At 57.3% G+C, this 114,368-nt stretch carries 101 protein-coding genes, 6 pseudogenes and 1 riboswitch (2 of these 108 cut by a window edge); of the genes and pseudogenes, 43 read left to right on the forward strand and 64 right to left on the reverse strand.

Going from position 1 to position 114,368, the window contains the following annotated elements:
* On the forward strand, positions 1 to 13 hold the 3' portion of the coding sequence (locus FX984_RS14940; protein ID WP_027605315.1) for a PilZ domain-containing protein. The gene continues 356 nt to the left of window position 1, outside the view; 13 of the gene's 369 nt are visible here — the last part of the coding sequence; its start codon lies beyond the left edge, outside the window; the stop codon is at positions 11 to 13.
* Between the two features lie 4 nt (positions 14 to 17).
* Here the strand turns inward: FX984_RS14940 and FX984_RS14945 are convergent, their stop codons facing one another.
* The 4 genes from FX984_RS14945 to katB are packed head-to-tail and all read right to left on the reverse strand — an operon-like array spanning position 18 to position 4,299.
* Positions 18 to 743, reverse strand: coding sequence for a hypothetical protein (locus FX984_RS14945; protein WP_146477850.1), 726 nt, complete (start codon positions 741 to 743; stop codon positions 18 to 20).
* A gap of 16 nt (positions 744 to 759) precedes the next feature.
* The gene (gene radA / locus FX984_RS14950; RefSeq protein WP_024077502.1) at positions 760 to 2,127 is read right to left on the reverse strand and encodes a DNA repair protein RadA; all 1,368 of its coding nucleotides are present in this window, start codon (positions 2,125 to 2,127) and stop codon (positions 760 to 762) included.
* Between the two features lie 35 nt (positions 2,128 to 2,162).
* Positions 2,163 to 2,702, reverse strand: a complete 540-nt coding sequence (locus FX984_RS14955; protein WP_027605313.1) for an ankyrin repeat domain-containing protein — start codon at positions 2,700 to 2,702, stop codon at positions 2,163 to 2,165.
* Positions 2,703 to 2,757: 55 nt separating this feature from the next.
* Positions 2,758 to 4,299 carry a catalase KatB gene (gene katB / locus FX984_RS14960; RefSeq protein ID WP_027605312.1) on the reverse strand — a complete coding sequence of 514 codons (1,542 nt, stop codon included), beginning with the start codon at positions 4,297 to 4,299 and terminating at the stop codon, positions 2,758 to 2,760.
* 287 nt (positions 4,300 to 4,586) lie between these two features.
* On the opposite strand from katB, the gene mscL reads away from it, so the two are divergent.
* Complete coding sequence (gene mscL, locus FX984_RS14965) at positions 4,587 to 5,003, forward strand: large-conductance mechanosensitive channel protein MscL (RefSeq protein ID WP_053137928.1); 417 nt, start codon at positions 4,587 to 4,589, stop codon at positions 5,001 to 5,003.
* A gap of 46 nt (positions 5,004 to 5,049) precedes the next feature.
* On the opposite strand, the gene FX984_RS14970 is transcribed toward mscL, so the two are convergent.
* Positions 5,050 to 5,826 carry a ferredoxin--NADP reductase gene (locus tag FX984_RS14970; protein WP_027605310.1) on the reverse strand — a complete coding sequence of 259 codons (777 nt, stop codon included), beginning with the start codon at positions 5,824 to 5,826 and terminating at the stop codon, positions 5,050 to 5,052.
* A gap of 379 nt (positions 5,827 to 6,205) precedes the next feature.
* On the opposite strand from FX984_RS14970, the gene FX984_RS14975 reads away from it, so the two are divergent.
* A complete protein-coding gene (locus FX984_RS14975) occupies positions 6,206 to 6,916 on the forward strand; it encodes a helix-turn-helix transcriptional regulator (RefSeq protein ID WP_027605309.1) in 711 nt (236 codons plus the stop codon).
* Between the two features lie 161 nt (positions 6,917 to 7,077).
* On the forward strand, positions 7,078 to 8,202 hold the full coding sequence (locus FX984_RS14980) for a methyltransferase (protein WP_146477848.1): 1,125 nt from the start codon (positions 7,078 to 7,080) through the stop codon (positions 8,200 to 8,202).
* Positions 8,203 to 8,268: 66 nt separating this feature from the next.
* Here FX984_RS14980 and FX984_RS14985 read toward each other — a convergent pair whose 3' ends face one another.
* The 3 genes from FX984_RS14985 to FX984_RS14995 are packed head-to-tail and all read right to left on the reverse strand — an operon-like array spanning position 8,269 to position 10,897.
* Positions 8,269 to 8,436 (reverse strand): DUF2474 domain-containing protein, encoded by a 168-nt coding sequence (locus tag FX984_RS14985; protein WP_010562540.1) that lies wholly within the window; start codon positions 8,434 to 8,436, stop codon positions 8,269 to 8,271.
* 12 nt (positions 8,437 to 8,448) lie between these two features.
* Positions 8,449 to 9,456, reverse strand: a complete 1,008-nt coding sequence (gene cydB / locus FX984_RS14990) for a cytochrome d ubiquinol oxidase subunit II (protein ID WP_027605307.1) — start codon at positions 9,454 to 9,456, stop codon at positions 8,449 to 8,451.
* Position 9,457: 1 nt separating this feature from the next.
* The gene (locus FX984_RS14995) at positions 9,458 to 10,897 is read right to left on the reverse strand and encodes a cytochrome ubiquinol oxidase subunit I (protein ID WP_027605306.1); all 1,440 of its coding nucleotides are present in this window, start codon (positions 10,895 to 10,897) and stop codon (positions 9,458 to 9,460) included.
* Between the two features lie 318 nt (positions 10,898 to 11,215).
* Here FX984_RS14995 and FX984_RS15000 point away from each other — a divergent pair, with 318 nt between their 5' ends.
* On the forward strand, positions 11,216 to 12,463 hold the full coding sequence (locus tag FX984_RS15000; RefSeq protein WP_027605305.1) for an MFS transporter: 1,248 nt from the start codon (positions 11,216 to 11,218) through the stop codon (positions 12,461 to 12,463).
* A gap of 62 nt (positions 12,464 to 12,525) precedes the next feature.
* Here the strand turns inward: FX984_RS15000 and FX984_RS15005 are convergent, their stop codons facing one another.
* The 4 genes from FX984_RS15005 to FX984_RS15020 all read right to left on the reverse strand — a co-directional run bounded on the left by FX984_RS15005 (position 12,526) and on the right by FX984_RS15020 (position 16,759).
* Positions 12,526 to 14,709, reverse strand: coding sequence for a xanthine dehydrogenase family protein molybdopterin-binding subunit (locus FX984_RS15005; protein ID WP_027605304.1), 2,184 nt, complete (start codon positions 14,707 to 14,709; stop codon positions 12,526 to 12,528).
* A complete protein-coding gene (locus FX984_RS15010; protein ID WP_146477845.1) occupies positions 14,706 to 15,695 on the reverse strand; it encodes an FAD binding domain-containing protein in 990 nt (329 codons plus the stop codon). Before FX984_RS15010 ends, FX984_RS15005 begins: the two co-directional genes overlap by 4 nt.
* Entirely contained in the window at positions 15,692 to 16,216 is a 525-nt protein-coding gene (locus FX984_RS15015) for a (2Fe-2S)-binding protein (protein ID WP_146477843.1), read from the reverse strand. Before FX984_RS15015 ends, FX984_RS15010 begins: the two co-directional genes overlap by 4 nt.
* Before the next feature lie 96 nt (positions 16,217 to 16,312).
* Positions 16,313 to 16,759, reverse strand: coding sequence for a DUF4879 domain-containing protein (locus FX984_RS15020; protein ID WP_027605301.1), 447 nt, complete (start codon positions 16,757 to 16,759; stop codon positions 16,313 to 16,315).
* A 188-nt stretch (positions 16,760 to 16,947) separates the two neighbouring features.
* On the opposite strand from FX984_RS15020, the gene FX984_RS15025 reads away from it, so the two are divergent.
* On the forward strand, positions 16,948 to 18,243 hold the full coding sequence (locus FX984_RS15025) for an NCS2 family permease (protein ID WP_053137959.1): 1,296 nt from the start codon (positions 16,948 to 16,950) through the stop codon (positions 18,241 to 18,243).
* Positions 18,240 to 19,319, forward strand: a complete 1,080-nt coding sequence (gene trmA / locus FX984_RS15030) for a tRNA (uridine(54)-C5)-methyltransferase TrmA (protein ID WP_027605299.1) — start codon at positions 18,240 to 18,242, stop codon at positions 19,317 to 19,319. The genes FX984_RS15025 and trmA overlap by 4 nt, the downstream gene beginning before the upstream one ends.
* Here the strand turns inward: trmA and FX984_RS15035 are convergent.
* From FX984_RS15035 to FX984_RS15075, 9 genes are all read right to left on the reverse strand, one after another.
* Entirely contained in the window at positions 19,302 to 19,769 is a 468-nt protein-coding gene (locus FX984_RS15035; protein WP_027605298.1) for a DUF2442 domain-containing protein, read from the reverse strand. The genes trmA and FX984_RS15035 overlap by 18 nt on opposite strands.
* Positions 19,766 to 20,194 (reverse strand): DUF4160 domain-containing protein, encoded by a 429-nt coding sequence (locus FX984_RS15040; RefSeq protein WP_098480898.1) that lies wholly within the window; start codon positions 20,192 to 20,194, stop codon positions 19,766 to 19,768. Before FX984_RS15040 ends, FX984_RS15035 begins: the two co-directional genes overlap by 4 nt.
* A 135-nt stretch (positions 20,195 to 20,329) precedes the next feature.
* The gene (locus tag FX984_RS15045; protein ID WP_108574267.1) at positions 20,330 to 21,658 is read right to left on the reverse strand and encodes a TolC family outer membrane protein; all 1,329 of its coding nucleotides are present in this window, start codon (positions 21,656 to 21,658) and stop codon (positions 20,330 to 20,332) included.
* Positions 21,655 to 22,980 (reverse strand): HlyD family type I secretion periplasmic adaptor subunit, encoded by a 1,326-nt coding sequence (locus FX984_RS15050; protein WP_146477841.1) that lies wholly within the window; start codon positions 22,978 to 22,980, stop codon positions 21,655 to 21,657. The genes FX984_RS15045 and FX984_RS15050 overlap by 4 nt, the downstream gene beginning before the upstream one ends.
* Positions 22,977 to 24,713 carry a type I secretion system permease/ATPase gene (locus FX984_RS15055; protein ID WP_092358260.1) on the reverse strand — a complete coding sequence of 579 codons (1,737 nt, stop codon included), beginning with the start codon at positions 24,711 to 24,713 and terminating at the stop codon, positions 22,977 to 22,979. The genes FX984_RS15050 and FX984_RS15055 overlap by 4 nt, the downstream gene beginning before the upstream one ends.
* Positions 24,714 to 24,887: 174 nt before the next feature.
* The gene (locus FX984_RS15060) at positions 24,888 to 25,508 is read right to left on the reverse strand and encodes a heme acquisition protein HasA (RefSeq protein WP_065924157.1); all 621 of its coding nucleotides are present in this window, start codon (positions 25,506 to 25,508) and stop codon (positions 24,888 to 24,890) included.
* 103 nt (positions 25,509 to 25,611) lie between these two features.
* Complete coding sequence (locus tag FX984_RS15065) at positions 25,612 to 28,362, reverse strand: TonB-dependent receptor (protein WP_146477839.1); 2,751 nt, start codon at positions 28,360 to 28,362, stop codon at positions 25,612 to 25,614.
* Positions 28,363 to 28,512: 150 nt separating this feature from the next.
* Complete coding sequence (locus FX984_RS15070; RefSeq protein ID WP_098480895.1) at positions 28,513 to 29,511, reverse strand: FecR family protein; 999 nt, start codon at positions 29,509 to 29,511, stop codon at positions 28,513 to 28,515.
* Between the two features lie 63 nt (positions 29,512 to 29,574).
* On the reverse strand, positions 29,575 to 30,096 hold the full coding sequence (locus tag FX984_RS15075; RefSeq protein WP_065925006.1) for an RNA polymerase sigma factor: 522 nt from the start codon (positions 30,094 to 30,096) through the stop codon (positions 29,575 to 29,577).
* A gap of 207 nt (positions 30,097 to 30,303) precedes the next feature.
* On the opposite strand from FX984_RS15075, the gene aroQ reads away from it, so the two are divergent.
* Complete coding sequence (gene aroQ / locus FX984_RS15080; protein WP_010206717.1) at positions 30,304 to 30,753, forward strand: type II 3-dehydroquinate dehydratase; 450 nt, start codon at positions 30,304 to 30,306, stop codon at positions 30,751 to 30,753.
* Positions 30,750 to 31,598: a shikimate dehydrogenase gene (locus FX984_RS15085; protein WP_098480893.1), complete on the forward strand. Its 849-nt coding sequence runs from the start codon at positions 30,750 to 30,752 to the stop codon at positions 31,596 to 31,598. Before aroQ ends, FX984_RS15085 begins: the two co-directional genes overlap by 4 nt.
* Positions 31,599 to 31,647: 49 nt before the next feature.
* On the opposite strand, the gene FX984_RS15090 is transcribed toward FX984_RS15085, so the two are convergent.
* Positions 31,648 to 32,313 carry a TetR/AcrR family transcriptional regulator gene (locus tag FX984_RS15090; protein ID WP_027605289.1) on the reverse strand — a complete coding sequence of 222 codons (666 nt, stop codon included), beginning with the start codon at positions 32,311 to 32,313 and terminating at the stop codon, positions 31,648 to 31,650.
* 80 nt (positions 32,314 to 32,393) lie between these two features.
* The gene (gene quiC, locus FX984_RS15095; RefSeq protein ID WP_146477837.1) at positions 32,394 to 34,295 is read right to left on the reverse strand and encodes a 3-dehydroshikimate dehydratase QuiC; all 1,902 of its coding nucleotides are present in this window, start codon (positions 34,293 to 34,295) and stop codon (positions 32,394 to 32,396) included.
* Between the two features lie 223 nt (positions 34,296 to 34,518).
* On the opposite strand from quiC, the gene FX984_RS15100 reads away from it, so the two are divergent.
* A complete protein-coding gene (locus FX984_RS15100) occupies positions 34,519 to 35,853 on the forward strand; it encodes an MFS transporter (RefSeq protein ID WP_027605287.1) in 1,335 nt (444 codons plus the stop codon).
* On the opposite strand, the gene FX984_RS15105 is transcribed toward FX984_RS15100, so the two are convergent.
* Positions 35,854 to 36,732 (reverse strand): DMT family transporter, encoded by an 879-nt coding sequence (locus tag FX984_RS15105; RefSeq protein WP_027605286.1) that lies wholly within the window; start codon positions 36,730 to 36,732, stop codon positions 35,854 to 35,856.
* Between the two features lie 199 nt (positions 36,733 to 36,931).
* Between FX984_RS15105 and FX984_RS15110 the strand changes: the two genes are divergently transcribed.
* Genes FX984_RS15110 through FX984_RS15120 form a run of 3 tightly spaced genes read left to right on the forward strand, consistent with a single transcriptional unit; the run spans position 36,932 to position 39,255 of the window.
* Complete coding sequence (locus FX984_RS15110; protein WP_027605285.1) at positions 36,932 to 37,345, forward strand: membrane lipoprotein lipid attachment site-containing protein; 414 nt, start codon at positions 36,932 to 36,934, stop codon at positions 37,343 to 37,345.
* 44 nt (positions 37,346 to 37,389) lie between these two features.
* Complete coding sequence (gene ypfJ, locus FX984_RS15115) at positions 37,390 to 38,277, forward strand: KPN_02809 family neutral zinc metallopeptidase (protein WP_027605284.1); 888 nt, start codon at positions 37,390 to 37,392, stop codon at positions 38,275 to 38,277.
* On the forward strand, positions 38,278 to 39,255 hold the full coding sequence (locus FX984_RS15120; RefSeq protein WP_027605283.1) for a hypothetical protein: 978 nt from the start codon (positions 38,278 to 38,280) through the stop codon (positions 39,253 to 39,255).
* Here the strand turns inward: FX984_RS15120 and FX984_RS15125 are convergent.
* Genes FX984_RS15125 through FX984_RS15135 form a run of 3 tightly spaced genes read right to left on the reverse strand, consistent with a single transcriptional unit; the run spans position 39,245 to position 41,351 of the window.
* On the reverse strand, positions 39,245 to 39,874 hold the full coding sequence (locus tag FX984_RS15125; RefSeq protein WP_051429340.1) for an HAD family hydrolase: 630 nt from the start codon (positions 39,872 to 39,874) through the stop codon (positions 39,245 to 39,247). The two genes, FX984_RS15120 and FX984_RS15125, sit on opposite strands and share 11 nt — an antisense overlap.
* On the reverse strand, positions 39,871 to 40,740 hold the full coding sequence (gene tesB, locus FX984_RS15130; protein WP_027605282.1) for an acyl-CoA thioesterase II: 870 nt from the start codon (positions 40,738 to 40,740) through the stop codon (positions 39,871 to 39,873). The genes FX984_RS15125 and tesB overlap by 4 nt, the downstream gene beginning before the upstream one ends.
* A gap of 41 nt (positions 40,741 to 40,781) precedes the next feature.
* Positions 40,782 to 41,351, reverse strand: coding sequence for a GNAT family N-acetyltransferase (locus tag FX984_RS15135; protein WP_027605281.1), 570 nt, complete (start codon positions 41,349 to 41,351; stop codon positions 40,782 to 40,784).
* 76 nt (positions 41,352 to 41,427) lie between these two features.
* Between FX984_RS15135 and FX984_RS15140 the strand changes: the two genes are divergently transcribed.
* A complete protein-coding gene (locus tag FX984_RS15140) occupies positions 41,428 to 42,348 on the forward strand; it encodes a histone deacetylase family protein (protein ID WP_092358248.1) in 921 nt (306 codons plus the stop codon).
* Between the two features lie 171 nt (positions 42,349 to 42,519).
* Positions 42,520 to 43,746, forward strand: coding sequence for a TIGR03862 family flavoprotein (locus tag FX984_RS15145; RefSeq protein WP_146477835.1), 1,227 nt, complete (start codon positions 42,520 to 42,522; stop codon positions 43,744 to 43,746).
* Between the two features lie 122 nt (positions 43,747 to 43,868).
* Here the strand turns inward: FX984_RS15145 and rhlE1 are convergent, their stop codons facing one another.
* Together rhlE1 and yedA are read right to left on the reverse strand one after the other, a co-directional pair.
* Positions 43,869 to 45,206 carry an RNA helicase RhlE1 gene (gene rhlE1, locus FX984_RS15150; protein WP_146477833.1) on the reverse strand — a complete coding sequence of 446 codons (1,338 nt, stop codon included), beginning with the start codon at positions 45,204 to 45,206 and terminating at the stop codon, positions 43,869 to 43,871.
* Positions 45,207 to 45,254: 48 nt separating this feature from the next.
* Positions 45,255 to 46,151: a drug/metabolite exporter YedA gene (yedA, locus tag FX984_RS15155; RefSeq protein WP_065924994.1), complete on the reverse strand. Its 897-nt coding sequence runs from the start codon at positions 46,149 to 46,151 to the stop codon at positions 45,255 to 45,257.
* Positions 46,152 to 46,312: 161 nt separating this feature from the next.
* Between yedA and FX984_RS15160 the strand changes: the two genes are divergently transcribed.
* Positions 46,313 to 46,774 (forward strand): Lrp/AsnC family transcriptional regulator, encoded by a 462-nt coding sequence (locus FX984_RS15160; protein WP_027605276.1) that lies wholly within the window; start codon positions 46,313 to 46,315, stop codon positions 46,772 to 46,774.
* An 86-nt stretch (positions 46,775 to 46,860) separates the two neighbouring features.
* On the opposite strand, the gene FX984_RS32735 is transcribed toward FX984_RS15160, so the two are convergent.
* Positions 46,861 to 47,133, reverse strand: a complete 273-nt coding sequence (locus tag FX984_RS32735; RefSeq protein WP_027605275.1) for an acyl carrier protein — start codon at positions 47,131 to 47,133, stop codon at positions 46,861 to 46,863.
* Positions 47,123 to 47,689, reverse strand: a complete 567-nt coding sequence (locus tag FX984_RS15170; RefSeq protein ID WP_027605274.1) for a hypothetical protein — start codon at positions 47,687 to 47,689, stop codon at positions 47,123 to 47,125. The genes FX984_RS32735 and FX984_RS15170 overlap by 11 nt, the downstream gene beginning before the upstream one ends.
* Positions 47,690 to 47,744: 55 nt before the next feature.
* Here FX984_RS15170 and FX984_RS15175 point away from each other — a divergent pair, with 55 nt between their 5' ends.
* Complete coding sequence (locus FX984_RS15175) at positions 47,745 to 48,035, forward strand: DUF6124 family protein (protein WP_092358240.1); 291 nt, start codon at positions 47,745 to 47,747, stop codon at positions 48,033 to 48,035.
* A gap of 45 nt (positions 48,036 to 48,080) precedes the next feature.
* On the opposite strand, the gene FX984_RS15180 is transcribed toward FX984_RS15175, so the two are convergent.
* From FX984_RS15180 to FX984_RS15190, 3 genes are all read right to left on the reverse strand, one after another.
* Positions 48,081 to 48,692, reverse strand: coding sequence for a 3'-5' exonuclease (locus FX984_RS15180; RefSeq protein ID WP_027605273.1), 612 nt, complete (start codon positions 48,690 to 48,692; stop codon positions 48,081 to 48,083).
* Between the two features lie 46 nt (positions 48,693 to 48,738).
* A complete protein-coding gene (locus tag FX984_RS15185; protein WP_024077544.1) occupies positions 48,739 to 49,215 on the reverse strand; it encodes an NYN domain-containing protein in 477 nt (158 codons plus the stop codon).
* A 117-nt stretch (positions 49,216 to 49,332) separates the two neighbouring features.
* Positions 49,333 to 50,076 carry a DUF2076 domain-containing protein gene (locus FX984_RS15190; protein ID WP_092358238.1) on the reverse strand — a complete coding sequence of 248 codons (744 nt, stop codon included), beginning with the start codon at positions 50,074 to 50,076 and terminating at the stop codon, positions 49,333 to 49,335.
* A 180-nt stretch (positions 50,077 to 50,256) separates the two neighbouring features.
* Between FX984_RS15190 and FX984_RS15195 the strand changes: the two genes are divergently transcribed.
* On the forward strand, positions 50,257 to 50,916 hold the full coding sequence (locus FX984_RS15195; protein WP_065925008.1) for a DUF7847 domain-containing protein: 660 nt from the start codon (positions 50,257 to 50,259) through the stop codon (positions 50,914 to 50,916).
* Between the two features lie 40 nt (positions 50,917 to 50,956).
* Complete coding sequence (locus FX984_RS15200; RefSeq protein ID WP_027605270.1) at positions 50,957 to 52,045, forward strand: endonuclease/exonuclease/phosphatase family protein; 1,089 nt, start codon at positions 50,957 to 50,959, stop codon at positions 52,043 to 52,045.
* Positions 52,046 to 52,121: 76 nt separating this feature from the next.
* On the opposite strand, the pseudogene hrpB (FX984_RS15205) reads toward FX984_RS15200, so the two are convergent.
* A pseudogene (gene hrpB / locus FX984_RS15205) lies at positions 52,122 to 54,251 on the reverse strand (ATP-dependent helicase HrpB); the annotation flags it as partial.
* A 307-nt stretch (positions 54,252 to 54,558) separates the two neighbouring features.
* Here hrpB (FX984_RS15205) and FX984_RS15210 point away from each other — a divergent pair.
* From FX984_RS15210 to FX984_RS15225, 4 genes are read left to right on the forward strand one after another with little or no spacing between them, the layout of a single operon-like run.
* Positions 54,559 to 56,628: a hypothetical protein gene (locus FX984_RS15210; RefSeq protein WP_146477832.1), complete on the forward strand. Its 2,070-nt coding sequence runs from the start codon at positions 54,559 to 54,561 to the stop codon at positions 56,626 to 56,628.
* A complete protein-coding gene (locus FX984_RS15215) occupies positions 56,612 to 58,696 on the forward strand; it encodes an integrase (RefSeq protein ID WP_146477830.1) in 2,085 nt (694 codons plus the stop codon). Before FX984_RS15210 ends, FX984_RS15215 begins: the two co-directional genes overlap by 17 nt.
* Positions 58,693 to 59,292: a hypothetical protein gene (locus FX984_RS15220; protein ID WP_146477828.1), complete on the forward strand. Its 600-nt coding sequence runs from the start codon at positions 58,693 to 58,695 to the stop codon at positions 59,290 to 59,292. The genes FX984_RS15215 and FX984_RS15220 overlap by 4 nt, the downstream gene beginning before the upstream one ends.
* A complete protein-coding gene (locus tag FX984_RS15225; protein ID WP_223841627.1) occupies positions 59,292 to 60,716 on the forward strand; it encodes a tyrosine-type recombinase/integrase in 1,425 nt (474 codons plus the stop codon). The genes FX984_RS15220 and FX984_RS15225 overlap by 1 nt, the downstream gene beginning before the upstream one ends.
* A 299-nt stretch (positions 60,717 to 61,015) precedes the next feature.
* Here the strand turns inward: FX984_RS15225 and FX984_RS15230 are convergent, their stop codons facing one another.
* Positions 61,016 to 61,618, reverse strand: coding sequence for a hypothetical protein (locus FX984_RS15230; protein ID WP_146477826.1), 603 nt, complete (start codon positions 61,616 to 61,618; stop codon positions 61,016 to 61,018).
* A complete protein-coding gene (locus FX984_RS15235; RefSeq protein WP_146477824.1) occupies positions 61,608 to 62,510 on the reverse strand; it encodes a DUF4747 family protein in 903 nt (300 codons plus the stop codon). Before FX984_RS15235 ends, FX984_RS15230 begins: the two co-directional genes overlap by 11 nt.
* 341 nt (positions 62,511 to 62,851) lie before the next feature.
* Here FX984_RS15235 and FX984_RS15240 point away from each other — a divergent pair, with 341 nt between their 5' ends.
* Both FX984_RS15240 and FX984_RS15245 read left to right on the forward strand, forming a co-directional pair.
* Positions 62,852 to 64,432 carry a translin family protein gene (locus tag FX984_RS15240; protein WP_146477822.1) on the forward strand — a complete coding sequence of 527 codons (1,581 nt, stop codon included), beginning with the start codon at positions 62,852 to 62,854 and terminating at the stop codon, positions 64,430 to 64,432.
* Between the two features lie 810 nt (positions 64,433 to 65,242).
* Entirely contained in the window at positions 65,243 to 65,998 is a 756-nt protein-coding gene (locus FX984_RS15245) for a hypothetical protein (protein ID WP_054044287.1), read from the forward strand.
* Between the two features lie 321 nt (positions 65,999 to 66,319).
* On the opposite strand, the gene FX984_RS15250 is transcribed toward FX984_RS15245, so the two are convergent.
* The 6 genes from FX984_RS15250 to FX984_RS15275 form a co-directional block, all read right to left on the reverse strand.
* Positions 66,320 to 66,856, reverse strand: a complete 537-nt coding sequence (locus FX984_RS15250) for a hypothetical protein (protein ID WP_146477820.1) — start codon at positions 66,854 to 66,856, stop codon at positions 66,320 to 66,322.
* Positions 66,849 to 68,021: a DUF3800 domain-containing protein gene (locus tag FX984_RS15255; RefSeq protein ID WP_146477818.1), complete on the reverse strand. Its 1,173-nt coding sequence runs from the start codon at positions 68,019 to 68,021 to the stop codon at positions 66,849 to 66,851. The genes FX984_RS15250 and FX984_RS15255 overlap by 8 nt, the downstream gene beginning before the upstream one ends.
* 61 nt (positions 68,022 to 68,082) lie before the next feature.
* Positions 68,083 to 68,451: a hypothetical protein gene (locus FX984_RS15260; protein WP_017337075.1), complete on the reverse strand. Its 369-nt coding sequence runs from the start codon at positions 68,449 to 68,451 to the stop codon at positions 68,083 to 68,085.
* A gap of 149 nt (positions 68,452 to 68,600) precedes the next feature.
* A complete protein-coding gene (locus FX984_RS15265) occupies positions 68,601 to 68,909 on the reverse strand; it encodes an EamA family transporter (protein ID WP_146477816.1) in 309 nt (102 codons plus the stop codon).
* A 54-nt stretch (positions 68,910 to 68,963) separates the two neighbouring features.
* Positions 68,964 to 69,347 carry a fluoride efflux transporter CrcB gene (gene crcB / locus FX984_RS15270; RefSeq protein WP_146477815.1) on the reverse strand — a complete coding sequence of 128 codons (384 nt, stop codon included), beginning with the start codon at positions 69,345 to 69,347 and terminating at the stop codon, positions 68,964 to 68,966.
* A 138-nt stretch (positions 69,348 to 69,485) separates the two neighbouring features.
* A riboswitch (Fluoride riboswitch) is annotated at positions 69,486 to 69,547 on the reverse strand.
* A gap of 135 nt (positions 69,548 to 69,682) precedes the next feature.
* Positions 69,683 to 70,018: a hypothetical protein gene (locus FX984_RS15275; RefSeq protein ID WP_146477813.1), complete on the reverse strand. Its 336-nt coding sequence runs from the start codon at positions 70,016 to 70,018 to the stop codon at positions 69,683 to 69,685.
* Positions 70,019 to 70,484: 466 nt separating this feature from the next.
* Here FX984_RS15275 and FX984_RS15285 point away from each other — a divergent pair, with 466 nt between their 5' ends.
* The 3 genes from FX984_RS15285 to FX984_RS15295 all read left to right on the forward strand — a co-directional run bounded on the left by FX984_RS15285 (position 70,485) and on the right by FX984_RS15295 (position 72,895).
* A complete protein-coding gene (locus tag FX984_RS15285; RefSeq protein WP_146477809.1) occupies positions 70,485 to 70,925 on the forward strand; it encodes a 3'-5' exoribonuclease in 441 nt (146 codons plus the stop codon).
* Between the two features lie 390 nt (positions 70,926 to 71,315).
* The gene (locus FX984_RS15290) at positions 71,316 to 72,353 is read left to right on the forward strand and encodes a hypothetical protein (protein ID WP_146477807.1); all 1,038 of its coding nucleotides are present in this window, start codon (positions 71,316 to 71,318) and stop codon (positions 72,351 to 72,353) included.
* Between the two features lie 35 nt (positions 72,354 to 72,388).
* A complete protein-coding gene (locus tag FX984_RS15295) occupies positions 72,389 to 72,895 on the forward strand; it encodes a hypothetical protein (RefSeq protein ID WP_146477806.1) in 507 nt (168 codons plus the stop codon).
* A gap of 109 nt (positions 72,896 to 73,004) precedes the next feature.
* Here the strand turns inward: FX984_RS15295 and FX984_RS15300 are convergent, their stop codons facing one another.
* Positions 73,005 to 73,523 carry a helix-turn-helix domain-containing protein gene (locus tag FX984_RS15300; protein WP_347338707.1) on the reverse strand — a complete coding sequence of 173 codons (519 nt, stop codon included), beginning with the start codon at positions 73,521 to 73,523 and terminating at the stop codon, positions 73,005 to 73,007.
* 193 nt (positions 73,524 to 73,716) lie between these two features.
* Here FX984_RS15300 and FX984_RS15305 point away from each other — a divergent pair, with 193 nt between their 5' ends.
* The 3 genes and pseudogenes from FX984_RS15305 (at position 73,717) to FX984_RS15315 (ending at position 75,073) form a co-directional block, all read left to right on the forward strand.
* On the forward strand, positions 73,717 to 74,109 hold the full coding sequence (locus tag FX984_RS15305; protein ID WP_223841629.1) for a DUF6957 family protein: 393 nt from the start codon (positions 73,717 to 73,719) through the stop codon (positions 74,107 to 74,109).
* Positions 74,110 to 74,151: 42 nt separating this feature from the next.
* On the forward strand, positions 74,152 to 74,598 hold the full coding sequence (locus tag FX984_RS15310; protein ID WP_146477802.1) for a hypothetical protein: 447 nt from the start codon (positions 74,152 to 74,154) through the stop codon (positions 74,596 to 74,598).
* 90 nt (positions 74,599 to 74,688) lie between these two features.
* Positions 74,689 to 75,073 (forward strand): annotated as a pseudogene (locus FX984_RS15315) (hypothetical protein).
* Between the two features lie 1,254 nt (positions 75,074 to 76,327).
* On the opposite strand, the gene FX984_RS15330 reads toward FX984_RS15315, so the two are convergent.
* Positions 76,328 to 77,311: a hypothetical protein gene (locus FX984_RS15330; protein WP_146477798.1), complete on the reverse strand. Its 984-nt coding sequence runs from the start codon at positions 77,309 to 77,311 to the stop codon at positions 76,328 to 76,330.
* Positions 77,302 to 77,979 carry a YaaW family protein gene (locus FX984_RS15335; protein ID WP_146477796.1) on the reverse strand — a complete coding sequence of 226 codons (678 nt, stop codon included), beginning with the start codon at positions 77,977 to 77,979 and terminating at the stop codon, positions 77,302 to 77,304. Before FX984_RS15335 ends, FX984_RS15330 begins: the two co-directional genes overlap by 10 nt.
* Before the next feature lie 196 nt (positions 77,980 to 78,175).
* On the opposite strand from FX984_RS15335, the pseudogene FX984_RS33205 reads away from it, so the two are divergent.
* Positions 78,176 to 78,301: pseudogene (locus tag FX984_RS33205) on the forward strand (DUF4113 domain-containing protein); the annotation flags it as partial.
* Between the two features lie 112 nt (positions 78,302 to 78,413).
* On the opposite strand, the gene FX984_RS15345 reads toward FX984_RS33205, so the two are convergent.
* The 10 genes and pseudogenes from FX984_RS15345 to FX984_RS15390 form a co-directional block, all read right to left on the reverse strand.
* Entirely contained in the window at positions 78,414 to 79,142 is a 729-nt protein-coding gene (locus FX984_RS15345) for a M48 family metallopeptidase (RefSeq protein WP_146477793.1), read from the reverse strand.
* Positions 79,132 to 82,242, reverse strand: a complete 3,111-nt coding sequence (locus FX984_RS15350; protein WP_146477792.1) for a type I restriction endonuclease subunit R — start codon at positions 82,240 to 82,242, stop codon at positions 79,132 to 79,134. The genes FX984_RS15345 and FX984_RS15350 overlap by 11 nt, the downstream gene beginning before the upstream one ends.
* A gap of 90 nt (positions 82,243 to 82,332) precedes the next feature.
* On the reverse strand, positions 82,333 to 84,204 hold the full coding sequence (locus tag FX984_RS15355; RefSeq protein WP_122487261.1) for a DUF262 domain-containing protein: 1,872 nt from the start codon (positions 84,202 to 84,204) through the stop codon (positions 82,333 to 82,335).
* On the reverse strand, positions 84,201 to 85,448 hold the full coding sequence (locus FX984_RS15360) for a restriction endonuclease subunit S (protein WP_146477790.1): 1,248 nt from the start codon (positions 85,446 to 85,448) through the stop codon (positions 84,201 to 84,203). Before FX984_RS15360 ends, FX984_RS15355 begins: the two co-directional genes overlap by 4 nt.
* Positions 85,445 to 87,856: a type I restriction-modification system subunit M gene (locus tag FX984_RS15365; protein WP_146477788.1), complete on the reverse strand. Its 2,412-nt coding sequence runs from the start codon at positions 87,854 to 87,856 to the stop codon at positions 85,445 to 85,447. The genes FX984_RS15360 and FX984_RS15365 overlap by 4 nt, the downstream gene beginning before the upstream one ends.
* A 1,207-nt stretch (positions 87,857 to 89,063) precedes the next feature.
* Positions 89,064 to 89,540, reverse strand: coding sequence for a hypothetical protein (locus FX984_RS15375; protein ID WP_146477784.1), 477 nt, complete (start codon positions 89,538 to 89,540; stop codon positions 89,064 to 89,066).
* Positions 89,537 to 89,746 (reverse strand): hypothetical protein, encoded by a 210-nt coding sequence (locus FX984_RS15380; RefSeq protein WP_146477783.1) that lies wholly within the window; start codon positions 89,744 to 89,746, stop codon positions 89,537 to 89,539. Before FX984_RS15380 ends, FX984_RS15375 begins: the two co-directional genes overlap by 4 nt.
* 211 nt (positions 89,747 to 89,957) lie before the next feature.
* Positions 89,958 to 90,257, reverse strand: a pseudogene (locus FX984_RS33210) (DUF7693 family protein); the annotation flags it as partial.
* A gap of 231 nt (positions 90,258 to 90,488) precedes the next feature.
* Positions 90,489 to 91,100 (reverse strand): annotated as a pseudogene (locus FX984_RS32745) (histidine phosphatase family protein); the annotation flags it as partial.
* 171 nt (positions 91,101 to 91,271) lie between these two features.
* On the reverse strand, positions 91,272 to 91,787 hold the full coding sequence (locus FX984_RS15390; protein WP_146477779.1) for a helix-turn-helix domain-containing protein: 516 nt from the start codon (positions 91,785 to 91,787) through the stop codon (positions 91,272 to 91,274).
* Positions 91,788 to 91,987: 200 nt separating this feature from the next.
* Between FX984_RS15390 and FX984_RS15395 the strand changes: the two genes are divergently transcribed.
* From FX984_RS15395 to FX984_RS15415, 6 genes are all read left to right on the forward strand, one after another.
* Positions 91,988 to 92,545, forward strand: coding sequence for a hypothetical protein (locus FX984_RS15395; RefSeq protein ID WP_186511905.1), 558 nt, complete (start codon positions 91,988 to 91,990; stop codon positions 92,543 to 92,545).
* A 224-nt stretch (positions 92,546 to 92,769) separates the two neighbouring features.
* Positions 92,770 to 93,171: a hypothetical protein gene (locus tag FX984_RS15400; RefSeq protein WP_146477775.1), complete on the forward strand. Its 402-nt coding sequence runs from the start codon at positions 92,770 to 92,772 to the stop codon at positions 93,169 to 93,171.
* Between the two features lie 86 nt (positions 93,172 to 93,257).
* A complete protein-coding gene (locus tag FX984_RS15405) occupies positions 93,258 to 93,722 on the forward strand; it encodes a 3'-5' exonuclease family protein (RefSeq protein WP_146477773.1) in 465 nt (154 codons plus the stop codon).
* 349 nt (positions 93,723 to 94,071) lie between these two features.
* Positions 94,072 to 94,746, forward strand: a complete 675-nt coding sequence (locus FX984_RS15410; RefSeq protein ID WP_146477772.1) for a YEATS-associated helix-containing protein — start codon at positions 94,072 to 94,074, stop codon at positions 94,744 to 94,746.
* Positions 94,747 to 95,098: 352 nt separating this feature from the next.
* Entirely contained in the window at positions 95,099 to 95,263 is a 165-nt protein-coding gene (locus FX984_RS32495) for a hypothetical protein (RefSeq protein ID WP_177045778.1), read from the forward strand.
* Between the two features lie 215 nt (positions 95,264 to 95,478).
* Entirely contained in the window at positions 95,479 to 97,056 is a 1,578-nt protein-coding gene (locus FX984_RS15415; protein ID WP_146477770.1) for an ATP-dependent nuclease, read from the forward strand.
* Positions 97,057 to 97,081: 25 nt separating this feature from the next.
* On the opposite strand, the gene FX984_RS15420 is transcribed toward FX984_RS15415, so the two are convergent.
* Both FX984_RS15420 and FX984_RS15425 read right to left on the reverse strand, forming a co-directional pair.
* Positions 97,082 to 97,633, reverse strand: a complete 552-nt coding sequence (locus tag FX984_RS15420; protein ID WP_146477769.1) for a hypothetical protein — start codon at positions 97,631 to 97,633, stop codon at positions 97,082 to 97,084.
* Between the two features lie 200 nt (positions 97,634 to 97,833).
* Positions 97,834 to 102,408 (reverse strand): NACHT domain-containing protein, encoded by a 4,575-nt coding sequence (locus FX984_RS15425; RefSeq protein WP_186511903.1) that lies wholly within the window; start codon positions 102,406 to 102,408, stop codon positions 97,834 to 97,836.
* A 219-nt stretch (positions 102,409 to 102,627) separates the two neighbouring features.
* On the opposite strand from FX984_RS15425, the gene FX984_RS15430 reads away from it, so the two are divergent.
* On the forward strand, positions 102,628 to 103,125 hold the full coding sequence (locus FX984_RS15430) for a hypothetical protein (protein WP_223841630.1): 498 nt from the start codon (positions 102,628 to 102,630) through the stop codon (positions 103,123 to 103,125).
* Between the two features lie 522 nt (positions 103,126 to 103,647).
* Here FX984_RS15430 and hrpB (FX984_RS15435) read toward each other — a convergent pair.
* Both hrpB (FX984_RS15435) and FX984_RS15440 read right to left on the reverse strand, forming a co-directional pair.
* The gene (hrpB, locus tag FX984_RS15435; RefSeq protein WP_146477767.1) at positions 103,648 to 106,170 is read right to left on the reverse strand and encodes an ATP-dependent helicase HrpB; all 2,523 of its coding nucleotides are present in this window, start codon (positions 106,168 to 106,170) and stop codon (positions 103,648 to 103,650) included.
* A gap of 128 nt (positions 106,171 to 106,298) precedes the next feature.
* Positions 106,299 to 106,679 (reverse strand): annotated as a pseudogene (locus tag FX984_RS15440) (DEAD/DEAH box helicase); the annotation flags it as partial.
* 110 nt (positions 106,680 to 106,789) lie between these two features.
* Here FX984_RS15440 and FX984_RS15445 point away from each other — a divergent pair.
* Positions 106,790 to 107,209 carry a hypothetical protein gene (locus FX984_RS15445; protein ID WP_027605268.1) on the forward strand — a complete coding sequence of 140 codons (420 nt, stop codon included), beginning with the start codon at positions 106,790 to 106,792 and terminating at the stop codon, positions 107,207 to 107,209.
* 9 nt (positions 107,210 to 107,218) lie between these two features.
* The gene (locus FX984_RS15450) at positions 107,219 to 108,112 is read left to right on the forward strand and encodes a cation diffusion facilitator family transporter (RefSeq protein ID WP_146477764.1); all 894 of its coding nucleotides are present in this window, start codon (positions 107,219 to 107,221) and stop codon (positions 108,110 to 108,112) included.
* On the opposite strand, the gene FX984_RS15455 is transcribed toward FX984_RS15450, so the two are convergent.
* Positions 108,109 to 109,146 carry a DUF6515 family protein gene (locus tag FX984_RS15455; RefSeq protein WP_092358234.1) on the reverse strand — a complete coding sequence of 346 codons (1,038 nt, stop codon included), beginning with the start codon at positions 109,144 to 109,146 and terminating at the stop codon, positions 108,109 to 108,111. The two genes, FX984_RS15450 and FX984_RS15455, sit on opposite strands and share 4 nt — an antisense overlap.
* Before the next feature lie 431 nt (positions 109,147 to 109,577).
* On the opposite strand from FX984_RS15455, the gene FX984_RS15460 reads away from it, so the two are divergent.
* Positions 109,578 to 110,057, forward strand: coding sequence for an Lrp/AsnC family transcriptional regulator (locus FX984_RS15460; protein WP_003194418.1), 480 nt, complete (start codon positions 109,578 to 109,580; stop codon positions 110,055 to 110,057).
* A gap of 227 nt (positions 110,058 to 110,284) precedes the next feature.
* On the forward strand, positions 110,285 to 110,494 hold the full coding sequence (locus FX984_RS15465; RefSeq protein WP_025999909.1) for a DUF2788 domain-containing protein: 210 nt from the start codon (positions 110,285 to 110,287) through the stop codon (positions 110,492 to 110,494).
* On the opposite strand, the gene FX984_RS15470 is transcribed toward FX984_RS15465, so the two are convergent.
* The 3 genes from FX984_RS15470 to FX984_RS15480 all read right to left on the reverse strand — a co-directional run.
* Complete coding sequence (locus FX984_RS15470; RefSeq protein ID WP_027605265.1) at positions 110,489 to 111,124, reverse strand: pseudouridine synthase; 636 nt, start codon at positions 111,122 to 111,124, stop codon at positions 110,489 to 110,491. The two genes, FX984_RS15465 and FX984_RS15470, sit on opposite strands and share 6 nt — an antisense overlap.
* A 71-nt stretch (positions 111,125 to 111,195) precedes the next feature.
* Positions 111,196 to 112,668 carry an AMP nucleosidase gene (gene amn / locus FX984_RS15475; protein WP_024077553.1) on the reverse strand — a complete coding sequence of 491 codons (1,473 nt, stop codon included), beginning with the start codon at positions 112,666 to 112,668 and terminating at the stop codon, positions 111,196 to 111,198.
* A gap of 113 nt (positions 112,669 to 112,781) precedes the next feature.
* On the reverse strand, positions 112,782 to 114,368 hold the 3' portion of the coding sequence (locus tag FX984_RS15480; RefSeq protein ID WP_146477762.1) for an acyl-CoA dehydrogenase family protein. The gene runs 69 nt beyond the window's last position; 1,587 of the gene's 1,656 nt are visible here — the last part of the coding sequence; its start codon lies off the right edge, out of view — the gene reads right to left on this strand; its stop codon occupies positions 112,782 to 112,784.

The following is a 114,368-nucleotide window of genomic DNA, read 5'->3' on the forward strand; positions in this document are numbered from 1 at the left end:
GCTGGAAGTGTGATGGTTCAGGGGAACGCGGTACGTGCGGGAAATTCGCTTTCCGTGTCCCAGTAGCCCTTCTTCTGACTTGAGGCGCCGCGCCACTGCCCGTCGACAAACCGATAAGTCTGATAACGGGTGGCAAAGTCATCCTCACCGTCGCCGTCCATAAATGACGACACCTGCAGCAGTTCATCCGCGCCGCCACTGGCTGGCGTTGCGATCGTCCACGCAGCCTTGCCGGTATGAGCCAGGGTCAGCACCTGGACTTTGCCGTCGGCGCCCTGGTAACCCAGCGGTTTGAGTTGCTGCTTGCCAGGCAGCAACAGCTGCGTGGCAGGCCCGCTGTAGCTGCCCATGGGGGCGGTCTGGTCGATGGTCAAAAAATACACAGGTTCGGGCAGCCCTTTGAGCGGGGCTTTCTCGACCTCGGCCAACGGGTAGCCGAGGTCTTCGTGGGCTATCACCTCGCCCGAGGCCGATACCCACCGCACCTGGGCTTCGAGCAGCGGGTTGTCGACCAAATCGCCGGGCTCGTCGAACGAGTCTTCATCCAGCCCACTGCCCCAACTGTCCTTGTGCAGTTGGGGGCTGATGCGCTGGTCTTCGAGCACCTGCAGCACACTGCCGTCTGGCGTCACCAGCGTTTGCGCCAGGCGATAGCCCGTTGGCAGCTCAGCCCAGGCCATGGCGGGCAAGCCGGCCAAGGCGACAAACAGGGCGACTACACCCCAGCGATTCGATCGTTGCATGGCGTCCATCCCTGAGTTATTCGAAAAGTGCATCCAACGCCTGTTCCAGGCGCGTGACCCCAATTACCTGCAATCCTGGCGGCATTTCCTTCGGCGCATTGCCCTTGGGCACGATCGCGCGTTTGAAGCCGTGCTTGGCCGCCTCCTTCAAGCGTTCCTGACCGCTCGGCACCGGGCGCACTTCGCCGGACAGCCCCACTTCACCGAATACCAGCAGGTCGTGGGGCAATGGCCGGTTACGCAGGCTGGACATCACCGCCGCCATCAACGCCAGGTCGGACGCGGTTTCCAGCACCTTGACCCCGCCGACCACGTTGAGGAACACGTCCTGGTCGTGGGTCGGGATCCCCCCATGACGGTGCAGCACCGCCAACAGCATCGCCAGGCGGTTTTGATCCAGGCCCAGCGTGACGCGGCGTGGGTTGGCCAGATGGCTGTCATCCACCAGCGCCTGGACTTCCACCAGCATCGGCCGGGTGCCTTCCCACGTCGCCATGACCACGCTGCCAGGGACTTCTTCCTGGGCACGGGTCAGGAAAATCGCCGAGGGATTGGAGACTTCCTTCAGCCCCCGGTCGGTCATGGCGAACACACCCAGTTCGTTCACCGCGCCGAAGCGGTTCTTCACCGCCCGCAGCAAACGCAAGCGGCCATCGGACTCGCCTTCGAAATACAGCACGGTATCGACCATATGCTCCAGCACCCGTGGCCCGGCCAGCGCGCCTTCTTTGGTCACATGGCCGACCAGGAAGATCGCCGTGCCGCTCTGCTTGGCGTAGCGCACCAGCAACGCGGCACTTTCGCGCACCTGGGACACGCCGCCCGGCGCCGATTGCAGCTGCTCGGTGAAAATCGTCTGGATCGAGTCGATCACCATGACCTTGGGCTTTTCGATCCGGGCCGTGGCGATGATGCTTTCGATGCAGGTTTCGGTCATGACCCGCAGTTGGTCCTGGGGCAGGCCCAGGCGGCGGGCGCGCATGGCCACCTGTTGCTGGGATTCTTCGCCGGTGACGTACAGCGCCGGCATGCGGCTGGCGATGCTGCACAGGGTTTGCAGCAGGATCGTCGACTTGCCGATGCCGGGGTCGCCGCCGATCAACACCACCGAACCATCCACCAGGCCGCCTCCCAGGACCCGATCCAGCTCACCGGAGGCCGTCGAGAAACGCGGGATCTCTTCAACGCTGACTTCCGCCAGGGTCTTGATCTGCGCCTGCTGCCCGGTCCAGCCGGCGCGACCGGTGGGGGCCGAGGCGCCGCCGCTTTCGATCATGGTCTCGGTCAGGGTATTCCACGCACCACACTCGGTGCATTGGCCGGCCCACTTGGGAAAGGTCGCGCCGCACTCCGTGCAGCCGTACATGCGCTTGGCCTTTGCCATTTGAGAACCTCCAACCGAAAAACCGCGATGATAGCTCAGCGCGACGCCGGGGTCCGGATTTCACCGCTGGCCAATCGTGAAGCACTGTTGCCGACCGGGTCTTGGGCGTTGAGATCGGCGCCCTTGGCCTTGAGTTCGTCGAGCAACTCGAGGCGCTTGAACAGGCCGGCGTACATGGCGGCCGTCTGACCGGCGCCATTACGTTGGTCGGGGTTGCAGTCGGTGGCCAGCAGGCGCTGGGCAATGTTCAACTCACCCTTGAAGATCGCGCCCATCAACGCGGTGTTGCCGCGTTTGTCCTGCACACAGGCGTCGGCACCGGCGGCGAGCAAACGCTCCACATAAGCGCTTTCGCCGTGGTAGGCGGCGAGGATCAGCGCGGTGTAGCCCTTGTCGTCCTGGGTGTTGAGGGGGAAGCCGGCGTCGATGAAGGTGTTGAGCATGTCGAGGTCGCCACGGCGGGCGGCGTCGAAGTAATAGTCCTGGAGCTGCGCCTTGAGCGCGACCGGGTCGGGCGACTCGGCATGGGCGACAAAGGCCAGCATGGTCATCAGTAAACCGATAGAAATACGCATGGGTGCTCTCCTGCCAGAGGTCGACGCCCGGGAGGGGCGTCGACCGAAACCAACGTCAGTCAGTGAGTTTTTCGGCCAGCGCCTTCACGCGTGCCAGATCACCCTTGGCGACCTTGGCCACGCCGGTGCCGTATTCCGGATCGGCCTTGTAGAGGAACGACAGGATGATGTGCTTGCTCTCGTCATCGGTAGTGGCCAGGGAGCCGCCGAAATTGTCGATCAAGTCCTGGCGTTCTTTCGGGCTGTAGGAGCGATACAGATCACCGGCCTGCTTGAAGTTCTGCTCACGCTGGATCTTCGCCTGCTGGGTACTGCCCGACAGCGCCGTCTGGCTATAGCGCGCGGTTTGCGGCTCTTCACGGTTTTCCAGGCGGCTTGGCTGGTAGTTCACGCCGCTGGTGGTCTTGCCGAAGTTCAGCGCGCCGTCCTGGTTACCGTTGTTGACGGTGACCCGAGGGGCGTTGATCGGCAGTTGCAGGGCATTGGCGCCCAGGCGATACATCTGCGTGTCGGCATACGAGAACACCCGGCCTTGCAGCAGGCGGTCCTCTGACGGCTCGATGCCCGGTACCAGGTTGGCCGGAGCCATGGCCACTTGTTCGGTTTCCTGGAAGACATTCGCCGGGTTGCGGTTCAGTACCATCTGCCCGACTTTGCGTTCGGGCACATTCGGCCAGATCTTGGTGGCGTCCAGCGGGTCGAAATCAAACTTGGCCAAGTCTTCCGGCTTGAGTACCTGCACATACAGGTCCCACTTGGGGAAGTCGCCCTTGTTGATATGGGTGACCAAGTCATTGGTCATATGGCTGTAGTCACGCCCCTGCACTTCGGTAACTTGCTTGGGATCGAGATTCTTGATGCCTTGCAGACTCTTCCAGTGGAACTTGACGTAATGCACTTCACCCTTGGCGTTGATCAACTTGTAGGCATGTACGCCATTGCCGTCCATTTCCCGATAACTGGCCGGAGTACCGGAGTCGGAATACAACTCGGTAAGTGTGCGAGTGGCCTCGGGAACATGGGAGAAGAAGTCGAAGCGACGGGAGTCATCATCCAGGTTGGTGCGCGGGTCCGGCTTGAAGGCGTGGACCATGTCGGGGAACTTGATGGCATCGCGGATAAAGAACGTCGGGAAGTTGTTACCCACCAGGTCCCAGTTGCCATCGGCGGTATAGAACTTGGTGGCGAAGCCGCGCGGGTCACGCAGGGTTTCCGGGGAATGATTGCCGTGCACCACGGCCGAGAAGCGCACGAACACCGGGGTCGTTTCGCCAGCAGCGAAGACCTTGGCCTTGGTCAGGTCACTGAGGTTATCGGTGACGGTGAAGGTGCCATGGGCGCCGGTACCGCGGGCATGCACCACGCGCTCAGGGATGCGTTCACGGTCGAAGCGCTGCAGTTTCTGGATCAGTTGCACGTCCTGCAGCAGCACCGGGCCGTTGGCGCCGGCGGTTTGCGAGTTCTGGTTGTCGCCGACGGCGGCACCGTTGTCACGGGTCAGGTTGGCGGCTTGTACGGAGAGGGAAAGCAGGCTGGCGGTCGCCAGTACCAGCACATGACGCGCCAATACCGGGCCGCGATTCATTGGATTCTTCATCAAGGTTTCCTCTGGTTTTTTTAATGCACATTCAGTTGTGCTTGCCAGAGGCTAGTGACCCACGAGTCAGAAGATAAATAGAAAAACACCACCAGGTCGATTAAGAAAATAATGTGGTAAGCCGCTGAAATAGCGGGTATTTCGCGCGCGATTGGTGGCACTTTGCAAACTATTTGCGATTTAATGTGTCGATAAAAACTGACAGTGTTAACGGTTGTGTCGGGCATGCCCGCTGCGACTGATTTACACTGAGCGGCACCCTTCTCATCTGTAACAAGGAATAACCTATGGGCGTGATCAGTGAGTTCAAGGCCTTCGCGGTCAAAGGTAATGTGGTCGACATGGCCGTCGGTATCATCATCGGCGCCGCCTTCGGCAAAATTGTTTCCTCGTTTGTAGGCGACGTAGTGATGCCGCCCATTGGTCTATTGATCGGTGGCGTGGACTTTGGTGACCTGGCGATTACGCTCAAGGCGGCACAGGGCGATGTGCCTGCCGTGGTGCTGGCGTACGGCAAGTTCATCCAGAGCGTGATCGACTTTGTGATCGTCGCGTTTGCGATCTTCATGGGCGTCAAGGCCATCAACCGCCTCAAGCGCGAAGAAGCCGTGGCGCCTAGCCTGCCACCGACACCGAGCAAGGAAGAAGTGCTGCTGGGCGAGATTCGCGACCTGCTCAAGGCACAGAACGACAAGCCGCTTTAACCCGTACCGGCTTGGAAAAAAGGCGCCTCCTTAAGGCGCCTTTTCATTACCAGTAGTTTTCCACTGCCACCTGCCCTGGCCGGCGGCTAAGGCTCAGTTGCATGTCGCGCTGCTTGAGCAACTGGCGAGTGTCATCCACCATCTGCGGGTTGCCGCAAATCAGCACACGGGAATGTTCCGGGGTCAGATCGACGCCGGCAGCACGCTCCAATTCTCCGTTTTCGATCGAGGTGGTAATACGCCCACTCAACGCCCCCGGATAATCCTCTCGGGTCACGATGGGGATGTAGGTCAGTTTGTGCGCATATTCTGCCAGGTACTCCCGCTCGCCCAACCCCTTGATCAGCGACTGGTACGCCAGCTCCCGGGCTTCCCGCGCGCTGTACACCAGGATGATGCGCTCGAATTTCTCCCAGACTTCGAAGTCCTGCAGGATCGACAAAAACGGTGCCACCCCGGTGCCGGTGCCTAACATCCACAAGTCCCGGCCATCGACGAAACGGTTCAGGGTCAGGAACCCGGTAGCCTGGCGCTCCACCATCAAGGTATCGCCCACCCGCAATCGGCTGAGCTCACTGGTGAATTCGCCGCCTGGGACAACAATCGAGAAGAAGTCCAAGTATTCATCAAACGGCGAGGACACCACGGAATACGCGCGCCATACCGTGCTGCCATCCGCCTTGCTGACCCCCAGGCGCACGAACTGGCCGGCGGTAAACCGGAACCCGGGGTCACGGGTGGTTCGCAGGGTAAACAGGCTGGGGGTCAGGGATTGCACATCGAGCAAGGTTTGGCGGGTAAATTTCTCAGCACTGGCCGTCATGGGGGACTCCGTTCTACAGGTGCCCTAGTGTCCCTCAAACTCGAGCCCGGAAACACCTATGGTTGGTAGTGGCATTATATAGGCACAAAATAATGGCAACCTAATATCAACTCTGATCAATTTGCTATTAGCCCCTTTATCAGCGCTACAAGCGCGCTCTAAGTTGAGCTGCTACAGGTGCTTCAACTGACTAAAAAATCGAAAAAACAACTAAGCCCCTTAGCTAAGCCCGCCGCGACCTTAGAGAAAGTTTCTTAAACGCTGCCCTGCAAGAGCGAAAATTTCATCTCGCGATGTAGCTCATGTCCTACACTAATTTCCGTGCAGTGGGAGTTCAGGACGTATCCCATGTCATGCGGAAACCCATGGAGAGTTACCAATGGTCAACTGGCGCAATACCCGACTTCCCAAACTGGAAGGCGAGAGCGAGGTTACGACTCTTTTCGAGATGGCTGTCAACCACACCTACGCACTCGGCTTCCAATACTGTTCTTTCACGATGAGCTCTCAACTACCTAACAACCAAACGAAACCTGTTCGCCTCAACAACTATCCAGATGAATGGAACAAACTGTATAATCAGGCCCACTTCTTTGACGCTGACCCCGTGGTGGAACATTGCAAACGTTGTGTACTGCCCCTTGTCTGGGAAGAAAAAATCTTTAAAGACTCACCCAACCTGTGGTCTTTAGCCCGATCCTTTGGTGTGCATTTGGGATGGACCCAAGCCGTGCATGATTTCCAGGGTGTGTTCAGCATGCTGACCCTGGGTCGCAGTGCGGGTGAAGTGACCCCGCAGGAGCTTTATGAAAAAGCCGGCCAGGTCCTGTGGCTGTGCCATGCGATGCATGCGGTAGTCGCGAAGACTTACGCACACAAGCCCAGCATTAACCCTGCAAACAAATTGACCCCGCGCGAAACCGAAATCCTCAAGTGGTCAGCCATGGGCAAGACCGCTGCGGACATTGCCGCCATCCTGTGCCTGTCCGAGCGTACGGTGGGCTTTCATATCTGCAGTTGCTTCAAAAAGCTGGGAGTCAACAACAAGATCGCTGCCGTGCTCTGCGCCTCGAAAGCGGGGTTGTTTTAATCAGCGTTGAAACACCGCATGTAATCCCTTAGGAAAAAAAGTAACATTTACGACCCATTCTGAGTGCTGGGCTGTTCCCACGGGGTGCCGCCCGCTGTTCACTCAGACGGTTCCGCAGCCGACTGCCGAACACCCATCGATGACCCAGAGCCTCCCTCGCCATGCCCCTGCTCGACAGCCCCTTCGCCCAGCTCGATCTGATCCGCCAGCCAGAGCAACATAACGATCCGCTGCAAGCCTTCGACGCCGCCGACGAGTACCTGCTCAGCTACCTGGCTGAACAGCAACCGAGCGCTGCGACCCGCGTGCTGGTGCTCAATGACAGCTTCGGCGCCCTGGCTGCGAGCCTGGATGGCCGGGTGCAGGTGACCTCCAGCGGCGACTCGTTCCTGGCCGCCCTGGGCCTGGATAAAAACCTGGTGCGCAATGGCAAGGCCTTTGACGCCGTGCCGTTCATCCCCGCCAGCGAGGTGCCCAGCGGGCCGTTCGACCGGGTGCTGATCCGCGTCCCCAAGACCCTGGCATTGCTGGAAGAACAACTGATCCGCCTGCAAGGCCAACTGGCGCCGGGCGCCGAAGTGATTGCCGCAGCGATGGTCAAGCACCTGCCCCGGGCGGCCGGTGAGTTGCTGGAGCGCTATATCGGGCCGATGCACGCCTCCCTGGCGGTGAAGAAGGCGCGGTTGCTGATCGCGACACTGGCCGACCGCCCCACGGCGGTCTCGCCCTACCCGACGCGCTACACCCTGGACGCGCCGGCTATCGAACTGCTCAACCATGCCAACGTGTTCTGCCGTGAAGGCCTGGACATCGGCACCCGCGCCTTCCTGCCGCACCTGCCCGATAACCTGGGCAGTGCCCGCGTGGCGGACCTGGGTTGCGGCAACGGGGTATTGGCGATTGCCAGCGCACTGCAAAACCCCGACGCCCGGTACACCTTGGTGGACGAGTCCTATATGGCCGTGCAATCGGCCCTTGAGAACTGGCAAGCCGCCCTCGGTGATCGGGAGGTGACAGTACGCGCCGGGGACGGCCTCGCAGGCCAGGAGCCGGACTCCCTCGACGTGGTGCTGTGCAACCCGCCGTTCCACCAGCAGCAGGTTGTCGGCGACTTCCTGGCCTGGCGTATGTTCCAGCAGGCGCGGGAGGCGTTGGTGGTCGGCGGCGCGCTGTATATCGTCGGCAACCGTCACCTGGGTTATCACAGCAAGTTGGCGCGCTTGTTCCGTGGCGTAGAGCAGGTCGCTGCCACGCCCAAGTTCGTGATTCTCAAAGCACGCAAATAAAAAAAGCCCTGCCCTTCCAGAAGAAGAGCAGGGCTGAAAACCGGGCGCGAAGCCCGGATCGGGATGTCAGTGGGTGGTCAGGCCGGCCGCATTCATGAACATGCGCATCAGGCTGGCCACCACGAACAGGGCCAGCACACTGCCGGTCCAGATCATCGCCAGCCAGCCGAGGCGCCGCCACAGCGGCTGTTTCTCGGCCTGTTCGATCTCGTGCAACGTAGGTTTGCCGGACATGCAACGACCCTCCTAGTGATAGCCGTCTTCGTGGGTGACCTTGCCGCGGAACACGTAGTAGCTCCAGAAGGTGTAGCCCAGGATGAACGGGATGATGAACAAGGTGCCCACCAGCATGAAGCCCTGGCTCTGGGGCGGCGCAGCGGCATCCCAGATCGACACGGATGGCGGGATGATGTTCGGCCACAGGCTGATCCCCAGGCCGCTGTAGCCGAGGAAGATCAGCACCAGCGTCAGCAGGAACGGTGTGTAGTGGGCATTCCGCGCCACGGCGCGGATCAACCCGTACATGGTCACCAGCACCAGGATCGGTACCGGCAGGAACCAGAACAGGTTCGGCAGGGTGAACCAGCGCGAGGCGATTTCCGGGTGCGACAGTGGCGTCCAGAGACTCACGATGCCGATCACGGCCAGCACCACGAAGGCCAATGGCCGCGCCAGGTTGTGCATTTTCTCCTGCAACGGGCCTTCGGTTTTCATGATCAGCCAGGTGCAGCCGAGCAATGCATAGGCCACGATCAGCGCCACGCCGCAGAACATCGTGAACGGCGTGAGCCAGTCCAGCGAGCCGCCGGCAAACTGGCGATTGACCACCGGGATCCCGTCGATAAACGCCCCCAGCGCGACGCCCTGGAAGAACGTGGCCGCCAGCGAACCGCCGATAAACGCCTTGTCCCACAGGTGACGCTTGTGGTCCTTGGCCTTGAAGCGGAACTCGAAGGCCACGCCACGAAAGATCAGCCCCACCAGCATCAGGATCAGCGGCAGGTACAGCGCCGACAACACCACCGAATAGGCCAGCGGGAACGCGCCGAACAACGCCGCGCCGCCCAGCACCAGCCAGGTTTCGTTACCGTCCCAGACCGGGGCCACGGTGTTCATCATCACGTCACGGTCGGTCTTGCCCGGAATAAACGGGAAGAGAATGCCGATACCCAGGTCGAAGCCGTCCATGACCACGTACATCATGATGCCGAAGATGATGATCACGGCCCAGATCAGCGGAAGATCAATACCCATCTCAATTCCCCTTGTGCTGGATGTGGGCGTGGTCGTCATCGCTGCCATCATCGGCGGCGGACAACGGACGGGCCGGTGTGCGTTTCTGGCCAGGGCCACCGTGGGTCGGTTCCGTGCCTTCGTGGGTCACCGGGCCTTTGCGCACCAGGCGCATCATGTAGCCCAGGCCGGCGCCGAACAGCGCGAAGTACACCACCACGAACAACACCAGGGTGATCGTCATCTGCGCCAGGCTATGCCCGGAAGAAGCATCCGCAGTGCGCATCAACCCGTAGACCACCCACGGCTGGCGGCCGATCTCGGTGGTGAACCAACCGGCGAGAATCGCGATCAGGCCGGACGGCCCCATCCACAGCGCCAGGTACAGGAACGGCCTGGACGTGTACATCTTGTCGCCCCGGCGCAGCCAGAGGCTGAACAGGCCGGTGAAGATCATCAAGAACCCCAGGCCGACCATGACCCGGAACGACCAGAATACGATGGTCGAATTCGGCCGGTCTTCCGGCGGGAATTCCTTGAGCGCCGGCACCTGTTTGTCCAGGGAGTGGGTCAGGATCAGGCTGCCCAGGTACGGAATCTCCACGGCGTATTTGGTTTTTTCCGCTTTCATGTCCGGCCAGCCAAACAGGATCAGCGGCGTTGGCTCATTGCCTTTGTTTTCCCAGTGGCCTTCAATCGCGGCGATTTTCGCCGGCTGGTGCTCGAGGGTGTTGAGGCCATGGAAGTCGCCGATCACCGCCTGGATAGGCGCCACGATCAGGGCCATCCACATCGCCATCGACAACATCTTGCGGATCGCCGGGTTGTCCTTGCCGCGCAGCAAGTGCCAGGCCGCCGAGGAACCGACGAAGAACGCGGTGGCCACGAACGCCGCCGTCGCCATGTGCATCAGGCGGTAAGGGAACGACGGGTTGAAGATCACCGCCAGCCAATCGGTAGGAATCACGCGGCCGTCGATGATTTCAAAGCCTTGCGGCGTCTGCATCCAGCTGTTGGACGCCAGGATCCAGAAGGTCGAGATCAGCGTACCGACGGCCACCATCACGGTGGAGAAGAAGTGCAGCTTGCGCCCCACCTTGTTCCAGCCGAACAGCATCACGCCGAGGAAACCGGCTTCGAGGAAGAAGGCCGTAAGCACTTCGTACGTCAGGAGCGGCCCGGTGACGGCGCCGGCGAAGTCCGAGAAGCGGCTCCAGTTGGTGCCGAACTGGTAGGCCATGACCAGACCGGAGACCACGCCCATGCCGAAGTTGACGGCAAAGATCTTCGACCAGAAATGGTAGAGGTCACGGTAGGTATCGTTATGGGTCTTGAGCCACAAGCCTTCCAGTACCGCGAGGTAACTGGCCAGGCCGATGGTGATCGCCGGGAACAGGATGTGGAATGAGATGGTGAACGCGAACTGAATTCGGGCGAGATCTAGCGCCTCCAAACCGAACATAAGTCTTCCTCTGTCAGGTAATACCGGCTGCTGGCGGGAGCCTGCACCCACTGCCCCCACGGATATGGAGTCTGGCGAATTTCAATTCGTTTCTTTTTTTAACCAGCCACGCAGGGAATCGGGCCTTGCGGCCACCAGAACAAATTCTGAAATGACTTTGATCTGGGTCAATCACAGTGAAAAGAGTAGTCCCATTTTCGCGGCTGGCCTGTGTGGTCTTTTGCCGCGTGACAGCTTGCCTCAGCCTTCTTCTCGCAACTAATTGTTACAGCTTGATGCTAATCTGCCCCTTCCCTCCGGCCTTGACCTGAATTTCCGATGCCCAGTGAACCCACGTTGCTGTTACGTCACCACCGCCCTTTCATCGCGTTCTGGCTGGCACGGATCTTCACCGCCAGCGGCTTCCAGATGCTTACCGTGGCCATTGGCTGGAACCTCTACCAACTCACCGGCAACGTGCTCGACCTGGGGCTGGTCGGCCTGGTGGAGTTCGTGCCGCGCGTGCTGTTCATGCTGCACACCGGGCATGTGGCCGACCGCTATGACCGACGCAAAGTCGCGGCCATCTGCCAGACCGTGCAGGCGCTGATTGCCCTTTCCCTGGCCATTGGCGGCCTCACCGGCAACGTGACCCGCGAGATGATCTTTATCCTCGCCTTCCTGCTCGGCGCCGCGCGCTCGTTTGAAATGCCCACCACCCAGGCCCTGCTGCCAAGCATCGTGCCCAGTGCGCTGTTCCCGCGTGCGGTGGCCTCGTCGCAGTCGGCCCAGCAACTGGCAACCATCGTCGCCCCGGCGCTCGGTGGTTTGCTATACGCCTTCGGCAGCGTCTGGGTGTATGGGCCCACGGTGGCGCTGTACCTGATTGCCTGTGTACTGACCCTCAACCTGCCCGCCCGCCAGACCCCGCTCAACAAAGGCAAGGCCACCCTCGATTCACTGCTGGCCGGCATCCGCTTTATCCGCAGCCGCCCGGACATCCTCGGGGCGATTTCCCTCGACCTGTTCGCCGTGCTGCTGGGCGGCGCCACCGCGTTGCTGCCGGTATTCGCCAAGGACATCCTGCTGACTGGCGCCTGGGGCCTGGGCCTGTTGCGCTCGGCGCCGGCGGTGGGCGCGCTGTTGATGTCGTTGTGGCTGGCGCGCTTTTCGGTAGATCGGCAGGTGGGCCGGGTGATGTTCACCGCCGTCGGCGTATTCGGCGTGGCGACCATCGCCTTCGGCCTGTCCACCTCGTTCTGGTTTTCCCTGGCGGTGCTGGTGGTGCTGGGCGCGGCGGACATGATCAGCATGGTGATCCGTGCGTCCTTCGTGCAGTTGGAGACGCCGGATGAAATGCGCGGGCGGGTCAGTGCGGTCAATGGTCTGTTTATCGGCGCCTCCAACCAATTGGGCGAGTTCGAATCGGGGATTACCGCCCATTGGTTCGGCACCGTGCCGGCCGTGGTGATGGGCGGCATCGGTACGCTGGTGGTGACCGGGGTGTGGATCAAACTGTTCCCGACCCTGGCGAATCGGGATCGTATGCATGTGCCGATAGATGAAAGCATCAAGCCCGCGGCATGATCCAATGTGGGAGGAGGCTTGTTCCCTCCCACATTTGGACCTTCAGTGTTTGCTGGACCGCGTCAGAGCACCTTATCCAGGGTGATCGGAAACTCTCGCACCCGCTTGCCGGTGGCATGGTAGACCGCATTCGCCACCGCCGCCGCCACCCCGACAATGCCGATCTCTCCCACGCCCTTGGACCCAAGGGCGTTGACGATCTCGTCATGTTCCTCGACAAACACCACGTCAATCTCGCCGATATCGGCATTTACCGGGATGTGGTACTCGGCCAGGCTGTGGTTCATGTAGCGGCCCAACTGATGGTCGATCTGGGTCTCTTCATGCAGGGCCATGCCGATGCCCCACACCACCCCGCCGAGGATCTGGCTGCGGGCCATCTTCGGGTTGACCACCCGCCCGGCCGCAATGGCGCTGACCACGCGGCTGACCTTGATCGTGCCCAAGTCTTCATCCACCCGCACTTCGACGAACACCGCCGAATGGGTGGCGGTGGCGTAACCCTCGCGTTTCTTGTCCGGCTCGCTGTCGACCTGGACTTCCACGCTCTCTTCACCGCTGTCCTTGACCAGTTGTGCCAACGACACACTCACATCGCCGGTGTGCAGTTGGCCGTCTTCAAAACGCACGGACTCGGCATCCTTGAACACCGGGTAAGTCTGCCGGGCGATGGTCAGCAGCCTCGCGCTCAACGCTTCGCAGGCTTGCTGCACGGCGGTGCCGACGGACGACACGGTGAACGAGCCGCCTTGCAGCGGCGCGGTGGGCAATGAAGAGTCGCCGAGCAGGAACACCACGTCCTCAACCGCCACGCCACTGGCCTGCGCCGCGATCTGGGTCATCACCGTGTAGGTGCCGGTGCCGATGTCCGTGGTCGCACTGCTGACGGTCAGCTTGCCCTCGGCGTCGATGCGCGCCTTGGCGCTGGCCTTCATCTGCATGGCCTCCCACACGCCACCGGCCATGCCCCAGCCGATCAACTGGCAGCCGTCGCGCATGCTGCGCGGTTCCGGGTTGCGCTGGCTCCAGCCGAAGCGCTCGGCACCTTCGCTGTAACACTCGCGCAGGGCCTTGCTCGACCAGGGCTTGTCTTCGTTCTGGTTGCGCTCGGCGTAGTTGACCAGCCGCAGTTGCACCGGGTCCATGCCCAAGGCGCTGGCCAACTCGTCCATGGCGCACTCCAGGCCGATCACGCCCAAGGCAGCGCCGGGCGCGCGCATGTCCAGGGGCGTGAATACATCCAGCGGCACCAGTTTGTAGGTCAGTTGCACGTTGTCGCAGTGATAGAGCATGCCGCTCCACTCCACCACGTGCTCGCTGAAGTCTTCGAAGCGCGAGGTCTGGCCAATCGCCGTATGCCCCAATGCCAGCAGGCGACCATTGGCGGCGGCGCCCATCTGCAAACGCTGCAAGGTGCGCGGGCGGTAGCCGAAGGTGAACATCTGCTGGCGAGTCAGGGTGACGCGCACCGAGCGCTTGAGCGCCAGGGACGCCATCACCGCCAGCGGCAATTGATACTGCGGGCGCAAGCCCGAGCCGAACGCGCCACCGACGAACGCGGCGAAGATCCGCACCTGGCTTTTATCCAGGCCGAACACGTCTTGCACATAGGCCTGGCAGTTCTGCGGGCCCTGGGTCTTGTCATGGATATGCAGGGTGCCGTCCGGCTGATACAGCACGGTGCTGGCGTGGGGTTCCATGGGGTTGTGGTGTTCGATGGGGGTGCTGTAGTGCAGGTCGAGGCTGACGGCGGCAGCGGCCCACTCGGCCTGGAAGTTGCCACGCGGCTTGGGCGGCGCCTGCGGTGAAGCATGGGCCTGTTCCTGCTGGGCGAGCAGGTCGGTCTCGAAGTCTTCCCGTGCGTAGTCGATCGCTACCAGCGAGCCGGCATGCCGCGCCAGTTCCAGGTTGTCGGCGATCACCAGGGCCAGGGGTTGGCCGCTGTACAGCACCCGGTCGTTATACAGCGGGCGAAACGGTGAACCGTCCGCCGCATCGTCATCCTGGAAGGCATCGTCGTAACGGGCGATTTTCGGCCGGTTGAGGTGATGGATAACCGCCACCACGCCCGGCAGGGCCAGTGCCCTGGACGCATCGATCGCCAGCACACGGCCCTTGGCGATGGTGCTGGACACCACACTGCCGTGGAGCAGGCCGTCCTCGGGAAACTCACCGGCATAACGCGCCTGGCCGGTGACCTTGAGCAGACCGTCGACACGGTCCAGGGGTTTGCCAATAGCGGTCATGGGCGATCTCCTGCGACGGCGGCGTCGCTCAGGGCACGGATGATTGCGCGGCGCGCCAGCTTGATCTTGAAGCCGTTGTGTTCCAGCGGCTCGGCGTCTTGCAGCACCGCGTCGGCGGCATTGCTGAAGGTTTCGCGGCTGACCGCCTGGCCGATCAGCGAGGCTTCCACCGCACGGTCGCGCCAGGGTTTATGGGCCACGCCGCCGAGGACCAGGCGCGCGTCGACGATTCGATCGCCGTCCAACTCGAGAGCGGCGGCCACCGACACCAAGGCAAACGCATAAGACGCGCGGTCGCGGATTTTCAGGTAATGGCTGTGACGGGCCAGGTGGTCTGCGGGCAATTCGATGGCGGTGATCAGCTCATCGTCGGCCAGTTGGTTGTCGCGTTGCGGCGCATCACCGGGCAGGCGGTGGAAGTCTGCAAACTCGATAATCCGCGCGCCGCCTCGGCCTTCGACATGCACCCGCGCCTCCAGCGCCGCCAGGGCCACGCACATGTCCGACGGGTGAGTGGCCACGCACTGTTCGCTGGCACCAAGGATCGCATGGATACGGTTCAAGCCTGTGCGCGCCGGGCAGCCGCTGCCGGGTTCACGCTTATTGCAGGGCACGCTGGCGTCATAGAAGTAGTAGCACCGGGTGCGTTGCAACAGGTTGCCGCCGGTGCTGGCCATATTGCGCAGTTGCGGCGAAGCACCGGCAAGGATCGCCTGGGACAGCAACGGGTAACGCTGTTCGATCAGCGGGTGCCAGGCCAGGTCGGCATTGCTCACCAGCGCGCCGATGCGCAGGCCGCCCTCGGCGGTTTGTTCAATCTCATTGAGCGGCAGGCCGGTGATATCGATCAGGTGCTCGGGGCGGCTGATGTTTTCTTTCATCAAGTCCAGCAGGTTGGTGCCCCCGGCAATAAAGCGCGACGCGGCGCTGCTCAGGTGCACGGCTGCGTGGACATCCGCCGGTTTGCTGTACTGGAAGGGATTCATCGCTCACCTCCCTGGGCCCGGCACGCCGGCAAAGCCTCTTCGATGGCATCGCGGATATTGCTGTAGGCGCCGCAGCGGCACAGGTTGCCGCTCATCAGCTCCTGGATCTGTGCACTGTCGTGGGCACGGCCTTCATTGACCAGGCCAACGGCGGAGCAAATCTGACCCGGCGTGCAGTAACCGCACTGGAAGGCATCGTGCTTGATAAAGGCTTGCTGCATCGGGTGCAGTCGGTCGCCGTCGGCCAGGCCTTCGATGGTGGTCAGTTCGGCGCCGTCGCACATCACCGCCAGGGTCAGGCAGGCGTTGATGCGTTTACCGTCGCGCAATACTGTGCACGCACCGCATTGGCCGTGGTCGCAGCCTTTTTTGCTGCCGACCAGGTCCAGTTGCTCGCGCAGCAAATCCAGCAACGTGGTCCAGGGCAATACGTCGAGTTGACGGTCCTGACCATTGAGGGTCAAGCGTATGGAGTGGGCGACGAACGGTTGGGCCGCCGCGCCATTGGGGATCGCGCTCATAAACACCTCACGGGTTGGTGTACATCCGCGGCGTTCAGGAAAGTCGCCGTCTCAGGGGTACGACTTCCCGGGGTATTGAGCGTTCAAGGTGATTGATCAGCGGATATTGAGGAGGGTCTTCAAGGTGTTCCGCGGGCCGTTGATCGACGAGTTGCTGTATTCGAACCAGCCTTGGGCCTGGACATTCAGGTCAAATACATAGATGTAGCCCATCAGCGTGCCTGCCCCGCTGCAGGCCTCGCTGACGCTGCCGACCTGGCACACGGGCGTGCGTTGCCCGCTCAGTTCGGCACCATTGAAGCGCCCCATCGGGTTGTTACCCAGGCCGACTTCCATCACCGACACTTGGGTGGGCCCACGGTGCGTGCACATCTGGGTGCTTTGCGCGCGTTCCGGGATGGTTTCCGTGCAGTGCGCCGATTCGACCTTGAATACGCGCACCTCGCTCAAGGGCGGTGCAGTCGCGCCCCACACCGGTGCCGCGCCCAACCACAGGCCGAGACAGGGGATCAGGGCTAGACTCCACGCGTTGGCTTTTTTCATGCTGTCGATGACCCGCTGTTGAACGTCGCCGCAGTATGCCTCAAGGCCATGCGCCACACAGCCTCGGCTGCTGGTATGATGCGCCGCTTTTTCCGATCCTCTCTGGAACCACAGGCGCTTGGCGCAGTTTGTGCTTTGACTTAGAGGTCAACAAATAACGACGCAACATAGCGTCACAGGGAGCAGGCATGCTGGAAAAGCTGTTTCAACTCAAGGCACACAACACCAACGTGCGCACCGAGATCCTCGCGGGCATCACGACATTCCTGGCCATGGCCTACATCCTGTTCGTGAACCCGAGCATCCTCGGCGAGACCGGCATGGACAAGGGCGCGGTATTTGTCGCGACGTGCCTGGCGGCGGCCATCGGTTCGACCGTGATGGGCCTGATCGCCAACTACCCGATCGCGCTGGCACCGGGCATGGGCCTCAACGCCTTCTTTACCTACACCGTGGTGTTGCACATGGGCCACACCTGGCAGGTTGCGCTGGGTGCGGTATTCATTTCGGCGGTGCTGTTCTTCCTGCTGTCGATCTTCCGTATCCGTGAATGGATCATCAACAGCATTCCCCTGCCCCTGCGTTCGGCGATTGCCGCCGGTATCGGCCTGTTCCTGGCACTGATCGCCCTGCACAACGCCGGGATCGTGGTCGGCAACCCCAACACCCTGGTGGGCATGGGCGACCTGACCAAGCCGGCGCCTATCCTGGCCATCCTCGGCTTCATGCTGATCGTTGCGCTGGAAGCCCTGGCCGTACGCGGTGCGGTGCTGATCGGCATCCTGGCGGTGACCATCGTCTCCATTCTGCTGGGCGTCACCGCGTTTGGCGGCGTGATGTCGATGCCGCCGTCCCTGGCCCCGACCTTCCTGCAGCTGGATATCAAGGGCGCGCTGGACATCGGCCTGGTCAGCGTGATCTTCGCCTTCCTGTTCGTCGACCTGTTCGACAACTCCGGCACCCTGATCGGCGTGGCCAAGCGCGCCGGGCTGATGGGCAAGGACGGCCACATGCCGAAAATGGGCCGTGCGCTGATCGCCGACAGTACCGCCGCCATGGCCGGTTCGCTGCTGGGTACGTCGACCACCACCAGCTACATCGAATCCGCTGCGGGCGTAAGCGCCGGTGGCCGTACCGGCTTGACCGCCATCGTGGTGGCGATCCTGTTCCTGCTGGCGCTGTTCTTCTCGCCGCTGGCCGCCAGCGTACCGGCCTTTGCTACCGCGCCGGCGCTGCTGTTCGTCGCCGTATTGATGACCTCAGGCCTGGCCGAAATCGACTGGGATGACATTACCGTTGCAGCGCCGGTGGTGATCACCGCCCTGGCGATGCCCTTCACTTACTCCATCGCCAACGGCATTGCCTTCGGTTTCATCGCCTGGACCGCCATCAAGCTGCTTTCGGGCCGCTACCGTGAGCTCAACCCGGCACTGGTGATTCTGTCGATTCTGTTTGTGATCAAGCTGGGCTGGTTCAACGCATGACTTTTGACGCCACACGCTACACCGCTCAACTGCAAGACAAGGTCACGCGCTTGCGTGACCTGTTGGCACCGTTCGACGCACCCGAGCCGCAGGTCTTCGAGTCGCCGCTGCAGAACTTCCGCCTGCGGGCGGAGTTCCGCCTGTGGCGCGAAGGCGGTGAACGCCACTACGCGATGTTTTCCCAGGACGACAAGCGCACGCCGATCCTGATCGAAGCGTTCCCCATCGCCAGCCAGCGCATCAACCAGTTGATGCCCCAGCTCAAGGCCGCCTGGCAAGCCAGCGCTGCCCTGAGCCACAAGCTGTTCCAGGTGGAGTTCCTCACCACCCTGGCCGGCGACGCGATGATCACCCTGTGTTATCACCGCCCGCTGGACGAGCACTGGCACACGGCGGCGAATAAGCTGGCGACTGAATTGAATGTGAGCATCATCGGCCGCTCCAAGGGCAAGCGCGATGTGATCGGCCACGACTACGTGGTGGAAAAACTCGACGTCGGCGGCCGCACTTTCAGTTACCGCCAACCCGAAGGCGCCTTCACCCAGCCCAACGGCACGGTGAACCAGAAGATGCTCAACTGGGCATACGAAGCCTTGGGCGATCGCCCGGATGACTTGCTGGAGCTGTATTGCGGCAACGGCAACTTCACCCTGCCCCTGGCCACCCGTGTGCGTAAAGTGCTGGCTACCGAGATCAGCAAGACCTCGGTGAATGCGGCCCTGAGCAACCTCGATGAAAACGCGGTGGGTAACGTCACCCTGGTGCGCCTCTCCGCCGAAGAGCTCACCGAAGCGTTGAACGAAGTGCGCCCATTCCGCCGCCTGCACGGCATCGACCTGAAGAGCTATGAATTCGGTAGCGTATTCGTCGACCCGCCCCGCGCCGGCATGGACCCGGACACCTGCGAACTGACCCGACGCTTCGACAATATCCTGTACATCTCCTGCAACCCGGAGACGCTGGCGGCGAACATTGCGCAACTGCATGACAGCCACCGCATTACCCGGTGTGCGATGTTTGACCAGTTCCCCTGGACGCACCATATGGAATCCGGGGTGTTATTGACCCGGCGGTAATTCAGCGTCCTCAGGCTCCTTCTTGCGTGGCCGGCCGCCCTTCTTGCCATTGGCTCGGGCGGCGGCGGATTTGGCGGCGCTGCTCTTGCGACCGTTGCGTGACGCTACCAGGCTGGTGGCCAGGTCCATCAGCGGCTGGCTTGTGGCGATCAGGCCCGTGATCGAAACATCCAGATCCCGGGCCTCACAGCTAATAGCCTTGCCACCGAAACTGACTTCCAACTGCTGGAAATCTTCCTCTGAAAACCCTTCGAACTCCGGCAGCCCTGCCACCGGCAGCATGACGCGACTGCCGTCGCTGAAACCGATGGAAATGCAGTCGTCTACATAACGCACATTGCTGGCGTTGGCGTACAGGCGCTTTAGCCTACGGCCACGGGCGATTGCCTTGTCGATGTCGGCGTCAGTGAGAGGTACATAAGGTATGACTTTGGCTTTTACGATTTTCATAAATTAATCCCCACGCAATCTGGCGCTCTTACCAGATTCAAAATAGTCCGTTGCGCTACAGCGTCGTGCCAGGCGCTTGCGATGACGTAGACACCACGTCGAATGACTAACCCTGGAACCAATTCACTGGTGTCCCAGTTCCAGGAATGATTCTCCAGGCAAACCGTTTGCAGTTTTTCCCACCAAATCCTGCGTGCCCGTGCCAGATAATGTCGCTGCATGATTACCTCGCGTATGTCCTTCAGAACCGCCGTGGGTGGCCGCCTCCGTTCAGGCTCTACGTCCCACAATTCAACGTCCCCATCCAAAAAACTGAAACGAAACCGCGCATCCCATTCCCTGCCCCTGACATGTACATGAGGCGGACAATGCTCGTCCCTGATAAACACCGAGATGACATATCCCTTATAAACACCTACTTTCATCGTAACCCATCCGTTAGGTTATTTTCCGCCAGGTAACAATTTCCCTCTGCCACCCGACAACCGGCTCCCTATTCCCGAAGCTGTTTCACAGATTAGTAACCACAAAAAACCCGGCGAATGCCGGGTTGTAACCACTCATGCCGAAGGCTGGAAGTACCCCGCCAACGCCCGCAAGTCCTGCTCGCTCAGCAACCCCGCGTAATACTTCAACTGAATCCTGGCCAGCAGATACGCATGCCGCGCATTCGCCAGGTCGCGGCGGGCGGTGAACAGTTGTTGCTCGGCGTCGAGCACGTCGAGGTTGACCCGCTCACCGCCGCTGACGCTCTTTCTGGTCGCAGTAACCAGTGCGGTGGCTGAGCTGACGGCCATCTCGTAGGCACGCACTTTCGCCGCACCACTGGTGTTGAGGTTGAACTGCTTGCGCAGCTCCACCAGCGTCGCCGAGGTGTGTGCGTCCAGCTCGTATTGGGCCTGGGACAGTTGATTGGCCGCCTGGCGCGTAGAGGCCGACACCGAGCCGCCGGCAAACAACGGCAGGCTGACCTGGATGCCGACGCTGTTGGTGTCGTACTTCTGGTTGTAGCTGCTTTCCGAATCGGAGCTGGTCTGGCGGCTGCTGGCGTACAGGCTGACCTTGGGCATGTGCCCGGCGCGTTTGCGCTCCACTTCGTAGGACGCCACGTCCAGCGCGTGGTGCTGGGACTTGAGTTCGGGGTTGTTGGCCATGGCCAGTTCGCGCCAGGTTTCGAAGCGGTTGGGCTCCAGGGGCGGGATGTCGAATGGGCGGGCCAGGGGTGCCAGCGCTTCGATCTGCAACGGTTGGCCGACAATCGCTTCCAGCTCGCGCAAGGCGCTGTCCTGGGCGTCCAGCGCCTCGATTTCCTCCGCCTGGGCCAAGCTCAAGCGTGCCTGGGTTTCGAGTACATCGGTGCGCGTGCCTTCGCCACCTTTGAGCAGGCGATCATTGAGTTGCAGGCGTTCGGCATACGCACGTTTCTGCGCACGGCTCAACTCGATGCGTTCCTGCGCCAGCAGCGCCTGGCTGTAGGCACTGAGCACGCGCACGGCCAACTCCTGACTCTTACTGCGAAAACGCTCATCGGCCATAAGCGCCTGGGCGGTGCCTTGGCGAAAGCGCGCGTAGGCTTCGTAGTCCAGCAACGGTTGCTGCAAAGTCAGGGTCGAGGCATAGCTGCGGTAATCACGGTCACTGGTGACATCGCCGACGGCGGTGCTTTGGGTAACTTCGGATTCGTTGCGCGAGTTGTTATAGCTCCAGGACAGGTTCGGCAATAACGCCGCTCGGCCGATCACGCGGTTCTCTTCACCGGCCTCGCGCTCCTGGATGGCGGCCTGGAAGGTCGGGTCATTGCGCAGGGCGAGGTCGTAGGCGTCGAGCAAACCCAAGGCATGTGCCGCCGGTGTAACGCTCAGGCACAGGGTCAAAAACAGCGCCTTCATTCTTCCACCAGGGCCATGTGGGTACGGTCCAGCAAGGGTTTGAACAGGTAGTTGAGCATCGAACGCTCACCGGTCTTGATGAAGGTTTCCACCGGCATGCCCGGACGAATCCGCACGCCGTCCAGTTGTTGCATGCCCCCCGCACTGACCTGGGCGCGCACGGTGTAATAAGGCTCATCGGTGCGCTCATCGACCTGGCGGTCGGCGGAGACCAGCGTCACCTCACCGGCCACCCGTGGGGTGGTGGCCTGGTTGAACGCCGAGAACAGCAACTCCACCGGTAGGCCCGGATGCACCTTGTCGATCATTTGCACCGGCACCCGCGCTTCCACCCACAGCGGTTCGCCCTGGGGCACGATGTCCATCAGGGCCTGGCCGGGCTTGATCACGCCGCCTTCGGTGTACACCTCCAACCCGACCACCACCCCCGAGGCCGGCGCCCGCACCAGGCTGTTGGCCAGTTCGAACTCGGCCGACGCCAGGCGGTTACGCAGGTCATCGCTGCGGGTGCGGGTCTCGGCCAACTGGCCGCGCAGGTCTTTCTGGAACTCTTCGCCGAGCTGGCGGATGCGCAGACGCAGTTCCACAACCTGGCGCTGCAACTGGCCGATGCGCCCGTAGTCTTCGGCAATCGTGCCGTCGACCTGGGCGTACAGGCGCTCGCTGTCGAGCAGGCGATTGCGCGGGATATAGCCATCGCGCGCCAACTCGCGCAGCCCTTGCAGTTGCTCGTTCAATGCCGCGCGTTGCTGCAGCTTGCTCGCCTGGGAATCCCGCGTGCCGCGCAACTGCGCCTCGGCGCCGGCGATGGTTTCGCGCAGGCCTTGCTGCTCGGTGGCCAGCGCCTGGGCGCGGCTGGTGAACAGTTGCCGTTGCAGGTTCAGGGTGTTGGCCGCCTCCGGCTCGTTGAGCAATTCAGGACCGAAGGTGATGGCGGGCAGCCCTTCGCTTTCCGCACTCAAGCGCGCCTCACTGGCCAGGGACGCCAGGTACTGGCTGCGCAGCGACTGCATCTGCCCGCGCAAGGGCGTCTCCTTCAAGCGCAACAGCACCTGGCCGGCGTTGACCACATCACCGTCACGCACCTCGATACGCTCGACGATGCCCCCGGCAGGATGCTGCACGGTCTTGCGATGGCCAGAGACCATGACCTTGCCCGACACCGCCACGCCCTTGTCCAGCGGCGCCAACGCGGCCCAGCCGATAAATCCGGCAAAGCCGCCAAGCACCAACAACCAGCCCAGGCGCGAATATTTTTTGTCATCCAGCGCCAACACCGTGTGAGGGCGGTCGCTGACCAGCACCGGCTTACTCATGCTCATGCCTGTTTTCCTTCGCCGAGGCGGTAGCTCATGCTCAGGGTCGACACCGGTTTGGAGGCTGCCGGTTTCTGCCGTGCCTCCAGCACCCGCGCCGTCGGACCAAAGGCCTGCAACTGGCCGTCCTTGAGGATCAGCAACTGGTCGGTCAGGCTCAGTACATTGGCTTTGTGGGTAATCAGGATCACCGTGCGGCGCTGCTGCTTAAGCTGGGTGATGGCCTGGAGCAGCGCCTGCTCGCCCACTTCGTCGAGGTTGGCGTTGGGCTCATCCAGCACGATCAACGCCGGCAGGCCGTACAGCGCACGGGCCAGGGCCACGCGTTGTTTCTGGCCACCGGACAACCCCGCACCGCCCTCCCCCAATTGCGTGTCATAGCCTTGGGGCAGTTGCAGGATCAGTTCATGTACGCCGGCCATTTTCGCGGCGGCCAGGACGTTGTCGCTATCCAGTTCGGCAAACCGTGCGATGTTGTCGGCGATGCTGCCGGCGAACAATTGAATGTCCTGGGGCAGGTAGCCGATGTGCGGGCCGAGTTGCTGTTTGTCCCACTGGGCCAGGTCGGCGCCGTCCAGCCGCACCTTGCCGGCCAGCGGTGCCCAGGCGCCCACCAGCACCCGCGCCAGGGTGGATTTGCCGCAGCCGGAAGGTCCGATCACGCCGAGCACGTCCCCCGCTGGCAGGTTGAACCCCAGATTGGCCAGCGCCGGTCGACGGCTGCCGGGGGCGCAGGCGCTGATGTGCTCGACGCTCAACTGGCCCTTGGGCACCGGCAGGCTCATGCGCGGCGGTCGCGCCGGGTTGGCCGCCAGCAGTTGCGACAAGCGCTCGTAGGCCAGGCGCGCCGAGCCCCATTGTTTCCAGACGCCGATCAGTTGGTCGATGGGGCTCAGCACCCGCCCCATCAGGATCGAGCCGGCAATCATCATCCCCGGCGTGATATCGCCCTGCACCGCCAGCAACGCGCCCAGGCCGAGTACCAGCGATTGCAAGGCCAGGCGTACGCCCTTGGACCAGGCGGTGACGGCGGCGGTCTTTTCACTGGCCAGGTTTTGCTGGGCGAGGAACGCCTGGTGCTGATTGAACCAACGCCCGCGCAAGGTGGCGAGCATGCCCATGGCCTCGATGCTGTCGGCATTGCGCAGGTTGGCCGTGGCCTGCTGGCTGGCGTGGATGGACAGTTGGCTGGCCTGGGCCATCGGCGCCTGGCTGACATGGTGGTTGATCCACGCCAACGCGATCAATATCGCCGCGCCGCCCAGCGCCAGCAGGCCAAGCCAGGGGTGGAACAGGAAGATCACCAGCAGGTACACCGGAAACCACGGCGCGTCGAAAAACGCGAACAGCGCCTGGCCGGTGGCGAACTGGCGCAAGGTGGTCAGGTCATGCAACGCCTGGCCCGCCGCCTGGGTGCCGCCCTTGAGTTGCGCTTCGAACGCGGCGTCGTAGACCCGCTGGTTCAGGCCCATGTCCATCTGCGTGCCGAGGCGGATCACCACCTGGCTGCGCACCCACTCCAACGCCCCCATCAGGCCGAACAGGCCGAGGATCATCAGCGTCAGCATCAACAGGGTCATCTGATTGCCCGAGGCCAGCACCCGGTCATATACCTGCAGCATGTACAGCGCCGGAGCCAGCATCAGCAGGTTGATCACCGCCGAGAACAGGCCGATGTTGAAGAAGCCACTTTTATAGGCCGTGAGGGCGGCCAGGGTTTCGTTGCCGACGTGGCGCATCTGGGGATTCTCGTGGGGTTGAACGTGCAGCGTCGCCGCGTTGACAGCCGATACGGCGCTGCGCAGAATTCGGCACCGCCGTCGCCGGAAGAGTTAGAAGGCTTGGGCGACGGCGGTGTAGTACGGCGAATGGGAGAGCGATCTTCCATTCGCTTTTTTCAGGCGGCAGCAGGTTCAGGCAGCGAGTGCCCAGTCCTGTGCCACGTCCTGCACGCCCACCAGGGCAACATCGGTGGACACTGCGCTGGCGTGTGCCGCCAGGCCCGCCGACACTTCGTCGAAGGTACTGGCAGTGGACAGGCCAAAGTCGTCGAGCAGGTTGTTGAGCACGGTTTCCAGCGCGGCGGTGTTGCCCTGCATCAAACCGTAGATCACGCTCTGTACGTCGTTGCCAGCCCGGCCGGCGCCCTCGGCGGCGCTCAGGTCGAGGCCGTTGAACGCGACCTTGAAGTCGCTCAGGGAGAAGTCGCTGCCACTGCCGCCGCCCAGGCCTGTACCCAGTTGCACGTTATCCAGGTCGCCCCACAGGTAGTGGTTCAGGTTGCTGCTGGCGGGCAACGACGGGTTGAACACATAGTGCAGGCCATTGCTGGTATCGCTGTCGGCGATGAACGCGTACTCGGAGTTGTTGGCGCCGTGGGTCGAATACTGGTCGCCGCTGAGGGTGCCGTTGCTGAAGCCGCCGGTGTTGCTGGTGCCGTGCCCTGCGGTGTTGAACCCCACTGCCCACGAGCTCAGGTAGTCCGATACCGACAGAGAACCCAGGCCCGAATCGTAGCTAACAGAAATAGTCATCGCTAAACCTCGTTAAACAACGTTGTTGATGAGCACGCCGGTGCGGCGCGCCTTTTTGCCCACCCATGGGCAAAACCGTTGATCAAGTGCCTGCGCACGCTGATCAGAATTTGTATTCCAACATGCCGCTCAGGGTTCGCCCGCGCGCCAGGCTGAGGTTGTTGGCGTCGCCCATGGCGACGAAATAGGCTTCATCAGTGGCGTTTTCCAACGCCAGTGCAATGTTCAGTTGATCCGTCATCCAGTAACTGGCGTACAGGTCGTAGAGCGTGTACTTGGGCCACATCGCCTGATCCATAAGCTCGTAGCCCTGCTGATTGAGGTTTTCGCCGTTACCCGAGCTGTAGCGCACACGCACACCCGTATCCAGGCGTTTTTCCAGGAAGCGCGTACCCAGGGTCAGCGAGCCGCGATCGGCCGGCATGTACGTGGCGTTCCCCATGATTCGTCCGCAGCTTTCCTTGTTGTTGGCGACGTCGTCATCCAACACCTCATAGGTGGTGACCGGCCGTATGCCGATGCGCCCATCCGGCAGGGTGAAACGCTCCAGGCGAGTAGTCCTTGGCCCGGTGGTCTTGGCACCGCCCATGTAATAGTTCTTCGAGCAGAACTCATTGCTGCCGATCATGTGGGTGTAGCTGAGGTTGGCGTACGCGCGCCCCATGTCGTAATTGAGCTGGTATTCGACCCCGCGAAAACGCGTCGGGTTGGTGTTATTGACGTAAGCCATGGTCCCGAGGAATCCACCCACCTGGGTTTCCGGCAAGCTGACGCTGGTGTTGAGGAAAGAGAAGTTTTCGATCCGGGTATCGAAGTAAGCCACCTTCATGCCGAGGCGATCGTCACTGAAAAACAAGCCTTCCTTGAAGACATTCATGCCCACTTCCCAATCCCGTGACTCTTCAGGCTTGAGGTAGGGGTTGGGAAATACGCGCTCTCCCGAACCGCCACCGTGGGGCCGGCCGGTCATGAAGGTTTCGGTCACCGCCGGTGGCCGCCAGCCCTTGCCCCACCGGGTATAGAGTTGCAGCCAGTCCACGCCCGGTTTCACCGCGAGACCGAAGGTGGGGGAAAACTGGCCTTCTTCACGGTCGACCTCGATCACTTCCGAGACACGCCTGGCACCGACAAGGCTGTTGTAGAAGCGATCACGCCGGTACAGGGTCATGCCGGTTTCGCCTTCGAGCCGATAGCGGTCATAACGCAAGCCCGCATCCAGGGTCAGCCAGCCGCCATATTCGTACTGCGCGTTGTTGAACAGGCTGGCGATGGTGCGCTTGCCCCCTGGGGTGCTGCCCTCTGCGTAAGGCAACAAGCCCAGGTTGTTGGTGGCTTCAACTTTGTTGGTGCGGGGCTTGAACTCGTCCTGATACAGCTCCACCCCGTAGTTCCAGGTGACATGCCCCTGGTAGCCAAAATCGAACCGCGAGCTGTTGTCCCCCTGCAGGCCCCAGGTGTCGGTCTGGAAGTGATCGGTGTAGGCGCCGACGTAGTTACCGGTACCTGGCGACGACAGGTTGGGGGCGTTGCTGCGATCCATCTGGGTGGTGACGTAATAGAGCTTGGCCTTGAGATCGATCAACGGGTTGTCCGGGCTGTAGCTGTAGTCCAGCGCGACGTTTTTGGCGTTGAGATTGTTTTTGCTGGTGCGTACGTAGTAGGTGCTCTGAAGGTCGTTGGCGATATAGCCCCAGGCATCGTTACTGTCGGTGTCGGTTTCCAGGTAGCTCAACTGCACGCGCTGGTCGTTTGGCAGGTTCAGGCCGAACTTGACGATCTGCGAGCGGGTCACGCTGCCGGTGTCGCCGACTTCGCTGTTCAACCAGTCGTCGAAGGCCGCAGGGGCAGATGACCTGGCGCGCAGGTTGGTGCCCAGGTTGTCGTCGTTGTGCCGGCCGGCGCGGTAGTTACCGAAATGCCGCTCGCTGTAGCCCAGCACGACATCGCCGCGCTCATCACCAAAGGCAAACACGCCACTGCCGTTGAAGTCGGTGCCGTTACCCAGCTCACCGATGCCGCTGCCGGCGCGAAGGCGGCCGCCGTAGTCCTTGCCGTCCGTGAGGAACTCACTGGCATCCAGGGTCTTGAACGAAGCAATGCCGCCCAGCACGGCCGCACCGCCCTGCCCCGACTGGCTGCCTTTGTCGATCTCGATGCTGGAGATGAACTCCGGGTCGATCAGCATGGTGCCGTTGCGCTGCTGGTGGCCGTTGACATTGAAGTTCTGGCGCATGCCGTCGATGTTCATGTTCACCCGGCCATAGTCCTGCACACCGCGAATATTCACCGACAGGCCGGGGTCGCGCTGGTTGACGGCGGTGTAGACGCCGGCGGTTTCTTCGAGCATGTCGGCGGCGTGACGGGGCGGACGTTTATCGATCATGTCGCGGCTGATCACCGCCACGGACTTTGGGGTCTGGTACACCCAGTCGCTGGCCTGGCCGTTGGTGTTGCCGGTGATGGTGGTGGTGCCCACGGTCATGGCGCCGTCGGGGTCGTCACTGACACGGTTGAGGGTGACCTGGCGCTCACCGGTAAAGCGGTACTCCACCGGCGTGGCACCGAGCAAACGGCCAAGCCCTTCCTGCACGCTGAAGCTGCCTTTGAGCGCGGTGCTGCGCAAGCCTTGCAGGCGCGGGCTGTCGAACAGCACCTGCAGACCGGCCTGGTCGGCAAAGGCCAATACGGCACTGCCCAAGGATTGCGCCGGGACATCGAACACCCGCACCGCCGACTGGGCAGCGTCCGCCTGAGGTTGCACCGCATACACGGGAGCGGCCGCGGCGAACAGACCCAAGTGGATGGCCAGGGCTAACCGGCTACCGGTGATACGCCCCTTGGTGAGTGCTGACATTTCTGGTTTCCCTGCGCTGATCGTATGTTTGTTTATGCGAATGCTTCTCACCTAGCAAGACGTACGAGGCGCAGGAAGTCAGTAAGGTTTTTTCAAAAGTTTTTGCGCAGGGGGTTTTAAGCGGGTGAGAGCAGGCCTCCCACCGGGTCATCAATAGATCAGGCTGAGGCCTGCCAGGTCCAAGCGTTGCACTTGAAGTTCCTGGGTGAGCGTTCCGAGCGCGCTGTCGAGCATGTCGAGACGGAAGACGCCGCTGACTTCGCGCTCGCCCAAATCGGAATGGGTCAACACCACCCGCCCCGGACGGTAGCGATTGAGCTGCTCAATGACCTTGGCCAGGGGCTGGCGGTCAAAGATCAGCACGCCACGTCGCCAACTGGTGGCACGGTCTACATCGAACTGATCCAGGGGCACCACCCCCTCCTGGGCGTTGTAGCGCGCAGCCTGGCCCTCCTGGAGCACCCGATCGCTCGGGCCTTTTTTCGGCGAGGCGTGCAAAGACACTTCGACGCTGTGCTGCAACACGCCCACCCAAGCACGGCGGTCGGCCTCGCGCTCCACCACAAACCGCGTGCCCAACGCCCGCGTCTGCCCGCCGGCGCTCTGCACCACGAACGGACGGGTCTCCTGACCCGCCATCGGCGCCACATCAAAAATCGCCGAGCCCTGGATCAGGCTGATACGCCGCTGCACGCCGTCGTAATCCAGGCGGATGGCACTGGCGGAATCCAGCTCCACCGTGCTGCCATCGGCCAAGTGCACGGTGCGTACCTCGCCCTTTTGGGTGACATAGTCGGCCTGCATGCGCAGCCAGGCGTCCGGCCCGCGCAGCCAGCCGACGCCGGCCACCACCACGACCAGCGCGACCGCCGCCGCACGTTGCCAAGGCCTGCGCCGCAGGGAGCGACGCACGGGCAGCGCTGCGGTCACGGGGCGCTGGCGGTGAACGCTCTCGTCCTTATGCACCTCGCCCAACGCCGCCCAGGTCTGTTCGGCAAAGCGCAGCGCCGCTTCGTGGCGGCTGTCGCAGGCGATCCACTGGCGCAGCTCGGCCTGCTCCTGGTCGGTCAGGGCACCGGCGTGCAGGCGCACCGCCCACTCGGCGGCCTCCTCGGTAATGCTGTGCTGTTGCGGACCCTGGCTATTCACGTGTGAATCTCGAATTTTTCGTTATATGACGCTGTGACGTCTGAGCTGAGGTTTTTCCGTAATTCATTCGTCGGCTGGCTCCACCTCGCCGTCCTGCAAGCGCTGCATCACATACGCCAGCGCCTTGGCCAGGTGCTTTTGCACGGAGCTGTCGGAGATATCCAAATGCCGGGCGACCTGGGCGTGGGTCATGCCCTCTATACGGTTCAGACGGAAGATCTGCTGGGTGCGTTCCGGCAATTCCGCCAACGCCTGCTTCAATGCCTGTCGCTGTTGCTGCGCCATTGCCTGAGCCTCCAACCCGGCCACTTCATCTTCAATCTCGGCCAGCGCCTCATGGGGCACGGAGTCTGTCTTGCGCCGCGCTTCCTGGCGAATATGGTCGATCAGCAGATTGCTCGCCGTTCGATAGAGATAGCCCTGGGAGTTGTCGATACGCTCGCCGGCAGGTTTTTCCGCCAGGCGCAGGAAGCTCTCCTGCACCAGGTCGGCCGCCAACTGCGGGTCCCGTACCTTGCGCGCCAGATACCCGCGCAGGGTATCGGCGTGCTTGAGAAACAGGCCTTTGAGATCCACGTCCGACAAACCGACTCCCTGGAATGTAAAGGAAACAGGCGGGCATCTTAAGCGTTGTCGAGAATGATTTTCAATTGATATCTAATCTGATTCGAGCGCCGGACACGTCTGATTAACGGTTCGGTAATCGAACACATCTGCCGTCATCAATTGACCAAATTAACTAACCAGTACATTTTATCCCCACAACCAACAAGAACTGTGGAGATCCCCCGTATGCCGCCCATCGTGCTGGTGCTCAACGGCCCCAACCTCAACCTGCTCGGCACCCGCGAACCCGCGACCTACGGCCATGAAACCCTGGCCGACGTCGCTGCCCTGTGCGGCCGCAGCGCCGAACAACTGGGGCTTAAAATCGAATTCCGCCAGACCAACCACGAAGGCGAACTGCTCGACTGGATCCACGGCGCCCGCGCCCGCTGCGCCGGTATCGTGATCAACCCGGCAGCCTGGACCCACACCTCGGTGGCCATTCGCGACGCCTTGGTGGCCAGTGAAGTGCCGGTGATCGAGGTGCACTTATCCAACGTGCATGCGCGCGAGGCGTTTCGGCATCACTCGTTTGTGTCGCCCATCGCCAAGGCGGTGCTCGCGGGCTTTGGCAGCCATGGCTACCACTTGGCCCTGGAACATTTCAGCCAGTTGTTGAAGGGGTCGGCCCGATGAAACCGCGCATCCTCGCCGGCCTGATCGGCGCCGGCATCCAGGCTTCCCGCACCCCCGCGTTGCATGAGCAGGAAGGCGACGCCCAAGGCTTGCGCTACCTGTATCGCCTGATCGACCTCGAGCCCCTGCACCTGGACATCAACGCCCTGCCCGACCTGCTGGAGGCTGCCGAGTTGATGCACTTCACCGGGTTGAACATTACCTACCCGTGCAAGCAGGCAATCCTGCCGTTGCTCGATGATTTGTCCGACGAGGCCCGAGGCATCGGCGCGGTCAACACCGTGGTCTTCAAGGACGGCAAGCGTATCGGCCATAACACCGACTGCCTGGGATTTGCCGAAGGCTTTCGCCGCAACCTCAACGATGTGCCGCGCCAACGCGTGGTGCAGATGGGCGCGGGTGGCGCCGGTGCCGCAGTGGCGCATGCGCTATTGGCGGAAGGTGTCGAACACTTGAGTATTTTCGATGTGGAACCCAGCCGCGCCCGCGACCTTGTGGATAACCTCGCCCAGCGTTTCGGCGCCGGTCGCGCCCAGGTCGGCACCCACCTGGAGAACGCCATGGCCGAGGCGGATGGCCTGGTCAACACCACGCCCATGGGCATGGCCAAGCTGCCCGGCACACCGGTGCCCGCGGCCCTGCTGAGAGCCGAACTGTGGGTGGCTGAAATTGTGTATTTCCCGCTGGAAACCGAACTGCTGCGCGATGCCCGCGCCTTGGGCTGCCGCACCCTGGATGGCGGCAACATGGCAGTGTTCCAGGCGGTGAAGGCGTTTGAGTTGTTCAGTGGCGAGGTGCCGGATGCGCAGCGGATGCTCGCGCACTTCAAGAGCATGAACATCTGAAAGTTGGGAGGGAGCCAAGCGCCCTCCCACATGGGGTCAGGCGGTGTACTCAGGCCTGCAGGTAGCGCAGCACCGATTCGCAAATCATCTCGCGATGCCGCTGTTTAACCGCCTCATCCGACAGGTCGATCTGAAAGATCTCACTGAACGTATGGCGGTTGGACACCCGGTAAAAGCTGAATGAGTTGATCAGCAGGTGCACGTCCAACGGTTCCAGCCCTTCACGGAACAGCCCCATCTCGGCGCCCCGACGCAAGGTCACGCCCAGCCCCTCGAGGATTTTGCTGTTCATCGCCTTGATGGTTTCGGTGCGCTTCACGTACTCGGCATTGTGGATATTTTCGATGCTGACAATACGCACGAAATCGACGTTCTGATCGTGGTGATCGAAGGTGAACTCCACCAGCCGCCGGATCGCCTCACGCGGTTCCAGGGCGGTGAGGTTCATCCGCGTTTCGGTGTTGCGAATATCGCCGTAGAGCTTCTCCAGCACCTCGACGTACAACTGCTCCTTGCTGCCGAAGTAGTAATAGATCATGCGTTTGGAGGTATGGATGCGCTCGGCGATGGCATCCACGCGAGCGCCGGACAGGCCCTGCTGAACAAACTCGACGATGGCTTCCTGGAGAATGTTCTCGCGGGTCTTTTCCGGGTTGTTCTTACGACTCTTGCGCGGTGCGTCTGACACCGCGGGGAGTTCGGGACTTGAGGTCATGGTGCGCTCACGGCCATTTTTGTTGTGCAGGCCGCGATTATGGGCCGAGGCGTCCTACGAAGGAAGCACCAGGCCCACCGTTATAAGCGCGCCTGGCGCACCGCGCCGCTGCGGGATTTGGCCATCGCCGCCAAGCGCACCGCCACGTTGGCTGCGCCGTAGCCGGCGTAACCGTTCTTGCGTTGGATGATCTCGAAGAAAAACCGTCCCTCGAAGGGCTCGGTGTACACATGAAACAACTCACCGCCCTGGGCGTCACGGTCGTACAACACGTTGTAGTACGCCAGTTCGCTGAGGAACTCATCATCGAAATCAAAGCGCGCGGCCAGGTCATCGTAGTAGTTGAGCGGAATATCCAGCAGCGGCACCCCGGCCTCCTTGGCACGGCGCACTTCGGCAAAAATATCCGCGCAGTCAAAGGCGATGTGATGCACACCCGAGCCGCGATAGCTCGACAGCGCGTGGGATATCGCGGTGTTGCGGTTCTCGGAAATATTCAGCGGCAAGCGAATCGAGCTGCAACGGCTGCGCAGCGCACGGCTTTTCACCAGGCCGTAGGGGTCGGGCAGTACCACTTCGTCATCGGCTTCGAAATCCAGCAGGCTCTTGTAGAACAGCACCCAGCTGTCGAGGCTGTCGGCCGGCAAGGCCATGGCCATGTGGTCGATGCGCAGCAAACCACCGCCGGCCGCGCTGGACGCTTGCAGATTGAAGTCGGTGTCGTAGATCCCGCCCTCACTCTGATCCACCAGGTAGATCAGGCTGCCGTCCGGCGCACGCACCGCCGCCAGCTCCAGCTCGTTGGGCCCGACCAGGCCGCGGTAGGGCTGGCCTTTGTAGGCCACCGCCCGTTCCAGGGCCTTGGCGCTGTCCTTGACCCGAATCGCCGTGGCGCACAACGATGGCCCATGGGCCTCGAAAAAGTTATGCGCAAAGGAATAGGGTTCGCAGTTGAGGATCAGGTTGATGTCGCCCTGGCGCAGCAGGCTAACGCTCTTGGAGCGGTGCTGGCCGGCCTTGACGAAACCCAGGCGCTCCAGCCAATGGGTGAGCTTGGCGCCGAGGTTTTCATCCACGGCGAATTCGAGGAACTCGATACCGTCGTATTCGCTGGCCGCCGGGGTATCAAACAGAATCTCGACAGGTTGCGCGGGCGCCTCCTGTTGCAGGCGCTCGCGGGTTTTCTCTTCCAGGTACAGCAGGGAGCGCAGGCCATCCGCCGCATTCGCGCGGGTTGGCGCGGCGCGGAAGCCATCGTTGAAAATTTCCAGGGACAACGGCCCGGTGTAGCCGCTCTTGATGATCGGCGCGAGGAACCCCGCCAGGTCGAATTCACCCTGGCCGGGGAAGCAGCGAAAATGCCGGCTCCACTCCAGCACATCCATGGCCAGGATCGGCGCGTCGGCCATCTGCACGAAGAAGATCTTGTCGCCGGGGATCTGCGCGATGGCGCTCGGGTCGCCCTTGAGCGACAGCGTGTGGAAGCTGTCGAGCAACACCCCAAGGCTCGGGTGATCGACCTGGCGCACCAGGTTCCACACCTGCTGCCAGGTGTTTACATGCTTGCCCCAGGCCAACGCTTCATAACCAATGCGCAGGCCGCGACGGCCGGCGTGTTCGGCCAACAGGCCGAGGTCGTCGAGCAGGATGCGTTCATCCCCGACGCAATCGGCCGAGGCATTGCTGCACACCAGCACCAGGTCGGTGCCCAGTTCCTGCATCAGGTCGAACTTGCGCTCGGCGCGATCCAGGTTGCGCGCCAGGCGATCGCGGCGGCAGCCTTCAAAGTCGCGAAACGGCTGGAACAAGGTGATGGCGATGCCGAGGTCGGCGCACATCTGCCTGACCTCACGGGGGCTGCCGTCGTAATACAACAAGTCGTTTTCGAAGATCTCGACCCCATCGAACCCGGCGGCAGCAATGGCTTCGAGCTTTTCCGGCAGGGTACCGCTCAAGGACACGGTGGCGATGGAACGTTGCATGGGCGACTCCCGGCAATTGTTGTTTGTGGCAAATTATTCGCCCCCAGACTACCCGCAGCAATTAAAATGTACGAACCGGTTAGTTTTTGGTGCGATTATCGAACACTAAGCCTCTTTAGCGAATTGACGATTTTTTAGCCACTGCGCACCATCAATCACGCAGCGACACCCAAAAGAAGACCCACAACACCTCATAAAAATTTCAAAAAACGGGTACAACCACATGCCTTCGCAAAACTCCGCCCTGGCCGCGCGCCCGGGCACCCCGCACGCCGGCATCGGCGACAAGATCCGCGGCGCCCTCGCCGTGGGTAAAACCCGCTGGGGCATGCTGGCCCTGGTGTTCTTTGCCACCACCCTCAACTACATCGACCGCGCAGCCCTGGGCGTGATGCAACCGATCCTGGCCAAGGAAATGAGCTGGACGGCGATGGACTACGCCAACATCAATTTCTGGTTCCAGGTCGGCTACGCCGTCGGCTTTGTGCTGCAAGGCCGGCTGATCGACCGCGTGGGCGTCAAGCGCGTGTTCTTCTGCGCCGTACTGTTGTGGAGCCTGGCCACCGGTGCCCATGGCCTGGCCACTTCGGCGGTCGGCTTTATGGTCTGCCGCTTTATCCTCGGGCTGACCGAAGCCGCCAACTACCCGGCCTGCGTGAAGACCACGCGCCTGTGGTTCCCCGCCGGTGAGCGCGCGGTGGCCACCGGTATCTTCAATGCCGGTACCAACGTTGGCGCGATGATGACGCCGATGCTGCTGCCGCTGATCCTGCATGTGTGGGGCTGGCAGGCGGCGTTCCTGTGCATGGCGTCGCTGGGCGCGATCTGGCTGGTGTTCTGGGGTTTGAAGTACTACAACCCGGAAGACCACCCAACCGTCAAACAATCCGAACTGGACTACGTGCAACAGCAAGTCGAACCGGAACAACCCGGCGTACCCTTCAGCCGCATCCTGCGCATGCGCGGCACCTGGGCCTTCGCCATCGCCTATGCACTCACTGCACCGGTGTTCTGGTTCTACCTGTATTGGCTGCCGCCGTTCCTGAACCAGCAATACAACCTGGGCATCAACGTGACCCAGATGGGTATCCCGCTGATCATCATCTATCTGACCGCCGACTTCGGCAGCGTGGGCGGGGGGATTCTGTCGTCGTTCCTGATCGGCCGTGGGATGAACTCAATCAAGGCGCGGTTGCTGTCGATGTTGCTGTTTGCCTGCTGCATCGTCGGCGTGATCATGGCGGCCGGCTCAAGCCAGCTGTGGGTTGCGGTGTTCGCCATCTCCCTGGCCATCGGTGCGCACCAGGCGTGGACCGCCAACATCTGGAGCCTGGTGATGGACTACACGCCCAAGCACATGATGAGCACGGTGTTCGGTTTCGGCGGCATGTGCGCGGCCATCGGCGGCATGTTCATGACCCAGATCGTCGGCCACATCCTCACCGTCACCAACAACAACTACACCGTGTTGTTCACCCTGATCCCGGCGATGTACTTCATTGCGCTGACCTGGATGTACTTCATGGCACCGCGCAAGATTCCGACCGTAGACGCCTGATCACCTGCGCCGCTGCTGCCAGGCAGCGGCCAGACCGCTCATGCAGATCACCCCGATGCCGACCACCGTGGTCACATCGGGGGTATGGTTGAACACCAGCCAGCCCAACAACCCCGCGAAGACGATCTGGCAATAGCCGAACGGCGCCAGCAAGGCCGGTGCGGCAAAGCGGAACGCCTGGGTCAGCATCAAGTGCGCAGTCATCCCACAGGTGCCCAGCGCCAGCATCAGCACCCCGTGCCACAGCGTGGGCACCTGCCAGAAGAACGGCACCATCGCACTCATCACCAAGGTATTGCACAGCCCGGCGAAGAAGTTGCTGGTGGTGGGCGTGTCGTATTGGCTGAGGATGCGCGTGAGCAGTTGGTAGAAGCAGAAGAACAGCGCCGAACACAGCGGCAGCAACACCGCCGGCGTAAACAACTCACCGCCTGGGTGAATGATCACCAGCACGCCGACAAACCCGCAGATCACCGCCAGCCATTGGCCGCGTGTCACGTGTTCGCCGAGCAGCGGCACCGACAGTGCCGTCACCAGGATTGGCGCAAGGAAGTTCACCGCCGTGGCTTCCGCCAACGGGATGTAATGCAACGCCGTGGTGAAAAACAGGCTGGTGCCCAACAGGCACAAGGCCCGCACCACCTGCATCCCCGGTCGTTTACTGCGCAGCACCCGCAAACCCGATTGCGGCAGGAAAATCCCGGCCATCAGCAAGGTGTGCACCACGTAGCGCGCCCACACCACCATCACGATCGGGTAAAACCCGGCCAGGTACTTGGACAAGGCATCGTGGCTGGAGAACAGGAATGTCGCCAACACGATCAGCAAAATGCCTTTGAAGGGATGGTTGACGCCGGATAGGGGGGTGCTGACAGTCATGGAATTCTCTTGCGTGGCGAGCGGAACGCTGAGCACTGAACGAAGCAGCGCTCAACCCGGTAATCTAGCAGCCGGGCTGGAGCCTGCCCCAAGAGCATAACCAAACACCGGGCGAACAGCGCACTAAATCACCGGATTCGAGTCCAACGCAGCACCTTAGCCTGCGCATTGCATACTTTTTAACCAAGGCCTCGTTGCTATGAAAAAATTCCTCTTTGTTCTTTCTGCCCTTGCCCTGCTGACCGCCTGCGACCAGGCGTCCAAGCAAGCGCCCAAACCTGCGCCGCCTTCCGTGCAGGCCGCCCTGGTACCCGAAACCCCGCCCACGGATAAATGGGTCGGCAAATGGATCGGCGTCGAAGGCCTGCACCTGACCATCGCCAAGGACGACAGCGTCGGCCGTGGCCATTACCTCCTGACCATGCAATACGGCCTCGACGCCGACGACTCGGGCACCTTCAAGGGTGAAGCGGCCGAAGACGGCATCGCCTTCACCCGTCCGGACGGCCCGCAACTCCTACGCGCCGGCGACGGAGAAGCGACCGGGCTGAAATGGCTGGCGGACAAAAAAGACTGCCTGATCGTCGCCACCGGCGAAGGCTATTGCCGTTAATACCGACCATACTCAATCACGGTTAGCACACAGAGGATTGCCCCATGCTATGGAAAAAAGGCCGACGCAGCGACAACGTGGTGGATGCCCGCGATGACAGTGGCGGCGGCGGTGGCGGGATGCGCTTTGGCGGCGGCAAGGGCCTGAGCCTGACCGCGATTGTGCTGATCGTCGGCATCGGCTGGCTGACCGGCCAGGACCCGATGCAGATCCTCGGCCAGTTGACCGGCCAGATGGAACAGGCGCCCTCGGTGAGCACGCAGTCGCGCCAGGCACCGCCGGCCAACGATGAGCAGGCCGACTTCGTACGCGCGGTGCTGGGCGATACCGAAGACACCTGGGGCCAGGTGTTCCAGGAAAACGGCCTGGCCTACAAGAACCCGAAGCTGATTCTGTTCCGTGGCCGGGTCAATTCCGCCTGCGGTGGCGCCACCTCGGCCAGCGGCCCGTTCTATTGCCCGGCTGATCAGCAGGTCTATCTGGACCTGGATTTCTTCCGGGAAATGTCCCAACGCTTCCAGGCGGCCGGCGATTTCGCCCAGGCCTATGTGATCGCCCACGAAGTCGGGCACCACGTACAAACATTGCTGGGCATTTCGTCGAAGATCCAGGCCGCACGCCAGCAAGGCCGACAAATGCAAGGTGACGGTGGCCTGCTGGTGCGCCAGGAGCTGCAAGCCGACTGCTTCGCCGGTGTGTGGGCCAACCGTGCGCAAAAGCGCCTGAACTGGCTGGAGCCTGGCGATATTGAAGAAGCACTGAACGCCGCCAACGCCATCGGCGATGACCGTTTGCAGCAACAGGGCCAGGGGCGCGTGGTGCCGGACTCGTTTACCCACGGCACCTCGGCACAGCGGGTGCGCTGGTTCAAGACCGGCTTCGCCCAGGGCCAGATCACTCAATGCGACACGTTCGCTGCCAAGAGCCTATAAATGAATCAACGATTGGGACTGCTGTTGGGCCTGTTGCTCATCTCGTCATCCGCCTGGGCCGCCGAGCAGGGCGTCAAGGTGGTCAGCCCCGAGCGTTTTCATCTGGAGGCCGGCGATCTCAGCCTCGGGCTGAGCCAGGACTGGCGCCAGCCACTGCCCGACGTCACCCGCGCGTTGATCATCGTGCACGGGCGCCTGCGTAATGCGCAGACCTACCTGCAAAGCGGAATGGATGCCGCCGAACACGCAGGCGTTGGCCCCACCACATTGGTAATCGCACCGCAGTTTCTCAATGGGGCCGACGTGAAGCGCAACCATCTGGACAATCAGTTGCTACGCTGGAAGGGCAATGACTGGATGGCCGGCGATGCCTCCACCGGCCCAGGCCAGATCAGCTCTTTCGGCGCCCTCGACCAGATCATCAAGCACCTGGGCAACCGCACGCTGTTCCCGGCGCTGAAGGAAATCGTGGTCGCCGGTCACTCCGGCGGTGGCCAGGTGGTGCAGCGCTTCGCCCTCACCGGCCACGCGCACCCGGCCCTGCAAACCGAGGGCATCCGCCTGCGCTATGTGGTGGCCAACCCCTCGTCCTATGCCTACTTCAGCCCACAGCGGCCGGTGAAGTTCGAGACCGCCAGTTGCCCGGGCTTCAACACCTGGAAGTACGGCATGCAGCACCTGCCGGCCTACGCCAACGGCCAAAGCGCCGAGCAGCTGGAACAAGCCTACGTATCACGCACCATCACTTACCTGCTGGGCCAGCAGGACACCGACCCGAACCACCCGGCGCTGGATAAAAGCTGCGAAGCCGAGACCCAGGGCGCGTATCGGCTGATTCGTGGGCACAACTACTTTGACTACCTCAAACAGCGCCATCCGCAATTGCGCCAGACGCTGGTGGAAGTGCCGGGGGTGGGGCATGACGGGGATGGGATGTTTACGTCGCCCGAGGGCCAGAAGGTATTGTTCACTCAGTAATACCTGACGAAACAGTCTCAAAATATGGGAGCTGGATCATCCGGCGCAATGCAGCGCAGTCTGCAGCATGCCAATCCGCCAGCTCCGGCCACGGGTTCTCCGGCAGGTTGACCAACACCGTCCGCGCCCCTGCCGCCCGGCCGCAGTCCAGGTCAAAACGGTAATCGCCGACCATCACCATCTCGCTCGGCGATACATCCCACGCCGCCGCCAACTTCAACAACCCACCCGGATCGGGCTTGGGCGGCGCATCGTCGCGCCCCAGCACATCGTCCACGGCAAAGCAGTCCGCCAGGCCGATCGCCTCCAAGGTGATATGCGCCAACTCCCGCGCATTGCGGGTCAAAATGCCCAGGCGATAACCGCGCCCGACCAGCTCGCGCACCAGTTCCACCGCACCGTCCGCCGCGACGGAGCCCAGCGCCAGCTCGCGCTCATGTTCCAGCAGCCAGGCGTGCTTGGCCGCTGCGATGTCCGCTGGTAATGCGGCAAGGTGAGTGAGGATGTCGTCCTCGGGGGGAATATCCAGGGCCACGCGAATCGCCGCAAAGTCATGCACCGCCACCGTCAGGGTGCCGTCCATGTCGAACACCCAGTGCTTAACGTCCGTCAGGCTCATGCCCAATCCTTGCGATGGCGAATCAAGCCTTCCTGGGTCACCGACGCCACCAGTTGCCCGGCGCGGTTGTACACGCTGCCGCGGGAGAACCCACGGGAGTTTCCGGCCCATGGGCTGTCCATGGCGTACAGCAACCAATCATCGGCACGCAGGTCGGCGTGGAACCACAACGCGTGGTCGAGGCTGGCGACCTGCATGTCTTTCTGCCACACGGTCTTGCCGTGGGGCAGCAACGAGGTGGTCAGCAGGCCGAAGTCCGAGGCGTAGGCCAGCAGGTATTTGTGCAGCGCCGGCGTATCAGCCAGGGCACCATCGGCGCGAAACCACACATATTTGACCGGGTCGGACGGCTGCGGGTTGAACGGGTCTTTTTCGGTGACCGGGCGCACTTCGATGGGCTTGGGGCACAGCAGCTTGTCGCGCATATGCTCGGGGATCAGGTGCGCGCGCTGCTGGGTCAGTTCCAGCTCCGACGGCAGGTTTTCCGGGCCGACCACCACGGGCATGGTGGTCTGGTGCTCGAAGCCGGCCTCGTCGTACTGGAACGAAGCGCTGCAGGTGAAGATCGGGTGGCCCTTCTGGATCGCCGTCACGCGGCGCGTGCTGAAACTGCCGCCATCGCGTACACGGTCCACCGAATACACCACCGGCAACTTCGCATCGCCGGGGCGCAGGAAATAGCCATGCAGGGAATGCACATGTCGCGCTTCTTCGACGGTCTGGCTGGCGGCCGACAGCGACTGGCCGAGCACCTGGCCACCGAACAGTTGGCGAAAACCCAGGTCCTGGCTGCGGCCGCGAAAGAGGTTTTCCTCGATCGGCTCCAGGGTCAGCAAGTCCACCAGATCTTCCAATACTTGGCTCATAGAGCAACTCCTACAACAATCGAGAGGGCATTCCGGGCTGCTTATCCGTGCAGCGTGTCCAACCATTGGGCGCGGGTGATGCGGTACAAAACGTGGGGGCGCAGCGGGTCATCGGCTGCGACCTTGGGGTGTGCAAAATCTGCCTGGGGATCGTAATGCATACCGATGGCCTGCATGACTTTTTGTGATGGCAGATTGGCTTGAGTGGTGAAAGCGACGATTTCGTCCAACTGCAAACGGTCGAAACCACAGCGCAGCGCGGTCCAGGCCGCCTCGCTGGCATAACCCAGGCCCCAATGCTCACGGGCCAGGCGCCAGCAGATTTCCACCGCCGGGGTAAAGTCCGCTTCGAAGCTGACGTTCTGCAACCCGGTCAGGCCGATGAACTCACCGGTGTCCTTGCGTTGCAGGGCCCACTGGCCAAAACCGTATTCGGCGAAGTGGCCGCGAATCCGGCCGATCAGGGCGGCACTTTCCAGGTGACTCAATCTGGCCGGGAAATAGCGCATCACCTGCGGGTCGGCGCACATGCGCGCAAATTCCGTCAGGTCGGCATCGCGCCATTGGCGCATGACCAGGCGCGCGCTTTCCAATTGCAATATCTCCTCCATGGGTCCCCTCCCCTTGCCATGTGCGTGAGTGTACAGCGCTGTTAAGATCCTTCGCAGATCCCCGTCAGAAAATCCCATGCCTTTGCCATTGATCTACCACGATGACTACAGCCCTGAGTTCCCGGCAGACCACCGGTTCCCCATGGACAAGTTCCGCCTGCTGCGTGACCACCTGGTGGCCAGCGGCCTGACCGAAGACAGCCAATTGCTGCGCCCGTCGCTGTGCCCGGCGGAGATTCTGGCCCTCGCCCATGAACCTGGGTATATCGAACGCTACATGAGCGGCGAGTTGTCCCGCGAAGACCAACGGCGTCTTGGCCTGCCCTGGAGCGAAGCCCTGGCCCGGCGCACCGTGCGCGCGGTCGGCGGCTCGATCCTGGCGGCGGAGCAGGCGCTGGAACATGGCCTGGCCTGCCACCTGGCGGGCGGTACCCACCACGCCCACTACGACTACCCGGCGGGCTTTTGCATCTTCAATGACCTGGCGGTGATCAGCCATTACCTGCTGGCCAGCGGCCGGGTCAACCGCGTGCTGATCTTCGACTGCGACGTGCACCAGGGCGACGGCACCGCGCGCATCCTCCACGACACGCCGGAGGCGATCACTGTGTCCCTGCACTGCGAAAAGAACTTCCCTGCGCGCAAAGCCCAGAGCGATTGGGACATCCCGCTGCCCATGGGCATGGGCGATGCCGACTACCTCACGGTGGTGGACGACGCCCTCAACTACCTGCTGCCGCTCTACCAACCGGACCTGGTGCTGTACGACGCCGGCGTCGATGTGCACAAGGATGACGCCCTCGGTTACCTCAAGCTGACAGACGCAGGCGTGGCCGCCCGCGATGAAAGCGTGATGCGCCATTGCCTGGGCCGCGACATCCCGGTGATGGGCGTGATCGGTGGCGGCTACAGCAAGGATCGCCCCGCCCTGGCCCGCCGCCACGGCATCCTGCACCACAGCGCGCAGCGGGTGTGGACGTCATCAGGGTGTCATTGAAGTGTGGGCGTTACCCACAATGCCTGTGGAACGGCCTGTGGATAACTTGAGCGTAAGCGTCTAAGAGCCCGTAGCTGTCTAGCCTGTAGGAAGCTGTACATTTTTTGATCAGGCAACGCCGCGCGCCTCGGGTAGAATGCTCGGCTTATTTCCGCGATCGTAGCCCTGCCCATGTCCGATATTTCCTCTCGACACGTCTCCATCATCGGCGGCGGCCCTGCCGGGCTGATGGCCGCCGAAGTCTTGAGCCTGGCCGGGGTGCGGGTAGACCTGTACGACGGCATGCCGTCGGTGGGGCGCAAGTTCCTGCTGGCGGGCGTGGGCGGCATGAACATCACCCATTCCGAGGCGTACCCGGCCTTTGTGGCGCGCTATGCCGAGCGTGCCCCGCAAATGGCAGCGTTGCTGCGTGGGTTTGATGCCGAAGCGTTGTGCGAATGGATTCATGGCCTGGGTATCCAGACCTTTATCGGCACTTCCGGCCGCGTGTTTCCCACGGATATGAAAGCCGCCCCACTGCTACGTGCCTGGCTCAAGCGCCTGCGCGACCAGGGCGTGGTTATCCACACCCGGCACCGTTGGGTGGGCTGGAATGCCGAGGGTGATTTACTTATCCACAGCCCGGACGGCGAAAAAGTTGTCCACAGCGATGCCGTGCTCTTGGCCTTGGGCGGCGGCAGTTGGTCGCGCCTGGGCTCCGACGGCGCCTGGCTCAAGCTGCTGGAGGATAAAGGCGTGCCTTGCGTGGCCCTGCAACCCAGCAATTGCGGCTTCGAGGTGTCGGCCTGGAGCGACTTTATGGTCAGCAAATTCGCCGGCGCACCGCTGAAAAACGTCGCCATTGGGCTGGGGGATGACAAGCCGCGACTCGGCGAATGCGTGATCACCGCCACCGGTATCGAGGGCAGTTTGATCTACGCGCTGTCGGCGCCGATTCGTGAGGCGATCAACCGTAATGGCTCGGCGACGGTGCATATCGATTTGCTGCCGAGCAAGCCATTGGACAAGGTCCAGGCCGCCTTGACCAAGCCGCGAGGTTCGCGCTCGATGAGCAAGCATTTGCACAGCCAATTGAGTTTGGATGGGGTCAAGGCGGCGCTGTTGCGAGAGTTGGCACCCGCCGAACACTTCAATGACCCGGCGCAATTGGCGGTGGCTATCAAGGCGTTGCCGCTGACAGTGGTGAAGACACGGCCGATGGATGAAGCCATCAGCACCGCAGGCGGCGTGCCCTTTGAAGCGTTGGATGAGCGGCTGATGCTCAAGCAATTGCCGGGGGTGTTTTGTGCGGGGGAGATGCTGGACTGGGAAGCGCCGACCGGCGGGTATTTGCTGACGGGGTGTTTTGCCAGTGGCAGAGCGGCTGGGCGGGGGATGTTGGAGTGGCTCAACCGCTGAGGTCTGCGGTGGATTCAAAGCCGCCATCGGGGGCAAGCCCCCTCCCACATCTTGATTTGTGAATACATTCAAACTGTGGGAGGGGGCTTGCCCCCGATGAGGCCATCAGCCACACCGCAAAATCACTTCTTCTTACGCGGCCCGGTATTAAACACCGGCACCTTGCGCACCGGCTTGATCGAAGGCTCCGACGGCGCCACTTCACCACTGTCCACCCACTTGCCGAGGTTGCGCTTGCCACCGCCACCACCGGACGCCTTGGGCTTCTTCGGTTTTTTCGGCTTCTTCACCACCTGACCGCTGGCATCGGTATCCGGCACGCGGTGTTCCGGCTCGAAGTCCTGTTCCATCTTGCGGGTCAAGGTCTGGCGGGTCAGCATCTCGATGGCCGAGAGCATGTTGACTTCATCGGCACACACCAGGGAAATCGCCTCACCGGTGTTGCCTGCGCGACCGGTCCGGCCGATGCGGTGGATGTAGTCCTCGGCCACGATCGGCAGGTCGAAGTTGACCACCAGCGGCAGGTCTTCGATATCCAGGCCTCGGGCCGCTACGTCGGTGGCGACCAGGATCTGCACTTCGCTCGATTTGAAACGGTCCAGCGCGCGTTGGCGTGTGGCTTGCGGCTTGTCGCCGTGGATGCCATCGGCGTTGATGCCCAGGCCCTGCAATTTATCCACCAGCGCATCCACGCCGTTACGGGTCTTGGCGAACACCAGCACCTGCTTCCAGCGGCCTTTGCGCATCAGGTGCACAAACAGCTCCGCCTTGCGCTTCTTGTCCACCGGCACGACCCATTGCTTGACGGTGTTGGCGGCGACGTTACGCGGGCTGACTTCGATGGTCAGCGGGTCGTTGAGCATCTGCCCGGCCAGCAGGCGAATGTCATCGGAGAAGGTCGCGGAGAACAGTAACGTCTGGCGCTTTTTCGGCAGCATGCGATAGATGTTCGCCAGTTCTTCGGAGAAGCCCAGGTCGAGCATGCGGTCGGCTTCGTCCAGCACCAGGGTTTGCAGCTGGTTGAGTTTCAGCGCGTTCTGGCGGAACAGGTCGATCAGGCGGCCCGGCGTGGCGACCAGGATATCGACGCCCTTGCGCAGCTTCATCATCTGCGGGTTGATGCTCACGCCGCCGTACACCGCGTAGGTGGTGAGCGGCAGGTGCTGGGCGTATTCCGCAACGCTGGCGTGAACCTGCTCGGCCAGCTCGCGGGTCGGGCACAGGATCAGCGCGCGCGCCGAGTTGGCGGCGACTTTCGGCCCTTCCAGGGTCAGCAGTTGCAGCAGCGGCACGGCGAAACCGGCGGTCTTGCCGGTGCCGGTCTGGGCCGCGGCCATCAGGTCGCGACCGGCGAGCACCGCCGGAATGGCTTGCGCCTGCACCGGCGTCGGGGTCTGGTAGCCGAGCGTCTCAAGGGCGCGCAGCAAGGGTTCGATCAGGCCAAGTGTGGCGAAAGTCATGTAGTTACCGTAGGAAAAATTCAGCGCAAGGGCGTAATGCGCGGCAGTTTACCTTATTTCCGGCTTGGGCTTTCGCCACTGGGGCAGGCTGATCAACAGCACGGCGCTGATAATCACCAGCATGGCCAGGGCCTCTTCCAGACCGATGGTCTCGCCGATGAATACAATCCCCAGCAAGACTGCGACGGCGGGGTTGACGTAGGCATAGCTGGTCGCGGCCGCCGGGCGTACGTGCTTGAGCAGGTACATATAGGCGTTGAAGGCGATGATCGAGCCGAACACGGCCAGGTAAGCCAGGGCCAGCCAGCCTTCCAGCGGCGGCATGGCTTGCAGGCGCTCACCGGTCAGCGCGCTGGCGATCAACAGTGTCACCCCGGCCACCAGCATTTCTGCGGCACTGGCCATAGCGCCCGGCGGCAACGGCAGGCGCCGACTCCACACCGAACCAAACGCCCACGACGCCGCTGCAAACAACAATAAAGCGGCGCCCATGGGGCTAGACTGCAACGTGCTGCCCATGTTGAGCATGGCGATACCGATCATGCCCAGGATCACCCCGGCCCATTCCAGCCGGGTATTGCGTGCGCCCCAGAAATACCCGCACAGCAAGGTGAACAACGGCACGGTCGCCACCGCCAGCGCCGCCACGCCGGACGACACCCCAGTGTGCTCGGCCACACTCACCGCGCCATTGCCGAAGGTCAGCAGCAAAATACCGATCTTGGCAGCAGCCTTCCACTGCTCCCAGGTCGGCGCCGGCGCCCCACGCCAACGCAAAAATCCATACATCGCCGCACCCGCCAACAAAAAGCGAATACCGCCCAGCATCAGCGGTGGCCAGTATTCAACGCCGATGCGAATCACCAGGTAGGTGGAACCCCAGATCACATACAGTGCAAAAAAGGCGGCGATCAACGGTAGGGGAAAGCGACGTGTGCCAGGCATTGGGCGGCTCGAAGGCAGAGATAAGAGAGGCTTATTCTAAAAAGGCAGGCCGTTAAACATAAGTTACAAAACCTGTTTAAACCGCCAGTACACTTTCCAAAGCATGGTTATGAGGGCTATAAATCGTGTTTTCGAAAGCCATCCCCGAGTAGAGCCTTATCATGGACAAATACGACCGCATGCTCCTCAGCGCCCTGCTCGAAGACGGCCGCGCCTCCTACGCGCAACTGGCCCGCACGGTAAACCTCTCCGCCCCCGCCGTGGCCGAACGCGTGGCCAAGCTGGAAGCCAGCGGGGTGATCACCGGGTACCAGGCCAAGGTGGATTTTTCGAAAGTGGGCTTGCCGATTCAGTGCGTGATCGAACTGCGGCTGACCAACCACGGCAACCAGAAGGTCTATGACGCACTGGCCGAAATCCCGGAGTTGACCGAATGCCACCGGGTAACGGGCGATCCGTGCGTGATCATGCAAGCGGCGGTGGGCTCGATGCCGGAGTTGGAGAGTTTGATCAATCGGCTGGCGAAGTTCGGGTTCAGCAAGACCTCGATTATTTTGTCGAGCGCGATCGAGCGGCGGGTGCCGTTGGGGCAGTTGGAAACCAATGGCAAAAGTGGTGGCTGATCTACCGCCATCGGGAGCAAGCCCCCTCCCACAGTTTGATTTGTGAATACATTCAAAATGTGGGAGGGGGCTTGCTCCCGATGGCGTCAGTGGCCGCACTGCAAATTCGAGCGTTCAACGATCAAGTCAACTATCTGCTGGATGGTAGTGATGTGATCCCAATCTTCCTGGGTCGCTTGCAAGTTGAATTGCCACTTGATCTGCATGACAAAGCAGGTCAAATCATCATCAATAATCTTGAAGTCATGGATGAAGTCCGTTTGCTCCGTGACCTGGCTTCGGTCGATGAAACCGATGATATCGACGAATAGCTGAATCACCTTTTCGCTGATCTCGGCTCTAGTCGGGCTACCTTCCATTTCTTGCCTCATAGGCGCACTTACCAATACTGATTAGATCAAAGACAGCCAACCCCGCAGCAACGAAAGGAATGCCCCGTCCAATAATGCCAAATACCCGGACGGTGCCAAACGTTGCTTTCGCCATTCTGGCCACCGTGGGTTGCCTGATCAATGTACGAGGGAAAAAGCGCATTCCAATGAGACTCGCCAAGTTCGTCGTTTTGCTGGAGCCAACATGAACCCAAGTGCCCACGGCAATTTTGCTTATAGGTATGCCCGCGGCGCCAGTGAGAACCGTTGCGGCCGTCAAGCCATAGTGTTGCTGTGTACATTTCCAGAGTTCGTCAAACGTGGTGCTCGGCACCGAGGAGTCAGCATGAACGGGCTTGAGTAACTGGTAACTGGCGCCGTGGGTCCAGCCTGGCGAATTAGGTAAAACCATGACTGCCGGGCAACTTGTCATCGTGTTTCCCAAATGAAACGCCATGCTTGAAGTTGAGCCGAAATCAATGCCGTTGCCTTGGAGCTCAAACTGGCTTCGCACGATTGCTGTGTGAAGATCGCTTTCCTGCATGACGTAGTCCCTGTACGTAAATGACAGCCGGGATCTTAGGTCGCAGCGAAGGGCTATAGACGGGAGAAGGGAAAATCCAGAAAGGTCCGACAGGACAGCAAGGCTAAGCCTACCGACTATTCAGAAAGCAGATAAACGCCCTCAAGATGCCCCGCCCTTCATCCTGAATGACAACCTGAGCCTCGAAGACGCCCTCGCCCATGCGGCGGATTTGCTGCATTGCGCGGTGGGCACTGCGCACTTGTCGGGTGAGGGGATTGATGTGCAGCAGCGGGCGGTGATGCATTTGGTGGAGATGGCGAAGGGGGTGGTGGATCGGGCGTTGGAGTGTGTGCAGCCTCGATGAACGACAGATAACCGCCCCTCCCACATTTTGAACGGCGTTGTTCTGTCAGAACCCGCGATGTTTCTTCAAATGCTCATTGATCTTCGCCGCCGGCACTTTCTGCAGGGTGCACAGCAGGTCGTGGGACAGTTCGCGCAAGCCATGGGTACGCCGCAGTTCCTGGGCCAGGTGCGTCGTGAGGTTGGCGGCCATTTCCGCATCCGCCAGCGCGCGGTGGGCCTGGCCGGTATGGGGCAGTTTCGCGTAGGTGTTGAGGGTGCCGAGCTTGTGGTTGGGCGCAGCCGGCATCAGGCGGCGGGCCAGCAGCAGGGAGCAGGCGAATTTTTGCAGGCGGGTGCGGCGGATCAGGCCCAGTTCGAAATCCCAGAACTTCTGGTCGAACGCGGCGTTGTGCGCCATCAGCGGCGTGGTGCCGACGAACTCGTTGACTTCGTTCATCACCCGCTCGGCCGGCGGGGCGCTGCGCAGCATGGCGTTGCTGATGCCGGTGAGTTGCTCGATAAAACCGGGCACGCGCACACCGGCGTTCATCAGGCTCTGGTAGCGGTCCACGATCTGGCCGCGTTCGAGGATAACCACCGCGATTTCCGTGGCCCGGCAGTGGCTGCTCGGGGTGATGCCGGTGGTTTCAAAGTCGATGACCGCTATACGTTCCAAACCTGTTCCAACTCCGTCTAACCCTTTATTTATTAAGCCGCCGTACTTATTTGAGCAGCAACGCGCCTTCGATCGGCACGTAGCGGCTGGCGGCACGTATCAGTGAGTTGGCCGTCAGCCCCGGTACGCCGTAGGCCACGGCTTCGACGCCGTGCTTGTGGATGATGCGGTCGAGCAGCATGTCGAAATCGCCGTCACCGGAGGCCAGCACAATTTCGTCAACGTGGTCGGCGGCGTCCATGATGTCGATGGTGATGCCCACGTCCCAGTCACCCTTGGCCGAGCCGTCGCTGCGCTGGATATACGGCTTGAGTTTTACCGTGAACCCCAGGTTACGCAGGATCTGCTGGAACTGCTGCTGCTTGCTGTCACCGCGGTCGATGGCATACGCATAGGCCTCGACGATTTGCCCACGCGAGCTGATATCAGCCCAGAGGGCGGCGTAGTTGAAATGGCAACCATAGGCCTGGCGGACGGTGTAGTAGAGGTTTTGTACATCGGCGAACACTGCAATTTTCTTCACCGCACTTCCCCATGACAGCCAGGCGCCAGGGCCCGGAAAGGGTGCCAGTATGCCAGCCGCGAGAAGGTTGCCGGGAAAAATCAGACCGGGGCGGCTCAGCGCCCCGGGCCGGGAGGGTCAGACGAAGGAATCGTCGTCGCCGAAGGAGGAAGAATCGTCGGAATAGTCGCTGTCGGCAAAGCTGTCCGAGGCGTTGTCGCTGCCCCAGCTGTCATTGCCGGCGAACTTCTGGTCATCGTTGCCCCAGTTGCCGTTGTCACTGGCGGGCGCCGGCTCTTCACGGATGATTTCTTCCACCACCTGCGGCTGTTGCGAGTTGTGGTTGAACAGGCTGCTGATGCCTTCGGCCAGCAACACACCGCCGGCCACGCCCGCGGCGGTTTTCATCGCGCCACCGAGGAACCCGCTGCCAATGGGGGCGGCGGCCGGTTGCTGCGGCTGTTGATAGTTCTGTTGCGGCGCTGGCTGGCCAAAGGACGGCCGCGCCGGTTCACGCCAGCCGCCGCCGGAAGAGGCCGGAGCGCTCTGGGCCGGTTGCGGGTCACGGGAACCGCCGCCAAAGATACTCGACAGGAAACCACCGCCGCTCGCCGGGGCCGCTTGTGCGGACTTGGCCCGCTGCAACTCATCCTGCAATTGCTGGATCTGCTGCGCCTGTTGCTTGTTCTGCGCGTCGAGACTCTTGAGCGCGTGTTCCTGCACCAGGATCGACTGGGTCATGTAGTACCCGGCGGCCGGTTGGCGAGTCATATGCTCCTTGATCCGCGCTTCGGCCTGGGCGTCGCGGGGGGCTGAGTCCGTTTCGGCTTGCTGCAACCGTGAAAACAGTCCATCGATCAGGGTTTGCTCTTCGCTGTTCATGGCGACCTCGTTAGATTGCCGGTAGAAATCGTGGCCTTGCCTGTGATCAGGCCAGGTGCTTAACCGTTATGGGGGTGTTACGAGTTGTTTCAATGGTCTTTACTCAAGGTTTACATTTGCTTACCGCTGGCCATCATCGGTTAAAGTGTTGCCCTTGCTTTCAGGCCTGCGATGAACCCGATGAATCCGTTAGACGTATTGCGCGACTCCTTCCGTTTTACCCGAGGCAACCTGGGCGCAATCGTCCAACTGTGCCTGCCATTGGTGATCCTCGAAGCCCTGTTGCAACAGCTGCTCGACCATACGCTCGGCGCGGATGCGTTCCCCGGCTACAGCGTGGTGGTGGGTTTGCTGGTGTACCCGCTGTACACCGGTGCCTTGATCCTGTTTCTCGACGCCCGCACCCGTGGCGAGTCGCCGCGCACCAAGGACATCTGGGCCATGGCCCTGACCCTGTGGCCGCGCTTCGCCCTGCTGACCGCCATGAGTACCCTCCTGATTCTGCTGGGCCTGTCGCTGTATTTCCTGCCGGGCCTGTGGCTGATGGTGGTGTTGGCGTTCGCCGAGTACCTGCTGGTATTGCGCGGCATGCCGGCACTGGAGGCGATGAAGGAGAGTTTGCGCCTGACCCGTGGGCATTTCTGGCGAATCCTGGTGTGCCTGTTGTGTGTCATGACGCCTCTGTGGCTGCTCAAGGGCGCCAGCGTCGCGGCCTATCCCAACCCCGCGCCGCTGCTGGGGCTGTTGATGGACAGCGCCCACAGCTTCCTGCAACTGTTCACCAGCGTGGTGCTGTTCCGTTTATTCATGCTGATCGGTGGCGATGCCGACGCGCGGTGATATGCTCCACGCCACTCCTGAAACGCCATAAGCCGAGCCGATGACCCGTTTATTGCGCATCACCCTGCTGGGCCTGCTGATCGTCGCAGGCCTGCTGACGGCCCTGATCTACAGCCTGACCTGGCGCCCCGCCGCCAAGGAAACCCTGCCCGTCAGCTGCGTCGCGCCCCGTGCGCCAACCCTGTTGCCCGGGCAGGCGCTCAAGGTCATGACCTGGAACGTGCAATACCTGGCCGGCAAGAACTACGTGTTCTGGTACGACACCGCCGACGGCAGCGGCCCGGACGACCGCCCCACCGTAGAGGACATGGCCGCCAGCCTCGACGAAGTGGCGCGGGTGGTTCGCGATGAACAACCCGACATCCTGCTGTTGCAGGAACTCGACGAAAACGCCAAGCCTTCCCACTACCAGGACCAGCTGACGCTTTTGCAGGAGCGCCTGGTCGACCTCTACCCGTGCAGCGCCCAGGCCTTCGACTGGAAAGCCGACTTCGTGCCCGACCGGCATATCTTCGGCAGCGTCGGCCGCAAGCTGGCGACCCTGAGCCGCTACCAGATCGAACACGCCGAACGCCTGCAATTGCCGGCGCCCGAGGCCAATATCATCAGCCGCCAGTTCCAACCCAAGCCGGCCTTGCTGTTGACCTACCTGCCCCTGAGCGATGGCGGCCAACTGGCGGTGCTCAACACCCGCCTGGACGGCGACGCGCCGGGGCGCAGTGCGGTGCAGGAACAGGTGCAAACGACGGTGAAGCTGCTGGACAAGTTCGAAGGCCGTGGCACGCCCTGGCTGATCGGCGGGGATTTCAACCTGCTGCCCCTGGGGCAGTTCCTGCGTTTGGAGGCGGGTAAGCGCGGGCAGTATTCGCCGGACAGTGAGCTGCATTTACTGTGGGACAAGTACCCGATGATCCCGAGCAACAGCCAATCCAGCGGGATTGATCGTGAGAAATGGCTGACGTACTTTCCCAATGACCCGAGCATCGATGGCCCGGATCGCACCGTCGATTACCTGTTCTACAGCCCACGGATCAAGCGGGTGGAGGCGAATGTACGGCAGGAGGATACGTTGCGTATTTCCAACCATCTGCCGGTGATTGCACGGTTCCTGCTGCCCGCCGCGCAATAACCCACACAACAAGATTAATGTGGGAGGGGCGGTGCGACGATTCGACTTGCTCCCTCCCACATTTGGATCTTTGGCGTTACGACTTCCGGGGTTTGATCCGCGCGGTCGGCTCGGCTATCAGCGGATCATCCGGCCAGTAATGCTTGGGATACCTGCCCTTCAGATCCTTCTTCACTTCGGCGTAGGTACTGCGCCAGAAGTTCGCCAGATCCTGGGTCACCTGCACCGGCCGCCGTGCCGGGGACAACAGGTGCAACTTCACCACCTGGCGCCCGCCGGCAATGCGCGGGGTGTCGGCCAGGCCGAACAGTTCCTGCAAGCGCACCGCCAGGATCGGCGGCTGTTCGCTGTAGTCCAACCGCACCGATGAACCCGATGGCACCTTCACATGCTGCGGCGCCAGCTCGTCCAGGCGCTGGGGCAGCGGCCAGGGCAACAGGTTGTGCAAGTAGCTGGAGATATCCAGGTTGGCGAAGTGACTCAGCCGCGAGACTTTGCCCAGGTAGGGCATCAGCCAGTGCTCCAGGCTGGCGAGCAAGGCGTTGTCGCTGACGTCGGGCCATTCGCTGGTGTTGCCGGCGTCCAACTGGCGCAACAGCAGGACGCGGGATTGCCATTGGCGCAGCTCCGGGGTCCAGGGCAGCAGCTCCAGGCCTTTGCGCCGCACCAGGTTGACCAGCGCCTGGCCGCGCGCGGCTTCGTCGAGGCCGGTGAGCGGTTCGCGGCTGAGCACCAGTTCACCGACTTTGCGCTGGCGTTCGGCGCGCAGCACGCCTTCGCGCTCATCCCAGTCCAGTTGATCGACGTTGCGCACTTGTTCGGCGAGGACCGTGTCGAACAGCGCCGGATCGAAGTCCGCCGCCAGATAAATACGTTCTTCACGCTGGCCCTGGCGGCTGCCGAGGTCGGCGATCACCAGCCATGGCTGTTTCATCAGGCTGTCGGCCTCGGCGAATAATGCCGCGCGGCCATTGGCCAGGCGATATTCGGCACCGCCGGGGCGACGTTGCTGGGCGACACGGTCCGGGTAGGCCAGCGCCAGCAAGGCGCCGAGCCAGCGCGGGTGGTCGGGGTCGGCCACCGGCCGGGTCGCCTGGCCTCTCAAATAGCCACGGTATTGCCGCGCCAGTTGCTTGGCGCGTTGCACGCCGCCTTGAGTACCGCGCGCACGCTCTTCACCGGACATCAGCGCCAGGCGGCTGTGCAAATCCGCGCCGCCGCCGCGCAAAATATCGCGCTCGCCCAACAGTGCCGCGACATCACAGGCCGTGGCCGCCAGCCTCAGGTCCTGCCCGCGCAGCAACAAATGGGCGATACGTGGATGGGCCGGCAGCTCGGCCATCTTCTGGCCATGTGCCGTGAGTTTTTCGTCATTCAAGGCCCCGAGGCGCACCAGCAAATCCTGGGCCTGGGCATAGGCGGCGGTGGGTGGCACATCGAGCCACACGAGCTGTGGGGGCGTGACGCCCCAGCGTGCCAGTTGCAAGGCCAGGCCGGCGAGGTCGGCGGCGAGGATTTCCGCACTGCCATACGCGGCCAGCCCTTCATGCTGGTCTTCGGACCACAACCGATAACATACCCCCGGCTCCAAGCGCCCGGCCCGGCCCGCACGCTGGGTAGCGCTGGCGCGGGAGATGCGCTGAGTATCGAGGCGGGTCATGCCGCTGCCGGGGTCGAAACGCGGCACCCGCGCCAACCCGGCATCGATCACCACACGCACGCCGTTGATGGTCAGGCTGGTCTCGGCGATGTTGGTGGCGAGCACCACTTTGCGTTTACCGGCCGGTGCCGGATCGATGGCCGCACGCTGGGCGTTGAGGTCCAGCTCGCCATGCAGCGGGCAGAGCAACACGTCAGGGCTGTGCCCCAGGGCGTCGGCCAGTTGCTGGTTGACCCGGCGAATTTCCGCCTGGCCCGGCAGGAACACCAGCACGCTGCCGGTTTCATCGTGCAGGGCTTCGAGAATGGTTTGCACCACGCGCGGCTCGATGAATTCACCGGCCTGGTACGGCCGCCCCCAGCGCATCTGCACCGGGAACATGCGCCCCTCGCTGCGCAGGATCGGCGCGTCATCCAGCAGGCTGGCGAGGCGCTCGCCTTCGAGGGTGGCGGACATCAGAAGGATTTTCAGCGGTTGCTCGTCGCGAAACAGGTCGCGGCCGTTCAGGCTCAGGGCCAGTGCCAGGTCGGCGTCGAGGCTGCGCTCCGAAACTTGACCGATTGCATTATCCTGTCAAAATCGTTTAGGCATTATAAATTATGCCCTCAAGACACACGACCAGAGCCTCAAGATCTTGACAGTCATCAGAAAGACCGGATCCCTAGCTAACTATCCCTTCCGAGCCCTATCGCCTGATGTGGTGCGACTACTAGAGCGGACTGCTAAGAGGATGGGCCTCTCAAATCATCCCACGGTTTTCAAGCTTTTCGAGTGCTATTGCGACCTTCAGAATACCCAGGTTGGCTACCTTGACCTGTCCAGTCCCAAATACCTGGCTCTGGTCAGGGGGTTCATGGGAGCCATGGTGAGCGGTGAATTTGCTGAAATGAATGCCACCTCGCTGCGCCCATGCGCTCGCCTCATCGCTGTAGTTCACCAAGCTTTGTGCGCCGAAATTCCTGCAATGGAACGGGTGGAACACGACCGTGCTGGCATGGAATTATGCAATGGGATCTGGCAGGAGCATCGATTGAAATTGTGCCCGGTACGAGTGCAATACTGGAACGGTTGGATCATCGAGAGCTCTAAAGACGACACTTCTTATCTTGCATTGGCAAATCTCTGGATGACCCATGGGCAGGCGTTCACTGAGGATTTTTTTCTTCAGTGGAAACAGCACTTTAAGAAACTTGTAAAACCTAAATGCTTCATGGTTAACAAACTGGTCGATTTTCTTACTACTAATTGTGATGATTGGCCAGCAGTGACATTTCAGCATCCTCGAATGATAAGGGCATTTTTCCTTGCCTTTATGAAGAACTTCTTCTTAGATGCACATGATCGTGGGCTCGAAATCAATGCCCAAATCATGTTTTGGAATAGTTTTATGTCATCCTGTGAAGAACTTTTCATTGAGACAGGTAAGTGGACGACGCCCTATCAAGGCAGCCTACCTAAGCCAAGGGCGAAATCTGACCTCGGTCATAACAGCAGAAAAAAAATGAGAGAGGATGGCGTCATCGTCCACGAGAAACTAATCACGCCAGTACCTCTACACCTGACAGATGAAGAAGCAATTGAGATTCTATTCAGTCGAATTCAGATAGATATATCAATTGTAAAAAACTGGGCTCGAGATCAAAGTTCAAAGCTCATCAGCACTTCTCGCCTACGAAAAGAACTCGCGAAAACAGGGACACCAGTTGAATCAGGCATGTCAGAGAAGACAATATTTGAAATCGGGCCAGAGAATGTTTGCGCCACATTTGAAAGAGATGGATTTCGACGAGAAACGAACTATTTGGCAACCCACTTTGGAAAAGACGGCGCCAAGAACATTGCTAATTTTTTAGGGCTACCAACCGCTTATAGCCTCCATCCCTATATGTTCCTTCTGGTTAGCGAGCATCCGGAAATTACATCAAGCTTCCTGCACAAGCTCCAACTTCACGGTGACAATGGAGACTGCATAGGCTTCATCAAGTCGAACAACGGAGCAAAGCTTGTAGGCTATAAAGATCGGAAAGGCAAAAAGCTCAGCGAGCAAGTTATTGAGCTCAATGAAGACTCCCTGCTCTGGGTTGAGGAAATCATTGAAATTACAGCACCGCTGAGAGACGCTCTTCGTAAAGAGGGGAACCCCACCTGGAAGGAGCTCTTTATTACCTGCGGGCAGGGATTTGCCCCACCATCGAGTGCTCATTTCCCTAAATGGTATCGCTCCAATCTTAAGGCAAATGACAACCTGCGCGAAGCCTTGATTGAGCAATTTTCCCCATATAAAAAAATGATGCCTTGCAACATTACAAAATTCTTAGAGAGGGTTACTCTTGGCTCACTAAGGTCATCATGTGGTGTTGAAGTTTACCTTCGTACAAAGAGCGTGACAGAAATGGCGAAAGCCCTGGGCCACGCCAGCTATAACACGAAACTGCTAAGGCGATACCTTCCCGAGGCCATTCTGTCATTCTTCCAAACCCGATGGATCAGAATATTCCAACGCAGCATAATATGCGAAGCCATGAAAGATAGCCCATATTTGCTAGAGGCTACAACTTTCGAAAGCATGGACGAGCTGCATTCCTTCCTGAAAAACCATGCACTCCGAGACATACCTCATCACCTGAGAAACCCTGAGAACAAACCAGGCAACGAAAAGTCAGCATTACAAAATAGCCGCATCTACATATCAATTGATGTAGGGATCATGACAGCCCTTCTATCGCTGGAAGCTGCTGTAAAATCTGCCGACCAGGAACAACAGGTTTGCGGCAAAGCCAAGTATTGGGCTGAGGTCTCAAAATCAGTAAGCGAAGAGATCGAACGCGGCCATGATCGCTTACTGAAAGAACACCTCAGCATCGCCAGAACTCATTGCAATCCAAATCGAATGGAAAAGGTCATCTATGCAACTGCCGCCTGAACTGGACTTCCTGACTCCTTTTTACATTGAGCAAAGTATTGCTCTGAGGCAGGCAGACTGGTTACTAAGTGACTTTGATGACTACCTATGGGAGTACAGCTTTGGCTACAAAAAGCCTAAAGTCATAGATTGGAATGTTCAGCTGGATGATGGCAGCCGCCTCACTGATCCGAAGAACAAAGAACTCCTGGACGGATTCAAATATTTCATTACTGGCTCTACTCATTCTTTCGGCGAGCCTGCGCCCCGCACGACTCCTGCCGCAAGTAGGCCTGAAGAATTCAATCGAGCTTTGCACATTGCGGACTTTCTCCTGCTTAACGCCAGAGAATTCCAATTAGCAAAATATGGTCTAGCCGGTTTAGGCCGGGATGCTCTTAAACTTATTTTATCAGAGATTTGTTCGAACAAATCCGCTGCTGAGGCAGTATATAGCTGGAGGAAGAGGCTATCACTCTACTGCCTAAATCTTACCCTACAGGTGAGCACCGCGCAAATTGAAAGCGCACTTGAAGAACTGCCCGCGCTAAACACTATCACCCCAGACCAAGCCGATAATAACATGCTCGACATCCCGCTGGAAATTATCCCGCGAGTTCGAGCAGCCCTATATTTAAATGGCATGTATAAGCGTTCGGAAACGGGCTACAATGCGAACTCTATAAGAATCTCTGAAATTATCTACCGCGACACATTGAAAGGCCGATACGAATCCAAACCCACTGCCGAGATACTCGCTGTAAAAGAGGGTGACTATTTCACTCGGGAGTTTCTCCCAATAGCGGTAACAACAGGCACACGAGAGATCATAGGTGATTCCAGCTTCTACAAATACAGGGCGAGCCTTTATAGCCTTGGCAACCTTCATGAGGTAGGACTTCCTGCACCATCGGTGGATGACCTGGCCGCAGTGAAGCGGTTCAAACTGGAGACAGGTAAGCTAGGTAGATTCAGGACTTTGCCTTCGCATGTAGTATTTGGCGCTGTGAAAAATGCGATAGAGTTTCACGTAAAGAATGGCAAAGCGATTATTGATGGATTATGCAAAATTGCACTTCACTGTAAGCTTAATGGAATATCCACTAGCGAACTCAACGATCACTCAGTACCTAGCATTATTGGCGAGAGCCTTTCTAAGCTTGGGGTTCGCCGACTTGGCCTTTCTCGGCGAGCAGTCGGTAGTGAGTACGCTATGCGTACCAAGGGGTCAGCCTCAGAGTATTTCCAGGATCTTCGGGCGAACAGAGGCCTCCTTGAACTTGTAAAAGTCTATATTGGAAGCGCCCAAATCGTTGTCGGAGCCCTAATGGCTCGTCGAGTCGGAGAACTTCTGGATCTTCATGCATCCAATTGCCTAGATGTTTCTGAGCAATGGCTTGTATTCCAAAATCGGAAAAGCACTCAGAATCTCTTCGGAATTCGTCGAGTTGAGGTCAGGCCGATTGAACCCATTGCGGTTCAAATGATTAAAACCCTTGTTCGGATGCAGAAAATCCTTAAACGGTTGGGCTACATCGATGAGCTCATGGAACTCTTCAGCTCTCCCGCGATGCATGGTGATCTATCACTCAGCGGTAAAGACGGGTACAACTACAATCAGAATCTCGATTTTTTTTGTGATTATTTCGAAACCGAGATCAACGATGACGGCAAGCGCTTCTATATTCGCCAGCATCAACTAAGGCGTTTTTTCGCGATGCTATTCTTTTATTCCAGCAGTTTCGGCGGCCTCGAAACCTTGCAGTGGATGCTTGGGCACACTGACGTCCAACATGTTTGGAATTACATTACCGAAGCAATGGACGGAGCCACTCTTGCAGGCGCCAAAGTTCAGTATGTGGCTGAGGCTTTACACAGTGGCGATATTGAAAGCTACGAGAGCCTTGCTGCATTAGTCACCGCTCGCTATGGCACTGAGAACTTTACGCTCGCCGATACAAATGAGCTGGAAGACTATCTCGCAGACTTGATGGAAGAAGGTGCAATCACCATTGAGCCTGAATTTTTCGAAGATGACGACGGTCAACGCTTCAAAGTAATCGCAAAAGTCACAGGGGTTGACGCATGAAAAAGGTTGATGCTCGCGTGGAGCGAAACACCTTGGCACTCAACACACTTATGGAGTTTCTTCATCAAGTCCATAATTCACCGGATAGTTTCAAGGATCACATAGAACTTACCCAGGCCCTCAAGAGCCAGGTGGCGACGGCGGGCCTGGAAATCAGCTTCCAGGTAGGAGAGGCGGCCAAGATGACGTCGCCCATGAGCTTAAATACGCTCAAGAGGTATGCCGAGCGGAACATCCCGACAGGGTTCGATGGGTTTAACAGGCTTCGCGTCTCGGCTTTGGAGGCAGTGGAAGCTGCCAAGCGTAGGGCGGAGCGTTCCAATAAACGGACTAAGGTAGGACTCACCCTGCGCGCGGAGGAGCTGGAGTACAAGCTCTCTGCGCTGCAAAAGACGAACATGGTGTTGCTGCAGGCTCTTAATCGCGCTCTTGATGACATCAAAAGTGTTCGAGACGCATCCAGCACGGGCGTAAGGGCGCTACGTGCTACGGAGGCAATCAAGGCGCTATCAGCAATCACGTCGCTCAATGCCCCGCCGTTTAACAGGCTTACAAATTCAGATGAGAAAGTCATCAACCTTGACGAGTATCGATGATGAACAAGGCAACCTCTCATCAGCTTTACTCGCTCATTGATGAACTGACACTTTTCTCACACATGGCGCTGGGAAGAATCGAAACCAATACCTTTAACGGCATCCCGTTTGTGACTTGGCCTGACGGGTCGCCATGTATTCCTGCGAATCTCTACATACTCTCTCTGCTTGAGCGTGCAGGACGTGGTGGTAACCGGGGTCTGTCTACCCGAGGTTCTAAGGGCGGTTCACTTGGAGAATATGCTTCTAAAATCGGGCAATTAATCCGCTACTGCTATTACAAAAACATAGACCTCATTCACCTAACGGACTCAACCTTCACGACTTTTATTGACTCATTGAGAGACGAGAAGTCCCCTATCTACCCAACCTCCAGGAAAAAGTCAGAACCTACCATTCTAGCGATTGGTCGCCTTTGTCTAGACTTCTTGGAGTTTGTGGGGCGACTCAATGGAAACCCGGAGTTCGTGTCCAAGGGTGGTACGATTCGAATAACCCATGAGACTTTCACCATTACGTCCCGAAATGGTCGAAGCATTAAGAAAAGCTATATTCACCATCATTCTCTTAGCCTTGGGGGGCGGACGCGAAGCGTATTCCCCATTACTGATGTCAACATCAAGAAACTAACCGATGCTGTTGATACACTGCCTAGTTCTCGGTTCGTTAACATAAGGCGGAAGATTATGCTTCTGCTGATGGAGCACACGGGTGCACGACGAGGGGAAATTTCAAGAATTCGAGTCGAGGACATCCTGAATGCATTCCACTCGGATGAGCCAATGCTTCGTCTGGAGACCTGGAAACAAGGAGCTTCAAGCGAACGGTTGATTCCGATTCATAAGATGATCCTCAGCGATATCATCCCCTTCATCGATCTGCATCGCAGGAAGGTTGCCAAGAAATTCAAGAAGGGTAAAAACGAAGGTTTTTTGTTTATAGGTGAAACAACAGGTGAAGTTCTTTTACCGGATACGATCACCTCTGAGGTCACAGCGCTCAAAATGGCAGCAGGCATTAAAGAGAAGATATCTCCACACATGTTCAGGCACGCATTCATCACTAAGAAATTCGTGAGAATGATCAAAGAACATGAGATATCAAACTCCGATGAATTCCGGCGAGCGCTTCTCGATGTCAAAGGCTTTATCGCGGAAGTCATGATGTGGACAGGACATAAATCGCCGGAGTCAGTAGAGCGCTACATTCATCTTGCCTTCAAGGAGATTGCAGGTTATTCCGCAACGGTTACTTCGGTGCATCTCACAAGTGCCATGGAGCTGTTTGATCGTAAACAGGAGCAACTTGTACAGCGATTAAAAACTGATTTGACCGTTGAGGAATATGAGGCAGAGCTGCTGGAGCTGAAGCGCTTGAGAGATGAGGACTTTGAGATTGCGCGCAAGCTCACTCCGTCCTCCTGACCCAGCGATTTACCTGGTACTCCCCGCTTGGATTGATGAGCCGTTAGGCCATGCGATTCTTGGCTTGCTCCCTCCGGGGGGGTGGGGGACGGCTCTCGTGAACCAAACCCCAGCTGCGCCTGTCTTTGTCCCTGCGGGCTTCCATCCTCAAGCCGCTCGCCCTCCGTGGGCCGGCGCGCTACGCTTGCGGTCGTGCCCGATAGCTGCTCGTCCCTGTGGTGAGCGGTTGAAAACCGCAGATTTCGCGCCAACCAGTTACTCCCGCTCTACCATCCAGGTCTCACTCCTAGGCGTGATTGTTAATTATCTTTAAGGCGTTGAGATAGATGGACATCCACCATCATAAATAGGGAGTGTACCAATCCTAATATGAAATATATTGATAACCAGAAAGTAAACCAAGAACCGGCAATGAGCAAAACACCATTTGGGAATACCTTTTGCATAACGCCGACGACAATTGCAGCAATCAGCATAATCAGTGGCAGCGCCATTTCAGCATTTAACAGCAATACCGACCCTGGAATACTAGGCTTCCCGGAGCCCTGAAATGTTGCTTGCAGATCCTTAACCAACGACCTGTCTAGTGCAAAAACTAATGCATACACACCGATACCAAAACCCAGAAGATTCGGAAGGATACCCGTCGCAAGATCACCTGGCATCACGGTAACCGTATAGTCAAGTCGTATACAGTGTGACAGGAACATGTTAGGAATACTCGGCGTTAGGAATGCGGTCAACACAACCGAGACAAGTACACCCGCAAAATATGCCTTGAGCCAAGCCCAAACACTTGCGAACCGGTTATCTGCGTCAAAATCGCCATGAAAGGCGTACGCGTTCATTATCTTAATGACCACGCCGACTACAGGTATCTTGACTAGGAATCTATATATCATCCCCTTCTCCTTCAGCAGCCCGGCCTAGCTGACGCAAAGCCTGCATTATCCGCAATCTAATTTGGGCAGGCTGCTCATTCTTCTTCGCTCTCACCTGAATCTTTAAAGGATACTTGGATGATGTATATCGATGCAGCCGCCCCCCAGCCTCCAAAATATAGGACAAGGATGTTTTACCGTAATGCACCGAAGCCTCTACCATTTCCTTCAAGAAGTCTGGCAACGAAGGCATTGCAGAGTCTTTAGATTCAGTTGATGCTTCGACCCTTAGGTGATGTACGTTTTTATTTTTCAGCTCTTGAAGTTGCTTACCTAGACGGTGACCATTAGGGAAGGTTAGGGTCGTACTAACAGCCTTGAAGCCCTCCGCGTTCCTCAGAACGCTCTCAAGCTCTGTCGGATCGGACACCAAGTTTATTTTCAGGACGTGCCTAGGGAAAACTTCGAGAGCAAATTTTGAAAAGATTTCCTCTAGCGCTTCGTTGCAGACTGAAGGCTTAGGTAGGCGTCCACCCGACTCTGAAATTGCCATCCTGTGACTTTCGTAGTCAAATACATAGTCGAATGAAACCCGATTGGCGACAGGGAACGTTCCTTTGGCGGCTTGGAAAAGGGTCGTATTGGAATACAAATCCTCTACCGAATCGCTTTTGTGATACTTGATCCATTCACCATACGCAATCACATCATCACATATAGTGCTCCGTGGCGCGAAGTACGTATCCGACGCTAAGACATAGGACATATCTGTAAGCTTTTTCTTTTTAAATGCCTGTACGGTTCTTTCATGCAAAGCTTCAAAAAGCTTCTTATACCCTTCAACACCAACCTCTTTAGTGCTTTTGGTGTTAGCAGGCAGCAACTGAATATTATAAACGATGAAAGAAGCCATACTCTCGTCCTTGTCAGTGATTTCATAGTGCCATCCTAACAGAGCGCCTTAGCCTGGCCAAGGCCGCTCCAAACCAACGCATGTCATTGTAGCCGCCCTCCATGAGCAAAGGATCGGACGACGACGGCTCTCCCTTATCACACTGCTCCTCAGGTCTAGCACCCTCCTTGCAGATTACTGCAAGCCAACCAATACCAAAGGCAGAGCGTCTTCACTATCGAATTACCCCTAGTCATAGTGCCCAATGTGCCCATCGGGCCGGACAGGTGGGCTGCAGCTCAAACTCAAAAATATGGCATTATGCCACCTCGTGAATCTGTCGATACTTAATGGAGTGAGATGTGGATAAGGAACTTTTCCGTCACATGTTTGAAGATGAAGTTAAAGCCAAATTCGGTGATGACGCCTCATTTGCTTCGTATGAATACGTTCACCACCGCAAATTTCGAGAGCTTCGGGTGGGCGGGAGAATGCTGGGAAGCCGCCCTGAGAGCGTAAGCCAGCTATACGTTATTGTTAACGACCTGATAACTGATAAAGAAAGAGAAATAATATTTCCCGGAGCTTTTGACCTTGGGAATTTCAAGCAGCTTCCCGAGAGTATCCAAACTTACAAGGAACTTGAAGATGAAATCCGTAGCGAAAGCAAGATCGAGGCCCACGACAGGCTAAAAAAAATAAAGTCAATGGCCTTGCCTATCCTCGGCAGAAGTTTTTCCGAGTTCTTCTCGGAGGACAAGACAAAAACACTCAAAGTGCTTAAGACGCTGTACCGATTCCAGACCGAGCATAACAAGATCTTCACTCTTCTAGCACCTCCAAGAATCAGTAAGAAGCCGTCTTATGAAATACGTGACTGCTATGGAATCGAAGGTGCCACGGAAGAAGTTTTGCTAATATCCGACCTCAAAAGCCATGCTAGTTTCGAGATACCGCGTGAGCGAATTGCCTCCATTAACGACACGTATGGGAGGATGCGAGGCCTGCTGGACAACGTAGACTGGAAGCTTTCTCAGGAAGCCAGTTTGGAGTGTGGAGGAAATTTGCAGCGGTTCATGCACGTCATCAACCACTTGGCAACCCGTATACAGGGTGTACTGCATGTCGAGGATCAAGAGCCCGTTCGGCTGCCAATAGATGAACAGCTATATACCTACTTGATCAGGATGGAGCTTGACCATCACACAGAAGGCAATCTACAGCTCCTCAATAAAATTACAGAGCACGAGCCTCCTTTTGGCGAAGCACGGTGCTTGATTGCTGAGTTGGCACACTACATAAAGCTTCCACTCTCCACACCTCAGCATATGTTGATCGATGCAGAAACCTGTGAATCTCAGTTCAGAGACAACGCAGATAAGTTCAAGTGGTTCTATTCCAACCTTCTAGACCGAGAGATCGATAACGACATATTCGAAAAAGCCCTACCGCTATTTGGTAAGCTTTGCAAAGTTCTCAACTTCGCTGAATTCAAGAAAGACATCAGCATGGCCTTGGCCCTCGGAGCTATGGCTTTGGTGTTGTCCGAACTTCAGAAGAGCATCCCTTACAAGCCCTACTGGTATGGGAGGGGCAATATTTCTGGGGGGCTGCAAGAATATCTGAAAGCTGTTCGGTTTGAGCATTGGAACCTTGATACTCCCGAGGGATCCCATCGCTATTGGACAGGACGAGCTGATTACTTCTCCTACGCCATGCTTGGCCAAGGAGATGTGTTCAAGGGCCGCGTACATTTGAGCAACACGATCAATCAGTCATTCATAAAAATTCTTGATACCCAAGATCTGGAGCTCATTGAGAAAAAGCTTGCGCTTTTCGAAGCGACCTTCGGCAGTGTCGAGCAGGAAACGCAGGAAAAGAACCCGCCTGAGTTGCCTCAGGCGGGTGGCTGGTTAAGGATTGTGACGGTCGTAATAGTCTAGTACCGCAAGGCCCGCTCGGAGCACTCGAGATACATCAACCACCAGACGCCAAACAGATCGAATGAAGCTCTTCATTCTGCTCACCGTTTACTCGGCGTTCACCCTGCACAACCGTCGCTGCCATGTACAGGATCGCTGTCATCCAAGGACGACACTTCGAACGCAGTGGCCTCCAGGCCGACGCCGGAACTCCTTCCGGGGCTTCCCCAAACCCACGGGGAAGGCGAACGGTGTGGGTCGCTCAGAACCCTACCGTCCAAGCGGTGAACCGCAGCTGCACATCCCTGCGCAATTGGACGGTGAAATGTGCCCCCACAGCTTTCACCGGACAGGCCATGCGAGATGGCGTCCGTCTGGATGCGATTCTGAAGACTAACCACAAAGGCCTATAGGGGGACTAAAATAAATCCATATAGATCAATTAGTTAAGAATAAAACCACCCACCAGGAAGCTGACGACTATCGAGCTGAATACCAGCGCTGGTGACACTGCGAGACCTCACACGCAGGCGCCTGGAGCATGCAACACGACTACAGCCCAGTGCCCGAAGATGTTCAATTCCTAGCTGTAGGGGGTGCAGGTGAACGTAATGCCACCCACATCTTTCGGGAGCGTCGGAAGCTGCCCTTCCATCCAGTTAGCATCAAGGCTGACCCTCAACCCGATTTTGATGATGCCGTAATGGGAATCCAAGGCGGTCAAGCCATTGTCATGTGCCCGTCAGTAGGACTGGCATCTCGGGTTCCAGCTTGACCTGCTGCAGGGCAAATTACACACTCGTGGCTCCCCCTTCTGCTGTGATGGAAAACATGCTTCGACTGGTTGGCAGCTCCCTCGATATCACATCAGCCATCAACGACTTCAGGCTGTCCTACCACCAGGACTTCTCAAACGTGCAATCGTTTGCATATCGATATCTCAATGCGCCGTCGGGCCGCGCAAATGCAGCACTACTCGCCCAGGCGTTATCGATAGCGTTACGCAACTGGGGCGCTTGCAGACGGAGAAGCCCAATTCTTCGCCCCGTCCCGCAAATCGTAAGTGCTCTGAAGGACAAGCGGCTTCATGAGCGCCTACTCAAACTGAGCCAGCAAAGCCTTGCGGCATTCAGCCTCAATCTGCAGGAGCATCGTCTCCTGAACAGCGATGCACCACTCAATGATGTTGGAGCCTTCGACCAGGAAATTCTGGGGATCCTGAATACGCTGGCGGATGTGCTGTTTTTCAACAACACCAGCATCACTTATCCCATGAAAGCCCTGCTTCTCATCACCGGGCTGATTCCTGCACTGGATAGCCAGGTAAGGGGTGGGCTAGCTCGAGCGGGGAAAGCGGGCTTCACGGGACAGCAACTCCTGCCGAGGAACGTACAGCAAGCAGCAGGCCGTCGAATCTGCGAGCTACCGTTTTATCTGGGGCACTGCTGGAACCTAAACCGGGAAGTATTCGAGGAGGGGATTCTGACGAGCAACCACAAGGGACTAGAAGACACCCCAGGCCGGGTTTTCGACATCCTGCTGTTCATGCAGAACCAAGCTAGCCGGAATCAAATCCTCGCCCTTTAAATGGAGCGTGAATGGCCATAACAGCCATGCCTTCCACTACTCCAATTAAGACTGAAGGGTTGGGTAGTCGGTGTTCCACCTGCGGTCAGCTTCATTGAGTGGGCATCAGTAATGTTCAAGACCACCGGCACCCTAGTCGGCAATTGAAGGATGTTCAGCATGTTGTCCCGTACAGTGGCAGCAATTGTCACTGGTTGCCGCAATCCATCCCTCATCCCAATGTACCCAAATAGGGCCATTAAGCCTAAAAATGATGGTTAATGTGCCTTATTGGGGACATTAAATATGTATCTCAGAGCAACATACCACTAGCGCTCGATTCTAGGAGGGAAGTAGATTCTCTGATTCGCTGGCCTCATGGCGAGCCCAGCGCAAGGTAGCTATCGACATGAATTGCCTAATCGCCAGAGCTCCCCGTTCATTTCTGGCTTTCGACCCTGGCAGGGTCAGCGCTGCCTCTACTTTGGCACGACTCGCTTCGTACATTGCAAATGCGTTGAACTCAGAATCAAGCAGCACTAAGAGCACAATATCGAAGGGCTGTCGTAGATCAATTGCGCCCATACGGCCCGTAATCTTTAGCGGGTTCAGGATACAGCGGCCCTTGATCTGGATTCTCGCGACGCCATCTTCCAGCGTCTCTGTAGCGTCGTAACCTGCCTGCCTTGCAGGATGTAGTAACAGGCCGAGTCGAGTAGCAGCTTCGTACTCTGCGACCTCGCCTGTCACGCCCAGCGGCTTGCCGGTCAAGCGATAGTATCTACGCGCAAGTACCTTGGCTTCTTTCAAGATCTCTAGGATTTCATCCTGGATCAATGCAGCCTGCTGAGGTTCGTTGCCATGACCGAGTTCAGTCATCTGCAAACGCCTCGAGCGCAGTGAGCAGCTTGGCAAGCTCAGCCAGGTTGGCTGCCGTCACGATGTCATATTCTCCTCGACTACTCAGCCGATATACCTCTCGAGCCTTTTTGACCCGTTCCAGTAGAGGAACAACAATGCCTGACGCTCTTTCAAGAAATTCGTTAATGTCTGCCCGTGTTTGAGGGATCTTGTAGCCTTTGGCCGCGCTTGTGATGATCACGTCCGAATCGCGAAGCTTGGCGATGCCGCTGGAGCGGATCCTCTGGTCGTTGATATCTCCGAAGCCGCTATCTTTTAGGTGGCCGACTATTTCTGCGGTTGGCACGTAGTCTTTGGTGACGAATTCGCTCTGAAATCTCAAGAACCGCAATATGCTCAGCTGCAGGCGCTCATCCTCATTTGGATGCTCACCAGCCCGTTCGCTAAAAAGGTCAGCCTGGCGGAGAGCTTCTTGATGTACCTGGTAGTCAGCGTACCCAAATTCATCCGTCGGCGGCGGCAGAAGAGACTGGTACTTGGATGGCCACTCAAGCATTCCAAGGGTCAGGCTTCGTAGAATCTTTTTGTAGGCAAGAACTGCTTCTTCCGATGCTTTGTCTTCGTAGATCTGAGCGACTGAGCCAGCAAAAAAATCTGCAACCTGAACCAAGACGTTGTCCTTACTGGCCATCGTCTGGAAGGCATCTTTATCGCCAAATAGGTCATCGACGAACCGTTCTGAAACGTAGCTTTTGAGGCTCTCCTGAAATTCCTGGCCACCATGCTCGTCTACGATCATCTGGAGGTCGGGGTATGCGCGGAACAAACGTTCATAGAGCAACCCATTCACATATTTTATGAATGAGGTCTTGAAACGAAGGCCACCGTCTTTGCGAATTTGGGACTTATCAACGACGGTGAAATAGAGCCTGAATGGCAGATCGGCTAGCTCGTTTAGGATCCGGGCACGGCGATCTGAATCCTTGGGCTTAAGATTGCTGGATTTGATCTCGCCTGTTTGAAAATGACGCGTGCGGAGTGCTTCAGCTTGGGCATAAGCAGCTTCCAGGTCTTTCTCTGCCACCAGAATGGAGCACACGATGAAAAAGCCAGAGCTTCCTCCCTTTGACGTATCAAGGTCGGAATTCCCGGACTCATCCACGAAGGCATATGTTCTGTCCATGATCTTGCTCCATCAACAACTTACTGAGCGCGGTGGGTCGCCCAATGGCAAGGTGGCGAAATTAGTTCGTCGCAGTGGTACTACCTGGAGCGGGGCCTTCGCTGAACGTGTAGTTGATGACCACGTCATTTCGGATCAAGACGTCGAGAGTTTTCTGGGTGCCCGTAGTCGTCACCTTCATGGTGACCACGTAGCTTTGGGCATGGGCTGAGCCATTGGTGTAGGTGTAGATCCACTTTTCGTCAGTCTCGCTGACAGCACTCTTGGCGTAGGGCTCACCAAACAGGGACTTCAACTCAGTAGTCGTCGTTTTGCCTTTGGTGATGCTAGCTACACTGGCCGACGGAAAGTCTCGTCCTGCGGTGTAGTGGGACGTAGCGCAACCGCCAAGTGCGACACAGATCCCCATGACTGCGATGAGCTTCTTCATATCTATCCTTGATCGTAGAAAGATCCGAATCTAGCTGGCATCGAGGCCAAAAGCCATCAGCGATATTGTTCAGCGGGTTTCATATTCTCACAGCAAGCAGAACTCCTCTCAGATGCTCGCTGCGGGGTGAGCATTGGCTTGTATCCGTGTCAGGGCTTCTTGGCTATGACCAGCAGCCCCGCCACGATCAGGCCCGCGCCGGCAATCATGCGCAATGTGATGACCTCTCGAAGCACTAGGGCTGCGAGCAGCATGGCAACGACCACGCTACCTTTATCGATCAGTGCAACCGTGGCGACATCCCCTACTTTCAGTGCCTTGTAGTAGAAGATCCACGACAAGGCAGTGGTAACGCCAGACAGTCCCAGCCAATACAGATTTCGGCTTGTGATGTTGGCCACTTCCTGTGTCGGAACAGCCCAGGCCGCGAATACGAGTACAAAGGCACACACGAACAGGGTGCGAACGGTTGGGTAAAGAAAATCACCAGAAAACCTTTCATTTTCATCTCCTCAACGCGTGCCGATCATCTGATAGGACAGAAGCCCGGCAGCCGTCATCGCCAGCGAGCCCACGACGTGCAATGAAACCGAACCGAGTGCCCACAGCAGCCTGCCTTCCTGGATCAGGGCAACTGTTTCTGCCGAAAACGTGGAAAAGGTTGTAAGCCCGCCACAGAAACCCGTGATGATCAGCAGACGCCACTCAGGACTCAGGGTGGGAGATGCGGCCAAAAACGCGATGGCTAGGCCAATGATGTAGCCCCCAACCATGTTTGCAACCACTGTGCCTGGGGGAATCGTAGGGAACAGAGCGTTTAGCTTCATGCCCAAGAGCCAGCGCAACCAGGCACCAAGTGATGAGCCAATGGCGATAACTACAAGTGATTTCAGCATGGCGGGCTCACCTCGTCAGACCTAGGCCAAACAGGTAGCAGGTAAGCGCAACAAGGGAGTGGCGACTGGGGTAGTAGGATCATAATCCTGTCCTAGATTGGGGACAGGAAGCGGATACACCTACGCACCCTGTCCAGGGTTCACGTAGGCATCATCAGCACAGATGCGGTTTAAGGAGGAATGCCATCTCCTGTTCTGATCCTATAGCAACAGCGCCAATGGCATCAAGAGCAGCTGCATGCAAGCGATCTGAAGGCCCTTTAGGCTAGGCAAGATGTTTGATCAATGATCCATGTACGGGCCGACCCTTTGCACGACGAGGTCATTTGGCGCGTTTACATGGATTTAACCGATACCACATCCACATACTTGTACTTTTTCCTAGCAGCCTTCACAGCCTCTTGCTCAGCGAGCAACGAGCTCAACGTGTCGGCCTCGTGGATAAACTCATGCATCTTCCCTTCGAATTCGTTTCCGACGCGTAGCGTAACCTTGAGCCTTGGCGTAAAGGCTTTCGTCGCTTTCTTCTTGGCTATTGGAGCCTCTGCTGGCTTTGTTAAAACGACCTCTGGCACAGGCTCCTCCACTAGCGGAGTAGAAACTTGCTCCTCTGGCTGAGGCGTACCAAAAAGGGCACGACGCATTTCTTCTTCAGTTAAATCAGAGTTCATAGAACATCTCAAAGGGACGCATTTCGCTGGGCAAGTTTTAATAGGATTGTTGCTGACTGGTATTCGTGGAGCCTGTGCGGACGTCAAATCCCCAGTTCGATTTCAAGACAAGAGCCTCGTAAGGCTTGCGAAAGCTTCACCTTTGGCAGCAGTGTAATGAGCCCATCAACTAAGTTGCTAGCGTGACGAGCGTACAGCGTGACTGTGCCTGCATCAGGCGTTCGACTTGGCACGATGGCACCTACCCGCTGCTGGGCAATTTTCAGTATGCTCAAGACGTCCTGACTCACCTCATTGGTGGACAGGTGTTCAACCAATGGTCTGGGTGGAGGGGCGGCGCGGCTCCACATTTCTATGACCGCTTGGAGGAGTCCGTCTGAGCCAAAATGCTCGAGGGCCATTTCCCATAGCTGCCCCTCCTGCGCCATATTCAAGCGAGCCCTAGTCATTACGGAGTTCTAACAAGGTGAGGGTCTTTCTTGATTGCGAGTTTACCAAGCTCTCAGCGGCTGCGAAGCTGATATCACTCGCATTGGTGGCTGAGGATGGGCGCGAATTCTACGTGGAATTACTCGATGCTTGGAAAGAAGAAGACTGCAGTGATTTCGTAAAGGAAATCGTGCTTCCGCAGCTGTGGGGCGGTAGCTGTGTACGACCAACCATTGAGGCAAGGTCAGCGCTGCTCGAGTTCCTAGCGTCGTTTGACGAAGTTCTGGTGATTGTCACAGACGCTCCACAGTACGATTGGGAGCTTTTCACCGAACTTGCATATGACAATGGTAAGTGGCCAAGGAACGTTCGGAATTACCCCACCGACGCAACCACACTAGATGCCTCAAGTGACGGGGTTCCGCTTCCGCATCACGCTCTCCTTGATGCCCGTATCATCGCCAGCATGTTCACCTAAAGCAATCCGAAGAAAGGGCTACCCTGAGAAGGCGTATGGATCAGTATTCTATATTGGCCAATCAGGTGGAGCTAAGTATGAACTGGAACGCCCGCACGTAGGAGCCACTCGCGGAGTTGAGCTGTGGTGACAACCCTGAAGGCTCTTTCCACTACCCCAAGCCCGAATCTGGTCGCTTTTTTAGGGATGCCGATAGTGAAACTGTCCACGACGCCCCATGCGTCGATTCTGTGTCGCGGAAGTTCTGCAAAAAACCTCGTCTACCGAGCTCAAAGTCCGGCAGCCTCAGCTGCCGCAGAAAAAGCGCCTATCAGATTGTAGGCAATCGCACATACAATCATTTTAGGCAGCATAGAAGCCGCTTGAATGTGTTCGGCATGGAGAATCGTGATGTCTGCAAATAAGCGGCAGCAGTTTGAGCTTGGCAAAATCCTTCAGAACGCCATTTTCTCAATACAACTAGGGATTGAAGACTACGCGATCAGTACAGCACCAGGCGGAGACACGACCAGAGCCATTTCATCATCGCGCAACCTATTCGCCGGTGTGATTTTGCTGTTCAAATACAAGCTTGCGTCCCTCGCGAAAACTCCGGAGGAGGCCGAGCAGCTCCTTTATGAGCCTAAAGTCATACTCCCTTACTTGACTGAGGAAGGCGGGATCGAATGGCGTCCCATTTTCGAACAGAAAAATCCTCGCTCAATCGATACCGACGCGATCCACGCTCGACTAGATAGTTTAAATGTAGAGCATGATTGGGAGGTGGTTAAAACGCTGAGGGACTGCCGCAATAACCTCGAGCATCTCCATCCTACGCACCAAACAAGTGAAATACAAAAATTCCTAGCAGCTCTTTTCCCACTTCTTCAGAACTTCATAAGTAGCGAATTATTCGACAGCCCAGGCGCACTTTTAGGAAAAGCCTGGGAAACTATGCTCCAAACACACGACTTCTTCGAAAAAAACAGACTGAGGGCACGAGCTGAATGGAAAAAAATAGGTTTGCCTGCCAACGCCCTGAAACTTCTTAAAGGCTGCCAGTGCGGGAGTTGTGGGTCTCCTCTTCTGCAGCCTTTTGAAGAAGATGCTGCAGCGAGTCTTCCTGTTGATACGCCTGAATTCAGGTATGAGTGCTTAGTCTGTCATCACCGGGCCGGTATGCTCGCCGTGTTGGAAGCGGAATTCCTGCTCAAATATGAATCTGCCTTTGATACAGAGCAGGTTGTAGAGGAGTGTCCTGTATGTTTCGTTCACATGTTCCACACCCATCATGATATTTGCCATTGGTGTGAAACCAAAACTGAATATAAGCGGTGTGAGCACTGCCATACTATTCTTGAGTCTCATGAGGCCGAGCACGGAACATCGTGTGAGCGATGCGACCAATATCAATGGATGTTTGACCAGCATGATTCTACCGCCCGCTAATAATTAAGTTTCTTATTTTACCCATGGAGAAATCTATGTCTTTTGAGTTATCGAAGATTGACTGGAATGCCATAAGCGCTATATCTACATTTCTGGCAGTTCTAGTCGCCCTGTTCTATCAACCATTTTTAAACAGGCGCAAGGTTGTCCTCGACACCAAACTAAGAACAGAAAATGGAAATATACATTTAATCTATCTCTGCATAACTAACAAAGGCGAAAAGCCAATATGGATAGTTTCGGGCGGACTGCTTTTTGAAGACGGTGAAAAAAAGGTTGTTAAGTTTATGGATGGCGATACATTTCCAAAGAAACTGGAGCCATCTGAATTCATTATCTGTCCAACTCCTATCATGGAGTACAATTACAAAATAAAAGACTTATTTACAAAAGATTCGCTTGGAAAATTTTGGTACTTGAAGAGGAAGCAGAGAAAGGAACTAGATAAAAATATCCGAATCTGCAAAGATCATAACCCTCCTCTGGTTCGCAGCAAACCCGCCGAATACGTAGAAAGGCCGAAACCAAAAAGCAAATCTTGATTTTGACTTTCTCTTGCCCTGCTGATGAAGAAAAAGCACCATAAAATCTGCACCTAAGTGCCGCTAGCGGGACTATAGATCGAGTGACGCGGCACAAGCTTTGAAGAAGTCACTCCTGTGAAGGAGCCGTTGTTTTCAGATATCTACGTACAGTGGCTTCAGAGAGTTCTAACGCGTCCGCAATCTCGACAACAGGCACTCCTTCTTTCCTCAGTCGTTGAGCCTCTATAGTCTTATGTGCCGCCCCAGATCTGGAGGGTCTACCAGGAAACAACTTCCCAGTCCGTGCTAACGACTCAATCTCGATATCAATGCCGTCCTTTCTGATCCTGTTCAATTGCCTCGAAACACGTCTTAGACCCTCTCCAAACGGCTCGCTCGCCTGCAAGGAGGTCGCCATGAGAATCAACGCAGCGGCATCAAGCTCCAAGATGGATGCCAGTCTTACCAGCATATCAATGGTGATGCTTACTTCTCCCCGCTCAATCCGACTGAGATGGGATCGGTCAATGCTGTTCAAGTCCTCCTGAGACAGACCTTGTCCTCTGCGCACTGCTCGTACCACCACAGCTAGCGCTTCTGCTGCCTCCATCGATTTCCCTCCAGCAAATCGAGGATAAGGCCACATTGCGCTCCGTCATAACACGCCTTATCATCCTCATTATGACTGGTTTGAATTCTCGGCATGATTTCGATGCCGGCGCGTCCTCAGGCAGAGCTGCGCAAAGGGTGCACTGGATCGGGAAATTCAGGCCAAGACGAGCGACAAGTCCAGAGATTGAATTGTCAATTTCCTGGTTATTAATGAAAAAGGAAGCCGTATGGCTAGCATCGAAGAACCCGATTTCATGAAAGGGCCACGTACACCACTGGAAGGCCTGTCGAGCAGCTCTGATGCACGAGCGCTGGCGAACCAACGTTTTCCCAAAAAGCCTTACTGCTTGGTTCGAGACTGGACAATATTTCGCATTGAAGTCACCCGCGACGAACTCTTCAAATGCCATGCAGCGGGCCAGCTCCCGATGATCCTGTTTGCTCACAATGTGGCAGAGGACAGCCAAGGTCGTTTCGAACGCGGCGATTGGGTTCGTTCAAGCATGTGCACCGGTCTCCACGACGGTGTTGCGTTCGAGACCAGAAACTCTGTTTACGTATTGATTGGCCCTGGTCATGAACAGCTCGCGAGCCTGAAAGACGTATTCTCCCTCTTCTAACCTGCGCTCTATATCGGAGCCCCTTCAGGCCAAGGACATAAGATGTTTAGAACACACGACGCCGACATGCTGGGCCTACCGGGCATGTTCGGTGAGGGTCAGTACCAATGGCATCAGGTATCCAAAGTGCTTCGTAATCACTGGTATCACGTAACTGTCCAGGCCATGTACGAGGACAGAATTTCAGAGGCGATTCTGATGATCGACAGCGAACCACGGCTTCAGCAACTGCTGATTGCCCAGGACGCGGAAACGATCATCACAGAGGTGCAAGTAGTCACACCTGCCCACATGAATGGCACGGGAGTTTGGCGCATGGAGAAACTGACCAAAGTGACGCTTGGTGAAGACCAAAACGAGTGTGTTGTGTGTCTGCTGGAGGTGGAGACCGGCTCCAAATACCACAGCTCTCACCAACCTGGCTTCAACACTGATGTGCTGAGCAACCTTCGTCCGATCTATCACGCGAACATGATTCGTACAGCCTGAGATTTTCCAAGAATCCTGCACGATACCAGCACAGATGGTTCGGTGAAGATTTCCTGGTAACGCCATACGGGCTGCGAAAGGAGTGCAATTTTGCTGAATACTTTGGATGTAGATTTTCATGGAAAACGAACATACAGATTTCGATCTCGCACGAATCCTAAAAGCACAAGCGCAAGGCTTCGACAAACCTATAACAGCCTATCTCTGCGGAGTATCCATAAAGGCTCGTGCTGGATTAGGCGTCGTATTTGGTCACAACCGTAAAGACCAATATGGACGGTTCGGCGACGGACATCTGATGCGGACTTCTGACATCATTGAGGCGGAGCGCGAGGGCCGTTTTTGGGTACTGACCACAGTGAACTCGCGGTACGTAATCGCGACCTTCCAGCGCGACAATGGACGTGCGAGCCTGCGTGAATTTCTGCGCCTTTCACAGGGACAGCACCATTTCACGCCACGGATTCTACAGTAACCGTCTGTTCGTTTTTGCAGTGAGCGAAGTCTCCTGAAAACCTCGAGGTATCGTTATGATCGTGAAAGCGGGGGAAGTCGCCTGAATAGAATCAGGTGTTTTTGAGCAGTACGACCGCGCAGGGCCGTTTGTCGCGACGCACGACTTCGACTTGGATTTATTCGTTGAAAGGATCATGCCGCCGACGGCGCAACGATGGGAGGTATCTGATTTGATGAGGGACATCCCAAGACAGCTTCTGGAGCAAGGCTTCATTACCAAAATGCCTTGTAGGAAGATTTACCTGGGGGGCTTGGAATGAGTTCGAAATTAGAGAAGAGCAAGACGATATCTGATGTTGATCGCCATTACCTAGGCGTTCAAGAGTTGTACCAACGTTTGAATTTTCTCAGAATCATCAGGACAGGGTTAAACAGGCAACCAATTTTTCGGCAGCAGCTCGTTAATGTCACTGGTGCGCTGTCTAGGCAGGCTCGTGAAAACCTCCTTCAGGTATCCTGCCTCCAGAAAGACGCTGATCGTTAAGCAAGTGGTGTTGGGCGGACGCTTACGGAGTTTCGCCCCATTCGGGGCGGCAAAGACCTAGTGCAACTTCTGTCGAATGCGAAAATCTCAGCTTTCCAGTTCTTACCGCAGCCGAGCTGAGAAGACGCAATTGAAGTGTTCAGAGGCTGAACTTATGACCGCAATCTTTGTTAAGGCATTTGTAATTGTCGAGGACATTTTCATCGATTGCCTCACCAGCCTTGGCACCTACTGCGGCTCCTGCAGCTCCGCCAAACAGGGCACCTAATATGCCTCCAGCAATAGCCCCAATGGCAGCTCCAGCCGAAATTCCCACTGGGCCGGCAAACGCGCCTACGACAGCGCCCGCTTCCCCGCCAGCCGCTGCTCCAGCTGCACCGCCTGCGTAGCCTGCAACCCCACCAGCGACAGCACCGGTAGCGCCACCTACGCGTTTCCCGTAATTAAGTTTGTCGACATTCGTCTCGTGACACTTCGGACACGTCATCATTCTGATATTCCTAGTGAGCTGTAAAAGGTGGACATCTGACCACTGCGGGCAGATAGCGCAGGCGTCAGATCGAGAAGCCAGAGATGTTATCGGCAGCCGGAATCGAGGCTTGAGGGCTGTACACCCACAGTTTCCGGGGCGCTACGCGGTGTACTACTGCAGGCGGCAGCGAGCATGAGTTTGATGCAGCCGGCGCCTATGAAGCAGGCATTATCCGTATGCCTACCTATGCTCGCTGATCACGCATTAGCTCTTATGGGAAAAATCAAAATTTGGCCTGAGTCGTTGGCTGCAAACTGGGCGAGTGTCCCAGGTTGACTGCGCTCCAAAGCTATTAAGTTGGACTCATAGGACAGCGCCGGGAGGATAGCTTTGCCCTGCTCCAAGAAATCCAAGATCTTCGGAAAATGGTCAGCCGGCATTTGTATCGCCATTTGCTTGTCTTTTAACAGGGATTCAACACGAGCCGCGTTGAGGGCGGGCAATTCAGTTAACAGGTCTTGTAAGGATTCCTCGGCGTATTTTGGTGCACCGACCCGCATCTGCACATGAGAGCGAAGCAGTCCAATATGGACAAGGCGCTCCTGAAAAAGGACGATAGTAGGAAGATGCTCAATGCTGCTGCCCGCTATGCTCGCATGCTTCTGAAGGATCAGCCTGCTGAGTTCGTACTCCTTCGTGATAGCTGGCAGAAGCGATTTCAGTTGATGGGTGTCTCCTTCCTCGCTGAATTGCTTGGCAGACAAAACGAGCGACCGAAACTGGGCTTCATCCAAAAATAGGGCACGATCTCGCGCCTCGCTAACGATTTCCAGAATCTGATTGATGTTGATGGACTGAGCTTGAACCTGTGCGCTCAGCTTGTTGAGTTTGCTGCACACTATCGCAAAGCCTGCGACAGAAACCGCCAGGTTTAGACCAGACAGCGCAAGGTTAGCTACCTGCAATCCTTGCAGCACATTCATGCTTTGCTGTAGGCCGCCCATCGCCGTCTGTGCAGACCCGAAGCCTTGATTGAGCAATCCTTGAAGGTATTCGATGCTTTGTTGAGCCGCTTGCTGATCACCTGGAAATTTCAGATGACCGACAATTCGGCCACCGTCAGGACTCCCAGCAACATGACGAATAACTCCGCCCCATATTTGATATATGCCGCTGCGAATGCCTTCTAGTATTTCCGGTGAGTCGGTCAAAACACGCCATACATCCGTGTTCATAGGCATGCTTCTAGGCTCCTTCGATAGTAATTATATTCAGCGTCGACTTGACGCTGGCGCATGTTTGCGATCAGAAGCACGGCGGGGACAGTTATGCGAAGCTGGCTGGTAAGTCCTGCAATTTCATTATTCAAATAGCCGGGCAGAAGCACAATCTTAAGGATTGGTACGAAAACATTATCGAAGGAGTGCTCGCCCAGAAAACGCTCCAATGGGCTTCGATCCGAGTAAACGATCCCCCGCACGATGAGATCTAGCAAGTTCGCTCTATCTTCGTTCGCGAAGTTTTTGCTTGAGCTTTTGGCAAATTTTTTAAAAGCGTGCTCGATTATTTTCTCTTCAATGTCGTAGATATCTTCATGTTTGAGAATCTTTGCGCCGAGATGTATCCCCACATCCTTCGCCACTTCTCGGTATTCAGCGCCAGTACGCCGAAACGCGTTAGCGAGCGCGTTACCACCATAGCAGCAGATTTCTTGCGCTAGCAAAGCGCCTATAGATTGGAGCTTTCCGAGTTTTTTGTTTTTTAGAATCGTGTCTTTGGATATGGTGCTCAGCGCGAGACGACCGTCCCCCCTGTCCGTGATGATGTCTGCAAGAATGTCCAGTTCTGACGATGCCGCCCGTGCGACCACGTCCGCTAACGTCCTAGTGCGCATTACAACCGATTCCATCACATCTCCCTGGTAGCTACCGTCCGGTTTGAGCCTTGCTAGGCGGCACAAGCTTATGACGAAATCCTCTCACAGCCGAACAACCTAAGCCACTGGCCGAATGCCACTGGTCAAGGTGATGTCGGTTGAGATGAGTGAAACCGCCGATGCGCAAGCGCTGCGCGGGTACCAGTAAAAAAGGCTAGGCGCTTGTACTTGGGGTGAAGGCACAATGCACCTAGCGAGCGTGCCGACCAATCCCGATTGGGGAATGAGAAGGGAGATGATGAGCCAGAGCTGTACGATACGAGTCGACCAGCTTTGGATGGTGTACTGCAGATAGCTGTTACTGAACAGGCTGCCTATTTCTCTTGGACATTCGGGCACGTGTTCTATCTCACCGAGGCCTTACTAAGCCGCAGTGTTAGGTTCAGGGGGCGGAAATGTAGCTGATTTTAATAATCCCAGCGTTCTTCAGCCAACAACGACCTATTCAACTCATCTCGATGCGCCTGCCATTGCGGCAAATACTGATCCATCAAGCTGCGAAAACGGTCATTATGGTGACGTTCAATTAGGTGCAGCAGTTCGTGGACGAGAATGTATTCCAAGCACTGGATCGGCTTTTTGGCCAGCTCCAGGTTGAGCCAGACACGGCGGGCACCGATGTTGCAGGTTCCCCACTTGGTTTTCATCTTCTTGATGCCCCAAGCGTTCGCCTCAACCCCCAAAATCGGCTGCCATTTATCAAGCAACGTGGGGATTAGCTTTTTCAACTCGGCACGGTAGAAGGCTTGCAGGAGTTCTTCGCGCCGCTCCGTGTTGGTCTCCGGGCGTACGAACAGATCCAGCGCGGCCTTGCCCCGCAAAACGACACGCATAGGCATGCTGCCTTCGACTACACGCAGACGATAACGCTGGCCCATAAAGTAATGGCTTTCGCCGCTAACCATACGTCTCTGAGATTGTCGTGGCTGGGCTTCAAACTTCGCGCGCTGGCGTTTGATCCAGCCGAGTTTGCCCACTACAGCCAAGCGCACAGCGTCGTCGCTGACGGCCAATGGGGCCGCCACGCGCACTCGGCCCAAGGGAGGATAAACGCCCAGATGCAGGTTTTTGATGTTCTTACGCACCACCTCGACGCTCAGTCCGCTGACGGTGATGCTGTGGCTGTCAGTAGTCACGTTGGCTCGTTACCAAGTCTAGAAGTTTATCCAAGGCCTGATTAGTTGCGCTTACCTGGCACTCGCCGGCAAGCTCTCCAGCTTCGTGGCTGGCAGCATCGAGCACCTCTTTAATAGCCAGGCGCACCTTGCGTATCTTGAAGGCATTGTTGCGCCAATCATCCTGACGGTTGGCCAGCACCGCGTTATCGACTGCCAACGCTAGACCGGCGTTTTTATCCAAATTGTCGTACAGCGCCTGACGCGCTCCGGTGTTCATGGTTGATGGATAGCTATTGGTACTGCTTGGGTTCTTCGCCTGTTTTGTCAGCTCAACAACCTCCTGTAGATACTGCTGGTAGCTGATGGCGTCTTCTTTGCGCTTGGCGATCAAGGCATCCAGCAACGACGACATCGTCTCGTAATACTTCGGGTTGATTGGCGACTCATCGATAATCAGTTTACGCACGTTGTTCTCGATGGTCTCTGCGACAGCCTCCTCGCTACCGCGAATTCCCTGAGGCAGCGCATCTACCGCATCAACTCCGCGCTCGACGATGAGCTGGATCAACGATAAATCGTTGAATGCGGAGATGATCTCGCTTTCTTCAGCACGGATATAGGTGTCGATCAAAAAGCGCATGTCAGGCTCATAAGCCTTGAGGTCGATGTAGTCACCGCTAGCAACCTTAACCTCGTCACGCACCTTGTTGTAATGATCAACTTCGTTTTTGATCTCGGCGATTTGCTTGGCGCTATAACCCGCCTCTTCCAGCTCGTTGGCGACAGCGGCGAAGCAGCGAATCAAGGCAGCGGTCATCTTGTACAGGTTTAGCCGGCGCGGCTCGTTTGCCTTGAGTTGTTCGGGGTTGCCCGATTCAGTCCCGCAAAAGTAGCGCAGATAAGCCGGTGTATCTCTTGGCCGATCAACCAGTTCGCACAGCGCCTTGATTGTCTCGCGCGCATTCTCTAGATCGTCACGGGCATTACTGAGACGGTCTTCCAGCAGGCCTGCAACATCTGCCTTGTCGAACCCATCCAGTGCTCCGCTTGTGTAGTCGCCGATGGAGTTTTCCAGCTGTTTGAAAAGATCTTTATAGTCGACGATGTAGCCGTATTGCTTGTCTTCACCATCGAGGCGATTGACCCGGCAAATGGCCTGAAACAGGCCGTGGTCGCGCATTTGCTTGTCGATGTATAGGTAGGTGGCTGAAGGGGCATCAAAGCCGGTCAGGAGCTTATCGACCACGATCAGCAGACGCATCTGCCCGGGCTCCTTGATGAACTTCTGCTTAACCTCTTTTTCGAACACTTCCGGATCTTTACCATCCAGCATCTGGTTGTAGATGTTGTATTTACGCAGTTTCTCGGTCAGCCCTTCGCCAGTAGCCTCGCCCTTAATGTCGGCTGGCGATGGCTTGTAGCTGGTGACTATGGCGCAGGTATCGGCCATGCCCGCCTTAGCAAATAGCTCGTAGCACTTGCAGGCCTCGAAGATGCTGCTAGTGACCAGCATCGCATTGCCTCGCCCATTCGCTAAGCGGTCGCGGGTGGCTAGGTCGAGCATGATGTCGGCGACGATTTTCTCCAGCCGTGACTGGCTCGATAGCACTTTCTGCAAGGTTCCCCAACGTTGCTTCAGTTGCGCTTTAGCAAGGTCATTCAGACCCTTAGTTTTGGCCTCAAACCACTGATCGATCTTTTTCTGCGAGGTGATGTTTTGGTCGATGTCGCGGGCTTCGTAGCGCAAGTCGAGCACCACGCCATCCTTAACGGCCTCATCAAACTTGTAGGTGTGGATGTAGCCGCCGAAGACCTCGATGCTCTTTTGCTTGTCCGCCTTGAGCAGCGGCGTGCCGGTGAAACCGACAAACAGCGCATTAGGCAGAATAGCCTTCATCGCCTTGTGCAGTTCACCAGACTGGGTGCGGTGGCACTCATCGACGAACACATAAATATCGCCCCTGGCGCGAAAATCAGCCGGCAAGCTCTTACGCAGCTCCTCAAGGAAACCTTTGATATCCGGGTTATCCGAATCGTCCTCTTCGCGGCTGCCGAACTTATGCACCAACGAACACAACAGCCAGGGTGCCGGCTGGTTCAGCTTAGCGATCAGGTCAGCGCCGCTCTGGCTGCGGTATATTTGCTCATTGACCCCGGTAAAGACTTTCTCGATTTGCTCGTCCAGTTCGGTACGGTCGGTGATAATCAGTACCCGAGAGTCCTGGATGTTTTCCCTTATCCACTTGGCCAGCCAGACCATGGTCAGTGACTTACCACTGCCTTGCGTGTGCCAAATGATCCCACCCTCGCGGCGGCGCAAGTAATCCTGGGCAGCACGCACACCGAAATATTGATTCTGGCGGCAAAGTTTTTTCACGCCACTGTCGTACACCACATAGTCGTGTATCAATTCCAATAAACGGCTTTTGCTGCACATCTGCTGCAGCTGCCGATCTAGGAGGTTCTCAACCGGACTGTCTTCCTTCCAAGTCAGGAAATACTTCTCTCCTGTCTGGATGGTTCCGTAGCGCATTCCTTGAGTGTCATTACCCGCCATCACCAACTGCATGGTGGAAAAGAACGGTTGGATGAATTCAGGCTTCTGGTTATCAAGGTTCTGGCGAATACCCTGATTGACTGCCGTGCGTGAACGTTTCAACTCCAGCACGGCTAAGGCGATACCGTTGATGTACAGCACGATATCCGGGCGCTTGGAGCTGGCCTTGGCATCTGCACCCTTAACCGTTACTTCCTCGGCCAGTGCGAAATGGTTGTTCTCGGCGTTTTTCCAGTCGATTAACCAAACCGTTTGGGTGTTTTCGCCCACCTCAGGTTTGACTCGCACGCCGTAACGGAGCAGTTCATACACCGCTTTATTACGGTCATACAGACTCTTGCCGGCATCGGCAGCTACCTTAGTCAGCTCGAACAAGGCCCGGGTAATCAGCGTGGTGTCTACACCCTGCTTGGTTAGCCAGATGCGGAGCAGCTCTTGCTCGATGTTGGCGTTGCTGGCGCGATCCGCCCAGTCACCTAAATACTCATAGCCAAGGGTGTGCTGGAACAATGCAACCACGCGTTCTTGGGTCTTACGCTCGATCTGGCCGACTGTATTCATATAATTCTCAATTAGATCCATCTAACGCCAAATGTCCGCCGACAATGTCCTTGGGTTATCAACCCTTAGGTTCGAGATCGTCAACATGCCTTAAAGCAAATAATGCTTCAGCCTCTCAGGTGCCCATACACGATTTGCAAGAGCTTCAACCAGTTCGCATCTTTCCATTTGCTGCATTTTGTTGAAGGTTGCATAAGACTTGAAAGGTAGCTGCTGGGCTTTCCGGAATGCCTCAAATTTAGGTTGGTTTTTGTAGGCCGACTCAGTAAGCGTAGCTGCATAAAAATTCTGCTGCGCATACTGTGGCGCCTTTTCCTCGAAGGTATTGTCCTGATAACTGCGGTTCACATCCGCCGGAAGTAGGACGAGCCCGGCTACATGATTGCGAGCTGCCTCAAACTCCTGCTCAGATGCGAACTCTTCGGAGTGGCGACTGTATTTGTCAGCCCAAATGTGCTCGATGTCACAAGGATTTTTCGAATTGCGATCTACATAGTGTGGGAATAAATCTGGTTTACCTGCACCCATTTCGGTGAATGCTGTGATGCGAGCTAATAAATGGTAAATATAGCGTCGACTGAACTGATTCAATCTAAGATCATTGATGCCATGACGTCCACGACTTGGACTTCCCGAAAAAGTCACATCGTCAGCATCAATCTTGCCCATTAGTACCTGAACCAGCTTCTCAAGGCTTAGCCCACGAATCTCTTTGCACAAAGACCACATCGTGTAACTGGTACTTGAGTAGCCCACACGGATGTAATTGACCGTACGGCGCATCAGCCAAATATCTAGATAGCTGGCCGTTACCGCCAATTTTCGTCGTACCGTGTCACTGTCATCGGTTACCCGCAGGGGCGCCAATAGCACGGTATTTTGCCAAGTAAACTCATTGTGGGCGTTGTAGTAGATCGCCTCAAGCCCAGGCGTGTAAGTATGGCTCGCATCTAGAATCTGTCGGTACACCGAACTGAAAAATGGGAAGTGAGTAGTGATTAACTCAAGGCTGGCTGTCTCAGAACCAACGCCTAAACGGGCTTTATTATCACGTGCCCAGCGGTGAAAAACCGAGCCGATCAGCTCCCAGTCCTTGTCGACTGCTCCGGCCTTGCCCTCACGTTTGGAGTCGGCATATTGCGCGCGAAACCAAGCTTTAATGCAGGCCGAATCTCGCTCCGGCTCTGACTCATTGCCCCACGAAATAAGATCAAGCACCTGGCGCTTCCAAACCTGATTGGCATTTCGGCGTCGTGCGTCATCTTCAATCGGGGCAAGCAGATAAGCCTTGAGCATATCCACCGGGCTCAATGGCTTGCCGCGATCATTCATAGTCTCGAAAATCGCATAGGCATAGCTGTCGTTATCGGTGGCAATCTCGATCAAACCAACCTTGTTGATCAGCCAGTAGATGAAGTGCGGTAGCGCATTTTTCAGCTCACCCACCAAGTCAATTTGCTCAATGTCTTGGTAACGGTTGTACATGGTCTGGATGGATTCTTCCCTGCCATCTGGACTGAAAGGCACATCGTTGAACAGAGCCTCGATTACTGGCAGTCGTTCGGTGATATCCAGATTGAACAGAGGCTCCCCAAAGGGCGCGGAATAGATCAGTGGCGCCAGGTTTCCCATCACCCCTAGGTCTTGCATCTTGGCCGCATTGTGCAGATAGATCAGCAGAAGCGTCAGAGATGTTACTCGCTGCTGTCCATCAACCAGATAGCTTTTGCCATTGCGCTTGCTGACGATAATTGAACCGAGGAAGTAGTCTTCGTAATTGCTGACCTCCTTGGTCTTGTCGCCTTCTTGGTAGCAGCTCAAAAATTTGTCGCGTAGGTCACCCAGTAGCTCTTCAATGTTTTCTCGCTCCCATTTGTACTCACGCTGGTATTCGTCAATGGAGAACGATTGGCTTTGCAATAATTGCTGTACGGTGCGGTAGTGCGGGGTAATGGTGCTCATAGAAGACGAATCCTTCCTGTCAACAGCTCCTGCATCATGCCCAGCTTGAGTTGTCGGGCTTTGTCGCGGCGTATTTCGTAGGTGGAAAGCTCGCTGTCCAAATCGGAGAGTATGGTCGCGATGGCAGTTTGTTCTTCAAATGTCGGTGGAGTCGGAATAGAGAAAGAGCGAATATCGTCAGCACTAATATGCGGTATGGCAGTCACAGTTTTCACCGAGTCACAGTGGGCTGTAAAAAAAGGACTCCCTATAAACTGAGCCAAATAACCAATATCAATACTCCTTGATCGGATTCGAGCAACTCGCTGGAGAAGCAATGCTGGCAAGTCAGCTTCAACTATTCGTGCATAGCTCCTGCCTACCAACGATCCGTCCATTGAAATTACTAGATCCCCAACCTTAACCTCATATTTGGCTATCTCGTGATGTATGGATGGCCAAAACTGCGTTATTTCGTCTGACCAATCGGTTTGCCCACGTTTAACATTAGAGCCGCGAAGTAATCTTACCCCACTATCAGAGTATAAGTCGCTCGGGAATGGAAAGCCCGACAATAAATCTATCGACTCACCGATGGTCTTTACTATCCACTCTCCACTAAACCCCGGCAGGCGTTGTTGGCCAGTTAGGAGCTGTTGCATGGCAGCTTGCTTGAGGTCGCGTTTTTTGGCGATCAGTTGATCTAGGCCGGTGATTAGGGCGTCCATGTCCGACAGAGCGGCGGCGATGGCACGCTGTTCTGAAATCGGCGGTAAAACTACTGGCGTGTCTTTAACTATTTGACCATTGAGGTTTTCCTGACCTCCAGTATTACTAGAGTTGCGAATCGACTCATATCGACTTGCCAAAAAATGAAGCGCAAATTCACGAGAGATACCGTCAGTTAGTAAAATTGAGGCGCACGCTTGGTTCGTCGCTGCTTCAATACCCAGAACACCAACTTTCCCGCGAGTCTTCCCTTGGCCGTAGAGCGCCATTAGGAGAGTACCTGCTGGAAGTAGTTTCGCTGCGGAGTTTTGAAGACCTGCGACTGTAATAAACTGGTCGGCATAGGTAATGGTATTGAAGTCGATTTGAGATGTCGTGACCCAAGGAATCAAACCATTCCAATAAGCAGCTTTTTCCCGGCTAGGAGTTCCTCCCGCGCCGACTATTGCCAGATCACCGAGACGTTTTATGCTCCATTCGTTCGGAATAACTCCAATCTCAGTCAATTTGTACCCCGGCCTAACCTGCGCACTCATAACGCAAAGCCCATCTTGGCCAGATGCTCGCTCACCCTCGCTGCCAGAGCCTCGACCTCAACAGTCAGCTGCGGCAACGGCGTGGCGTAGCGCTCGGCGAGTTGGCGGATGCGTGAAGTTAAGGCTTGGGACACACGATCCAGTTCGGTCTGTACATCCAAGGCCAAGATCGCGAGCCATTTGTCTTCAATCACTAGGGTTTTGATATCTGCTTCGCTGAGTTGTGCATATTGCATGGCCACTTTGATATCCAAGGCTCTTTGCGCCTCTTTGACCTTTTTGCCAGCAGCAGCTTCTTGCTCCAGTACGGCTAGGTAACGCTCAAGGGCAGCTAGCTCATCGGCAGCAGATAAGTTGTTTCTGATCGCCTTGATGCGGTCTTTTACGCTTTTGGCGGTGAGCTTGCCTTTGTCGGTTTTACCCTCTGCTAACAGACCATCTTCGCCACCTTGCTCTTCGTTTAGCTCTTCCTGCTGGCGGCTAAAAGCGTCGCGGACGGCTTCCAGTTTTTCGATTGCTGCTGCGTCAATTGAGAAGTAGCGCTTAATCAGCAGCTCTGGCGGCAACAAGTCCGTGTTCGGTTGTCCTTGATTCGGGCCATCAACTATGAGTGCCTGCCAGCCGTCGCTGACCAACTGATACAGATCGTCCTGCATTGCCGTGGCCCAGTAGTCGAGCAGGTGTTGGTATACGTCGTAGGCATCCAGCAACGGGGCTTGGGCGAAGCTGGTGAGTAGGTCTTCGGCCAGGCGGTCAATCAAAGCCTTGGGTTTGTCACCAATTGCGATGGCGTGCAGATGCGGACGATTGCGGGCTTTCCAGCCTTCGAACAGCTCGGTGATGGTCTGGTTGAAAGTGGTAAACTCTGGGTGGCCAAAGATGGTCGGTTTGATCTCGCCAATGGCCACTTGCAGCTGGCTGTAGCCAGCCCGTGCGGGGGTAAACAGACTGGTACGTACCGCTGGGATAACCTGCCAATAGGCGGCCAACGCATCGATGTCGCGGTTGGGAATGCCGCCTTGAAGGTGGGCGGCGATGTCTTGTAAGTCTTCGGCGGCGCTGGCATCGATATAGCGCGGGATGTTGAGGTTGTAGTCGTTGCCAGCAATTTCGGCCAACGGCACCAGGCGGGCGTACTTGGCTACTTCGTGCTGCTGGGTGAAGGTGTCGACAATCTTGTGTATGTCTTGCTCGCGCAGTCGGTTTTTGTTGCCATCTTTAATAAAGCCTTTGCTGGCATCGAGCATAAAGATGCCTTTGCGGCTGTGAGCGTGCTCTTTATCCAACACGATTATGCAGGCCGGGATGCCGGTGCCGTAAAACAGGTTGGCCGGCAGGCCGATGATGCCCTTGATAAAGCCCTGCTGGAGGATGCGCTGGCGAATAGCGCCTTCTGCACCGCCACGGAACAATACGCCATGGGGCAGAATCACTGCACCTTTGCCGGAGTGCTTGAGCGAGGTAAGGATGTGCAACAAGAAGGCGTAGTCACCATTTTTCTCGGGCGGGATACCAAAGCTGAAGCGCTCAAACTGATCTTCAGCCGGATTGAAGCCGTTACTCCAGGCTTTGGTTGAGAACGGTGGGTTGGCGACGACAAAGTCAAAACGCTTGAGCTGTCCTTTGAACGGGCCATGGGCCTCGGTAAAGTAAGGCGCTGAGAGGCTGTTGTCCTTCCAGATGGTGGCCGTCTCGCAGCTATGCAAGATCATGTTCATCTTGGCCAAGGCGCTGGTGGCGTTGTCCATTTCCTGGCCGTAGATACTCAGATCGAGATTGGTGGCGTGCTTGGCTTCGTCGTGGGCTTTCAGCAATAGCGAACCAGAACCGCATGCCGGGTCATAAATAGTCTGGGTGCTGTCGGTGGCTGCGCTAATGCCAATGACCTTAGCCATAATCCGCGAGACTTCTGCCGGGGTGTAGAACTGCCCCTTGCTCTTGCCAGACTCGGTGGCGAAGTGGCGCATTAGGTATTCGTAAGCATCGCCGAGGATGTCATCACCCTGAGCGCGGTTACCTTTGAAATTGAGACCGGGCGAATCGAAGATGCCTACCAGGTTGGACAGCCGATCCACCATCTCCTTGCCTTTGCCAAGCTTCTCGGCATCGTTGAAGTCAGCCACATCAATTACGCCAGTCAGGCCGTTGGCCTCGGCAAGAGTGCGAATGATGATGTTGAGCTTGTCGCCAATTTCCTTGTCGCCTTTGAGAGCGACCATGTCGGCAAAGCCACCGCCGACCGGTACTTCAAGCATCGCGTTATGTTTGCCTGCGTATTTGTCGGACACATACTTCACAAACAGCAGTACCAGCACATAATCCTTGTACTGCGACGCATCCATACCCCCACGCAACTCGTCGCAGGATTTCCACAAGGACGAATAAAGCTCAGATTTTTTGATAGCCATCGGGGAGAGTTACCGCCTTCGCGAAATGTGGAGAATGGGGAATGGTCGTGTGCGGCTACTGGATGCTCGCCGATGTTGACTTCAAGGCGGCGGTAGCATGCGCAGAATTGCAGTTAAAATTCTGCAGACTGAAAGCGATTCGGATTTGCGTGATGTGGCAACAATGCCCGAGGCGCTTCTCACGAATTTTGATTGCTTCAGGAGTAGGTCAGCCCGGAGAGCTTGATAGCTGACGCCTTGTTGATGCTGCCGCTCCATGCTGCATTCCGTGCAATAGATGATGGGGGGCATTGTCGTGAAGTGAGAGAATCGACGCAACCACCAAGCTGAGTGCATTCGCCGTTTTGAGAAGCGAGCCAGCGGATCTCGACTCACGACTGCAATTGTACGATTTGAAATCAGCCGGAATACTATTCAAAAACTGACCATACGTTTAGTCGAGGGCACTATGGCCAGAATAGCCAAGCCGAAGCCAAAGTCTCGATCAGGCCGTCCGAAGCTTGAAACGCAGCGAGTTCTTTACCAAATCAAGCTTTCAGGCTGGGATCTGTCTTGGTCGTTCAGTCTAGCGCGGCCCGATTTTTCGAGGGCAAACGAAGGCCATTACAATGAACACATGCTCCTAACTCTGCGAGGCAAGGTCGTCCATCCAGAGAACTTCAAATATCAGGAGGTCGAGTGCCAGCTTTATGCCGATGCGCGCCTATCTCAGGACATTGAAGTGCCTAGAGGCATTGGATCCATAACGGCAAGCGGAAAACGGTTTGGCGTCTTCATATCCGTACCTCGGGAGCGCATGAGCGCTTTGGTCGGTGCAGCAAATAGGTTTCAGTCCCTAGAGTTACACGCGACTCCTTTGCATTACCGGCGTGCACTGGTTATGACGATTCATTTGGGGACAGAGCCGGAGCCTGATTGGTGATTCCTCGCTTGGTAACCACGGGTTTTCTCCGAGGTTACCAAGGGGCATCCGCGTATCTGAATAGTCCGACGCAGCTTGGGTATGTCCATTTCAAACTAGGTTATTCGGAGTGTCCTGGATGCACGGTTGAACATGTGATTGAGGTGTGTCTTTATCCCGGTCGCCCATAGGACAGCGAAAAGAATCAAGAGGAGGGAATCATGACTGAGATTTTTTGCGCATATCCATGCTCTCATTCAGCAAGTAATACGTAGCTGCCTTCCCAACCAATCTGACGCCATCGACCTACTGCGTACGGAGCCAAAGCGCCACCTTTTCCAGCCTATCCACCTCTTGAAGCCGTGACTTCCCAGTATCCAGGAGATCGAGCAATCTTTGCTTATCGGTAAGGGATGGAAACCACTCATAAATATCTACATTGCAGTGATCTGAGTCACCAAGAGCCCACCTGACAACCATATCTGCAGCAGCTCTGTAGTGATCCGCCATGTAAAGCTGTCGACCTTCTACAGACCAGCCTCGCATCGCGAGCTCGTCGGTTACGTCGATGACTCCAGCGTCTCCAAAGAAATCGGTCGTATCTGGATAATGAATACCTGCCAAGGACACTTTCGCTACGTCCGAATCCCGGTCGAAGTAGGACAGGAAATGCCATCCACCTGTAGCGCTTCCAGCGTGCGGAAAGTTGATCGCAGCCTTGCCAGTGATGTAGTGCGTGCGGGAAACCCGTTGGAGATCAAAATCAAAAAGCGGCTGGGTCATGGGAGCTTTTTAAGCCGGGCTAGACCTTGCTTGATGTGGCCAACGTTTTCGCCAATGGTTTCAAGGGCACCACGGACATTATTCCCCACATCTGCATGACCGTGAGCTTCGACGTGGAGTGTCAACTCCATCAGGGCTGCCTCTAGGGCGAGCTGGTTTTCGTACATCCTTTCCAGCACATCTGATAGCGAATATTCATTCTGCACTAGATCACCTCCATGGTCAGAGTCGGCAGAATAGCAGGAGCGAAAGCATCGCGTTATCCACTCAAGAATGATCAAGGCAAGCGGAGCGCGCAGGCGAGAGCCGAAGGCGTGAGGATGGAAGCCCGGAGGGCCAAGACGCTGGCGTTTACGACAATGCTTGGTTCACGACAGCCGTTCCTCTTGGGACACGCGACGAAACGGCAATTCGGACTTACAACTCTTTCAACATCCGCTCAAGTGTTCGGTGTTCCCATGTGCTTAACAGTGCTATTGGATCAGTGCCAAAGCGATCCCCCGAGTCAAACGACCACCGCCGCCCATCAGGACTGACGCATTGCTCGCAGTAGTCGAGCTGATCGCAGTCGCTGTAAATCGATATTCGCCATCCATCGACATCGACTTGGAAATGGCCGGAATAGATGTGGGCCCATGACTGCTGACCAACCTTACTCATGACGCTTCGACCGAAAATCGCCTCCCTTAGCACCTGGCATATCTCTCTCGCTGAGAGCTGCGCCGAAGTGTTTCCGCTAACGCTACCTACCTGGGATGAACGAGCTGCCGTTCTGGCCTCCTTCAGCCTTTGCTCAGCGTACATAGCCGGATCATCATCTGGCGGCGGATAGCCCGCAGCTGAGAGTGCTTCGGCACGCTGTTCAATGAGCAACCGCCCGGGATCGCGAAGTGCTTGGTAGGCTCTGCCAGACACGCATTGAGTTACGTCAATTCGCGCCTCTCCAGGATTTATGTTCCAGCCAGCGTCTTCTGGGTACTTGGTTAGCGTGTAGCCACAGCCGTTAGGCACGTGGTTGGTGATCTCGTACTCCCGCCATTCGGCCATAGCTTGACCATCAATCTTCTGTGGCTTGCATTCAATCAGCCAAGCCACCGCATTGATGAATTGCCCATGTGAGAACACGGCAATGTCATAAGCGGGATGCTCTGCAAGTCGATCTAGGAATGACCTAGCTCTAGATACAAAGCCCAGGAATGACTCTGCGCCTTCCCCGTCCGTGAACGCGGGATCTGACTTGGCCCAGTATCCCTCCACCCAATCTCGTCTCTGGGCAACGGTCGTGTTGATACACCGTGCAGGTTCAAGGTAGGTGAACTCGTGGATGGGCCATATTTCGAACGGCGCTGAGGGGAAAGCAGCGACTGTCTGCATCGCCGTTGTTTGAGCTCGGGAAAACGGAGAGGCAACAATCAGATCTGGGGCCTGGACGAATGACCCGGCTACTTGGCGCGCTTGCTCGATCCCCTTTGGGGTAAGAGGGATGCTCGCATGATCGAGGCTAGGTTCGCCTGCGTTGGCCGCGCTTTCTCCGTGTCTGATTAGCCTGACATGCATAATCGAATACTCTCGCAGGCTGGTACGCAGCGCTTTCCATCCATTGTTGATATTGGCGGCTTATGACGTAGAACCAATGGATTGTTGCCCCAACGATATCAGAACGCTTTGGTCAGTGGTCTGGATGGGCAGTGCAGAGCCTTTGAGCATACCGACAGCACTGTAATGAGAAAACTATTCCTTGTGCCAGTAACGCTGCACAGTGGAGGCAGGTAAACCGAGCTTGATCACTGTCTCACGCTGAGTCATACCCGCAACCTTGCACTCTCGTACTGCAGCCAATTTTTTCTGGGAAACCTGAGCTCCCGACGGTCTGCGTACCAGCTCGCCATTTTCTATTTGGCTTGCGAAATCGGCCAAGAATCGTGGCGAAGAAAACTCGCGTACTTCCGTTTTTACTTCGGCCAGTAACTCATGAGGCGATATTTTTTCGCGAAGACTTGTTGCGAGTACCAGCAACGAGATAGTTCTGAGGTCAAGGATCTTTGCTACGGATTCGAGCGTTTCAAGCGATACGCTGACTTTACCGTTTTCAAGGTTGTTCACGTGTGTGGGGTCGATGCCAGTCGAAAAATCCTCTGCTTTCAGATCACGTGCACGTCTGAGAACGCGTAGGACAGCGGCAAGTGAGTCCCTAGCAAGCATTGGAATCTCCAAATGCGAGGATAAGGCCACATTGCTAAAACCCATTCCATCTAATATATTCAGCCTCGGGTATTGCTGGTTGATATCACCTATGCACCGGCGACCCGCAGGGTAACGCCAGAGGCTCCCCACAGCAGGGTATTCGGACGCGCCTCCCTGCTACCGGGACATGTTTACATTTTGGGGAAACTGTAGATTGCAACTGCCCCAGAACTCTATTACGTGAATACAAGGTAAACGTTGTAATGAAGTTTGATTGCGTAAAAGTTTCCGGAAAGCTCGACTATGTCCGATCTGTTATGCCCATGAATGGTGGCTATAAAGCCAAGGTCAGTATTGATGGGGCGGTAATTCCTAATTTGACACTGACCAATAAAATTTACGAAGAATTAGAGGTTGGCCAAAATGTGACATTTTATGGGATGTTCAAGAACAGTAGTAAAAAAGAAAAAAACATTGGTGTGATTTATGGTGTTCAAAAAGAAAGTGGCGAGAAAATGTTCGCTACTTCCTTTAGGCTTATGGTGCCAATGATTTTGGCGGGCGCCGCCGCTCTCGCCTTCTGTATCGTATTTCTCATCGGTTGGTTTCCATCTCTATTCGCACTGATCTTCTTATTCGGACAAGATCAAAGCTATATGTATAACGCTACAGTGGTTACGATAGTTGAAGCAGGGTTGGTTGCGCTGTTTTTCCTTTGGCGTGCCTGGGTAATTTTCAGTGCCACCTCAAGGCCGGAATCGTGGGAAGTTATCGCCCCTTCCACGCTGTCGAGTCGCTTCAGCAAGTTTCATAAGGAGTAATGTTCGCGGCTGACGGTAAAAGCGAAATGTTTGCCCCACAATTTCGCTGAAAATTGAACACAGTCAGAATGCCGGTGCGTTGCGCGTTAGCAAGCGGAGCGCGCAGGCGTGCAGGATGAGCGCCCGAAGGGCCGAGACGCGGTTTGCCGTGGCTCGGTTCACGCCAGCCATCCGCCTAAGGCGGCACGCTATAACTATCGCCAGCGTTGTAAAAGGAGGGTGAAATGACCTGCGATTTACTCCGCGAGCGTGAGAGAACTAGGCGAAGAGTTCTGTGGGCGCTTGCAAGCCTCCGTCCTGGTGATCCCACAGCATCCGAGCTCCTTACCATCCTCAATGATCTCGATGACCAAGAGCGAAACGACTACCCCTGTAGCGATAAGCCACTCGAACTCATTGAGGTTCGTAACTCTGTCTCGGTGATGCGCCATAACTCGGGAATCGACATCATCTTGGAGCAGACTATTCCGCAGCCCTGGCGAGAACGCTTTCTGCAAGCGAGCATCGGATCAACCAGTGTTACTGATGGGCCCTACGCCGCAGACTGGGATAAATTCCTGACTGAATGGGAGCGTGAGATGCAGCATCTGCAAACCCATCGACTTGCACAGGCTGCTAACAGCTAGAACGGCTGGTTCGAGCGATGGCGGCGGAAGCATACAAGCAGTCGGTGTTGCCGCTGAAAATCGCAACCTCAAGCAGGAGCCGTAAGGTGGAACGACCTTCTTTTTTTATTGATTTTGAAGCCTCTGGAATAGCTCCTGACAGTTATCCTATCGAGGTAGCCGTCGTGTCGGCTGAGACCTCCTTCAACTCGCTGATCAAGCCGGCCCGTTATTGGACGCACTGGTCGTTTGATGCACAAGACATGCACGGTCTCACTCAAGATCAGTTACATCAGGAAGGTGATACCCCAGTGGCTGTGGCGAGAAATATGAATCAGCTGTTTTCAGGCCAGGTGCTTTGCAGTGATTCACCTCAGAACGTTTTTTGGCTCGATGTGCTCTACGAGGCAGCAGATCTGATACCTACCTTCGAGTTGAAGCCTTTGGAGGTGTTTGTGGGTAGGGAGGCGGCTAGTGACATTTACCGCCTACTGCCAACAACCGGGCAGCACCGAGCTTTGAATGACGCAACTGCTTTGATGAACGCCTGCCGTGCTTTTTTCGAAGCTTGAACTATCAGAGGGGGAATACCGACCCTCAGCTGCGAAAGCGATGAGTCCATTGAAGTATGGGTGTAGCACAGCTTGTGCAACCGCTCGAACCGAAGGCAGGTGATCACGTGCCTGGCAGGAATGGCAAGCGGAGCGCGCAGGCGAGCGGGATGAGCGCCCGGAGGGCTGAGTTTGACTCGTCTGTGCCTCAGTTCACAGCCCCCCTTCCCGGCAGGCGACTCGCCATAATCGCCCATTTTCCTTGACTGATTCCATTACTCCATCCACGCGATGGGTTGTATCAAGATCAGCACTTCAAGCACTATGCCAATAAGCCACTACAAAACGAAAAATTCGCAAGGAGGGCAAAATGCTCGCATTGGTTTTATGGACGCTCGTTGGCACTGGTGCGGTTGGAGGTTTCGCTGGCCATCTGCTTTACGGTGGAAGCTGGGGATGGGACGTAGGGAAAAACGTTTTGCTGGGTATCTGCGCTGCGCTTATGGTTCCTCTATTTTTCAACACTATATCCAGCACTTTGCTTCAAGAGATTCTGAGCAATAGCGAGCTTGACTCTACTAAATATCTCATCCTCATTGGGTTCTGCCTAATAGCATCGATATCCGCCCAAAAATTCATTCGCCTAATGAGTGCTAATATAATAAAAGAGCTTAGAGAGGTGAAGGAGAAAGTTGAAGCCGCAGAGACCAAGGCGGAGTCCGCATTGGAAGCAACTGAGAGTTCTATGGAACCAGAAGCGGGGCCACTAAGTTCAAAAGATCAAGAGTTTGTTGCCGGATTAGACCATACAACAAAGCAAGTTCTTATCCACCTCCTTGATGGCCCTTATACAATGAGGTCGGCTACAGGTCTAGCTCAAGAGCTTGAATTGAAACTTGAACTTGTCAACGAAGCTTTGATTGCCCTACAGGAAATGAATTTTGTAAGACGTGGAGTAAATGCAAAAAATCAGAAAAGATGGTATCTGACTGGCTCGGGTAAAAAAGGAGCTATGGAATTAAAAACGCGCTTAACACCGTCCTGAAAAAAATGGATGCCAGATAATGAGGCGACATGATGAGGGTGGCTCTCAGTGGAGCATGGCTAAGTCGCAAGATGCTTTGCACCGATTGGCCTCCCGCCGCATTCAGCCTCTTCGTGCGCTGCGACCGAATAATGTGCCGGAGCCTCCGACAAGCGAAGCGCGCAGGCGTGTGGGATGGAAGCCCGAAGGGCCGAGAGGCCGGCGCTTGCGCCAAGGCTCGGTTTACGACAGCCCCTCCCCGAAGGGGCACGGCCCAACGCCAGGTCGTAGGAACAGAAGACCAAGATCCTACTGCGAGGATTTCCCGATGGGAATGTAGAACGATGACGACACAGTGTACTGCGACGTTCAAATGCCCTTATCTCAGGGCCGTGAGCTGTTGCAACTGGTGACGACATTGAGAGAATCGAAAGCCCATCCCAAACTCGACAGTGTCTTCGAACACATGCAAGACGAGCTCAGTACGTCCATCGATATCGTGGATAACCCGCCGACCTGGGGGCCTTGGTTTCCGTAAACCTCACCACAACTCATACTGTTTCTTCCTGTATCTCGTGGATAACCCACCAGTGTGAAAGCTGCCGGTGCCGGCGAGTACAACTCCTGCCAGCACCTCTCCTTCCGTCTCTCTAGGTACAATACGAGCGTGAAGCCTGCACCGCTCGGAGGCTCATTTTTAGAAAATGTTTAATGAGTGCTTCTACCAACATCAATTAGTAAAGGAATACGATCTTGCATATTAAAAGCTTTGGTCTGTTGGGGCTTCGAACACTCTGCCTCAACAACATCATGCAGACCAACTCCCTCAATCCGCGTGATGTTCCACAAGTCAAAGCTTCAAAGGTTAATATTTTCGTTGGCCCCAACGGCGGCGGCAAGTCAACTGTGCTAGATATGGTGCGCGCACTCAAGGATGTTGAGATTATAAAAACCATTGCTCGTGAAAATATGCGATCCACTACAGTGGCGACATCCATCATCTACTTTGACAAGGGAACTTGGGTAGCTTCAATATTTAACAAGCTAGATATTGATGAATTTGGCACATACATTGCCGTTACTACACGAGATGAAAGACACCTATTTGAGGGAAGCATCTACAGCAAATCATCAAAACCACCAAAAGAGCTTGTAAAGGTCTTAGATAAACTAGAAGCCATAATCAGTTTTCGCTCATCACACGACGAGCGCGGAGTTTGTATTCAAAAAGTCATCAATGCGCTCAATAATGATGGAAAGCACCTCGTGGGACTCGCGCCACACCCATTGCGGCACGACCAGGTAGATTATAAGAGGCCTCCGAATGAAGATCATACCTACAAGCATGCCAATCCAATTAGCTTTCTTGATAAGAACACTTTAGGTGTCTACCTCAACGATGACTTAGGTCAGTACAACCATATCCCAATAAAGATGCTGCCGTCTGGATGGCGGGCGTTTGCTGGACTAATAGGATGGCTGGAGTCTGTCAATGATAACCAGATATGTGTCATCGAGGAGCCTGAAGTCCACCTGCATCCAACGCTTCAGAGACTCATGATGGCTAGGGTTTCTGAAATCGTCACCCGCAAGAACCTTCAGCTTTTCATCTCTACGCACTCGTCTGTGCTTCTCGACATATCAAGCTGGTCTGTACCAGACACAAAGCTATTTGAAGTCAATGGTTACGCATTATCAGAATTAACATCACCTGCAAGGGCTCTGTCAGGGCTCGGCATAAAGCCAAGCGATGTTTTCCAAGCCAACGGCGTGATATGGGTCGAAGGGGCGTCTGATCGAATCTACATTTTGCACTGGCTTTCGCTCTGGTGCTCGACGCATGGTAAATCCATGCCCATGGAAAATCTTGATTTCTCCTTCGTTTTTTACGGCGGCTCTATGCTCGGCCATTTCACATCAAATGCTACGCCAGGATTAATTGACATATTCAGTATAAACAGGAACTCCATAGTAGTTATGGATCGAGATCTAGACTTTCAGCGCGCAGCTGACGACACTGATGAATGCATTAACCAAAACTGCGTGAAATATCAGGTTTGGACAGACATTGCTGAACATGGGTCGAAGACAGGATATTGCTGGGTGACTGAGGGCTATACGATTGAAAGTTATTTGCCAGCAGCTTTTCGAGACAAGCATTATCGGATTTTCGGCGCTAGACTAAAGCAGGTTACCAGCTATTCAAAAGTTACTGTCGCCGACAAATTCGTAACTGGGGGCAGCACTTTCAACCATAGCCATGATCCACAAACCGACTTGCCAACTCAGATTGAAAGGCTTTTCAACACTATTGAGGCATGGCAGTTGTAGGCCTAAGCCTCGCCTAGAAAGGAAATCATAGGTCTGCATCCCAAGCATCCATTGCCTCGCTCACAGTAGCCAACCAGCGGAGATGATCGTTCTGTATGGCAATGGCGACGTGCCTGGCTGTGTTGGCTTCGACCCAAGTCGGGAGACTCTCTATGGCTTCTGTGAACAGACTGGCTGTAGCAACAGCGAATCGCCCCGTACTTGTAGACTGAAGGCACACGTAGCGCACAGCGGCGCCACTAGAGAGCCGACGCCAAGCCACTACCTCAATACCGTCCTGCAGCTCTACAGTGGCCTCAGCAGAGGTATCAGCCTCCTGCCCCACCTCAACGGCTGCCACTGCTTGGCATAGCCCACTAGACGCTCCGGGTTTGTGGACAAGATGCTTCAACTGCTCACGGGAGGCGACAATTTGTTCACGGAGCTCTTCTGGATCGATGAAAATCCCTCCCTCTTGAGTCACCCGGAGGGTCTTGAAGCTGTTCGCTGCCCGGATGAACTCACGCTCACGCGCTTTCTCCCGCTCGGGGCGGCGGTCAGGAAACAGCCTGCTAGTTAAGCGATAGAGGTTGATCATGTAGGGCTCCGGTGACTAGGTGGTAGCTAAGGCACACCGGCAGGCTATCACCCAAAGCCTCCCTGCACGAAACGCTGGCATGGAACAGCCCATGGGTTGTCGGTCTGGAGGGTGATGCGGCGGGGTTAAGCGCACTCCACAACTGGGGGGCATAGGCTAAAAGATTGCGCTTGCGCCCAGAGTAGTGACACCTTCCGCGCTCACTCATCCTTAGTACCGTTACAGCGATCCTCCTTCCATGATTCCATTTTTGGCCTCCCTCGCTCGAACCAAACTACACCCTCAGACCTTCTCCATGCTGCATGAGAGTTCCCTCCGCCTGGCCACACGCCTCGCTCCGCAACAAACGTCCAAACACACGCCAATCCTTTCTCTTTCAACATCCGCTCAAATATGTCCTGTCGTATGAAGGCGTGTGAACCATCGTCAGGGCCCATGCTGCAGATCAATTGGGGCTTCCCTAGCGCATCCACATAGACACGTGGATCTGAGAGCATCGGGGTAATGGACAGCTGATTTGCCAACCAAGGGGCTGGTAAATGTGCAGAGGCTCCCTCCGGAAGGGAGGCATCCAAATGGGACTCCCAATGATATTTAACGCAGGGAAATGCTACCTCGAGCTCACCTTGGTTATGAAAGCTGGCAGGTGTCCACATCAACTGATCCCAGGTAAAGCGCCACGGGGCCTCAAGCAGATAGCCGTCGTCCGTGCAACTGCGTCCCGACCACCTCGAAACATCCAGAGAACGCTGATTGCTCAGAAAGCGAATCAACTGTTTTTGATCTTTTTTCCTGACAACGACAGGCATGAGGAAACGCCATTCCTGCTGACGTAGCCCGTGCTCTCGGCTCTCTCCATCGTCGTAACGATTCGCCACGGAGCGATGCTCGTAAAGGACTAGCCACTTTTCCCCAACCTTGTCGGTTCGGCCTACGAGGCTTGGCATCACTAGACTAGGGTCAAGCTTGAAAGGCCATTTCTGAAGGCAGTCTTCGGCTGTTTCCTCGGAAACAATTGGTGAGATGTCTACAGAACCAAAACCGGAGTCGGACAGCGCTTGAAGAACAGTAGGGTCGATATCTCGATGGAAACCTAGGTCGATGGATGAACGGTAATCACGTGTTCCATCGACTCGCGCTTCGGAGAGCCAATTACTATCGGCGAGCCGACAAAGGAGTTCATCGAGCGCAAGCCACTCATATTTGGCACCAATCCGTTCAAAGATGGGCCTCTCGCGGGAATAGCTGTGACGGTGAGAGCTATCAGATGGAAAGCGTTCTTTTGTCCATCCGAAGTCATAGGCGCGCTTTGCAACCCACCGTTTGGCCGCCTCCATGTCGACGCCTTCTAACGTGCGCGGATACTTTTCCGAGCGGGCGATGCACCATCTAAATTCGTCGGCGAATCTTCGTTTTTCGTCAACATCCAATAGATCAACAAGCTTCCTCTCTAGCTGCCGAAGCTCCTCGGAGTGGTCATGCGTCTCCAGTTCCTCGAACTCTTCAACCGCCTCCACCCCCTCGACTTCCTCAAACTCCTCAACCGCCTCTACCCCCTCGGCTTCCTCAAGCTCATCAAGCTCCTCGAGTATTTCGAATGGGCGGAGCAAGAATCGGAAAGGATTAAATTGGAGAGCACTGATCGCATCGACGATTTCTTGCCTGTCTGGGTAAGGGGCAATTACCTCTGTATCGAATCGCTCGTTCATCTCGGATTGCGTGTGAGGCATTTGAGAAGTCAAAGCAACGCTCGAAAATGAGCTGACACGATGCTTGATCTCATCAGCGAACTCACTTATTCCGCCAGTGCAAGAACGCTTGATTTCGTCACCTCCGGCTTTTGTGGCGACATCATCGAGAAGAGCCTGTGAAACAGTTAATTGAACAGGCTGAGATTTATAAGGTGGCCTACAGGCGCCGAGATCGACTTCGGTAGGCAGGCAACGATAGTGGGCAGCCAGCTCAATAATCCCGGATGCATAGTCCCTCAGCATGATCGATAGCGGAGCGCACTGCTCAGAGAAAACCATCCGGTAAGCTACCGGGGCGTAATGCTCCAACCGCATTGGAGATGGATCGATACAACATGCGCCATACGCAGCCCCGTGCAACCGTTCCATTACGTAGAGATCATCAAGGCCAGCGAACCTCTTACACAGTTCACCGTAGAGCTTGACCTTCGAAAACAGCAATGCGGATAGCGCCTTGGTCGCTTTGTCTCTGATTTCCCTATGCGATGACGCCGTCAGCCACGTGACCGCGAGACCGCAAAGAAGCTGTACGTGCCGATCCGTTTTCTCGGTCTGACTGGTCAAACACCAGTCCAGGAGGCGGCGGATCGTGCTGCCATCCGCCATATCGAAGTCGTTGATTTTCACCGTCCAGGAAGCATCACGCTCTGGCATCATTTTATTAATCAGAATGTCGTGGAGTAGTTCAGCGTTCCAAGGATGATCAACGTTGGCACAGAGTTCGATCAGCACGTAGAGCTGGCTATCATCGACATCCAAGATAGCCTGGTAAATTTGCCAAGTGCGCTCCGTGAAAGCATTCGCCCCCCGCCAACGCAAGCTCTCCAGGAAGGCGCCTCTGACCGAGTCTTCGTTGATCCAGATATCGATATCTCTCGGAAGTGCATCCAAAAGCTCTGAGCCGAAACGCTCAGGAATTTGGATAGACAAGGCTTCAGCCAGACCAGCCCACTCCCATTTGAATCTGTCGCCGTCAAGAATGAAGCTCAAAACCCCGTTCTCCAGTTCGAGCTCTGGATCCGTCACCCCCTTGAGCAGAGCGTCCGCCATGAGGTGGTCTTGGAGTCGCTGGAAACTGAACCTCACGATATCCTCGACCGGAGCAAATGGATCAATTTCAAGCCGGCGCGGTGGTGGGTCGAGTCGGAAAATTCCGTTCTTCTGCAGGACGTCAAACCAGGTTTTGGAAGATGGTGAAGAAAAATTCGAAAACACCTCCGCTGAAATTCGCACAGCATCGGCCAAGACCACGTAATCGCGCCTCTCTGTGGCCATCAACCTGGCGATGGCCGAGATTGCCGCTGTAGTAGGAGCGACCAGATCTTCGCTGCCGTCTCTTCCGACACCTAAATTTCGTGCAACGCTGCGGATGTAGAATGCAAAAACCTGCTTCGTGCCATGCAGCCCCTTGGGGAATTGCTTACAACCGTCTCGGGCAAGGGCAACGCACGCACTGCGAAGAAACAGCGGATTCACAAACTCAGCTGAGAGCCAAGGCGTATCCGGCTGGGAAATGCCTCTCTTGTGCAGGTAGATCTTCGCGGCCCTCGATTGCTCTTCATTCGTCACGAAGCCACGAATGGTGAAGGCAACTGTCGTCTCCATCACCTTAGGCGGAACTACATACGGTGTGTACTCAGTACGACAGGTGACGACAAGAACGAGGTTCTCGTAAGCGTTGACTCGGGCAATCAGAGCGGGAAGTTCATTCCTCCATAGCTGCGCACCCGCACCTTCGTTGATGGCATCGATGAGAATGAGTCCGCGCTTTTGAGCGGCCTCAGCGGCAGAACTCATAGCCTGCAAGAATATCTCTGGCTCAACAGTCCCCAGCCCGAGTATTTCTGTCGCTTGCCTCCAAAACCCCTGAGAGCCTAATTGCTGCCCCAAAAGTAAAACCACCGGATGCCCATCTGAAATCGCTTTTTGAGCAACGGAACCGAGTGTGTGCGACTTGCCTGTGCCAGCCTTCCCTGTCAGAAGGGCAAAACGGTTTTGCTCAGCGGAATAGAATTTCCCTTCCAGCTTTGAACTCAATCCGTAGAGGGCATTTGAAAGCTCGTCCAGCTTATGGCTAAGGTAGTTCATGTCCGAAGAGGAGTATTCCCTTCTGGATTCAGACTTTGGCATATTTTGCCAAGCCCAGGCTTTCAATTCATGGACGCTATTAGAGGCGTCTGACAAAGCAGCGACGCAATCAACAATGGGCCAAGCCTCCCAAGAGTCAGAGCCAAACCTGCTGCCGAATGCCGCAACCTTGGATGCCTCCTGCTCGACACGCTGGATACCAGCGATGAGGCTGGCGTCGGAATCATTTTTTATGAAGTGGTTAAACCTAGCGGTCTTTGCGATAGCGAAAAAAGCAGACTTCAGCTCGGTTGTGACCTCTTCGTCCCGAAGGAGCACTTTGAAGAGGCTTTCGATTCCAACCTCTACGTGATCTTCTGGGTGATATCGCTCATCGAGTGACTTTACGGCGAGTTCCACATTCTTGTGGAACCATTGCCCAGATATTTCCAGCTCGCCGAACCAGAACCTTCGTAGGCCCTCAGCAGTTGGGTGCAACAATTTGTCGGTAAGATCAGACGCCGTCCAGGGCACGAACTCAACCGTGGGAATGCCGCTCTGGGCACAGAGCGCTTCCCAAGCAAGCTTGTGCGTATTCCAGTGTTCCCATCCTTTTTTCCCTGCGCCTAGCGCTCCGCTGCGATCTGTAAGGTCGCAGGGAATGGCAATCACATACTGTTTGAGTTCAGGGTGAGACTTCAAAGCCTGCTCGACTGACTCGTCGATTTTGCCCCAATCGACCTCCCGTGACCTGAGGTAATACTTGGCCTGATAGCCGATCTCAGAACCGTCCTGGAGCAGCCAATAGCTCTCGATCCCTCCGTCGCCTCCCGAGCCTTCGATCCGCCTGAACTCTTTGGCGCTCTCCGGGCGGTCGCGCCTGGCAAGTTGGCAGACGAGCTCCTCGAAAGACAATCTTCGCCCGTCGTCCTTTCCGATGATTTTTGAATAGTCCATTAAACGTCCATCTGAAAGCCGGATTTTAGCGCCGGGCACTGCTCCCCTAAAAGTTTGGGTGCTCACCGGCGAGCGATAAGATTCAGGTCTCTTCCATGGTTCCGGTGCATACCTGTGAACACATCACGAAGCGCTTGCATCGAGCGTTGGCCACCGAGGAGCCAGTACGTTGACATCATGCCTTAATCGAATATTCTCGTGGGCCGAAAAGATGTGGCCATGAGTATGCGCTGGAACGATTTGACGATAAATGGAAGAACAGTCTGCATGGCGCACCTCCAGCCGACCGTGCGGACATTCCAGATAGGAGATCGCGGCGTTAGCGTTGAATTCACCTTCGGATTCCATTGCTTTACGGACAACAAGGAAAACGGGCCGCTGATAGTTAATCCGAAAACCAAGGAGGAGCGATATTTCTGCCCTACACGTTACGACTTATCAAAGCAGCTCCTCGACTACATCGACAGGCGCTTCATTGAGTCGAAGGTAAGGGCTCATTTTGCGGGGGACAACAGGCGCTATTTTTGTCTGGATGCCCACGAATACGCGATTTTCTTCGAAATCCGTAAACCTCAGGATGTCGAGAATCTACTTCGACTGAACTTGGTTTCTGCGTACGAGGTCAACGATTGGGGGCGGTCGGGCCTGCCTACCAAAGGGCCGATCTGGAACGTGCGCTACGTGCTGGAGAAACGCAACGAAGGCGTGAAACTCTAAGGCCGGTCGCTCATCGGACAAACAGAAAGCAAAAAAGCCCTGCGGCTCACACCACAGGGCTTTTTGCTGAATCAGATATCGGCCTAGCCTTTCAAATCCCGCTCACTGGCTGGGAGGAACTCGCCTAAGCTCGTTCCCGGCATCACCACCCCTCCTTCGAGGTTCCGGTCTGTGGCGACAAACTCATAGTACCTAAGCGTGATTCTCACGTCAAAAAAATCAACGTTGTGACCGGTCACGCTTTGTTGGTAGAGAGACCTCTTCTTCCTGGCCCCTGTCGCCAAAGTGCCTCACCAACCACCGGCGCGCCTGAATTCAATGCCCATGAGCTCCAGTATGATCAGGACATTCACTGAAAGGAGGTGTGTTCAGATGGATGGCTGCATAGGCTAAGCACCACGCTGAAGAGCAAGCGGAGCGCGCAAGCCAGGATGGCTGAAGGCGTGAGGATGGAAGCCCGCAAGGGCCAAGACGCGAAGGCGGCTTGGTTCACGACAGCCGCCCGTCAGGCACGCCTTATCCTCAATGCTTTCTAGGCTTCGCTCTCGCAGTCGCTTCAGCAACCAATGGGTCTTCTGGCCAATGGTGCTTTGGGTATCGGCCCTTCAGATCCTTCTTCACTTCCAAGTAGGTGCTGCGCCAGAAATTGGCGAGATCCTGGGTGACCTGCACAGGCCTACGAGCCGGCGAGAGTAGATGGAGAATCAGCGGCTGCTTGCCCTGAGCGATGCGTGGTGTTTCTGCCAGCCCAAACAACTCCTGCAGCCGTACCGCGAGGATCGGTGGATGCTGCGAGTAGTCGATACGGATATTCGATCCGGACGGCACCAGGATGGTCTGAGGTGCCTGTGTCTCTAGTTCCTGTGGAAGCGGCCAAGGCAGAAGATTCCTGACAATCGATGACAGATCCAGTTGGCTGAAGTGGCTGAGCCTCGAGACTTTGCCCAGGTACGGTGCGAGCCATTCTTCCAGCGTGTCCAGAAGGTTGGTATCGCTGAGATCAGGCCACTTGCTTTCTGCTTGGCCATTTTGGATATCCAACTGACGTAGCAGATTGACCCGCGCCTGCCATTGGCGCAACTCAGGGTTCCAAGGCAGAAGCTCGATGCCCTTTCGCCTCACCAGATTGACCAAGGCTAGCGAACGAGCTTGCTCATCAAGGCCTGGCAAAGGTGTTGTGGACAGTACCAACTGCCCCACCTTTAGCTGCCGCTCAGCCTTGAGTACCCCCTCCCTCTCGTCCCAGTCAACCTCATCGACTGACCTTACAAGGTCAGCCAGCTCGTCATCCAACAAAGCTGGATCGAGATCGCTCGCTAGGTAGATCCGCTCCTCGCGCTGCCCTTGCCGACTACCCAGATCGGCCACTACAAGCCACTCATGTTTAGTGAGAGCATCAGGCTCTGAGAACACAGCAGCCCGCCCGTTGGAGAGACGGTACTCAGACGCACTCGCACGCCTCTGGAGACCTACTCGGTCAGGGTAAGCGAATGCCAGTAGGCAGCCTACCCATCTCGGGTGATCCGGCCCGCAGACAGGGTGAACGGCTCTCCCACGTAGCAGGGATCGATACTGCCGAGCAGACTGCTTCACGCGCTGGAAGGATCCACCGCCTCGACGTGAATGTTGATCGCCGGTTAATGCACTCAGTCTGGTGTGAAGATCGGCACCTGCACCACGCAAAACATCCTTCTCACCCAGCAGCGCAGCGATGTTGCAAGCAAGGTCATCCAGCCCCATCGCGTTGCCTTTGATGAGCATGTGAGCGATCCGTGGATGCGCTGGGAGCTCGCTCATGGCTGATCCGTGTGGTGTGAGCTGTCCAGCATCGTCGAGTGCGCCCAGGCGCTTCAGCAGGTCTCTACCTTGGCCGAAGGGAGCTGATGGAGGTTGGTCGAGCCAGGTCATCTCCTCCGGCTTCATTCCCCACCGGGCCAATTGGAGAGCCAGGGCTGCAAGATCAGCCTGCAAAATTTCAGGTGTACTGTAGCCAGCCATTTGTTCGTGCTGCGACTCAGACCAAAGGCGATAGCAGATACCTGGTTCCAATCGCCCTGCCCGTCCTGCACGCTGAGTAGCACTGGCCTTCGAAATACGCTGTGTGTCGAGCCGGGTCATTCCACTGCGAGGATCGAATTTCGGCACTCGCTCGAGACCACTGTCCACCACCACTCTGACACCTTCGATGGTCAAGCTGGTCTCCGCGATGTTCGTGGCCAGTACGATCTTCCGGGAGCCTTTTGGTGCCGGGTCTATCGCAGCACGCTGTGCGTTCAGGTCAAGGTCACCGTACAGCGGGCATACGATCACCTCTGGACGACTGCTCAACTGCTCCTTGAGCACCTCAGCCACCCGCCGAATCTCTGCCTGCCCTGGGAGGAAAACCAGAACGCTTCCCGGCTGTTCGTTGATGGCGGCCAAGCAGGTATCAGTGACCCTCGAATCGATTCGCTCCCCCGGCTGATATGGGCTACTCCAAACCGTAGAGACCGGATACATCCGCCCCTCACTCGTGATAACTGGCGCGTCATTCAGAAGCTTTGAAAGCCGAGCGCCTTCCAGCGTTGCGGACATCAGAAGTAACTTCAGTGGGGGCTCATCCCGCAGCAGCTCACGAGCACTCACGCACAAGGCCAGCGCAAGGTCAGAGTCAAGGTTTCGAAGGTGGTACTCATCGAAGATGACCACACCCACACCGTCCAACGCGGGGTCATCCTGGAGACGGCGAGCCAGGATGCCTTCGGTGACCACTTCGATCTGGGTGCGCGGGCCCACCTTGCTTTCAAGGCGAATTCGATAGCCGACGGTCTCACCAACCTTCTCACCCAGTTCACTTGCCAAGCGCTCAGCTGCCGCCCGAGCAGCCAACCGCCGAGGCTCGAGCATGATGATTTTCTGGTCACCAAGCCAAGGTTCGTTCAGCAACGCCAGAGGCACTCGGGTGGTCTTACCCGCACCAGGTGGCGCTTCAAGGATTACTTCGTGGCGATTGGACAGGGCGTCTCGAAGGTCAGGCAATACGAGATCAATAGGTAGAGAAATCATCAAGGCTCCCAAATCAGAGAAGCATTATACGACGGGCACTGTAGAGAGGTGATTCAGCCCAAAGGCTGCGAAGAGAGGGGTAGGAGTTTTTGACAAGATATTGATGATTTTCGTGCAATCGGCAAAACGTGGAACTCGTCGAAGATCAGCAGGCCGACACCGTCCAGTGCCGGATCGTCCTGCAAACGACGGGTGAGGATGCCTTCGGTGACCACTTCGATGCGCGTGTTGGGCCCGACCTTGCTGTCGAGACGGATGCGATAGCCGACGGTTTCACCGACTTTCTCCCCCAGTTCGCTGGCCAGCCGTTCCGCGGCGGCACGGACGGCCAGGCGCCGGGGCTCGAGCATCAGGATGGTCTGCCCGGCCAGCCAGGGCTCATTCAACAAGGCCAAGGGCACGCGGGTGGTTTTACCGGCGCCGGGCGGCGCTTCCAGCACGGCTTCATGGCGATTCGCCAAGGCGTCACGCAGGGCGGGTAAAACATCATCGATCGGCAACGAATTCATACTGGCTCCAAAGCAGAGCGGCGAGTATAACGGCGAACTGCCGGATGCCGACGCTGGTCTCAATGGCAGTGCTATATAGTCCCGTATCAACCGTGTTCAGGAGAGTCTCCATGCGTATCGCTTCCCGTGTCATCGGCGGTGTCCTCGCCGTCACCCTGCTGAGCCAACTCACCGCCTGCGGGTCGATTTTCTACCCCGACCGCCGTGGCCAGATCGATGGCAAGATCGACCCGACCATTGCCGTGCTCGATGCCGTGGGCCTGTTGTTCTACGTGATCCCTGGCCTGATCGCGTTCGGCGTCGACTTCGCCACGGGCGCGATCTATTTCGAACCCGGCAAGACTGCCCAGGTTGACCCGGAAAAACTCCACGAAGCCATCGGCGCCGACGGCAAGGTCGACAACGCCAAGCTGCAAAGCATCATCCAGAAGGAAACCGGCCGCACCCTGCCGCTGGACGACCCACGCATGATCCAGTTCAAGGGCAGCGTGCAACAACTTGCGCTCCTGGGCCTGCAACCCGCCGCCTAAGGATCGTTTATGACCAGCAGTCCCGAACACGCCCGGCTGTTGCGCCTGGCCACCCGCGCCTCGGTGGGTGTGGCCTGCGCGCTGATCGTCACCAAGGCGATTGCCTGGTGGCTCAGCGGCTCGGTGAGCATGCTCGCCGGGTTGACCGACTCACTGCTCGATGGCGTGACCTCGCTGCTGAACCTGCTGGCCGTGCATTACGCCCTGCGCCCTGCCGATGACGATCACCGTTACGGCCATGGCAAGGCGGAGTCGCTGGCGGGCATGGCCCAGGCGTTGTTCATTGGTGGCAGTGCGGTGTTGATCGCCTTGCAGGCCTACGAGCGCCTGCAGCATCCGGAACCGGTCGGCGCGCCGTGGCTGAGCATTGGGGTGATCGTGTTTTCCCTGGCACTGACCGTGGCGCTGCTGATGCTGCAACACCGGGTTGTGCGCGAAACCGGCTCCAATGCCGTGCGGGCGGACTCGCTGCACTACCGCTCGGACCTGCTGCTCAACGGCAGCATCCTGGTGGCGCTGGTGCTGGCGGGCATGGGCTTTCATCAAGTCGACGCCTGGTTCGGCCTGGGCATCGCCGCCTACATTTGGTGGAGCGCGATCCAGATCGCCAGGGAAAGCTTTGCGGTGTTGATGGACGAGGAACTGCCGCCGGACGTCAGCCAGCACATGCTGGAACTGGCGCGAAGCGTACCGGGGGTGTTGGGTGCCCATGACCTGCGCACGCGCATTTCCGGCAACCACTGGTTCGTGCAGTTGCACCTGGAACTGCCGGGGGAGCTGACGCTGTCAGTGGCCCACGGCATCAGCGACCAGGCCGCCGATGCCATTCACGCAGCCTACCCGCGCGCCGAAGTGCTGGTGCACGCCGACCCACGGGAAGTGGTCACGGGCGCCAAGGCCTAGTACTGCACCTGATACCCGCGACTGCTCAGGCAGTTGCCCTGGGCCTGGCGGTAGGTTTGCACCACCGCCGGGTCAGGGGCGTAGGTGACGGCCTGCGGGTCGAAGCCGCTTTGTTGCACCGCCCAGCGATAACAGTCGTAGCCGTCCTGCTGCACTTGCGCCGGTGACTGCCCGTTGGCGGGATAGGCCACCACGTCATAGCCATTGCCTTGGGGTGCTGGCTGCGGTGCCGGCACTTGCGTCGGCGGTTGTACCACTACGTATTGCTGGGTGCTTTGTTCGTAGGCGTAGTAGGCGCCAGCGGCCAGGAACAGCAGCGAGCCACCTACCCACACTTCGCGCGCATAGTCCGGCAGGTAATGCACGCGGATGCCATACGGCGGCGCCACGACCACATAGCGCGGGCCTTGGGGGCGGTACCAGTAGCCGCCGGAGAAGAAGTAATCCTGGCCACGGTACGGCACCCGGTAGTTGCGGTCGGGGAAGCGGTCGACGACATAGCCAGGCCGATACTGGGGGCCGGGGCCCCAGCCGTTGCCATGGCCGTCGGGGCGACCTGGCCAGCGGTTATCGTTGGGATGCCCGTTGTAGCCAGGCCGCGAACCTGGGCCGCCGGCCTCCCAATTGCGGTTGTCGTCGTTGCGTCGAGGAATGTCACGGTAGTAACCCTGACGCGGTTCCTGGGTCTGGCGCACGGTATCGGGGCGACTCTGGATCGGCAGGTTGTTCGCAGGCTGCGGGGCTGGCCGAGGCTGTTCGGCACCTTGCGGGCGACCTTGCCACTGCCCGCCACCGTGGGGCGGTTGCTCGGCGCGATCAAAATGCGGGTTCTGTGGACGTGGCTGATTATTTTCCGGCCGGGGTTGATTGTTCTGTGGACGCGGCTGGTTATTCTGCGGGCGCGGCTGTTCGTTACCCTCCGGCCCTCTTTCATGCTGGCCGCCACCCTCAGGGCGCGGCTCGTCGGCCATCACTTGCGTGCCGACGGTGACCATCAGCAAACCTACACCTGCCATATGCCAGATGCGCTTCATGCTATTCCTCACTGCGGATAAGGGCCTGGAAGGTCCGGCCTCATAGATGAGACTGGAAAAGCCCCGCCCGGTTCTGAGACAGGTTATCAGTCACAGGAACAATTTTCTTAAGGCAAAAGAAAAGGGGTGACCCGTCGGCCACCCCTTGAGAACTTCGTCCATGCTCAACGCTTTTGACGTTGGCTCACCTCACGCCGTCTTGTGGACAGTGTGCAGCCTGGAGGCCGGCTCGACCCTGCTGGGGTGGCGGCCGCAGCCAGCCTGATTGGGCGAGCTGCTGTGGACTGTTGTCCAGGCGGTGATTCTGTTGATAACGATACAGGCCAGCGCCGGGCAGATGATTGCGAAGATTGCGTCAATAAACAGTGCTTGCGCAATTTTTAACCCTTCATGGATAATTCACCGCAATAGTTACGACAAAGGCCAACCCAATGAGCAAGCTTGACCGATACGACCTGAGTATTTTGGCGGAATTGCAGCGCGACGCGAGGATCTCCAACCAGGAGTTGGCCGAGCGTATCGGCCTGTCGCCTTCGCCCTGCTCGCGCCGGGTCAAGCAGTTGGAGGACGACGGCTACATCGCACGCCAGGTCGCCCTGCTCGACCGCAAGATGCTCGGCCTGAGCCTCACGGCCTATGTGCTGATCGGAATGGACCGCCACACCCCCGAGCGTTTCGAGAACTTCGAGGCGGCCATCCGCACCCTGCCCCAGGTGCTGGAATGCAGCCTGGTCACCGGGATGGATGCGGACTATCAGTTGAAAGTGGTGGTGCCGGACATGGACCACTATCAGAAACTGCTGCTGGGCCACCTCACCCGGATCGAAGGCGTGACCAGCGTGCGCTCGAGCTTTGTGCTCAACCAGGTGCTCAACAGCACCGAGCTGCCGCTGACCCACCTGCGCACCTGATCTCATGAACAATGAAGATCAAATGTGGGAGGGGGCTTGCCCCCGATGGAGTATCAGTCACCAGATACACAGCCTGACACACCGCTATCGGGGGCAAGCCCCCTCCCACATTTGGCCTGTGTTTCAACAGTGAAGCCTGCGTGCGACGCACCGACGCAGGTCAATGTTGCGCCTGTGACGCTGCCGTATACTTGCCGCCTGCCCCGTTGGAAGAGCCCATGAACAACATCGACCCCGCCCTGTTCGAAGAATGGATGATGACCGGCCTGGTCACTATCCTGATCATTTTCATGGGCTTTATCGTCTGGGACCTGGCAAAGAAATCCAAGGCCGGGCGCTTTGGTTCGTTCATCCTGTTTTTCGTGCTGGGCCTGGGCGTGGCCGCGTTCATCATCAAGAGCGTGGTGATCGGCCTGATCGAATCCGGCGCTTTATAAACGCGCCGGCACTTCCTTCCATTGGCCTTGGTCCAGGCCGTCGATTGTCCAATCGCCAATACGCACCCGCACCAGGCGCAAGGTCGGCAGGCCCACGGCGGCGGTCATGCGCCGAACCTGACGGTTACGCCCCTCTCGAATCACCAGTTCAAGCCAGTACGTCGGTAGGTTTTTGCGAAAGCGCACCGGCGGGTTGCGCGGCCATAACGCCGGTTCATCCAGACGCCGGGCCTCGGCGGGCAAGGTTTTGCCGTCGTTGAGTTCCACCCCGTCACGCAGGCGTTGCAGCAATGCTTCGGTGGGTTCGCCTTCCACCTGCACCCAGTAGGTTTTCGCCAGCTTGTGCTTGGGATCGGCAATACGCGCCTGCAACTGGCCGTCGTTGGTCAGCAGCAACAGGCCTTCGCTGTCACGGTCCAGGCGGCCTGCCGGGTAGATGCCGGGGATGTCGATAAAGTCCTTGAGCGTCGCGCGCCCGCCTTCGTCGCTGAACTGGGTCAGCACATCGAAGGGTTTATTGAACAGCACCAACTTCGGCTCGGCCGGCGGCGCCTTGGCGACACGGCGCGCGGCAGAATACGGAGGTTTCACGCCAGGGCGGCGCGAATCGGGACGGGTGGGACGGGACATGGCAAAGGAACATCTAACGGTCAGGACCGACAATGCTAGTGGCCTGACCGCTAAATGACCATCCCAACCGCTTAGCGGAACGGCGGCTCGTCGAAGCTGCGCAGTTTGCGCGAGTGCAACGAGTTGAGTTCGGTGCGCAACAGGTCCACCGCCTCGATGCCGATCTTCAAGTGCTGGCTGACCGCACGTTCGTAGAACGCGTTGGCCGAACCCGGCAGCTTGATCTCGCTGTGCAGCGGCTTGTCCGACACACACAGCAAGGTGCCGTAGGGTACGCGCAAGCGGTAGCCCTGGGCGGCGATGGTGCCGCTTTCCATGTCCACCGCCACGGCGCGGGACAGGTTGATCAACGGCCGCTCCTGGGCCCAGCGCAGTTCCCAGTTGCGGTCGTCGTAGGTCAGCACGGTGCCGGTACGCAGGCGTTTTTTCAGTTCTTCGCCTTTCTCACCGGTGACATTCGCCGCCGCCTGCTGCAAGGCCATCTGCACTTCGGCCAGGGCGGGGATCGGGATGTTCGGCGGTACCACCCGGTCGAGAATCCCATCGCGGCGCATATAGGCGTGGGCCAGTACGTAGTCGCCGATGGTCTGGGATTGGCGCAGGCCGCCACAGTGGCCAATCATCAGCCAGCAATGCGGACGCAGCACCGCCAGGTGGTCGGTGATGTTCTTGGCGTTGGACGGGCCGACACCGATGTTCACCAGAGTCACGCCGTGGCCATCGCTGGCCTGCAGGTGATAGGCCGGCATCTGGTAGCGGTGCCACACTACGCCGGCGGCAATCGCCGAGGCTTCGCCGTGGTCCATGCTCTTATCGATGATGACGTTGCCCGGCAGCACCATGCGGATAAAACGCGGGTCGCTGCGCAGTTGTTCCAGGCCATGCAGGATGAACTGGTCGACATAGCGGTGGTAGTTGGTCAGCAGGATCCACGGCTGCACATGGCGCCAGTCGCTGCCGGTGTAATGCACCAGCCGACGCAGGGAAAAGTCCACGCGGGCCGCATCGAACAGCGCCAGGGGCAGCGGGTCGGTGTTTTCCCAGTCGTAGAGGCCATCGGCGATGCCGTCGGTGGCGGCCGACAGGTCGGTGCTGGGGAACACGCGCGCCAAGGTCGCGGCGGTCACACCGGAGCCGGCCAGTTCGTCGCCCTGCTCCACCACGTACGGATAAGGAATGTTCTGCTGGCTGACGCCCACTTCCACGGTCACGGTGAAGTCGTGCATCAGCGGCACCAGTTGTTCCAGCAAATACTTACGGAACGCCGCCGGATGCGTGACGGTTACGCTGTAGGTCCCGGGTAACTGGACCTTGGCATACGCCCGGGTAGTCTGTGGGACTTCGCCGTGGCAGTGGTAAGTCAGGCGCAGTTCCGGGTAGCGAAACAGCGCGCGTTGTTCGGCGTCGGGTTCGACGCGGTCCTTGAGGTATTGCTTGAGGGCTTGATTGAGCGCGCCGGTAGCCCGCTCATGCAGGGCCGCCAGCCGATCCACGGCCTCTTCGGCGGTTTGAACGACAACAAAAGCTTCGGTCACGGTAAGCATCCTGTGTTCTGACTTGCAGGCCTTTATCTTGCCTGTATCCCTGTCAGACGCAAACCTTGAATTGGAGTGCCTCTCAAGATGGCTGCAAGCCCCCTCCCACATGTGGACCGTGTTTATTCAGAGACATTGGGACTTGAGCGCGCGACGATGGCCCCGACATCGACGCCACGCGGCAAGGTGCCGTAGACGCGGCCAGACGACTGGCCCAAACGGCTGGCGATAAAACCATCGCTGACTGCGGCGTTACCCGCCTCAAGCAACAGCTTGGCCTGCAATGCCACCGCAATATCCTCGGTCAACTGCCGCGCGCGGTACTGAATGTCCTGGGTGTCCATGAACGCCGACTTCAGGTGTTCGATATGCCGCGCCAATTGCTTATCGCCATGCCCGTCACCAAGTTCGACAAACAGCGCTTCCAGCACGCCGGGCTCCTTGGAGAGTGCGCGCAGCACGTCCAGGCATTGCACATTGCCGGAACCTTCCCACGTCGAATTCACCGGCGCCTCACGGTACAGGCGCGGCAGGATGCTGTCTTCCACGTAGCCCGCGCCGCCCATGCATTCGGCGGCTTCGTTGATCATCGCCGGGGCGCGCTTGCAGATCCAATACTTGCCCACCGCCGTCACCAGCCGAGCGAACTTGGCTTCCCGCTCATCGCCCAGATTGTCCAGGGCGCAGCCCATGCGCATGCTCAAGGCCAGCGAGGCTTCGCTTTCCAGGGCGAGGTCGGCCAGCACGTTTTGCATCAGCGGCTGCTCGCTGAGCACACGGCCACCGACCCGGCGATGAGCACAGTGATGGCTAGCCTGGGTCAGCGCCTGGCGCATCAAGGCACTGGAACCCACCATGCAATCGAAGCGGGTCATTGCGACCATCTCGATGATGGTCGGCACGCCACGCCCCTCTTCACCGATCATCCAGGCCAGGGCCCCACGAAACTCCACTTCACTGGACGCATTGGAGCAGTTGCCCAATTTGTTTTTCAGGCGCTGGATATAGAACTCGTTGCGGGTGTCATCCGGGCGGTGCCGGGGCAGCAGGAAACAGGTCAGGCCTTTGTCGGTCTGGGCCAGGGTCAGGAAGGCATCGCACATCGGCGCGGAGCAGAACCACTTGTGACCGACCAGTTCATAGGCTTGCCCGGGCCCGCCGGCGCCCACCGGATAGGCGCGGGTGGTGTTGGCCCGCACGTCGGTGCCACCCTGTTTCTCGGTCATGGCCATGCCGATGGTTGCACCGGCCTTGTGGGCAATGCCGACATTGCGCGGGTCATAGTGGGTGCTGAGGATTTTCGGCAGCCAGGTCTGCGCCAGGTCCGGTTGCAAGCGCAGGGCCGGGACGCAAGCGAAGGTCATGGTCAGTGGGCAGCCGGTGCCGGCCTCAGCCTGGCTGTGCAGGTAGGTCATGGCCGCACGCGCCACATGGGCACCGGACTGTGGATGGGCCCACGGCAGCGACGGCAGGCCATGCTCGACCGCGGTGCCCATCAGCTCGTGGTAGGCCGGGTGAAACTCCACCAGGTCGATGCGATGCCCATACCGGTCATGGCTGCTGAACACCGGTTTGTTCTGGTTGGCCAGGAACCCGGCCGCCATCAGCGGCCCGCCGGCCAACGCCCCGTACGCATCGATGCGCGCCTGCGCCCAGCCGGCGCCAAAGCGCCGTGACCAGTCTTGCAGGGGCACGTCGATGCGGTACAG

Origin of the sequence: Pseudomonas marginalis, assembly GCF_008692035.1 — a bacterium.
Classification (GTDB): domain Bacteria; phylum Pseudomonadota; class Gammaproteobacteria; order Pseudomonadales; family Pseudomonadaceae; genus Aquipseudomonas; species Aquipseudomonas marginalis.

What these genes read in the sequence shown, in the direction of transcription:
- FX984_RS14945 (WP_146477850.1), bottom strand. Translation starts at nt 743, where the DNA reads ATGCAACGATCGAATCGCTGGGGTGTAGTCGCCCTGTTTGTCGCCTTG.
- radA (WP_024077502.1), bottom strand. Translation starts at nt 2,127, where the DNA reads ATGGCAAAGGCCAAGCGCATGTACGGCTGCACGGAGTGCGGCGCGACC.
- FX984_RS14955 (WP_027605313.1), bottom strand. Translation starts at nt 2,702, where the DNA reads ATGCGTATTTCTATCGGTTTACTGATGACCATGCTGGCCTTTGTCGCC.
- katB (WP_027605312.1), bottom strand. Translation starts at nt 4,299, where the DNA reads ATGAAGAATCCAATGAATCGCGGCCCGGTATTGGCGCGTCATGTGCTG.
- mscL (WP_053137928.1), top strand. Translation starts at nt 4,587, where the DNA reads ATGGGCGTGATCAGTGAGTTCAAGGCCTTCGCGGTCAAAGGTAATGTG.
- FX984_RS14970 (WP_027605310.1), bottom strand. Translation starts at nt 5,826, where the DNA reads ATGACGGCCAGTGCTGAGAAATTTACCCGCCAAACCTTGCTCGATGTG.
- FX984_RS14975 (WP_027605309.1), top strand. Translation starts at nt 6,206, where the DNA reads ATGGTCAACTGGCGCAATACCCGACTTCCCAAACTGGAAGGCGAGAGC.
- FX984_RS14980 (WP_146477848.1), top strand. Translation starts at nt 7,078, where the DNA reads ATGCCCCTGCTCGACAGCCCCTTCGCCCAGCTCGATCTGATCCGCCAG.
- FX984_RS14985 (WP_010562540.1), bottom strand. Translation starts at nt 8,436, where the DNA reads ATGTCCGGCAAACCTACGTTGCACGAGATCGAACAGGCCGAGAAACAG.
- cydB (WP_027605307.1), bottom strand. Translation starts at nt 9,456, where the DNA reads ATGGGTATTGATCTTCCGCTGATCTGGGCCGTGATCATCATCTTCGGC.
- FX984_RS14995 (WP_027605306.1), bottom strand. Translation starts at nt 10,897, where the DNA reads ATGTTCGGTTTGGAGGCGCTAGATCTCGCCCGAATTCAGTTCGCGTTC.
- FX984_RS15000 (WP_027605305.1), top strand. Translation starts at nt 11,216, where the DNA reads ATGCCCAGTGAACCCACGTTGCTGTTACGTCACCACCGCCCTTTCATC.
- FX984_RS15005 (WP_027605304.1), bottom strand. Translation starts at nt 14,709, where the DNA reads ATGACCGCTATTGGCAAACCCCTGGACCGTGTCGACGGTCTGCTCAAG.
- FX984_RS15010 (WP_146477845.1), bottom strand. Translation starts at nt 15,695, where the DNA reads ATGAATCCCTTCCAGTACAGCAAACCGGCGGATGTCCACGCAGCCGTG.
- FX984_RS15015 (WP_146477843.1), bottom strand. Translation starts at nt 16,216, where the DNA reads ATGAGCGCGATCCCCAATGGCGCGGCGGCCCAACCGTTCGTCGCCCAC.
- FX984_RS15020 (WP_027605301.1), bottom strand. Translation starts at nt 16,759, where the DNA reads ATGAAAAAAGCCAACGCGTGGAGTCTAGCCCTGATCCCCTGTCTCGGC.
- FX984_RS15025 (WP_053137959.1), top strand. Translation starts at nt 16,948, where the DNA reads ATGCTGGAAAAGCTGTTTCAACTCAAGGCACACAACACCAACGTGCGC.
- trmA (WP_027605299.1), top strand. Translation starts at nt 18,240, where the DNA reads ATGACTTTTGACGCCACACGCTACACCGCTCAACTGCAAGACAAGGTC.
- FX984_RS15035 (WP_027605298.1), bottom strand. Translation starts at nt 19,769, where the DNA reads ATGAAAATCGTAAAAGCCAAAGTCATACCTTATGTACCTCTCACTGAC.
- FX984_RS15040 (WP_098480898.1), bottom strand. Translation starts at nt 20,194, where the DNA reads ATGAAAGTAGGTGTTTATAAGGGATATGTCATCTCGGTGTTTATCAGG.
- FX984_RS15045 (WP_108574267.1), bottom strand. Translation starts at nt 21,658, where the DNA reads ATGAAGGCGCTGTTTTTGACCCTGTGCCTGAGCGTTACACCGGCGGCA.
- FX984_RS15050 (WP_146477841.1), bottom strand. Translation starts at nt 22,980, where the DNA reads ATGAGCATGAGTAAGCCGGTGCTGGTCAGCGACCGCCCTCACACGGTG.
- FX984_RS15055 (WP_092358260.1), bottom strand. Translation starts at nt 24,713, where the DNA reads ATGCGCCACGTCGGCAACGAAACCCTGGCCGCCCTCACGGCCTATAAA.
- FX984_RS15060 (WP_065924157.1), bottom strand. Translation starts at nt 25,508, where the DNA reads ATGACTATTTCTGTTAGCTACGATTCGGGCCTGGGTTCTCTGTCGGTA.
- FX984_RS15065 (WP_146477839.1), bottom strand. Translation starts at nt 28,362, where the DNA reads ATGTCAGCACTCACCAAGGGGCGTATCACCGGTAGCCGGTTAGCCCTG.
- aroQ (WP_010206717.1), top strand. Translation starts at nt 30,304, where the DNA reads ATGCCGCCCATCGTGCTGGTGCTCAACGGCCCCAACCTCAACCTGCTC.
- FX984_RS15085 (WP_098480893.1), top strand. Translation starts at nt 30,750, where the DNA reads ATGAAACCGCGCATCCTCGCCGGCCTGATCGGCGCCGGCATCCAGGCT.
- FX984_RS15090 (WP_027605289.1), bottom strand. Translation starts at nt 32,313, where the DNA reads ATGACCTCAAGTCCCGAACTCCCCGCGGTGTCAGACGCACCGCGCAAG.
- quiC (WP_146477837.1), bottom strand. Translation starts at nt 34,295, where the DNA reads ATGCAACGTTCCATCGCCACCGTGTCCTTGAGCGGTACCCTGCCGGAA.
- FX984_RS15100 (WP_027605287.1), top strand. Translation starts at nt 34,519, where the DNA reads ATGCCTTCGCAAAACTCCGCCCTGGCCGCGCGCCCGGGCACCCCGCAC.
- FX984_RS15105 (WP_027605286.1), bottom strand. Translation starts at nt 36,732, where the DNA reads ATGACTGTCAGCACCCCCCTATCCGGCGTCAACCATCCCTTCAAAGGC.
- FX984_RS15110 (WP_027605285.1), top strand. Translation starts at nt 36,932, where the DNA reads ATGAAAAAATTCCTCTTTGTTCTTTCTGCCCTTGCCCTGCTGACCGCC.
- ypfJ (WP_027605284.1), top strand. Translation starts at nt 37,390, where the DNA reads ATGCTATGGAAAAAAGGCCGACGCAGCGACAACGTGGTGGATGCCCGC.
- FX984_RS15120 (WP_027605283.1), top strand. Translation starts at nt 38,278, where the DNA reads ATGAATCAACGATTGGGACTGCTGTTGGGCCTGTTGCTCATCTCGTCA.
- FX984_RS15125 (WP_051429340.1), bottom strand. Translation starts at nt 39,874, where the DNA reads ATGAGCCTGACGGACGTTAAGCACTGGGTGTTCGACATGGACGGCACC.
- tesB (WP_027605282.1), bottom strand. Translation starts at nt 40,740, where the DNA reads ATGAGCCAAGTATTGGAAGATCTGGTGGACTTGCTGACCCTGGAGCCG.
- FX984_RS15135 (WP_027605281.1), bottom strand. Translation starts at nt 41,351, where the DNA reads ATGGAGGAGATATTGCAATTGGAAAGCGCGCGCCTGGTCATGCGCCAA.
- FX984_RS15140 (WP_092358248.1), top strand. Translation starts at nt 41,428, where the DNA reads ATGCCTTTGCCATTGATCTACCACGATGACTACAGCCCTGAGTTCCCG.
- FX984_RS15145 (WP_146477835.1), top strand. Translation starts at nt 42,520, where the DNA reads ATGTCCGATATTTCCTCTCGACACGTCTCCATCATCGGCGGCGGCCCT.
- rhlE1 (WP_146477833.1), bottom strand. Translation starts at nt 45,206, where the DNA reads ATGACTTTCGCCACACTTGGCCTGATCGAACCCTTGCTGCGCGCCCTT.
- yedA (WP_065924994.1), bottom strand. Translation starts at nt 46,151, where the DNA reads ATGCCTGGCACACGTCGCTTTCCCCTACCGTTGATCGCCGCCTTTTTT.
- FX984_RS15160 (WP_027605276.1), top strand. Translation starts at nt 46,313, where the DNA reads ATGGACAAATACGACCGCATGCTCCTCAGCGCCCTGCTCGAAGACGGC.
- FX984_RS32735 (WP_027605275.1), bottom strand. Translation starts at nt 47,133, where the DNA reads ATGGAAGGTAGCCCGACTAGAGCCGAGATCAGCGAAAAGGTGATTCAG.
- FX984_RS15170 (WP_027605274.1), bottom strand. Translation starts at nt 47,689, where the DNA reads ATGCAGGAAAGCGATCTTCACACAGCAATCGTGCGAAGCCAGTTTGAG.
- FX984_RS15190 (WP_092358238.1), bottom strand. Translation starts at nt 50,076, where the DNA reads ATGAACAGCGAAGAGCAAACCCTGATCGATGGACTGTTTTCACGGTTG.
- FX984_RS15195 (WP_065925008.1), top strand. Translation starts at nt 50,257, where the DNA reads ATGAATCCGTTAGACGTATTGCGCGACTCCTTCCGTTTTACCCGAGGC.
- FX984_RS15200 (WP_027605270.1), top strand. Translation starts at nt 50,957, where the DNA reads ATGACCCGTTTATTGCGCATCACCCTGCTGGGCCTGCTGATCGTCGCA.
- FX984_RS15210 (WP_146477832.1), top strand. Translation starts at nt 54,559, where the DNA reads ATGGGAGCCATGGTGAGCGGTGAATTTGCTGAAATGAATGCCACCTCG.
- FX984_RS15215 (WP_146477830.1), top strand. Translation starts at nt 56,612, where the DNA reads ATGCAACTGCCGCCTGAACTGGACTTCCTGACTCCTTTTTACATTGAG.
- FX984_RS15220 (WP_146477828.1), top strand. Translation starts at nt 58,693, where the DNA reads ATGAAAAAGGTTGATGCTCGCGTGGAGCGAAACACCTTGGCACTCAAC.
- FX984_RS15225 (WP_223841627.1), top strand. Translation starts at nt 59,292, where the DNA reads ATGAACAAGGCAACCTCTCATCAGCTTTACTCGCTCATTGATGAACTG.
- FX984_RS15230 (WP_146477826.1), bottom strand. Translation starts at nt 61,618, where the DNA reads ATGATATATAGATTCCTAGTCAAGATACCTGTAGTCGGCGTGGTCATT.
- FX984_RS15235 (WP_146477824.1), bottom strand. Translation starts at nt 62,510, where the DNA reads ATGGCTTCTTTCATCGTTTATAATATTCAGTTGCTGCCTGCTAACACC.
- FX984_RS15245 (WP_054044287.1), top strand. Translation starts at nt 65,243, where the DNA reads ATGCTTCGACTGGTTGGCAGCTCCCTCGATATCACATCAGCCATCAAC.
- FX984_RS15250 (WP_146477820.1), bottom strand. Translation starts at nt 66,856, where the DNA reads ATGACTGAACTCGGTCATGGCAACGAACCTCAGCAGGCTGCATTGATC.
- FX984_RS15255 (WP_146477818.1), bottom strand. Translation starts at nt 68,021, where the DNA reads ATGGACAGAACATATGCCTTCGTGGATGAGTCCGGGAATTCCGACCTT.
- FX984_RS15260 (WP_017337075.1), bottom strand. Translation starts at nt 68,451, where the DNA reads ATGAAGAAGCTCATCGCAGTCATGGGGATCTGTGTCGCACTTGGCGGT.
- crcB (WP_146477815.1), bottom strand. Translation starts at nt 69,347, where the DNA reads ATGCTGAAATCACTTGTAGTTATCGCCATTGGCTCATCACTTGGTGCC.
- FX984_RS15275 (WP_146477813.1), bottom strand. Translation starts at nt 70,018, where the DNA reads ATGAACTCTGATTTAACTGAAGAAGAAATGCGTCGTGCCCTTTTTGGT.
- FX984_RS15290 (WP_146477807.1), top strand. Translation starts at nt 71,316, where the DNA reads ATGTCTGCAAATAAGCGGCAGCAGTTTGAGCTTGGCAAAATCCTTCAG.
- FX984_RS15295 (WP_146477806.1), top strand. Translation starts at nt 72,389, where the DNA reads ATGTCTTTTGAGTTATCGAAGATTGACTGGAATGCCATAAGCGCTATA.
- FX984_RS15300 (WP_347338707.1), bottom strand. Translation starts at nt 73,523, where the DNA reads ATGTGGCCTTATCCTCGATTTGCTGGAGGGAAATCGATGGAGGCAGCA.
- FX984_RS15305 (WP_223841629.1), top strand. Translation starts at nt 73,717, where the DNA reads ATGGCTAGCATCGAAGAACCCGATTTCATGAAAGGGCCACGTACACCA.
- FX984_RS15310 (WP_146477802.1), top strand. Translation starts at nt 74,152, where the DNA reads ATGTTTAGAACACACGACGCCGACATGCTGGGCCTACCGGGCATGTTC.
- FX984_RS15330 (WP_146477798.1), bottom strand. Translation starts at nt 77,311, where the DNA reads ATGCCTATGAACACGGATGTATGGCGTGTTTTGACCGACTCACCGGAA.
- FX984_RS15335 (WP_146477796.1), bottom strand. Translation starts at nt 77,979, where the DNA reads ATGGAATCGGTTGTAATGCGCACTAGGACGTTAGCGGACGTGGTCGCA.
- FX984_RS15350 (WP_146477792.1), bottom strand. Translation starts at nt 82,242, where the DNA reads ATGAATACAGTCGGCCAGATCGAGCGTAAGACCCAAGAACGCGTGGTT.
- FX984_RS15355 (WP_122487261.1), bottom strand. Translation starts at nt 84,204, where the DNA reads ATGAGCACCATTACCCCGCACTACCGCACCGTACAGCAATTATTGCAA.
- FX984_RS15360 (WP_146477790.1), bottom strand. Translation starts at nt 85,448, where the DNA reads ATGAGTGCGCAGGTTAGGCCGGGGTACAAATTGACTGAGATTGGAGTT.
- FX984_RS15365 (WP_146477788.1), bottom strand. Translation starts at nt 87,856, where the DNA reads ATGGCTATCAAAAAATCTGAGCTTTATTCGTCCTTGTGGAAATCCTGC.
- FX984_RS15375 (WP_146477784.1), bottom strand. Translation starts at nt 89,540, where the DNA reads ATGACCCAGCCGCTTTTTGATTTTGATCTCCAACGGGTTTCCCGCACG.
- FX984_RS15390 (WP_146477779.1), bottom strand. Translation starts at nt 91,787, where the DNA reads ATGGGTTTTAGCAATGTGGCCTTATCCTCGCATTTGGAGATTCCAATG.
- FX984_RS15395 (WP_186511905.1), top strand. Translation starts at nt 91,988, where the DNA reads ATGAAGTTTGATTGCGTAAAAGTTTCCGGAAAGCTCGACTATGTCCGA.
- FX984_RS15400 (WP_146477775.1), top strand. Translation starts at nt 92,770, where the DNA reads ATGACCTGCGATTTACTCCGCGAGCGTGAGAGAACTAGGCGAAGAGTT.
- FX984_RS15410 (WP_146477772.1), top strand. Translation starts at nt 94,072, where the DNA reads ATGCTCGCATTGGTTTTATGGACGCTCGTTGGCACTGGTGCGGTTGGA.
- FX984_RS32495 (WP_177045778.1), top strand. Translation starts at nt 95,099, where the DNA reads ATGCCCTTATCTCAGGGCCGTGAGCTGTTGCAACTGGTGACGACATTG.
- FX984_RS15420 (WP_146477769.1), bottom strand. Translation starts at nt 97,633, where the DNA reads ATGATCAACCTCTATCGCTTAACTAGCAGGCTGTTTCCTGACCGCCGC.
- FX984_RS15425 (WP_186511903.1), bottom strand. Translation starts at nt 102,408, where the DNA reads ATGGACTATTCAAAAATCATCGGAAAGGACGACGGGCGAAGATTGTCT.
- FX984_RS15430 (WP_223841630.1), top strand. Translation starts at nt 102,628, where the DNA reads ATGAGTATGCGCTGGAACGATTTGACGATAAATGGAAGAACAGTCTGC.
- hrpB (WP_146477767.1), bottom strand. Translation starts at nt 106,170, where the DNA reads ATGATTTCTCTACCTATTGATCTCGTATTGCCTGACCTTCGAGACGCC.
- FX984_RS15445 (WP_027605268.1), top strand. Translation starts at nt 106,790, where the DNA reads ATGCGTATCGCTTCCCGTGTCATCGGCGGTGTCCTCGCCGTCACCCTG.
- FX984_RS15450 (WP_146477764.1), top strand. Translation starts at nt 107,219, where the DNA reads ATGACCAGCAGTCCCGAACACGCCCGGCTGTTGCGCCTGGCCACCCGC.
- FX984_RS15455 (WP_092358234.1), bottom strand. Translation starts at nt 109,146, where the DNA reads ATGAAGCGCATCTGGCATATGGCAGGTGTAGGTTTGCTGATGGTCACC.
- FX984_RS15460 (WP_003194418.1), top strand. Translation starts at nt 109,578, where the DNA reads ATGAGCAAGCTTGACCGATACGACCTGAGTATTTTGGCGGAATTGCAG.
- FX984_RS15470 (WP_027605265.1), bottom strand. Translation starts at nt 111,124, where the DNA reads ATGTCCCGTCCCACCCGTCCCGATTCGCGCCGCCCTGGCGTGAAACCT.
- amn (WP_024077553.1), bottom strand. Translation starts at nt 112,668, where the DNA reads ATGCTTACCGTGACCGAAGCTTTTGTTGTCGTTCAAACCGCCGAAGAG.